General features: G+C 44.0%; 113 protein-coding genes, 1 pseudogene, 2 riboswitches and 1 other annotated feature (2 of these 117 running past the window's edge). Of the genes and pseudogenes, 32 read left to right on the forward strand and 82 right to left on the reverse strand.

The genetic code is table 11. The features are described 5' to 3' along the window. The 4 genes from QYB97_RS13930 to QYB97_RS13945 form a co-directional block, all read left to right on the forward strand. Window positions 1-163: the end of a CoA transferase subunit B gene (locus tag QYB97_RS13930; protein WP_301166611.1), read on the forward strand. 515 nt of this gene lie to the left of the window's left edge; only the last 163 of its 678 coding nucleotides appear in the window; its start codon lies off the left edge, out of view; it ends in the stop codon at window positions 161-163. Window positions 164-214: 51 nt separating this feature from the next. Next, window positions 215-1609 carry a GntP family permease gene (locus QYB97_RS13935; RefSeq protein WP_301166612.1) on the forward strand — a complete coding sequence of 465 codons (1395 nt, stop codon included), beginning with the start codon at window positions 215-217 and terminating at the stop codon, window positions 1607-1609. A 42-nt stretch (window positions 1610-1651) separates the two neighbouring features. Beyond that, complete coding sequence (locus tag QYB97_RS13940; RefSeq protein ID WP_301166613.1) at window positions 1652-2434, forward strand: 3-hydroxybutyrate dehydrogenase; 783 nt, start codon at window positions 1652-1654, stop codon at window positions 2432-2434. 85 nt (window positions 2435-2519) lie between these two features. Further along, window positions 2520-4064: an alpha/beta hydrolase gene (locus tag QYB97_RS13945; protein WP_301166614.1), complete on the forward strand. Its 1545-nt coding sequence runs from the start codon at window positions 2520-2522 to the stop codon at window positions 4062-4064. Between the two features lie 97 nt (window positions 4065-4161). Here the strand turns inward: QYB97_RS13945 and QYB97_RS13950 are convergent, their stop codons facing one another. From QYB97_RS13950 to QYB97_RS14010, 13 genes are all read right to left on the reverse strand, one after another. Next, on the reverse strand, window positions 4162-5079 hold the full coding sequence (locus QYB97_RS13950) for a proline dehydrogenase family protein (RefSeq protein ID WP_301166615.1): 918 nt from the start codon (window positions 5077-5079) through the stop codon (window positions 4162-4164). Window positions 5080-5306: 227 nt separating this feature from the next. Further along, the gene (locus tag QYB97_RS13955; RefSeq protein WP_301166616.1) at window positions 5307-5561 is read right to left on the reverse strand and encodes a DUF2573 family protein; all 255 of its coding nucleotides are present in this window, start codon (window positions 5559-5561) and stop codon (window positions 5307-5309) included. Between the two features lie 94 nt (window positions 5562-5655). After that, a complete protein-coding gene (locus QYB97_RS13960) occupies window positions 5656-6738 on the reverse strand; it encodes a copper resistance D family protein (RefSeq protein ID WP_301166617.1) in 1083 nt (360 codons plus the stop codon). A gap of 82 nt (window positions 6739-6820) precedes the next feature. Beyond that, entirely contained in the window at window positions 6821-7336 is a 516-nt protein-coding gene (locus QYB97_RS13965) for a PIG-L family deacetylase (protein ID WP_301166618.1), read from the reverse strand. A 24-nt stretch (window positions 7337-7360) separates the two neighbouring features. Beyond that, window positions 7361-8473, reverse strand: a complete 1113-nt coding sequence (locus QYB97_RS13970; RefSeq protein WP_301166619.1) for a GNAT family N-acetyltransferase — start codon at window positions 8471-8473, stop codon at window positions 7361-7363. 81 nt (window positions 8474-8554) lie between these two features. Continuing rightward, complete coding sequence (locus tag QYB97_RS13975) at window positions 8555-9328, reverse strand: hypothetical protein (protein ID WP_301166620.1); 774 nt, start codon at window positions 9326-9328, stop codon at window positions 8555-8557. A gap of 253 nt (window positions 9329-9581) precedes the next feature. Then, window positions 9582-9719 (reverse strand): hypothetical protein, encoded by a 138-nt coding sequence (locus QYB97_RS13980; RefSeq protein ID WP_301166621.1) that lies wholly within the window; start codon window positions 9717-9719, stop codon window positions 9582-9584. 114 nt (window positions 9720-9833) lie between these two features. Beyond that, window positions 9834-11153, reverse strand: coding sequence for a nucleobase:cation symporter-2 family protein (locus QYB97_RS13985; RefSeq protein WP_301166622.1), 1320 nt, complete (start codon window positions 11151-11153; stop codon window positions 9834-9836). Further along, a complete protein-coding gene (locus QYB97_RS13990) occupies window positions 11153-11746 on the reverse strand; it encodes a xanthine phosphoribosyltransferase (RefSeq protein WP_301166623.1) in 594 nt (197 codons plus the stop codon). Before QYB97_RS13990 ends, QYB97_RS13985 begins: the two co-directional genes overlap by 1 nt. Before the next feature lie 146 nt (window positions 11747-11892). Next, a riboswitch (purine riboswitch) is annotated at window positions 11893-11994 on the reverse strand. A gap of 167 nt (window positions 11995-12161) precedes the next feature. Continuing rightward, window positions 12162-12740: a superoxide dismutase family protein gene (locus QYB97_RS13995; protein ID WP_301166624.1), complete on the reverse strand. Its 579-nt coding sequence runs from the start codon at window positions 12738-12740 to the stop codon at window positions 12162-12164. Between the two features lie 150 nt (window positions 12741-12890). Continuing rightward, window positions 12891-13757, reverse strand: a complete 867-nt coding sequence (locus tag QYB97_RS14000; protein ID WP_301166625.1) for an STAS domain-containing protein — start codon at window positions 13755-13757, stop codon at window positions 12891-12893. A gap of 129 nt (window positions 13758-13886) precedes the next feature. Further along, window positions 13887-15215 carry an ABC transporter permease gene (locus QYB97_RS14005; RefSeq protein WP_301166626.1) on the reverse strand — a complete coding sequence of 443 codons (1329 nt, stop codon included), beginning with the start codon at window positions 15213-15215 and terminating at the stop codon, window positions 13887-13889. After that, complete coding sequence (locus tag QYB97_RS14010; protein WP_301166627.1) at window positions 15199-15903, reverse strand: ABC transporter ATP-binding protein; 705 nt, start codon at window positions 15901-15903, stop codon at window positions 15199-15201. Before QYB97_RS14010 ends, QYB97_RS14005 begins: the two co-directional genes overlap by 17 nt. Window positions 15904-16082: 179 nt before the next feature. On the opposite strand from QYB97_RS14010, the gene QYB97_RS14015 reads away from it, so the two are divergent. From QYB97_RS14015 to QYB97_RS14025, 3 genes are all read left to right on the forward strand, one after another. Beyond that, window positions 16083-17696 (forward strand): M20/M25/M40 family metallo-hydrolase, encoded by a 1614-nt coding sequence (locus tag QYB97_RS14015; RefSeq protein WP_301166628.1) that lies wholly within the window; start codon window positions 16083-16085, stop codon window positions 17694-17696. Between the two features lie 93 nt (window positions 17697-17789). After that, on the forward strand, window positions 17790-18626 hold the full coding sequence (locus QYB97_RS14020; RefSeq protein ID WP_301166629.1) for a dimethylarginine dimethylaminohydrolase family protein: 837 nt from the start codon (window positions 17790-17792) through the stop codon (window positions 18624-18626). A 303-nt stretch (window positions 18627-18929) separates the two neighbouring features. Then, window positions 18930-20297, forward strand: a complete 1368-nt coding sequence (locus QYB97_RS14025; protein WP_301166630.1) for a murein hydrolase activator EnvC family protein — start codon at window positions 18930-18932, stop codon at window positions 20295-20297. Between the two features lie 43 nt (window positions 20298-20340). Here QYB97_RS14025 and QYB97_RS14030 read toward each other — a convergent pair whose 3' ends face one another. Beyond that, window positions 20341-21111: a protein-glutamine gamma-glutamyltransferase gene (locus tag QYB97_RS14030; protein WP_301166631.1), complete on the reverse strand. Its 771-nt coding sequence runs from the start codon at window positions 21109-21111 to the stop codon at window positions 20341-20343. Between the two features lie 196 nt (window positions 21112-21307). Here QYB97_RS14030 and QYB97_RS14035 point away from each other — a divergent pair, with 196 nt between their 5' ends. Beyond that, window positions 21308-22156 (forward strand): hypothetical protein, encoded by an 849-nt coding sequence (locus QYB97_RS14035; protein WP_301166632.1) that lies wholly within the window; start codon window positions 21308-21310, stop codon window positions 22154-22156. Here QYB97_RS14035 and QYB97_RS14040 read toward each other — a convergent pair. From QYB97_RS14040 to QYB97_RS14050, 3 genes are all read right to left on the reverse strand, one after another. After that, window positions 22153-23124 (reverse strand): nuclease-related domain-containing protein, encoded by a 972-nt coding sequence (locus QYB97_RS14040; RefSeq protein WP_301166633.1) that lies wholly within the window; start codon window positions 23122-23124, stop codon window positions 22153-22155. The genes QYB97_RS14035 and QYB97_RS14040 overlap by 4 nt on opposite strands. A 224-nt stretch (window positions 23125-23348) precedes the next feature. Beyond that, a complete protein-coding gene (locus QYB97_RS14045; RefSeq protein WP_301166634.1) occupies window positions 23349-24716 on the reverse strand; it encodes a sigma-54 interaction domain-containing protein in 1368 nt (455 codons plus the stop codon). 63 nt (window positions 24717-24779) lie between these two features. Beyond that, window positions 24780-26411 carry a long-chain fatty acid--CoA ligase gene (locus QYB97_RS14050; protein ID WP_301166635.1) on the reverse strand — a complete coding sequence of 544 codons (1632 nt, stop codon included), beginning with the start codon at window positions 26409-26411 and terminating at the stop codon, window positions 24780-24782. 173 nt (window positions 26412-26584) lie between these two features. On the opposite strand from QYB97_RS14050, the gene QYB97_RS14055 reads away from it, so the two are divergent. Further along, window positions 26585-26743 carry a hypothetical protein gene (locus QYB97_RS14055; RefSeq protein ID WP_301166636.1) on the forward strand — a complete coding sequence of 53 codons (159 nt, stop codon included), beginning with the start codon at window positions 26585-26587 and terminating at the stop codon, window positions 26741-26743. A 51-nt stretch (window positions 26744-26794) separates the two neighbouring features. On the opposite strand, the gene QYB97_RS14060 is transcribed toward QYB97_RS14055, so the two are convergent. The 3 genes from QYB97_RS14060 to QYB97_RS14070 form a co-directional block, all read right to left on the reverse strand. Beyond that, a complete protein-coding gene (locus QYB97_RS14060; protein ID WP_301166637.1) occupies window positions 26795-27886 on the reverse strand; it encodes a low temperature requirement protein A in 1092 nt (363 codons plus the stop codon). 54 nt (window positions 27887-27940) lie between these two features. Then, the gene (locus QYB97_RS14065; protein ID WP_301166638.1) at window positions 27941-28696 is read right to left on the reverse strand and encodes a DUF4931 domain-containing protein; all 756 of its coding nucleotides are present in this window, start codon (window positions 28694-28696) and stop codon (window positions 27941-27943) included. Between the two features lie 77 nt (window positions 28697-28773). Beyond that, window positions 28774-30801, reverse strand: a complete 2028-nt coding sequence (locus QYB97_RS14070; RefSeq protein ID WP_301166639.1) for a penicillin-binding transpeptidase domain-containing protein — start codon at window positions 30799-30801, stop codon at window positions 28774-28776. Window positions 30802-31038: 237 nt separating this feature from the next. On the opposite strand from QYB97_RS14070, the gene QYB97_RS14075 reads away from it, so the two are divergent. Further along, window positions 31039-31182: a hypothetical protein gene (locus QYB97_RS14075; protein WP_301166640.1), complete on the forward strand. Its 144-nt coding sequence runs from the start codon at window positions 31039-31041 to the stop codon at window positions 31180-31182. 49 nt (window positions 31183-31231) lie between these two features. Here the strand turns inward: QYB97_RS14075 and QYB97_RS14080 are convergent, their stop codons facing one another. From QYB97_RS14080 to QYB97_RS14095, 4 genes are read right to left on the reverse strand one after another with little or no spacing between them, the layout of a single operon-like run. Then, window positions 31232-32128, reverse strand: coding sequence for an aldo/keto reductase (locus QYB97_RS14080; RefSeq protein WP_301166641.1), 897 nt, complete (start codon window positions 32126-32128; stop codon window positions 31232-31234). A 43-nt stretch (window positions 32129-32171) separates the two neighbouring features. After that, window positions 32172-32783, reverse strand: coding sequence for a flavin reductase family protein (locus tag QYB97_RS14085; protein WP_301166642.1), 612 nt, complete (start codon window positions 32781-32783; stop codon window positions 32172-32174). Between the two features lie 28 nt (window positions 32784-32811). Beyond that, window positions 32812-33420, reverse strand: coding sequence for an alpha/beta hydrolase (locus QYB97_RS14090; RefSeq protein WP_301166643.1), 609 nt, complete (start codon window positions 33418-33420; stop codon window positions 32812-32814). Then, window positions 33420-34370, reverse strand: a complete 951-nt coding sequence (locus QYB97_RS14095) for a ring-cleaving dioxygenase (protein WP_301166644.1) — start codon at window positions 34368-34370, stop codon at window positions 33420-33422. Before QYB97_RS14095 ends, QYB97_RS14090 begins: the two co-directional genes overlap by 1 nt. A gap of 289 nt (window positions 34371-34659) precedes the next feature. On the opposite strand from QYB97_RS14095, the gene QYB97_RS14100 reads away from it, so the two are divergent. From QYB97_RS14100 to QYB97_RS14110, 3 genes are all read left to right on the forward strand, one after another. Next, complete coding sequence (locus tag QYB97_RS14100) at window positions 34660-36126, forward strand: NAD(P)/FAD-dependent oxidoreductase (protein ID WP_301166645.1); 1467 nt, start codon at window positions 34660-34662, stop codon at window positions 36124-36126. A gap of 104 nt (window positions 36127-36230) precedes the next feature. Beyond that, window positions 36231-36905 carry an SOS response-associated peptidase gene (locus QYB97_RS14105; RefSeq protein ID WP_301166646.1) on the forward strand — a complete coding sequence of 225 codons (675 nt, stop codon included), beginning with the start codon at window positions 36231-36233 and terminating at the stop codon, window positions 36903-36905. Between the two features lie 36 nt (window positions 36906-36941). Further along, window positions 36942-37189: a binding site (T-box leader), on the forward strand. A gap of 44 nt (window positions 37190-37233) precedes the next feature. Further along, entirely contained in the window at window positions 37234-38235 is a 1002-nt protein-coding gene (locus tag QYB97_RS14110) for a tryptophan--tRNA ligase (RefSeq protein ID WP_301166647.1), read from the forward strand. A gap of 38 nt (window positions 38236-38273) precedes the next feature. On the opposite strand, the gene QYB97_RS14115 is transcribed toward QYB97_RS14110, so the two are convergent. Continuing rightward, on the reverse strand, window positions 38274-38894 hold the full coding sequence (locus QYB97_RS14115) for a DedA family protein (protein WP_301166648.1): 621 nt from the start codon (window positions 38892-38894) through the stop codon (window positions 38274-38276). Between the two features lie 184 nt (window positions 38895-39078). Between QYB97_RS14115 and spoVB the strand changes: the two genes are divergently transcribed. Then, window positions 39079-40611 carry a stage V sporulation protein B gene (gene spoVB, locus QYB97_RS14120; RefSeq protein WP_301166649.1) on the forward strand — a complete coding sequence of 511 codons (1533 nt, stop codon included), beginning with the start codon at window positions 39079-39081 and terminating at the stop codon, window positions 40609-40611. Window positions 40612-40795: 184 nt separating this feature from the next. On the opposite strand, the gene QYB97_RS14125 is transcribed toward spoVB, so the two are convergent. From QYB97_RS14125 to QYB97_RS14135, 3 genes are all read right to left on the reverse strand, one after another. After that, complete coding sequence (locus tag QYB97_RS14125) at window positions 40796-41398, reverse strand: DedA family protein (protein ID WP_301166650.1); 603 nt, start codon at window positions 41396-41398, stop codon at window positions 40796-40798. A 26-nt stretch (window positions 41399-41424) separates the two neighbouring features. Then, on the reverse strand, window positions 41425-42246 hold the full coding sequence (proC, locus tag QYB97_RS14130) for a pyrroline-5-carboxylate reductase (protein ID WP_301166651.1): 822 nt from the start codon (window positions 42244-42246) through the stop codon (window positions 41425-41427). Window positions 42247-42326: 80 nt separating this feature from the next. Continuing rightward, window positions 42327-43385: a M42 family metallopeptidase gene (locus QYB97_RS14135; RefSeq protein WP_301166652.1), complete on the reverse strand. Its 1059-nt coding sequence runs from the start codon at window positions 43383-43385 to the stop codon at window positions 42327-42329. 123 nt (window positions 43386-43508) lie between these two features. On the opposite strand from QYB97_RS14135, the gene QYB97_RS14140 reads away from it, so the two are divergent. Further along, window positions 43509-44009: a peroxiredoxin family protein gene (locus QYB97_RS14140; protein WP_301166653.1), complete on the forward strand. Its 501-nt coding sequence runs from the start codon at window positions 43509-43511 to the stop codon at window positions 44007-44009. A 24-nt stretch (window positions 44010-44033) separates the two neighbouring features. Here the strand turns inward: QYB97_RS14140 and trpE are convergent, their stop codons facing one another. Then, complete coding sequence (trpE, locus tag QYB97_RS14145) at window positions 44034-45539, reverse strand: anthranilate synthase component I (protein WP_301166654.1); 1506 nt, start codon at window positions 45537-45539, stop codon at window positions 44034-44036. A gap of 239 nt (window positions 45540-45778) precedes the next feature. On the opposite strand from trpE, the gene QYB97_RS14150 reads away from it, so the two are divergent. Both QYB97_RS14150 and QYB97_RS14155 read left to right on the forward strand, forming a co-directional pair. After that, entirely contained in the window at window positions 45779-46717 is a 939-nt protein-coding gene (locus tag QYB97_RS14150; RefSeq protein ID WP_301166655.1) for an NADP-dependent oxidoreductase, read from the forward strand. A gap of 327 nt (window positions 46718-47044) precedes the next feature. Next, on the forward strand, window positions 47045-47218 hold the full coding sequence (locus tag QYB97_RS14155; protein ID WP_301166656.1) for a hypothetical protein: 174 nt from the start codon (window positions 47045-47047) through the stop codon (window positions 47216-47218). Here QYB97_RS14155 and QYB97_RS14160 read toward each other — a convergent pair. From QYB97_RS14160 to QYB97_RS14170, 3 genes are all read right to left on the reverse strand, one after another. Then, window positions 47213-47731: a GNAT family N-acetyltransferase gene (locus tag QYB97_RS14160; protein WP_301166657.1), complete on the reverse strand. Its 519-nt coding sequence runs from the start codon at window positions 47729-47731 to the stop codon at window positions 47213-47215. The two genes, QYB97_RS14155 and QYB97_RS14160, sit on opposite strands and share 6 nt — an antisense overlap. Before the next feature lie 164 nt (window positions 47732-47895). After that, complete coding sequence (locus tag QYB97_RS14165) at window positions 47896-48675, reverse strand: class I SAM-dependent methyltransferase (RefSeq protein ID WP_301166658.1); 780 nt, start codon at window positions 48673-48675, stop codon at window positions 47896-47898. 12 nt (window positions 48676-48687) lie between these two features. Next, window positions 48688-49455, reverse strand: coding sequence for a class I SAM-dependent methyltransferase (locus QYB97_RS14170; RefSeq protein WP_301166659.1), 768 nt, complete (start codon window positions 49453-49455; stop codon window positions 48688-48690). Between the two features lie 203 nt (window positions 49456-49658). Between QYB97_RS14170 and QYB97_RS14175 the strand changes: the two genes are divergently transcribed. After that, on the forward strand, window positions 49659-50873 hold the full coding sequence (locus tag QYB97_RS14175) for a cytochrome P450 (protein WP_301166660.1): 1215 nt from the start codon (window positions 49659-49661) through the stop codon (window positions 50871-50873). A gap of 49 nt (window positions 50874-50922) precedes the next feature. Here QYB97_RS14175 and QYB97_RS14180 read toward each other — a convergent pair whose 3' ends face one another. Further along, on the reverse strand, window positions 50923-51519 hold the full coding sequence (locus tag QYB97_RS14180; RefSeq protein WP_301166661.1) for a hypothetical protein: 597 nt from the start codon (window positions 51517-51519) through the stop codon (window positions 50923-50925). Between the two features lie 101 nt (window positions 51520-51620). Between QYB97_RS14180 and QYB97_RS14185 the strand changes: the two genes are divergently transcribed. Beyond that, the gene (locus QYB97_RS14185) at window positions 51621-52250 is read left to right on the forward strand and encodes a LysE family translocator (RefSeq protein ID WP_301166662.1); all 630 of its coding nucleotides are present in this window, start codon (window positions 51621-51623) and stop codon (window positions 52248-52250) included. A 264-nt stretch (window positions 52251-52514) separates the two neighbouring features. On the opposite strand, the gene floT is transcribed toward QYB97_RS14185, so the two are convergent. From floT to QYB97_RS14265, 16 genes and pseudogenes are all read right to left on the reverse strand, one after another. Beyond that, on the reverse strand, window positions 52515-54071 hold the full coding sequence (gene floT, locus QYB97_RS14190; protein WP_301166663.1) for a flotillin lipid rafts scaffold protein FloT: 1557 nt from the start codon (window positions 54069-54071) through the stop codon (window positions 52515-52517). Window positions 54072-54094: 23 nt separating this feature from the next. Then, window positions 54095-54631: an NfeD family protein gene (locus QYB97_RS14195; protein ID WP_301166664.1), complete on the reverse strand. Its 537-nt coding sequence runs from the start codon at window positions 54629-54631 to the stop codon at window positions 54095-54097. Between the two features lie 290 nt (window positions 54632-54921). Then, entirely contained in the window at window positions 54922-56412 is a 1491-nt protein-coding gene (locus tag QYB97_RS14200; protein ID WP_301166665.1) for a glycoside hydrolase family 32 protein, read from the reverse strand. Window positions 56413-56448: 36 nt separating this feature from the next. After that, window positions 56449-58057, reverse strand: a pseudogene (locus tag QYB97_RS14205) (ABC transporter substrate-binding protein). A gap of 48 nt (window positions 58058-58105) precedes the next feature. Further along, window positions 58106-58987 (reverse strand): carbohydrate ABC transporter permease, encoded by an 882-nt coding sequence (locus QYB97_RS14210; RefSeq protein ID WP_301166666.1) that lies wholly within the window; start codon window positions 58985-58987, stop codon window positions 58106-58108. Window positions 58988-59005: 18 nt separating this feature from the next. Then, window positions 59006-59941 (reverse strand): ABC transporter permease, encoded by a 936-nt coding sequence (locus tag QYB97_RS14215; protein ID WP_301166800.1) that lies wholly within the window; start codon window positions 59939-59941, stop codon window positions 59006-59008. Between the two features lie 282 nt (window positions 59942-60223). Continuing rightward, window positions 60224-61549, reverse strand: a complete 1326-nt coding sequence (locus QYB97_RS14220) for an ABC transporter substrate-binding protein (RefSeq protein WP_301166667.1) — start codon at window positions 61547-61549, stop codon at window positions 60224-60226. A gap of 13 nt (window positions 61550-61562) precedes the next feature. Further along, window positions 61563-63089, reverse strand: a complete 1527-nt coding sequence (locus QYB97_RS14225; protein WP_301166668.1) for a response regulator transcription factor — start codon at window positions 63087-63089, stop codon at window positions 61563-61565. A gap of 28 nt (window positions 63090-63117) precedes the next feature. Then, window positions 63118-64914, reverse strand: coding sequence for a sensor histidine kinase (locus QYB97_RS14230; protein ID WP_301166669.1), 1797 nt, complete (start codon window positions 64912-64914; stop codon window positions 63118-63120). A gap of 151 nt (window positions 64915-65065) precedes the next feature. Continuing rightward, on the reverse strand, window positions 65066-65710 hold the full coding sequence (locus tag QYB97_RS14235) for an NAD(P)-binding protein (protein WP_301166801.1): 645 nt from the start codon (window positions 65708-65710) through the stop codon (window positions 65066-65068). After that, window positions 65679-66425: a sirohydrochlorin chelatase gene (locus tag QYB97_RS14240; RefSeq protein WP_301166670.1), complete on the reverse strand. Its 747-nt coding sequence runs from the start codon at window positions 66423-66425 to the stop codon at window positions 65679-65681. Before QYB97_RS14240 ends, QYB97_RS14235 begins: the two co-directional genes overlap by 32 nt. Then, window positions 66426-67214, reverse strand: coding sequence for a uroporphyrinogen-III C-methyltransferase (cobA, locus tag QYB97_RS14245; RefSeq protein ID WP_301166671.1), 789 nt, complete (start codon window positions 67212-67214; stop codon window positions 66426-66428). A gap of 34 nt (window positions 67215-67248) precedes the next feature. Next, a complete protein-coding gene (gene cysC / locus QYB97_RS14250) occupies window positions 67249-67848 on the reverse strand; it encodes an adenylyl-sulfate kinase (RefSeq protein ID WP_301166672.1) in 600 nt (199 codons plus the stop codon). A gap of 11 nt (window positions 67849-67859) precedes the next feature. After that, window positions 67860-69008, reverse strand: a complete 1149-nt coding sequence (gene sat / locus QYB97_RS14255; protein WP_301166673.1) for a sulfate adenylyltransferase — start codon at window positions 69006-69008, stop codon at window positions 67860-67862. A 26-nt stretch (window positions 69009-69034) separates the two neighbouring features. Then, window positions 69035-69745: a phosphoadenylyl-sulfate reductase gene (locus QYB97_RS14260; protein ID WP_301166674.1), complete on the reverse strand. Its 711-nt coding sequence runs from the start codon at window positions 69743-69745 to the stop codon at window positions 69035-69037. 137 nt (window positions 69746-69882) lie between these two features. Further along, window positions 69883-70026, reverse strand: coding sequence for a YezD family protein (locus QYB97_RS14265; RefSeq protein ID WP_301166675.1), 144 nt, complete (start codon window positions 70024-70026; stop codon window positions 69883-69885). Window positions 70027-70115: 89 nt separating this feature from the next. Next, window positions 70116-70225, reverse strand: a riboswitch (SAM riboswitch). A gap of 229 nt (window positions 70226-70454) precedes the next feature. Between QYB97_RS14265 and QYB97_RS14270 the strand changes: the two genes are divergently transcribed. Next, window positions 70455-71345: a sulfite exporter TauE/SafE family protein gene (locus QYB97_RS14270; RefSeq protein WP_301166676.1), complete on the forward strand. Its 891-nt coding sequence runs from the start codon at window positions 70455-70457 to the stop codon at window positions 71343-71345. A gap of 55 nt (window positions 71346-71400) precedes the next feature. Here QYB97_RS14270 and QYB97_RS14275 read toward each other — a convergent pair whose 3' ends face one another. The 7 genes from QYB97_RS14275 to QYB97_RS14305 all read right to left on the reverse strand — a co-directional run bounded on the left by QYB97_RS14275 (window position 71401) and on the right by QYB97_RS14305 (window position 78468). Then, complete coding sequence (locus tag QYB97_RS14275; RefSeq protein ID WP_301166677.1) at window positions 71401-72237, reverse strand: hypothetical protein; 837 nt, start codon at window positions 72235-72237, stop codon at window positions 71401-71403. A gap of 14 nt (window positions 72238-72251) precedes the next feature. Then, on the reverse strand, window positions 72252-74669 hold the full coding sequence (locus tag QYB97_RS14280) for a heavy metal translocating P-type ATPase (protein WP_301166678.1): 2418 nt from the start codon (window positions 74667-74669) through the stop codon (window positions 72252-72254). A gap of 82 nt (window positions 74670-74751) precedes the next feature. Beyond that, window positions 74752-74958, reverse strand: a complete 207-nt coding sequence (copZ, locus tag QYB97_RS14285) for a copper chaperone CopZ (RefSeq protein ID WP_301166679.1) — start codon at window positions 74956-74958, stop codon at window positions 74752-74754. 18 nt (window positions 74959-74976) lie between these two features. Next, on the reverse strand, window positions 74977-75300 hold the full coding sequence (locus QYB97_RS14290; protein ID WP_301166802.1) for a metal-sensitive transcriptional regulator: 324 nt from the start codon (window positions 75298-75300) through the stop codon (window positions 74977-74979). Between the two features lie 96 nt (window positions 75301-75396). Continuing rightward, complete coding sequence (locus tag QYB97_RS14295; protein WP_301166680.1) at window positions 75397-75618, reverse strand: hypothetical protein; 222 nt, start codon at window positions 75616-75618, stop codon at window positions 75397-75399. Between the two features lie 113 nt (window positions 75619-75731). Then, complete coding sequence (locus tag QYB97_RS14300) at window positions 75732-76886, reverse strand: acyl-CoA dehydrogenase family protein (protein WP_301166681.1); 1155 nt, start codon at window positions 76884-76886, stop codon at window positions 75732-75734. Window positions 76887-77187: 301 nt separating this feature from the next. Further along, entirely contained in the window at window positions 77188-78468 is a 1281-nt protein-coding gene (locus QYB97_RS14305; RefSeq protein WP_301166682.1) for an ArsB/NhaD family transporter, read from the reverse strand. A 241-nt stretch (window positions 78469-78709) separates the two neighbouring features. Here QYB97_RS14305 and QYB97_RS14310 point away from each other — a divergent pair, with 241 nt between their 5' ends. From QYB97_RS14310 to QYB97_RS14320, 3 genes are all read left to right on the forward strand, one after another. After that, the gene (locus QYB97_RS14310; RefSeq protein ID WP_301166683.1) at window positions 78710-79441 is read left to right on the forward strand and encodes a TrkA C-terminal domain-containing protein; all 732 of its coding nucleotides are present in this window, start codon (window positions 78710-78712) and stop codon (window positions 79439-79441) included. A gap of 111 nt (window positions 79442-79552) precedes the next feature. Next, on the forward strand, window positions 79553-79858 hold the full coding sequence (locus QYB97_RS14315; RefSeq protein ID WP_301166684.1) for a DUF3243 domain-containing protein: 306 nt from the start codon (window positions 79553-79555) through the stop codon (window positions 79856-79858). Between the two features lie 137 nt (window positions 79859-79995). Continuing rightward, window positions 79996-80193, forward strand: coding sequence for a KGG domain-containing protein (locus QYB97_RS14320; protein ID WP_301166685.1), 198 nt, complete (start codon window positions 79996-79998; stop codon window positions 80191-80193). A 39-nt stretch (window positions 80194-80232) separates the two neighbouring features. On the opposite strand, the gene QYB97_RS14325 is transcribed toward QYB97_RS14320, so the two are convergent. Together QYB97_RS14325 and yunB are read right to left on the reverse strand one after the other, a co-directional pair. Next, window positions 80233-81006, reverse strand: a complete 774-nt coding sequence (locus QYB97_RS14325; protein WP_301166686.1) for a GDSL-type esterase/lipase family protein — start codon at window positions 81004-81006, stop codon at window positions 80233-80235. Window positions 81007-81116: 110 nt separating this feature from the next. After that, window positions 81117-81848, reverse strand: a complete 732-nt coding sequence (gene yunB, locus QYB97_RS14330; RefSeq protein ID WP_301166687.1) for a sporulation protein YunB — start codon at window positions 81846-81848, stop codon at window positions 81117-81119. 161 nt (window positions 81849-82009) lie between these two features. Here yunB and QYB97_RS14335 point away from each other — a divergent pair, with 161 nt between their 5' ends. Then, window positions 82010-82213, forward strand: coding sequence for a hypothetical protein (locus QYB97_RS14335; protein ID WP_301166688.1), 204 nt, complete (start codon window positions 82010-82012; stop codon window positions 82211-82213). A 66-nt stretch (window positions 82214-82279) separates the two neighbouring features. Here the strand turns inward: QYB97_RS14335 and QYB97_RS14340 are convergent, their stop codons facing one another. The 7 genes from QYB97_RS14340 to treP form a co-directional block, all read right to left on the reverse strand. Continuing rightward, a complete protein-coding gene (locus QYB97_RS14340; RefSeq protein WP_301166689.1) occupies window positions 82280-83302 on the reverse strand; it encodes an STAS domain-containing protein in 1023 nt (340 codons plus the stop codon). Between the two features lie 163 nt (window positions 83303-83465). Next, on the reverse strand, window positions 83466-84176 hold the full coding sequence (locus QYB97_RS14345) for an FTR1 family iron permease (RefSeq protein WP_301166690.1): 711 nt from the start codon (window positions 84174-84176) through the stop codon (window positions 83466-83468). A 153-nt stretch (window positions 84177-84329) separates the two neighbouring features. Next, entirely contained in the window at window positions 84330-85505 is a 1176-nt protein-coding gene (locus QYB97_RS14350) for a NupC/NupG family nucleoside CNT transporter (protein ID WP_301166691.1), read from the reverse strand. Between the two features lie 137 nt (window positions 85506-85642). Further along, a complete protein-coding gene (locus tag QYB97_RS14355) occupies window positions 85643-86476 on the reverse strand; it encodes an STAS domain-containing protein (RefSeq protein ID WP_301166692.1) in 834 nt (277 codons plus the stop codon). A 134-nt stretch (window positions 86477-86610) separates the two neighbouring features. After that, a complete protein-coding gene (gene treR / locus QYB97_RS14360; protein WP_301166693.1) occupies window positions 86611-87327 on the reverse strand; it encodes a trehalose operon repressor in 717 nt (238 codons plus the stop codon). A gap of 25 nt (window positions 87328-87352) precedes the next feature. Then, the gene (gene treC, locus QYB97_RS14365; RefSeq protein ID WP_301166694.1) at window positions 87353-89017 is read right to left on the reverse strand and encodes an alpha,alpha-phosphotrehalase; all 1665 of its coding nucleotides are present in this window, start codon (window positions 89015-89017) and stop codon (window positions 87353-87355) included. Window positions 89018-89090: 73 nt separating this feature from the next. Beyond that, a complete protein-coding gene (treP, locus tag QYB97_RS14370) occupies window positions 89091-90497 on the reverse strand; it encodes a PTS system trehalose-specific EIIBC component (protein ID WP_301166695.1) in 1407 nt (468 codons plus the stop codon). Window positions 90498-90985: 488 nt separating this feature from the next. Here treP and QYB97_RS14375 point away from each other — a divergent pair, with 488 nt between their 5' ends. The 3 genes from QYB97_RS14375 (at window position 90986) to QYB97_RS14385 (ending at window position 92898) form a co-directional block, all read left to right on the forward strand. Further along, window positions 90986-91117, forward strand: a complete 132-nt coding sequence (locus QYB97_RS14375; RefSeq protein ID WP_301166696.1) for a hypothetical protein — start codon at window positions 90986-90988, stop codon at window positions 91115-91117. Between the two features lie 116 nt (window positions 91118-91233). Continuing rightward, a complete protein-coding gene (locus QYB97_RS14380) occupies window positions 91234-91686 on the forward strand; it encodes a MarR family winged helix-turn-helix transcriptional regulator (RefSeq protein WP_301166697.1) in 453 nt (150 codons plus the stop codon). A gap of 6 nt (window positions 91687-91692) precedes the next feature. After that, complete coding sequence (locus QYB97_RS14385; protein ID WP_301166698.1) at window positions 91693-92898, forward strand: MFS transporter; 1206 nt, start codon at window positions 91693-91695, stop codon at window positions 92896-92898. A 68-nt stretch (window positions 92899-92966) separates the two neighbouring features. Here the strand turns inward: QYB97_RS14385 and QYB97_RS14390 are convergent, their stop codons facing one another. Continuing rightward, window positions 92967-94046, reverse strand: a complete 1080-nt coding sequence (locus QYB97_RS14390) for an AbrB family transcriptional regulator (protein ID WP_301166699.1) — start codon at window positions 94044-94046, stop codon at window positions 92967-92969. A 257-nt stretch (window positions 94047-94303) separates the two neighbouring features. Between QYB97_RS14390 and QYB97_RS14395 the strand changes: the two genes are divergently transcribed. Both QYB97_RS14395 and QYB97_RS14400 read left to right on the forward strand, forming a co-directional pair. After that, window positions 94304-95743, forward strand: a complete 1440-nt coding sequence (locus QYB97_RS14395) for a magnesium transporter CorA family protein (protein WP_301166700.1) — start codon at window positions 94304-94306, stop codon at window positions 95741-95743. A 151-nt stretch (window positions 95744-95894) separates the two neighbouring features. Beyond that, window positions 95895-96272, forward strand: coding sequence for a hypothetical protein (locus QYB97_RS14400; RefSeq protein ID WP_301166701.1), 378 nt, complete (start codon window positions 95895-95897; stop codon window positions 96270-96272). 56 nt (window positions 96273-96328) lie between these two features. Here the strand turns inward: QYB97_RS14400 and QYB97_RS14405 are convergent, their stop codons facing one another. From QYB97_RS14405 to QYB97_RS14415, 3 genes are read right to left on the reverse strand one after another with little or no spacing between them, the layout of a single operon-like run. Next, on the reverse strand, window positions 96329-97471 hold the full coding sequence (locus QYB97_RS14405; RefSeq protein WP_301166702.1) for a Ger(x)C family spore germination protein: 1143 nt from the start codon (window positions 97469-97471) through the stop codon (window positions 96329-96331). After that, window positions 97468-98568, reverse strand: coding sequence for a GerAB/ArcD/ProY family transporter (locus tag QYB97_RS14410; RefSeq protein WP_301166703.1), 1101 nt, complete (start codon window positions 98566-98568; stop codon window positions 97468-97470). The genes QYB97_RS14405 and QYB97_RS14410 overlap by 4 nt, the downstream gene beginning before the upstream one ends. Continuing rightward, window positions 98565-100046: a spore germination protein gene (locus QYB97_RS14415; protein ID WP_301166704.1), complete on the reverse strand. Its 1482-nt coding sequence runs from the start codon at window positions 100044-100046 to the stop codon at window positions 98565-98567. Before QYB97_RS14415 ends, QYB97_RS14410 begins: the two co-directional genes overlap by 4 nt. A gap of 192 nt (window positions 100047-100238) precedes the next feature. Here QYB97_RS14415 and QYB97_RS14420 point away from each other — a divergent pair, with 192 nt between their 5' ends. The 3 genes from QYB97_RS14420 to QYB97_RS14430 are packed head-to-tail and all read left to right on the forward strand — an operon-like array spanning window position 100239 to window position 102649. Then, entirely contained in the window at window positions 100239-101411 is a 1173-nt protein-coding gene (locus QYB97_RS14420; protein ID WP_301166705.1) for an MFS transporter, read from the forward strand. 48 nt (window positions 101412-101459) lie between these two features. Beyond that, window positions 101460-102194 (forward strand): threonine/serine exporter family protein, encoded by a 735-nt coding sequence (locus tag QYB97_RS14425; protein ID WP_425589809.1) that lies wholly within the window; start codon window positions 101460-101462, stop codon window positions 102192-102194. Window positions 102195-102205: 11 nt separating this feature from the next. Beyond that, on the forward strand, window positions 102206-102649 hold the full coding sequence (locus QYB97_RS14430; protein ID WP_301166707.1) for a threonine/serine exporter family protein: 444 nt from the start codon (window positions 102206-102208) through the stop codon (window positions 102647-102649). A gap of 46 nt (window positions 102650-102695) precedes the next feature. On the opposite strand, the gene QYB97_RS14435 is transcribed toward QYB97_RS14430, so the two are convergent. The 13 genes from QYB97_RS14435 to QYB97_RS14495 all read right to left on the reverse strand — a co-directional run. Beyond that, on the reverse strand, window positions 102696-103226 hold the full coding sequence (locus QYB97_RS14435; protein ID WP_301166708.1) for a chromate transporter: 531 nt from the start codon (window positions 103224-103226) through the stop codon (window positions 102696-102698). Continuing rightward, on the reverse strand, window positions 103223-103807 hold the full coding sequence (locus tag QYB97_RS14440) for a chromate transporter (protein WP_301166709.1): 585 nt from the start codon (window positions 103805-103807) through the stop codon (window positions 103223-103225). Before QYB97_RS14440 ends, QYB97_RS14435 begins: the two co-directional genes overlap by 4 nt. A gap of 24 nt (window positions 103808-103831) precedes the next feature. Continuing rightward, window positions 103832-105376: a gamma-glutamyltransferase family protein gene (locus tag QYB97_RS14445; RefSeq protein WP_301166803.1), complete on the reverse strand. Its 1545-nt coding sequence runs from the start codon at window positions 105374-105376 to the stop codon at window positions 103832-103834. 107 nt (window positions 105377-105483) lie between these two features. After that, entirely contained in the window at window positions 105484-106458 is a 975-nt protein-coding gene (locus QYB97_RS14450) for an ABC transporter ATP-binding protein (protein WP_301166710.1), read from the reverse strand. Then, entirely contained in the window at window positions 106430-107440 is a 1011-nt protein-coding gene (locus QYB97_RS14455) for an ABC transporter ATP-binding protein (protein WP_301166711.1), read from the reverse strand. The genes QYB97_RS14450 and QYB97_RS14455 overlap by 29 nt, the downstream gene beginning before the upstream one ends. 8 nt (window positions 107441-107448) lie before the next feature. Beyond that, complete coding sequence (locus tag QYB97_RS14460) at window positions 107449-108981, reverse strand: ABC transporter substrate-binding protein (protein ID WP_301166712.1); 1533 nt, start codon at window positions 108979-108981, stop codon at window positions 107449-107451. 17 nt (window positions 108982-108998) lie between these two features. Beyond that, entirely contained in the window at window positions 108999-109901 is a 903-nt protein-coding gene (locus tag QYB97_RS14465; RefSeq protein WP_301166713.1) for an ABC transporter permease, read from the reverse strand. A gap of 16 nt (window positions 109902-109917) precedes the next feature. Beyond that, entirely contained in the window at window positions 109918-110859 is a 942-nt protein-coding gene (nikB, locus tag QYB97_RS14470; protein WP_301166714.1) for a nickel ABC transporter permease, read from the reverse strand. 226 nt (window positions 110860-111085) lie between these two features. Then, window positions 111086-112069 (reverse strand): aldo/keto reductase, encoded by a 984-nt coding sequence (locus tag QYB97_RS14475; RefSeq protein ID WP_301166715.1) that lies wholly within the window; start codon window positions 112067-112069, stop codon window positions 111086-111088. A 23-nt stretch (window positions 112070-112092) separates the two neighbouring features. Further along, window positions 112093-112689 (reverse strand): YesL family protein, encoded by a 597-nt coding sequence (locus QYB97_RS14480; RefSeq protein ID WP_356948184.1) that lies wholly within the window; start codon window positions 112687-112689, stop codon window positions 112093-112095. 73 nt (window positions 112690-112762) lie between these two features. After that, the gene (locus QYB97_RS14485) at window positions 112763-113668 is read right to left on the reverse strand and encodes a carbohydrate ABC transporter permease (protein ID WP_301166717.1); all 906 of its coding nucleotides are present in this window, start codon (window positions 113666-113668) and stop codon (window positions 112763-112765) included. Between the two features lie 18 nt (window positions 113669-113686). After that, complete coding sequence (locus QYB97_RS14490; RefSeq protein ID WP_301166718.1) at window positions 113687-114562, reverse strand: carbohydrate ABC transporter permease; 876 nt, start codon at window positions 114560-114562, stop codon at window positions 113687-113689. 82 nt (window positions 114563-114644) lie between these two features. Next, window positions 114645-115343 carry the 3' portion of an extracellular solute-binding protein gene (locus QYB97_RS14495; RefSeq protein ID WP_301166719.1) on the reverse strand. Its footprint extends 612 nt past the window's final position, so only the last 699 of its 1311 coding nucleotides appear in the window; its start codon lies beyond the right edge, outside the window — the gene reads right to left on this strand; its stop codon occupies window positions 114645-114647.

Consider the following 115343-nt stretch of genomic DNA (forward strand, 5'->3'; position numbering starts at 1 on the left):
GGGTGTGGTTAACCGCATCATTACGGAACGAGCCGTCATTGATGTGACGGAAAACGGGCTGCTGCTGGCAGAAGTGGCGAAAGGCTATACCATCGAGGACATCGAGGAATGCACCGATCCATCTCTTGTCATATCAGAACACGTGATGATGGATGCTTATTAAGATCGTTTTATAAAGAAATCTGGTCATGAAAAGTATAGGGGGTTTTTTGTAGTGGATATTATTATTATTTTACTGGCGCTGTTTTTTCTGATGTTCGTGGCCTATCGTGGCTTTAGCGTTATCCTGTTTGCGCCAATTGCGGCTCTGTTTGCGGTGCTGTTAACCGATCCAGGCCATGTTCTCCCGTTTTTCTCGGGTGTATTCATGGAGAAAATGGTAGGTTTTATTAAACTGTATTTCCCGGTATTCCTGCTGGGTGCGATTTTCGGAAAAGTGATCGAAATGTCCGGCTTTGCCAAATCTATTACGAGAGCTGTTATTAAGCTCATCGGACCAAGCCGGGCCATGCTCGCCATCGTTCTGGTTGGCGCTATCCTGACCTATGGCGGTGTTTCGTTATTCGTTGTAGCGTTTGCTCTTTATCCATTTGCTTCCGAACTGTTTAAAATGGCAGACATTCCAAAGCGATTAATACCGGGAACGATTGCTCTTGGAGCGTTTACGTTTACGATGGATGCCTTTCCAGGCACGCCTCAAATTCAAAACATCATTCCCACGACCTTCTTCAAAACGGATACATGGGCTGCCCCATGGCTTGGATTAATTGGCGGACTGTTTGTACTCGGCGTCGGAATGACGTATCTCGAGTGGAGAAGAAGAAAGGCTGCCAGAGCAGGAGAAGGCTATGGAACCGGCCATATCAATGAACCGGATCAGATACCTGACGAGAACCTTCCTAATGCATTTATAGCGATTTTGCCGCTTCTTTTGGTAGGTATCTTCAATAAAGTATTCACCTCCATGATTCCTAAATATTACGGAACGGTCTTCGATTTTTCGAAAATCGGAATGAAAGATGTTCCACCTGTTGAAATCCCTAAACTTGCAGCCGTTTGGGCTGTAGAGGGTGCGCTTGTTATCGGGATTGTAACCGTTCTTATTTTCGCCTTCAAACAGGTGAAAACGAATTTTAATGCCGGAATCAACATTTCCATCGGAGGGGCTTTACTTGCAACCCTGAACACCGCTTCCGAATACGGATTTGGGGGTGTTATCGCTGCACTTCCAGGCTTTGCATCTGTTAATAAAGGCATGGCAGACACCATCCAGGATCCCCTCGTCAACGAAGCGGTCACAACAACGGCCCTGGCAGGTATTACCGGATCCGCATCAGGGGGCTTGAGTATTGCTCTGGCGACCATGGGTGATAAATATGTGGAACAGGCAGACAAACTCGGGATCGATCCTGAAGTGCTTCACCGGGTCGCATCCATGGCGAGCGGCGGAATGGACACCCTTCCTCACAATGGTGCCGTCATCACCCTGCTTGCAGTTACCGGCTTAACACACAAACAATCGTACTTGGATATATTCGCCATGACGATTATTAAAACCATTGCCGTCTTTTTTGTGATTGGCATCTACTACCTGTTTGGAATTGTATAAGAAAAGAAGATTACTAGACATACTCGAGAAGGAGAATCAGAAATGGCATTACTTGAAAATAAAGTTGCTTTTATAACAGGAGCTGCAAGTGGAATCGGTCTGGAAATTGCCACTGATTTTGCAAAAGAAGGCGCAAAAGTGGCCATATGCGACCTGAACGCCGAAAGAGCTGAACAGGCCGCCGCCTCTCTTAAAGAACAGGGATTTAAAGCTTTGGGCACCGCATGTGATGTCAGTAATGAAGACGCCTTAAAGAAAGCCATGGATGACACGGTCAGTGAGTTTGGCCGTCTGGATGTGGTGATCAACAATGCCGGCCTTCAGCATGTGTCACCTTTGGAGGAATTCCCGACAGACAGGTTTGAGCTCCTCATCAAGGTGATGCTCACCGCTCCTTTCATGGCTACAAAACACGCGTTTCCCATCATGAAAAAACAGGGCTTTGGACGAATTCTCAATATGGCGTCCATTAACGGCCTCGTCGGCTTTGCCGGCAAAGCCGCCTATAACAGCGCCAAACATGGTGTTATCGGCTTAACGAAAGTTGCGGCGCTTGAAGGCGCGGAACATGGCATTACCGTCAATGCGATCTGCCCCGGATATGTAGACACTCCGCTTGTTCGGAACCAGCTGTCAGATCTGGCCCGTACCCGGAACGTGGAGCTTGAAAAAGTACTTGAAGAAGTCATCTATCCGCTGGTGCCGCAAAAAAGATTGCTTACCGTGAAAGAAATCTCTGACTATGCCATCTTTTTGGCGAGCGAAAAAGCGGCTGGCGTGACCGGGCAGGCCGTTGTGATCGACGGCGGCTATACCGCTCAATAAATACTAAACTTAAAACAAACTACCAACAAGAAGAGCCTGCAATGATTCATCAGGGCTCTTCTTTGTTTAAATGGAGGAATTATGTATGAAGGGAAAATGGATTGGAATTACCGCGGCGACTTCACTGCTTCTTTTTTCAAGCATACAAACCGCGCATGCCGACAAGAAAGCCTCTTCCTTTCCTGAATTTAAAGGCGCTCACAATGTGACAGAAACGGTATTTGACGGAAAAGACGGTAACTGGCTCACGACCAAAAACCCGAAACAGTATGAAGCGGCTACGGTTTATGGAAATCTTGGACTTGCTCCCTACAATTGGGGCGACAAAGCGAAAGGCACGGGCTGGAACAAGCTGTATCAGCCTGCTGAAATTACAGGCACACAGGTGAATGGCGCTTTTGAGGATGCACAGTTTGTAGTCCGGGTCCCTCATGACTGGAACGGCAAACTTGTTGTGGCCGGCATCCCCGCGACCCGAAATGAAACCTCTACCGACCTTTTGTTCAGTGACTATATGCTTTCAAAGGGCTACGCTTTTGCAGCCATCGATAAAGGGACACAGGGAACAGCTGATCCGAACGATCCTTATGCAAAAGTAAAAAACGCGCTTGCCAGTGAAGAGGACAGCATCTCGGAATGGCATCAGCGATACAGACAACTAACGATTGCAGCTCAGCATTATCTTGAAAGGAATTATCCACAACAATTGATTAAAAAAGAGGATAAGGACAATCCGGCGAGCAAACTCGTTACAAAAAAACACCCCGTCCCTACGTATGCTGTCGGAATATCAAATGGCGGTTATGTCGTCCGCTATGCACTCGAACATGACGGCATGAAAAAATCCGGAAGACCTTCGTTGTTCGATGGCGGAATCGATTGGGAGGGTGTGTTGTGGAGAGCGCATGACCCTAATTTACTCACGTCCCTTACCCCAGTGGTGAATTCTGCCCAAAAGGCATTGTATGGAACACCATCCGAGCAGGAAAAAGCAAGAGAAAAACTTTACAAAGCAGGCCTTCCGAAAGGCTCTGAAAACCTTTGGTCGTACCACGATCAGGTTTATTGGTTTGTCACCTTAAACATATACAGGGACGAGCTTGACCCTAATGCACCAAACAGGATTCCATGGCAAAATTACCTTAATTTTACGAATGGTGTCCGCGACCGGTCTTATGACACTATTTTTCAAAACTATGACTACAGCACCCGCCCCGCTTCTGTGAAAAGGAATGTGGAAGCCATCCAGAACACTGGCAGAATTGATGTCCCTCTGATCAGCCTGACAGGTTCCTGGGATTCACTGATCTTCCCTTCTGTTCATGCGGATCCCTATGACAAGCTGATCAAGAAAAATGGTCGCGGCAATCTCCACCGCCTGTACACCATTGAAAAAGGAAACCACGTTGACAGCCTTGTATGGAATGCAGCAACAGATCCGAAAAAAGAACTGCAGCCACTGCTTCCTTACGTGTACCAATCCTTTGACATGCTTGTGGACTGGGTGGAGAATCACAATAAAGCGCCAAAAAGCAAAACTGTTCCTGTTCCGAAAGATAACACGAAAGTGATCGATTTAAAGACAGGAAAAGAGCGGGAGCCTCTCACGACGGCTGGGGATGGACAATGATGCTTTTTGGAGGTAGTTGACTTCCGTTTCAGAATGCTCGCTTCACTCCACTCAGAAAAAGTCAAACAAAAAAGGATACCCATTGGGCATCCTTTTTTTATTTTCCAAATACACCTTTTACAACGAACATGACGTTGGCCGGGCGTTCGGCCAGGCGGCGCATAAAGTAGCCATACCAGTCGTTTCCATAAGGCACATAAATACGCATTTTATAGCCTTCCTGCATGAGCTGCTCCTGCCGTTCTACTTTTATGCCGTACAGCATTTGGAACTCAAACTGGTCATACGGTATGGAATGTTTTTTAACAAGGTCTTTTGTATAATTGATAATTTCATCATCATGAGTGGCAATGGCTGTATAATTGCCATTTAGCAAATGTGTTTCTATCAGCTTTTTATAGTTTTCATCCACATCTGATTTTTCGGGAAAAGCGACTTCCTGTGATTCTTTGTATGCGCCTTTCACGAGCCGTAGGTTGGGATGGTATTCATTCAGAGCTTTAACGTCATCCAGCGACCGGTAGAGATACGCCTGGATTACCGTGGATATATTATGAAATTCGCTTTTAAGTTTTTTAAAGATTTCCAGTGTTTTTTCGCACCGGCTGTAATCTTCCATATCAATGGTTACGAATACATTGTGCTTTTGGGCAGCTTCCATGATTTTTCGCATGTTGGCCATTACCAGGTCATCACTGATGTCCAGTCCCATGGAAGTGAGCTTTAAAGATAACTGGGAATTTACATTTTCTTTTGCAATGGCTTTGATGGCATCGATACAATGCTCTGTCATTTCTTTCGCTTCCAGTTCGTTGTCAACAAACTCGCCGAGATGGTCGATCGTGACAGGCATTCCTTTTTGGTTCAATTTTTTTATGGCCGAAATTGAGCTGTCCAGTGAAGCTCCGGCAACAAAACGGCTCGCCCCGAATTTAAGGCCGTACCTCTTTGCCAATTTTGTCATCGATTTGTTTTTTGCCAGAAACAGAAAGAAATCTCTCATCGCCTGTTCCATTGTTAATTCCCCCTATAGATTCAGTCTCTCTCTTTCCTGATGCCAGGCACCGAAGTTTACTGAACTTTCAAAGATGTATGCGCTTTTATCATATCATTAGTTTTTCTATTTTGTCTTTTTTGAAAAATTTCGACATTTTTTGCTGAAAACCTGTCTGCGTTATGGAATATTCTTATATCAGTATATGAAAGAAAAACGCGAAGCTCCTCTCTGTCTCAGGCAAAAAATCAGGATTTCCCGCTGTTTTTGCGGTGTTCCTCATTCAGCTGCTTAATCTCGGAGACTACTTCTTTTAAGCTTTCTTTTCCTTGGGGATATTCCGCATTCCAATGCTTTGCCAAAGCAGGCATCGTTTGCGATATATAAGAATACAGAGCCCACATCTTCACCTTTTCCTTTTTGTCCTCGTCACTTTCACCAAGAAGCAATTCAGTGTACTTTTCCAACAAACCATCAAACTGTTCACGAAGCTGCTGTTCCATCGCTGACCCTCCCGTTTCCGCCATTGTAACAAGCGTATTCCCAAATAGAAAGCAGGCAATAAAAAAAGGATCCCGGATGGAATCCTTTTTTCCTTTAAATAAAGACAGAGAACATAACAGCCAGATAAAACGAAACGGCAGCGCCTAAAGTCAGCAATAAAGCCACTGTCACAGAAACATTTCTTCGAATCGTAAAATAGCTCACCGCAAGCAGCAGCAGAGCCACGGCCAGCAATCCTGCGCCGGCCATTGTTGGGACAATTTCTACCATTGAGTTGATATTCACCTTGTCTTCAACAAAGGCGGTAAACAGCTTGGAAGGCTTCTGAAACGCCAAAGTCTGGGAAACGTCATGCGGCGGCTCCTGCTGGGTCATGAAGCCTGTTACCGCAAAAATAATAAGCAGAATGATTCCTTCAAGCCTCATCCATCTATAAGGAGCAAATGACGTATCCGCCAGGTTTTTCCGAACCCAGATCGTGTTAATTCCTGCATAAAAAATCACAACGATCAAAAGGATATGTTTGATCAGAAGGGCCTGTCCATAATCGATCATCCAGGAGTTGAAATATTCGGGAACAATGTAGTTCATCAGCCAAATCCCCCCGCCAATGGTTGCCAGAAGGCAAATGAGGGCATAAGGAGTAAACCACTTAAAGAAAGCAGACAGCTTTTCCCTGTCCTTTGAAAACCAGCTGACAATCAGCAGCGTTCCCGTCCAGCCTGTAACAGCAAGGAAATGAAGGGCATGTGCAAAAAGCCCGCCCCATTGATTTAATGAAGCCGCATGACTTGTATATCCGATGGCGATGATGAGGACGACGCCTATGCCTAAAGAAAGCCTGGACAAAAAACGGTCCTTCGAAACCTCGTTGAAATAAACCATCACAAATATAAGCAAGGATAAAGCCAGAATAAAAAACCAGCCTTTGCCGATGTCAAAGGAAAACAAAATATCATTCAGCGTGGGCCAGAAACCGAAATCCTTCCCAAGACTCAATGCCAGCTCAAGCACTTGAGAAAATGCCGTCACAGGGATAAGGGCGATCCACAGCAGAAGCCCTTTCTTTGAAACATGAATCGGGGGACGCCGTTTATCAGATATGGAATAGAGAATAAAAGTACCGATAAAAAGAGAAAAAACCAGATATAAAACAGCCTTAGCAACAAACAGCATATGTAAAAAAGTCCCCCTGTGCGTTTTTATGTATCGTTAGTAACTTACCATAAAATCACAGGGGAAACTACTCTGTTCACATTCATTTAACTTTTACGGTCCGTGCGATGGCAATCAGGTCAAGAAGCTCAATTACGGCCGGTTTTTGACTTTTATACAAATCAAGAATTTCAAGCTTGCGTTTAAGGATATCGACGAAAAGAAGTTTCTTAATCGTAAAATCAAACATATAAAGATTTTCATCAACCAGGTTATGCATAATTTCTGAAAGGGCTTTATGTTCTGGATGTCCATATTCCCCCATCAGGTTGTGGGTAACAATTTTCCTATATTCCCTCTCTGCCAGTACCCGGAGTAAATCTGCCTCAAGTTTTGGACGGTTCATGTGTTCGGTCCAGGCATCCCGATAGTTCCATATCTCATATTCTGTCACTTCTACTTCTTTCATGACATTTTCAAATTCTTTTTTCCGGGTAGCGTCATTTTGGTCGGAAATACAAATCACTTTCCAGCCTTTTTCCTGGATCAGTTCATCTCCCCCGAAAAATATTTCATCATCCGGGTGGGCTACGACCATTAGTTTATTGGGTTCTTTCATTAAGGTTCTTCCTCCTTGTACAATTTAAAAACGGTCCCTCGACCAGAAAATATAGGATGACTCAGGAAACAGTTCCTTTATACCGGCATGCCGGTCTGGAATGACATCTGCTCCCCTCATAAGATAGTGCAGAAACTCAGTTCTCTTTAATTCTGCATTTCCGTTCTCCCAGCTGAAAAGCCAGGAATCTTCAAGCGCCGACAGCTGCAGGTGATTCATCCCCAGATCATTCCCCCGCTGCTCAAAAATCGGTTGAAATTGCTGAAGCACTTCATCCTGATCGATAATCTTCCACATGCCTTCCGTATTTTCTTCTATTTCATAGGGTATATCTTTCAGAATAAAATGATTCATGGGAAGCAGGCACCTTACTGTTTTTACTTGGGGATCGAGAAGCGAAAGCACTAATGTGATCATGCTGTCTTTTTCTCCGTCCTGACTGCAAAGTTCATGAATGATAAGTACTTCATCCTTTTTTTCTGCACGAATGTAGGACAATACGGTGCCGTCCCTTACCGCTTTCTGAAAATAGCTGGTCTCGATGTCATTTTCTATTTGTTTCTCCCAATAATCAGCAGACCGGATGCGCGGTCCGTTCAGACTGATTGAAAAAGCTTCATATATGATACGAATGGATTGGATGTCATTTCCATTTATCGTTTCAATATCCAGTTTCCCATCAGGAAATGCACTGTCCCATGTTTGTTTCATGTGGCCAGACTGTGCAATGGGAACGGGCTGTTTTACGGTCTGCCATCCAGCTTTTTCATAAAAGCCAGGGATGCCGGTGAATAAATTGGACAAACCATATTGCCGCTCTAACAGCTTTTGTTCAATTTCCTTCAAAATCCGGTGTGTCAATCGATGCCCCCTGTAGTCCGGGTGAGTGGCCACGTTTCCGATGCCGGCTGTTTTGACTTCAACACCTGAGACCCAAATGGAGAATGGATAGATTTGAACGACCGAGGCCATATCACCTTCTGTTTCAGCAATCCATGTGGTGTTAAATGTGTAGGCAGGTTCTCTTTCGAGGCGATTCTGGAAAAACGCCTGCTCCTCAGGAAAAACCGTCCCCAATAGATCAATCGCAGATCCAAGTTCCTGGTGATCATTTACTGTCCGAATGGTAAATTCCACAGCACACCCTCCTTTAATCCATCCATTCCCGTTCTAAAAGAAAAAAAACAAGCCCCCGTCAAGGGAGCTTGCAGCATCACATTATGCTCTTTTTTTCATTTTCTTGGCGGTGCTGCGAAATTCTTTAAGACCTTTGCGTGTAATGTTGAAATGCTGATCAACAAGGCCGGCATCCAATAAATCCTCATACGTGTTTTTACTCATTTTGGGCTGGACCGCTTTAACCTTTTGGTTGAGTTCATCGAAGGTTGCACTCAGGATCACATCTTTCCCGAGCACGGCTACTACATCACCCAAACTGTTAATTTCCATGCCTTCAGCAAAGGCTCCTGCATCGGCTTCGTCCTCTGAGGAAAGCTGTGCCAGCACTTTATCAATATCCAGCTGAATAAGCGCAGCCTCTTTTTCTTTTTGCAGCAGATAACCGATATAATCGCGTTTATCTTCTTCCAGCTGATCATGATTGGCGATCAGCCGGTCAATAATCTCGTTTTGTACCTTTTTAACCCGCTTGAGCTGGTCTTTATGCTCTTCGAGATCCCTTTGCAGCTCAGCCTCATTTTTCAAAGGTTCTGATGGATTCGCACCAGCGGTTATACCATTTTTCTTATTTCGTTTGAACAGGCTGCCATTGTTTCCGCCAAGCAGCTGGATAACCTCATTTACCTTGGAGTAATACAATACAGAAATCGCAATCGCAAATATGGCCAGTATAAATGATAATAAATCCGAAAAATGAAACGTAAATTTGGCAGTGGCCACTTTAAACATGAGTACCATGCAAAATAAGCTGATTAAAAGGATTTTAAACCAGCTGTTTCTGTTTTTTATCCTGTCGTCCATTGTGTGTTTCATGTACAAAATTCCTCCCTACTTCTAAACCACGGCGCTTTCGCCGGTAACTTCACAACATTTCGATGCGTCTTAAGCGATTATGGCGATATCTGTATTGTAAACAAAAGGAAATCCATTGAGCAAATGTAATTTATGCCTCCATTACCTTTTAAAAAGTGAATGGACGACTAATTATACACTCAAACTGAAAAATCCTACAGGAAAATGGGAGAAGTTATACATTTGCAAAAAAAAATAAGACATATCATATGTCTTATGCGCCTTGCTTATTCCGTTCATTGCTTAACACGGTGATGACGATTTCCTGGGTATTGGTTCCTTCACATACAGGGCAGCCTTCCATTCCGTGATCATGATGCAGAATGGTTAAACAGTCTTTGCAGTATTTCAATTTTATTTTCCTCCTTATTTTGACTTACTCTATCCATCTATACCCGTATTTTTAAAATAAAAACCTTCTATAATGGGAAATCGGGCAACACAATCATGCTGCCCGCTCTATGTTTTATTTAACGGAAAAGGCCCCGACGGCTGCTTCTTTTCGCTGTTTTGCTTTTACCTTTTTTCTCTCTGCATTAAAAACAAGGTTCAGGACAATGGCGGTTAAGCTTCCTGCCACAATGCCGTTGTCTGTTAAAATCTGCACTCCTTGCGGGAGCTTTGCGAACAAATCCGGCTCAACGGTTACGCCAAGTCCGATCCCGACAGAGCAAGCAATAATCAACAGGTTTTCCTGTTTGCCAAAATCCACTTCGCTCAGCATTTTGATTCCTGAAGCCACCACCATTCCAAACATCGCAACGGTTGCGCCTCCCATGACAGGTGTAGGGATCAAGGTTGTCAGCGTGGCCACCTTGGGAACAAGGCCTAGAACGACAAGCATTCCTCCGGCCGTATAGATGACATTTTTGGTCCGGATACCGGAAAGCTGAACAAGCCCGACGTTCTGGGAATAGGTCGTATATGGGAAAGCATTGAAAATCCCTCCAAGGATGATCGCCAGTCCTTCCGCCCGGTATCCCTTTGTCATTTGTTCAGGCGTAACTTCCCTGCCGCATATTTTTCCGAGGGCAATAAATACTCCGGTCGATTCAATCATGCTGACAATGGCCACAAGAACCATGGTTAGGATAGCACTTGCATGGAATGTTGGAGCTCCAAAGTAGAACGGCTGCACCATATGGAACCATGAAGCATCAGCCACCGGCCCGAAATTCACTTTCCCCATGAAGAAAGAGGCAATCGTTCCTGCCGCCAATCCGAGCAGAATGGAGACCGCCCGTATAAATCCTGTGAATAAACGGTACACGATGATGATAAAGGCCAGAACGCCAAACGACAGCATCAGGTTTTCCGGTGAACCAAAGTCTTTGCTCCCCTGTCCCCCTGCCATATCCTGAATAGCGACCGGGATGAGGGTAACACCTATAATCGTAACCACCGATCCGGTGACGATCGGCGGAAAAAGTTTAAGGATTCTGCCGAACAAGCCCGCCAGGAGAACAACAACAGCACCTGCCGCCAGAATGGAACCGTAAATGGCTGAAATACCGTAATGAGATCCGATGGCAATCATCGGCCCTACGGCTGTAAATGTACATCCGAGAACCACGGGAAGACCGATTCCGAAGAAACGGTTGTTCCATACTTGCAGAAGAGTGGCAAGGCCGCACGTCAACAAATCAATGGAAACGAGATAGGCCAGCTGTTCGGTTGAAAGCTTCAGTGCCCCTCCTACGATCAGAGGTACAATCACTGCACCAGCATACATCGCTAAAACATGCTGGATGCCCAGAGAAAACAATTTACCATTCGTCATTTTCATCAGATCTGCGCCTCCTCTGTTTGCCGTGTAAAGGTGATCGAGCCATTTGAAAGTGATGCTACTCTAGCCAGTGATTCCACCCTGTAGCCTTTTTTCAGAAGCTTTTCTCTTCCTGACTGGAACGACTTTTCGATGACGATTCCAAACCCGGCGACGTGGCCCCCTGCTGCCTCCACCAGATGAGCAAGCCCCAGTGCCGCTTCTCCGTGAGCCAGAAAATCATCAATAAGCAGCACATTGTCACCAGGAGTCAGCCACTTCCTTGAAACAGATATTTCATTTTTTTCTTCCTTAGTAAATGAATAGACATTGGCTGTCAGCAAATCCTCAATTTGAGTCAACGACTTCCGTTTCCGGGCAAAAACCACCTTTACCCCAAGTTCCAGTCCTGCCATGACGGCCGGTGCAATGCCAGACGATTCAATGGTAAGGATTTTAGTGATCCCGGCATGCTTAAATCTTCGGGCAAATTCTTCCCCCACTTTTCTCATCACTTCCGGATCAACCTGATGGTTTAAGAAAGAATCCACTTTAAGCACCTTATCTGATAACGCCTGTCCTTCTTTTAAGATAACTTCTTCAAGAAAGTTCATAATCTGTCTCCTTTATGCGGGTATACGAGTTTACTGATAAAAACACGAAAAAAAGACCCGGGGAAAACGCCTCTCTACGAATGAAGCGTTCCCTCAGGTCTAATAATCCCGAAAGAGAAACGTGGAGTTCTCATACCAAAAAACAACACGTTTTATGCGACACCCGTAGTCGGATCATTTACGGCGATCCGGTAGAGACTTGCAGGCCATATCCCTGCTATTATACGAGTCTATGAAGTTAGACATATTATAAAATAATTCTTGGTAAAAATAAAGTATTGTTCGGAAAAAAGTTACATTTCCGAACAAATAATCACATTTCAGAAGAGAAAACGGTTAAAAACCAAACAATATACCTGGCAGATATAATGAATAGAAAAAAACCGGCTTCACTTCAGCAAAGCCGGTTTTCATGCTATTTCTTGATTACACCACAAAGTATACGATCACCTGAATTACCGGATGGGTCTGTTTTATAATCATCCGCCTGGGCGTGGACAACAAGAGCTGTACCGCCTTCTTTCAAGAGGGAGTTATCCTTGCCTTCCTGAAGCGTAACCAGAGATGACATTAAATCACCGCTGGCTTTTCCCGACTGGTCAGCGGTAATGTTTTTCAAATCTCCCACATGAGGTCCCTTCGGGTTTTCAAAGCCATGCTGTTTTTTCATGGTATTAAAGTGCTTGCCCGCAGATTCGAATATCGGCACTTCACATACTCCGTTTTCATGGAAATGGATGCCGTGCTTGCCCGGAGTCAGCCCTTTGGCTTCCACTTTTACTTTTACTCCTTCAGCGGCTTGCTCCAGCGTGGCAGTACCTGCCTGCTTTCCTTTTGAATCCATCAGCTGGACCGTTACCGGCGAGGATTTGGACATGCTGGATGCCCCTTCTGATTTTTGCTCACTTTCCATGTCATTATTATTATTGCTGCCGCACGCTGAAAGCAGGATACCAAGCGTAAGAATACCAACACCTTTTGCCCATTTCCGCATAAAAATACCTCCTTAAAAAGTCAACTCATTAAGAGTGTTGACGGAAAAGGAGGATAATTAAACCTATTGCAAGAGAAATAAACCATTGGAAGGATAATTTTCCAGACATACTTCCAGTTTCTGAAACTTTAGACCCTTCCACTGCACGATTTATTTCGTGGTTAAATCATCTATTGTAATACCTTTCTCATGAACCAAATAAGTTAATGCACTTTTAAAGGATGAAAATACCGGAACATTCAAAGAAATGTCAGCTTGTACAATGCCCTGGCTGAGCTCAGGACTGAACCCTGTTAAAAGCGCATCAACCCCCATAAGCCGCAATGAAGCGGTCAGCTGTTCAATCTGAAGAGCCAGCTCCTGTACGCCCAGGGCAGAAACCTGAAGCGAAGTGATTCCTGTAAAATCCACAATAACAGTAGTCATTCTTTGGCTGGCTACAGCATACAAAAGTCTGGTGCGGATTTGTTCAAGACGGTGAACGGAAAGATCGCCTGCTAAAGGAACAAGGATGGTATCTGGAATAATGGACGGAATCATGGGCACGGAAAGCTCGGAAATTACGGATTCCTGCTCCCTCAGCAGTTCTTCCTTGTGAGCCACATCATCTTTATATTTGTTTTCAAAGGCCTGACTTAAAGAGTAGATGGTATAGTCATTATTTCTGATCAACAATGAACCCATCTCGAAAACATTCATATCTAAAAAAAGCTCTTGTTGAACGGCATACTCCAGTTTGCTCCAAATTTCCTGGCGCAGCAGACTTAACTCTTGAATGGCAGTCTCCACCTCTTTTTGGCGCTGGTAATAGAATTCCGCCGCTCTCTTTGTCCAAGAATCGATGCTTTCTTTGAAATCTTCCTTATCTTGAAATAAATTTTGGCCGATAATATCAATAAAATCAGAAATCATGACGGCATCCAGAAGAAAGTCGTGGTCTCTCGTATTATCATTCACAAACCTCTTATCTTTTTGGGTGCTTATCCACCGGCCAATCTCCTCTATTGTTTCTTCCATTGGTTCGCTTCCTCTCCACTTATAAAAAAACTGCTAGTATCCTTATTTTATCAGAAATGATTAATTATGCTTACTATTCATCCTTCATTAAAAAAAGAAAAAGCCACCTTTATTAAAAGGCGGCTAGTCTTATATATCCCTTCTCAGTGCCTTTAAAACATCCACTTGGGTGGCACGGACGGCCGGACGCAATCCCGAGATTAAGGTAACACCGAAACAAATCGCTATACAGATTAAGGGTAAGGTCACTGGAATGTAGGAGAAGTAAAAGTTCTCCGGCGGTTTTTCATGAAAAAACTGCTCGATCAGTACAGGAAGAATTAGATTCACTCCAAAACTGAACAAATAGGCTATCGCCGTTCCAATCAGGGCACCCATTACCCCAATAAAACTGCTTTCCATCAGGAAGATTTTTTTGATCACACCCGGGTGGGCGCCAATAGCTTTCATAATACCGATATCCTGTGCCCTCTCTGTTACAGCCATCGTCATTGTGTTGAAAATACCAATAGAAGCAATTAATACGGCAACAGTACCGACCGTAATCAATCCAATTTTAATAATCAGGAAAATCACGTTGATTTGCTTGAGTTCATTTTGTGGAGAATAAGTGCTGTAGCCCCACTTTTCAATTTTTTTGGATACACCCTCAACTTCATCCGCTGTATGGGTGTATACTTTGACATCATTGTATACATTGTAATCCATCTTTAAATTCTTGTTTTCCGGTGAATTCATGATTCCCCGCGGTGTTTTGGTAAAACGCTCAATGTCTTTTAACTGCCCTTCAGATATAAATACCGACTCATTCATCATCCATTGCTTGGACGGTTTCTTTCCAATACCGACTATGGTGAGAGGGAAATTTTTCTTTACCATTCTTTTGCCCTCTAGCTGCTGAATTTCAAGCTGAACGGTTTTCCCGAGGAGGTTCCCTTTATATTGGCTATCTTTCATCTTGTTCTGCATTTCCTGTTCCGATAGATTTTTCGTATCCTCATCCGGAACCGGTTTTATTAAACCCTTGGCAAAATCGTACCCAACAACAATTTCATTTTTATGTATCGGCATCCTCCCCTTGCTCAATTCAAATCCCGCCTTCTTTTCTGCAGGAAGATCAGCCACCATGGTTTCTGCGTGTGATTCATATTTATTCAGATGATAGGTTAAATTGTTTTCAATAATCTGTTTGCGAGTGACCGTTTTTGTGTTTTTAAGGTCATCAAGCTTTTGGATTTCCTCCAACGTGAAAGGCTTTTCTCCATGCACTTCTATTTCAGTCATCAGCCTTCCGTTTGTAATGTCTTTTATGGCTGTTTTATGGATGCCAAAACCAATGGAAGCAAGAACGATCAAAAATGCACAGCCAATCGTTGCAGCCAGTACGGTCATGATGACACGTGTTTTATTCTTTTTCATATTAGCGCGGACAAAGCGATACCTATCCCTGAACTTCATAGATCTTTTCCCCTTCCATTACATATCCATCAGTGATTTCTATTGTTCGGTGAGCGATCTGTGCCACTTCCTGATCGTGAGTGATGATCAGAAAGGTAATCCCCCGGTCTTTGTTCAACTTTTGAATGAAGGCGAGAAGCTCCTTCTCATTATCACTGTCAAGGCTGCCCGTAGGTTCATCTGCCAGTATAATCGGAGGGTTAACAATCAGCGCCCTGGCAATACTCACTCTTTGCTGCTGGCCGCCTGATAATTCACCGGGATAATGTCCGCCATATTCCGATAACCCCACAATTTCGAGCATCTCCTGTGTCTGTTTCTGCCTTTCCTTTTCATTCATCCCTTTTAGAATGAGCGGCAACTCCACATTTTCGAATGCAGTCATGCTGGAAATCAATTGAAAGCTTTGAAAAATAAACCCCAGATGGTTTAACCGGAAATCTGCCCATTTGCCTTCATTAAAAGATGTTACATCGATATCATTGATTGTAACGGTACCCGCTAAAGGTTTAATATAGCCGCTGATCAAATTAAGCAGGGTTGATTTTCCTGATCCGCTTTTGCCGACAATTGCCGCAATCTCCCCCTGCTTCACATGCAGATTCACTTGATGCAGTACTGGTACAACTTTTTCCTTTCCTTTTTTCCCAATCCGAAATTCATGGGAAAGCCCCTTAACCTCTATCATTGTTTACCCCTCCGTAACTGTATTGCCTGGTATAAAACCGATGTTACAGAGCAAGTGAGAAGGAGTCAATAAATCCCAGTAAACCTTCAATCTTTCTTAAGATTCTTAAGAATTTACATTTGTGTTAGGATAATATCAAACAATATCAAACAAGCTACTTCTTAGAAAAGAGGGATCATATGAGCAGATGGCAAGACAAGGAATCATTAACCGCACTGATAAAAGAACTCGTCGAAATACCGAGCATATCCACTGAACCGGCTGAAATTGCGATGGCTGAACATCTCTACTATGCATTGAGCTCCCTGGATTATTACAAAGACAACCCCGGCCATTTGCAGCTCCAGCCGATGCCCGATGGACGCAAGCTGTTAACGGCATTTGTACAAAACGGCCCACACAAGGATACCGTGGTACTTTTAAGCCATTTTGACGTGGTGAATATAGAAGATTATGGGGACTTGAAGCATCTTGCATTCCGGCCAGCGGAACTGACGGAACAAATCGAACAACTGCAAAATCTGCCGGATGATTTAATGGAAGATATGGAGAATGAGCAATGGCTGTTTGGGCGCGGCACCATGGATATGAAAGCAGGTGTGGCCCTTCACCTTTCCATGATTGAAAAGGCGGCCGAGGGTCACTTCCCCGGAAATATTTTGATGGTTTCCGTTCCTGACGAAGAAGTGAATTCTGCAGGTATGCTTGCTGCCATCCCTGTTCTTGAGCAATTGAAAAAACAATTTTCAATCACCTATAAAGCTTGCCTGAACGGAGAACCTGCCTTTACCCGCTACCCGGGAGACAAGAATCATTATTTATATACGGGGACAGTGGGCAAGGTTCTTCCCGGTTTTCTTTGCTACGGCCGGGAAACCCATGTGGGTGAGCCCTTTGGCGGATTAAACGGAAACCTTATGGCAGCGGAAATCACAAGATTGCTGGAGCTGAACCTGGATTTTTGCGAAACGCTTGAGGAAGAAGCGATACCGCCCCCAGCCAATCTGCTTCAAAAAGATCTAAAGGATCATTATTCCGTTCAAATCCCTCATGCAGCCGTTACTATGTTTAATTTACTGCTGATGGAAAAATCCTTTACGGATGTGAACCAGCAGCTGCTTGAACTTGCCAAAGAGGCTGCCGAAAAAGTGGAATCCTTTTTTTATGAAAAAGCTCTTGCTTATTCGAAGCTTGTGCCGTTTGATATAAAAAAACCAGACATTACTGTTTTAACGTTTCAGGAGCTGTATGAACGGGCTCTTGAACTTCATGGCCAGGAAGAGATTACAAGGCGGGAAAATTATATTCTGTCCACCCATCCCCACCTTGATGACCGGGATGTGACCACCATGCTGGTCAATGACCTGGCGAGTCTTTGCAAGCAATACGCGCCGATGATCGTTCTTTTTTATGCTCCTCCCTTCTATCCCGCTGTTTCATCAAGGGAAGATGCAATGATCCAGAAGGTTTCCGCAGACGTTATCCAGTTCGCCCAGGAACAATTCCAAATCACCTTAAAAAAACAAAACTATTTTGCCGGGCTTTCCGACTTAAGCTATGTAGGCCTTTCCTATAAAAAGGAGGAGCTTCGTCCGCTGCTCGACAATATGCCGGTTTATGGTGAACGGTACACTCTTCCATTGAATGAAATGAACGACCTGACAATGCCTGTGATGAATTTAGGGCCGCTGGGCCGGGACGCGCATAAATGGACCGAACGCCTCCATCTTTCTTCTCTGCAGGCTACTCAGCAATTAATTGCTTATACCATTACAAAGCTACTGAAAGGCTGAGTTCTGCAGCATGCTATTCTTGTTTTTTGGAAAGAATAAAGCAGGAGTCTTAACAAACGCGACGAGAAAACGATGCAGAAAAAGAGGGATCAAATGGCTTGTTACAGCGAATATGACCGACTGAAAGATGTCATTCTGTGTGAACCGAAGTTTATGAAAATCCGCGAGGTAATCAATGAAACACAGAAGTATTATGCCGACGAAAACATCGACACAGAGCGTGCGGTAAAACAGCACAAGACATTTATTAAAGCCCTTGAAGAAAAAGGGATTACAGTTCACTGCCTCCCCTCCTTACAGGAATACCCGGAGCAGGTTTTTACGAGAGATATCGGCTTTACCATCGGACATACCCTGTATATCTCGGCTATGGGGCGGGAAATCAGGCAGGGAGAAGAAAAGATACTGAAAGAGTGGATGAATGAAGAGCACATTACCATCAAAGATTTGCAGCATGACAGCATTGAAGGCGGAGATGTCCTTCTGGACCGGAAAACGGTCTATGTTGGCGTCAGCCACCGCACAAGCCGGGAAGCGATTGCCAATCTCCAGCAGCATGAGCCCGACTATACGATTATCCCGGTTCCCTTTAACGAGAAATATTTGCACCTTGACTGCGTGTTCAACGTTTTATCACCCGAGGAAGCCATCATTTACCCTCCTGCATTCCATGAAGAGGAGCTGAAATTGCTGACATCCCGGTACAAAACGATTGAAATTGATGAAGATGAGCAATTTACACTCGGTACAAATATCCTGTCGGTCGGAGAAAAAAACCTTTTTGCACTGCCGGTGAATAAACGAATCAATGCAAAACTAAGAGAAAGAGGATATAACGTGATCGAGGTGGATATTTCCGAGATCATTAAATCAGGCGGTGCCTTCCGGTGCATCACCCTTCCGCTGGACCGCCAAAAACCAACTCAATAATCCTTATAAGCATCCGCTGTATTCCGCTGCGGATGCTTTTTTGGGCTTTTTCTCTCCCCATAAAACTATCTGCTTCATGAATCGACAATTTTTTCTCTTTTTCTTTCCCCAGCAAATCCAAGTCCACCAATAAACCTCTTAATTGGGTCATTTATCCAAGTTCATGTCAAAATCCATCGACCAATGTAATATTATGAAATAGAAATGTAATATTATTTCACGAAAACTTGTCGATTTTAAATGCTATAATAATCTCTGTGATTAATAGACTGGTAACATTTGCAGTAAGAGGGGGAATTTTTGTTGAAGAGGAAGATATTAACAGCTGCTTTATCAATTAGTATTGGACTATCCGGATTAACATACACATCAGCATCTGCAGAAACGTTAAAAGAGGTTAAACAAAAGCAAGCCGAAAACCATGCGGAACAAGCGAAGAAAAACAATCAGGTTAAAAAAGTACAAGGGGAACAAGACCAGCTCCTGAAGGAACTGGACAAGCTCGAAGCTTCGTTGAAAAAAACAGCAGGCGATATTGAGACAAAAAAAGATGAGATCGCCCAAACGAAAGCGGACATCGAAAAATTAAAAAATGAAATTGCAGAACTTGAAAAACGCATTAAAGCACGTGATGCCCTATTGAAAGAACGCGTTCGTAATATGTACGAAACAGGCGGCCCTGTAAAATACATAGAAGTGCTTCTTGGTTCACAGGGATTCGGTGACTTCCTTGACCGCATGATCAGCTTGAACATCATTGCGGAACAAGACAAAACCATTTTGGAAGAACATAAGCGTGACAAAGAGGCTGTCGAACAGAAAAAACAGCAAGTGGAGTCGAAGCTTTCTTCACTGACCGGCCAATTGGATGAGCTGAATTCATTAAAAGGCCAGCTGAAAGATCAAAAAAGCAAGAAAAACGAGATCATGAAGGAACTTCGAAGCGAAGAACAGCATCTTCATGATGATATCGGCCAGCTTGAAGAAAAGGATGCTCTTCTTGCCGACCAGGAAAAAGCAATTAAAGCAGAAATTGCGAGAGCGAAAAAAGAAGCCGCTGAGCGTGCGCGCCGTGAAGCGGCAGCGAAAGCGGCTGCTGCTAAAGCAGCAAAAGAAGCGGCAGCAAGAGAAGCCGCCCAAAAAGCAGCAGCTGAACGTGCAGCAAAGGAAAAAGCAAGCCAGCCTGCCCATGAGTCTGCTCCTGCACCAGCACCGGCTCCTCCTGCTCCAAAACCTGAGCCGGAACCAGAACCATCTTATACACCGCCTAGCTCAGCCGGGAACTTCATCTTCCCATCCGCTGGTGTTGTCACTTCACAGCTCGGTTCCAGATGGAACAAGTTTCATGCAGGTGTTGACATTGCAGCTGGAGGAATTGTACCAATCCATGCAGCGGCATCCGGTACAGTTATCCGCTCATACACCTCATCTACTTACGGAAATGTGGTCTTCCTGTCCCACTATATCGACGGGCAGCTTTACACAACTGTTTACGCGCACATGAGAGACCGCGCAGTAAGCTCCGGCCAGACAGTATCCCAGGGACAAACCCTCGGACACATGGGGAACACCGGCCATTCCTTTGGACAGCATTTGCACTTTGAGCTTCACAAAGGACCTTGGAACGCAGGTAAAACCAACGCGGTCAACCCGCTTCCTTACATTCAATAAATTACAAAAAGGCCACCCGGTTAACATTTGCCGGGTGGTCTTTTTATACAAGCAGACGCCTAAGCGGATGTCCTGTGTATTCAGCCATTCTTCTAAAGTTCGGACGGATGATCTGCCCGGTCAAAAAGGCTGACGTCGTGGCACCCGGACGTCTCCGCTGGTTGAGAACTTCAATAAATTCTCCGAGCATTCCCACCCCAATCCCATGACCGAAGAACATTCCATTTCCTAAATCAATCAAATTCTCGCCCTGCCATTGAGGTGTCGCAGGATGAAACTCCGGATTTTGGATATACCGGATGTCTCCCGGCAATGATTCCCCGCTTGTCACCGCAGTCAGCTGGAGATCCTCATCATGTTCCGTGCTCCACAGCAACAGTCCCCGGAAAAGCTGATTAAAGGTTGTCGGACCTATCGTCTCCAACAGCCCTTTATAAAGGATAATCATCATGGAAGTTGTGCATTCGAAGGCATATTTTCGCCCATTGACAAAAATATCGGTAATCGCATCCGCCGGTGTTACATCAGGACGAATAAGAAATCCGCCATAGGCCGTTAAAATCCAGAAATTACGGTTCGCTCTTGATGTCTGAAACGTCGCAAATCGCGCTCCGCTGTCCTTCAGGGCATAAGCCGAAGAAACAATGTTTGAACGGTACGTGATTTCGAATTGAAGCTGTCGGGAGCTGTCATAAAAAAAGGACTCCCTGCTGTTCAGCAGCCGGACGGCAGTGGTACGCTGGGCCTCAGAAAATTGCCCGAATCCCGGTATGTCTTCTATTGTGTTCAGTTGCTTCCCTTTTACATAAACCAACGTTAGCCCCCCTGTTCCCACAGGATAATATACAAGATATGGGATGAGGAGAAGAAAGGTGATTACTTGGCCCAATGTGATAAGCCCGAAATCATAAAATGTGGCACATTGCCTTGGCCAACGGGGAAAAAACGCGGTTAATTTCGAAGAACCTTGAGATATTAAAAAAGATACTACTATCAAGGAGTTAAAAGACATGCCCAGCCGACAAACCCGTATAGCGTTTCTTTTCGTTATTATTCTGATGTTCATTCCATTTCAAGCAGCAGAGGCAAGTGAATTTCCTTTCACCGTCTATCCTGTTCCAGAAAAAGGAACTATTTTAAAGTGGGAAAAAGTAAACGAGCTTCTGCCTACCGGAAAAAAATTCAAGGTCATTGACCTGGAAACCGGTTTTTATTTATCCGTACAGCGCCGTGCCGGAAACAAACATGCCGACGTCCAGCCCCTGACCTATAAGGACACGGCTGTTCTGAAATACCTTTACAATGGCAAATGGAGCTGGCGCCGGCGGGCCATTCTCATACCGGTTAAGGGAAAAATGCTGGCAGCTTCCATGCATGGCATGCCCCACGGAGCCGGAGCACTTCCAAACGGCTTTCCGGGCCATTTTTGCATTCATTTCGCCGGAAGCACCACCCATAAAACTCGAAACGCAGATCCGTCCCATAAACTGATGATCTTAAAAGCGGGGGGAAAACTTGAAGATTACGCCCATCATGCCAACCCGCATCAGGTTGTTCAAATGTACTTATTATCGCTCAAGGAAAATGATCCAGATCTGATGAAGCCTGTCCTTCCGGAAAAAGGCGATTTGCGAAAGAGGCTTTTGAAAACGGGGAAAGGTGTCACTGCCATCCATTATGATATCCGGGGAAAAGAATCCAAAAAACATCGTACATTCAAAACCGTTATTCCCATCAAAACGATCATTTACAGAAAAAATGAAGGTGTGGAAAAGAGGATGGTTCACATCACCGTCGCCCGGCTGACACCATGGTCTGCATGGAAAATCAGCAAAGTGAATTGGGGAGAAGAGGATTAATCAGGAAAGTGCAGGAAGTATTTTCGGTTTTTGAAGGAGCCCGTAACTGGAAGGTTCATGGAACAAAGTAATTTTTGTGCCACGGAAGCCGAGGGGACAAATAAAAAATGTCTGAATTCCCGATTGCTGATGCTCTCGCCAAGCAGCAGCTTATAATCGTGCAATGCGATAAGATGGGCATTTTTGGATGTCGCCAAACATTGTGAACAGATCCATTTTGCTGACATCCTTTTCATGGGCAGATAACCGCAATCCATACAATGAACACCTTTTAAGATTTCACCAGGCTGTATTTTAAAACGTTGTAAAACATCTACTTCTAATGGAGTATGTTCTTTTTGCAGCTGCCGAATCAGCTTACGGATGAGTTTATCGGTAATTAGATGATTTGTATAGCGACTTTTTAATTCATCTATTTTATTCATAAGTTTCCCTGTATGGAGGACCTTTTCATTAAGGCCTATTTGAGGTTTAATAGGGTTTTTAATAAGTGTATACGGACTGCTGATTATAACGAGGGCTTCTATGGGGATTTTCTCAAAGCGGTGATTTTCCAACCAAACATTCAATTGTTTTTCTTGTCGCTGGACTTGCAGAAGCGGATCGGGAAATGCCTCTTCCTTTTCTTCGCTTAAACGAATTAATTGGCTGAACTCCTGATCAAAAACAAGCGTTCCTGTGAAATTTTTCACCTCTAATACCAAGATAAAAGCAGGAGAAACAATTAGGGTATCCATTTGAAAATAGCGAACACCATCCCAAAGCCTTAAATCATGAAGAATAAAGTATTCTTTTTCGTGAAGAAAGCTCAATGGGTAGTCCAGTGACTCTTCCCCTCTGTATCCGGCCATATATTTATAAAAACTAGCTTCTATTTCTTTTCTTTTTGGATGATGTTCAGGAATTCTCCGTAGTAACGCCTCCATTTTTTGAAGAATGAGTGGCATTTTGCGTTCTTTTACGATCAAATAGCTCCATCCTTTCGATTTTGGTTAACCGGAGAAGGAATTTGCACTTGATCCTTCTCCGAATTTTATTAGTTTTCACAATACCCGCCATTATGAGAGATTTACCCGCCATTCTTGGCCAAATACACGCCATAATTTTCAAATACACGCCATTTCATGATATTTACCCGCCAAAACCCGATTATGTCAACTACCGCCCCCGTGATCTATCCCAAAAATCAACCTCACTCCACTCCATACTTCTTCAGCTTGTCGTATAAACTGGTCTTGCCAATGCCGAGGGTGTGGGCGGTTTTCAGCCGGTCGCCATGATGCTCCCTCAGTGCCGCCTGCAACACACGCTTTTCGGTTTCTTCCATGATTTCCTTCAGGCTGCGTTTGCCCAGGGACAATACGGAGACTTCTTTTAAATAATCGGGAAGGGCCTCTTTGGTAATCCGCTCCCCTTGACACAAATGAATGGCAGCTTCGATGACGTTTTCTAACTCGCGGGCATTGCCGGGCCAATTGTGGCGGTCCAGCAAACTGGCAACGTCCTCCTGGAGACCAAGGATGCGGCGGCCGGAACGCTTATTGATTTTGGCAAGAAAATGTCCTGAAAGCTCTTTAATATCCTCCGGCCGGTCACGCAATGGCGGGATGTTCACCTGAATGACATTGATGCGGTAAAAAAGATCCTCACGAAACCGCTGTTCCTCCACCATTTTCTCCAGCGGTTTATTGGTGGCCGCGATTACACGAACATCCACCTTTACAGGCTTTACGCTGCCGACCGCCTCCACTTCCCTGTCCTGAAGCACACGGAGAAGCTTCACCTGCATGTGAAGGGGCATATCGCCAATCTCATCGAGTAAAATGGTTCCTCCGTCAGCCAGCTGGAATTTGCCTGGCTTGCCTCCTTTTTTGGCACCGGTAAACGCGCCTTCCTCGTAGCCGAACAGCTCTGATTCCAAAAGATGCTCCGGGATGGCACCGCAATTGACCTTGATGAACGACTTATTCGAGCGTTCACTTAATTGATGGATGCTGTGGGCAAACAGTTCCTTGCCCGTCCCGCTTTCTCCCCGGATCAGCACCGAAACGTCACTGGCTGCTACTTTTTTGATCCGTTCCTTCAAAACCTTAATCTCGGATGATGAGCCTACAATGTCATGCAGGGAATATTTTGCCCCTGTATTCTCCTCCTGCACACTTCGGTAATATTCGAGTTCCGTTAACAGATTTTTAATATGGGAGTTCATCGTCCGCCATTCTTCCGTATCCCTGAAGGTAACGGTCCCGACTGCACCAACAACCATGCCGCCCTGGCGGATGGGAAGACGGTCCGCGATCATATAGTTTCCCTCGATAAACTGCAGATCGGCTATTTCCTCTTTTCCGGTTCTGGCCACAATATGCATTCTCGTATTTTCAATTACATCGGTTACATGCCTTCCGATCGATTCGTGCTGATCCACTTTGATAAAATCGCAATACGCCTGATTTAAATAGGTGATGAAGCCATTGATATCAACAACCACCACACAATGGAAGGCGTTATCAATAATCGTTTTCAGGAGTTCATCTTTAAACTGAAGTTCTGTGATTAACATGTTGGACACCTCTGTTCTTTTCATGAAGAAGCTGCCTGTGCTTAAAGCAGAGGCAGCCGTGGTTTATTTCGTCTCTACTGTTCCTTCACTCGCATAGTGATCCCGAACCTGATCTCTGAGGGCTCGTTTTAAAAACTTGCCGACCGATGTTTTCGGAATTTCGTCCATAAACAGAACATCGTCCGGGATCCACCATTTTGCAAACTGCGGTTTTAAATATTCTTTGATGTCTTCCTTCGTGACCTTGCCCCGGGCTTCCTCCTTCAAAACCACACAGGCAATGGGCCGCTCCTGCCATTCAGGATCAGGGACTGCAACCACGCAAGCCTCAAATATATCTTCATGTGCGATGAGAGCGTTTTCAAGATCAACAGAAGAAATCCATTCTCCCCCGCTTTTAATTAAATCTTTCGTCCGGTCCACAATTTTTATAGTACCTTCCCCATCGACTGTGACAACATCACCGGTATGAAGCCAGCCGTCTGTAAATGAGGCAGATTGTTCTTCACCGTAATATTCATCGGCGATCCAGTTGCCGCGGAGAAGAAGCTCTCCCATTTCATTGCCATCCCATTTCACCTCACCGTTTGCGCCTTGCACCTTCATTTCCACACCCGGTACAAGGTAGCCCTGCTTCGCGCGGATGTTCAGCTTTTCTTCATCGCTAAGATCCTGCTGATAGCTTTTGATCCGGGAAAAAACAACGAGAGGACTGGTTTCCGTCATGCCATAGGCGTGGGCAAACGGGATGTTATGCCTGGATTCAAACGCTTGAATAAGTCCTTTAGGCGCCGCTGAGCCACCGCATAAAACATAGCGAAGACTGCTTGTGTCATATTTCCCTTCATCAAGCTCCTTCAGTAACCCCAGCCAGATCGTCGGCACCCCTGCCGTAATGGTGACGTTCTCCTGTTCAATGAGGTCCGCCAGAAGTTTCGGTGTGAACTGCGGTCCCGGTAGCACCTGGGTGGTTCCGAACCAGACCGCCGCAAAAGGAAGGCCCCAGGCATTTACGTGGAACATCGGAACGACGGGCATGCAGATATCGGATTCCGAGACACTTCCTCCGTCCACATGGCCGAGTGCCATACTGTGTAGAACAATACCCCTGTGAGAATACACAACACCTTTTGGGTTTCCTGTAGTCGCAGAGGTATAGCACATACCAGCCGGCTCATTCTCATCAATATCCGGATTAAAAGCAAAGTTCGGATCGCCTTCATCCAGCAAGGCTTCATAATGATAAAGCGGCTTTAATGGCGAATCAGGAAGTTCCGGTTCATCGGTCATCAAAATGAACGAGTGTACCCCTGAAATTTCATCCCTGATCGCTTCGATCAACGGCAATATATCCTGATCAATCAAAAGCACTTTGTCTTCTGCATGATTGATAATATAGGCAATGTGAGCCGGTGACAAGCGAATATTGATCGTATGAAGAACTGCTTCTGCACCGGGAATCCCAAAATAAGCTTCCAGGTGGCGGTGATGATTCCAGGCCAGCGTCCCTACCTTATCACCTTTTTGGACACCCAGTTTTTTCAGCGCGCTGCTCAATCGTCTTGTCCGATTGGCTATTTCGCGATACGTAAAGGTTCGAATACCGGAAGCCGTCCGGCTGACAACCGTCTTTTTCGGGAAAAACCGTTCGGCGTGCTCCATCATCGCTGTAACACGTAAAGGCACATTCATCATTATTCATTACCTCCCTTGGATTGTGGTTACGAGTCCTCAATTGTACCTAATTTACTACTTCACCAAAGGCTTGAAAATCCCTTGTTTTCCCTGAAGAAAAGGGACGTATGGGAGTAATTCCCTAATTACATGGGGATACTTCAAAATATCCAATGGAAGAAAGGAAGAACATCATGAAAAGAGACCATAAAGACGAACCTACTGTTGCATCCGGAATGAATGATGCAGAGGAATTAAATCAAGACGCAACACAAGAAGAGGTTGAAAACGGAGAGTACACAGAAGTAACCACCATGTCATGGGATGAAGTGGATCCAAGCGGGTCAGAGTAAAACAGAGAAAAGACGCTGTGTGAAGTGAGACACAGCGTCTTTTTCATCGCATTACCTTGTGGTGAGTGCAGCATAAAGAATAAAAAACAGAGCCAGTTCACCAATGATCATGATATTTGGTGTGACGACTGAAAGATTAATAATAAAGAAAGCAGCAAGAATGCCTAAAAATAGCCCGAGATGAAGATAGCCTAACCGATCTTTTTCGTACCTGTACTGATGAAAGACAAGCGTGGTCGCCACGAAGTAAACAAACACAGAGCCAAATACGAAATACAGGATGAATGAGTAGTCGACCTCCTGCAAAAACAGCAGCTGGATGGAAGCAGCAATCATGCTCAACGACATTAAAATGAACAAATGGCCGTATATGATCGTCTGCCCCGCCGTCTGAATTTCCTTGTTCACCTTCTTCTCCACGTTATCAAAATACTGCCACCACATGGCGATGATCAGGATGAAAGAAACAACGGAGAAGGAAATGGAGTTCCAATCCCCTTTTTGCGGCTGCATGACGGCCAGCGTACTGACGACCGTTTCTCCAAAGAGAATCAAGGTTAATAAACCAAATCGCTCCAGCAAATGAGCGGTTTGCGGCGGGCCTTTTACAAGATAGCGGCGTCCCGCAATGGGCATCAGCATATCAATGGCAATGCCTGCGTACAGAACCGCGTAACGAATCCATGAATCAAAGAAAAGGGACAGAGAGGACACCGCGATGCCGATCCAAAACGTCCTTCCCAAATACCAGGCAACGCGCTTCACATCGCCTTCTTCCACGTTCTGTACAACCAGATACTGAATGGCCGTTAATCCTCTCAGCCCAAGATACCCAATAAGAAATGAAAGATAATAGTGATCAAAATCTACAGACAGGCTGGAGATCATGGTCAGTACAAAAACCATTTGAAAAATCATAAATAGCCGCTGATACGAAGAGTCCTCTCCAAACCGGTTAACGAACATGGTCTGCCCTGTCCATGCCCACCAAATGGGAATAAACATTAACACAAATTTCACGAGATATTCCGTATGAATATAACCTTCTTCGACGTGCAATATAGCATGTGTGGCTTTGGCTACTGCTGCCACGAATAATAAATCATAAAAAAGTTCCAGCCACGTTACTTTTTTCTCCCCCAACTCCCTTGATCCCCTTCCCGTTCACCTGCACATTATTGATATGTAAGGATTGTCCTATAAATAGAGTGATTTGATTTTTTCTGCAACAGCATCAATATTGCTTGCGACTTGCGGAAAGGAATAGCCAACATAAAGCGGAGAAGCCGCAAAGCGCGGCACCACTTTCGCGATGATGGTTTCATCCAACCGGTAAAAGAAAAGGTTATAGCTGCTGCAGTTTTTATTGAAATGATTCAGCAGGAAATGTGTGGACAACTGGATGTAATCCGCCAGCTCCTTCGTTTTTCCCCGGTCCTTCATAAGAATATTCAGTTCATAAAATCCCATTTTGGGTTTAGTGGAAATGTTAAATTCAATTCCTTTCTGGCTATCAATCGTTATACCCTCGAACTGGGAGGCACTGATGTTGTCGTGGTAATCCGCATCTTTGAAACCAATAATCTGCATATGTGGATGGCGAAGCGTTCCACCGGAAAACGGGCCATGATTTTTAAAAAAGATAACGGACTTGTATTCTCCGCTTTCAATTGTTTTTTCCCACGCTTGAAGTCCAAAGTCCAGCAATGTGTAGAGATGGTCTTTGCTGTACTCGGATAGCTCTGAAAAGCAATCCTTCGTTTCAATCAAAACGGTTTGAAAGGCATCGGCCAGCACGGGATACTTGTTCTTCAGCCAAATGATATCTCCCTTTTCTTCAAGGATATCCGTGAGGCTTTCGCGCTCGCAAAACGGGCACTTGGTTGCGGTATTCCTGATGCTTTCCGGTTTTTGTGTGCCGATATTCATATTAAAAAGCAGTGGAGTTTGCATGAAGATCACCCTTTGTCTAATGAATGAAAGAAAATATACATACTATGTTTCTTCCCTGAGGCTGGAAAAACCTCTTCTTAACGAAGAGGCTTTTCTTTCATATACGATTTAAATGTATTTTTCACTTTCGGCACGACGTAGTGGCTGCCGCCTTTTTCCTGAACTCCCTCGATCATCATGGAGATCAAAAGACTTGGATCTTTTTGATTAAATGCCACGAAGTAGCCATTTTCCTTACCTTTTTCACCTATCTTGGACTTCAGTTCCGCAGTGCCTGTCTTACCTGCAAGAGCAATATTTTTCAAAGGAGGCTTATATCCGGTTCCTCTTTTGTCCTCCACAACCTTCACAAGATCACTGCGGATCCGGGAAGCTGTTTCAGGCGAAATCACATTTTTCTTCCAGACTTTTTGTTCAGGCTTGTCTTCCTTCTCCAATTTTGGAGCAATCAGGTTGCCATTGTTGATAAACGGTGTATAGGAGAGTCCAAGGTGCAGGATATTCATTTCCACTCTGCCCTGCCCGTAACCTGTATCGGCAAGCATGCCTTCTGAATTGATATCATCCTTTGTCAGAGAAGAATTTTCAAAGTCCAGTTCAAATGGTATATCTTCATTGAACCCAAACTTTTCTGCTCCTTTTACCATATCGTCTTTGCCAATGGCCAGTGCGGTTTGAGCAAAATAAATGTTATCAGAGTACATCAGTGCCTTCTCCAGATTGACTGACGGCACTGTCGCCACTCGGGTTACAAATTTCTTGTCCCAGCCCTTTTTCTGCCACTTTTTGCCCGATATCTGAACTTCCTTATTTGGATCCAGTTTGTTTGTTTCCAAACCGATGGACGCTGTAATCGGCTTGAAGGTTGATCCGGGTGCGTAAGTATAAGCGAAACGGTTCAGCATCGGCTGCTTTGGATCTTTTTCCAGGCTTTGATATTTGGAAGAGGAAATGCCCAGTACAAAATCATTCGGGTCGAACCCCGGGCTGTTAACAAGCGCCAATACTTCGCCGGTTTTTGGATTGATTGCAGAAGCGGTGCCAACATCCTTCTTCATTTGCTTGTACAGATCAGACTGTAAATACATATCAATGTTCAAGGTCACTGATTTTCCGTCTACTGCTTCTTTTTCAGCCACTTTCCTTTTTTCGCTTTCGGCCGAATCCACAATACGGATAACACCGCCGTTTGTTCCGCGGAGCTGTTTCTCATAAAACTTTTCAAGCCCTCTTCTTCCGATAACGTCGGTAGATTCATAGCCTTGAGATTGGAGTTTCTTAAGTTCATCAGCTTTAATTGGCTGAACGAACCCCGTAAGATGCGACGCGGCTTCCTTATACGGATAAACCCTTGTCTCGATCGACTGGGTGGAAACCCCTTTAATCTTTTCCGCCTTTTTCAGACGGGGATCATCTTCGGCGACGGTTTTAACAGGAACAAAGAAGCCAGGCTGCACCCATGAAGCATTCAGTGCATTATCAATGGTTTTCTTGTCAATGCCAAGCACCTTTGCCAGTTCTTTTTTACTGGCATCTTTATTCTCGGGAAGGTCCTGCGGAACAATCCCGACCTGATAAGCCATCCCGTTAACCGCTAGCCCATTGCCATTGCGGTCGAGTATCTCTCCGCGCTTTGCTTTGTTAGTCTGGACTCTGACCTTATCACCCTTATCCATTCCCGGGAAGATCTGTGAGTAGTCCCAATTCATGTACCAATTCTTCTTGTCGTTCTTTTCCTGTTCCTTCATTTTTATCTTGTGCTTATAGTTTACAGGGCCAGCCACTGTATCCATTTTCACATTGTATGTATACGTAATGTTTCCATTTTTATCAGGTTCCGGCTCTTCCTTAGGAATTACGGGCTTGATGGATAGGTTTTGAGCGTTGATTCCGCCGTAAATCGCGGAGTATTTTTTTACAAAGTCATCCTTACTGATCGATTTCTTGCTGCTGTCCGACAGCATGCCGTACATCTTATCAAAGTTCATAGATTGCCAGTTTTTCATATATTCTTTAATTCGGGGCTCGGGATTTGGACTGTCGGAACACCCGGCAATCACCATGAGCAGCAACGCGATCAACAATATACCTAATTTTTGTTTCACTTCCACTTTCCCTCCTGGCTTTTCACTCTCTTTTTCTATTTTAATCCATTTAAAAAGATAATCGTAGCAATAACCCTTTTTTTCTCATTTCGTTCTTCACTATGCTACCACAATTTCGTTAAAAATCTGTTGTTTCTGTCCAATAAAGGGTTAAAAATATGTCTTTACGGGAAATTTCAAAGTAATACATTCTACGAATTTTTAAAAAAATCCCTTACAAAAAAGAGGTGCATTTTCATGAACAGCGGAAATTGGTATGTTAATAAACGTTCGATTTACAAGACATGGAAGGAAAAACTGGATAGGGAAATGACCTTTCAGCAGTCCCTGATTTATGGGATCCCCTCCATTATTATGATCGGATTTATTTTCCTGAAATAAAGCAAGCCTTCATCTCCAAATGCGGGATGAAGGCTTGTTTTTTGTTTTCTTATACTTGGCCCACCCAGTTTTTCTGAGATTGCCTTTGCCATTCATTGCGGATGGCTTCATACTCATCTTTCGGTAACGCTCCTTTAGCAAGCAGCTCGGCGTTCTGCTTCCACCGCTCCGGATTCTGCGTTCCAACAATTGCCGTATGAACACCCGGAGTACTTAATGTAAAACGGAGAGCCCGTTCTACTGATTCTGTCAGTTCTTTATCCAAAAAATCGTATTGCAGCTGCTGCAGCCGCTCCCAATATTCCTGAATGTATTCATTGTCCGGCTTTTCCCCTGTTTTCCAGGCGACATTCGCAATCGGGCGCTTCGCAATCACACCCATTCCCCGCTGCTGTGCTTGGGGAAGAGTCAGTTCAATGGCTTCCTGATCGGCAATATTCAGCGAGGTTTCAAACACATCAAAGGCATTGGTTTGAATAGCAAACAAAGCATCTTCACTATCTCCGCTGTAGCCGATATAACGGGTTTTCCCTTGTTCCTTCGCCCGTTCAAGAACCTCGATGACATCTCCCTGCTTCAACAGATCCTTTGAGCAGCTGTGTAAAAGAACAACGTCGAGCCGGTCGGTGTTCAGCCGCTTCAGGCTGCGGTCAATGCTTTCTGAAAGCATCTGCGGATCCCAATCAGGCGCATTAAATCCTGAGGCATGGCCGCACTTGGTGATCAGGTAGAAGTCGTTCCTTCTGTGAGACATCGTCTTGCCAATCAATTCCTCGCTATTGCCATAGCATTCTGCGGTATCGATAAAATTCAGCCCTGCATCAAGCGCACTGCCGAGCAGCCGGTCCACCGTTTCTGCAGTAGCACCGGAATATCCGATTTCCGCCCCGCCAAATCCCAATACTGAAACTTCCATGTCCGTTTTTCCAAAAGCTCTTCTTTCCATTAAAGATCCCTCCTGAAAAAATATGCGGCATACGATTCAGCTGCTATTTCGGCCGTTCTAATGTAAATACATCACCAAGCCTGGAATAATTGTTGCCAGCCAGACGGCTCACCGGTTTCAACCCGGCAGCGTCGATCCGTCCCTCATGATAGAGATCCTCTTTAATATGATAATGGACCACACGCCCGATCAGCAGATCGCATGACGGATTCTCATCGTTTCCGCCAAGGGGGATGGATTGGTCGAGCACACATTCAAGCCGGATACTTGCTTCCTGCAGACCTGGAACGCCGACAGACGTACTTTCCACAGGAGTGAGGGTAGCAAGCTCCACCTCGCTTTCATCGGGCGGAAGGCTTGCGGCTGTCTTATTGATGGCTTCCACATAGCTTTCATCGGAAATATGAACCACAAATTCTCCAGCCTCCATCGCATTCCTGGCGGTGTCCTTGGGTTTCCCGTTTGAGCGCTGGACAGATACAGAGATGAGCGGCGGTGATGAACTGACAATATTGAAATAGCTGAAAGGCGCCGCATTCAATATACCCTCTTTTGTTAAGGAAGTAACAAAAGCTACAGGCCTCGGGATCACACTTCCTGTCAGAAACTTATAATTTTCCCGGTCAGATAATTGTGATGGATCAATGGATTTCATGAATGTTCTCCTTCCTCTGGATCAACATTTACAAAAAATATTTTTGAAACCAGGCACTGGCCCGCTCTGCTTCTGGCTGTGTAAGCTGATGGCCGAAATTTTCCCAATGTGTTTCCACTTCGGCTCCAGCCTCTTTCAAAAGGTGTTCGAGCTCTTCGGTTTCCTGCGGCGGACAAATCGGGTCATTCTTTCCGGCGCCGATAAACACGTTTACACCCTGTAAAACCGGAAGCTGAATTCCTCTTAGCGGAACCATCGGATGATGGAGAGCTGCTCCGCGCAAACTTCCTTCATAATGAAACAATAAACTGCCCGCAATGTTGGCGCCGTTGGAGTAGCCGACTGCCACCACGTTTTGGCGGTCAAATTCATATTTGTCTGCAGCCGCATCTAAAAAGGCGTGCAGTTCTTTTGTACGGAACTTTAAATCTTCTTCGTCAAAAACGCCTTCCGCCAATCGTTTGAAAAAGCGGGGCATGCCATTTTCCAGCACACTTCCCCTTACACTTAAGATGGATGACTGTGGTGAAATGAGGGAACCAAGAGGAACGAGGTCCTCCTCGTTTCCTCCTGTTCCATGTAGCAAAAGCAAAACTGGAGCATCTGTACTGGTTCCTTTTTTAAAAATATGCTTCATTATGATTGGTCCTCCTTTAGTACACGGGCATCAGCAGGCAGCAATACCGATTCGATTTTTTCACGTTCAGGTTCAAGCCAAGGCGGGAGTAGAAGGTTTTTCCCCATAACGTCCTTTGGCTCATCGCGCGCAAACCCGGGAGGATCAGTCGCAATTTCAAAAAGAATGCCGCCTGATTCCCTGAAATACACCGCATTGAAATATTGCCTGTCAATGACAGGGGTGACTTCATAACCGTTGTTCCCCACATGGCTTCTCCATTGCTCATGGTCTTCGTAATCTGATGCACGCCAGGCAATGTGATGCACTGTACCTGTACCCATCATGCCTCTTGGCTGTGCGGTTGTTTTCACATCAATGATATTTCCCAAATCCGAAGCTGTTCTAAACCGGACATACTCTCCTTCTTCTCCTACTTTTTCCATACCCATCACGTCTGCCAGCAAGTTCATTGTTTTATGAGGAGCACCGGAAAGTAACACAGCGCCTCCAAATCCTTTAATAGCCACATCAGCTGATACACCGCCAAATGACCATTCACTGTTCTTGCCTTCGCTGCGGCTTACCAATTCAAGATGAAGTCCGTGCGGATCATCAAACGTCAGGTATTGTTCACCAAAACGCTCTGTTTTTTCAAACGATACATTTAATGTGTTTAAACGATTCTCCCAAAAATCAAGTGAACCCTCCGGCACGACAAAAGAAGTGACTCCGACTTGCCCTGCACCTGTTCTTCCGCTGTAGGCTCCTGGCCATGGAAAGAAGGTCATGATGGTTCCTGGTGATCCCTCTTCATTTCCGAAATAAAGGTGATATGTGCCCGGGTCATCAAAGTTAACAGTTTTCTTCACGAGTCGTAAACCAAGCACTCCTGCGTAAAAATCAACGTTCTCCTGTGGATTCCCCACAATAGCCGTAATATGATGAATTCCGCTTGTTTTTTTTTCCAATTTTCTCGCTCCCTTCAAGAATCGACTTACTTTATGTAAGTATTGTAACAAATGTAACTTACTAAAGTCAAGCGTTCCTCTTACCGCTTGCTGGTATTTAAACAAGAAAAATTTTAATGATAGCTTCCTCGGTACAATTGATGAACAAAAAAGGTAATAACTCCATATAAAAGAGCAAAAACCGAACATTAAATATTAATTTTTACTAAAAGTTCGAAAATATATTGTTTTTATTTTCAGATTTTGCTATAGTTACTAAGGTTGAGACAACATGTCTGGAGGTTTTTTAATGAATAACACGTATGATGTGATCGTTGTTGGCGCAGGACCGGCTGGAATATTTGCCTGCTATGAATTGACACGCAAAATGCCGCATGCCAACATTTTATTGGTTGATAAAGGACATGATATCTACTCAAGAAACTGCCCGATCTTGCAGAAGAAAATTCAAAAATGCCCACCTGCTGCCGGAAGGAAAGAATTTGCCGGATGTCTTCCTGCCTGTTCCATTACGAACGGCTTTGGAGGAGCGGGGGCATATTCCGATGGGAAATTTAACATAACAAGTGAATTCGGCGGCTGGATGACAGATTACCTGCCGGAAGAAACTGTTGTTGATCTTATTAAATATGTAGACAGCATTAACCTTGAACACGGTGCGACAGATACCATTACTGACCCATTGACAGATGAAGTGAAGGATATCGAACGGCGCGCGTATGCTGCCGGTCTGAAGCTTCTTCGTGCACAGGTCCGCCACCTGGGAACAGAACAAAACCTGGAGATTCTGACCAGCATCTATGAGTATCTGAAACAGAAGATCAGCATGCGCTATAAAGCTGAAGTATTGGATCTTGTTACGGAAAAAATTGATGGAACCCACAGGGCTGTTGGTGTGGAATTGAAGGACGGCACGATATTGAACGCAGATAAAATTGTGATAGTCCCCGGCCGTGACGGGTCATCCTGGCTGACGAAAATCCTGAAAAAACGCCGTTTAAAAATGGCTGCCAATCAGGTCGACATCGGCGTTCGCGTCGAAACTTCCAACGTGGTGATGGAAGAAATCAACACACACTTATACGAAGGTAAATTTGTATTCAATACATCTGTAGGCACACGCGTCCGTACGTTCTGCAGCAACCCTTCCGGCCATGTGGTGGTTGAAAACCACTCCGGAATTATGCTTGCCAATGGTCATGCCTACAAGGATCCGGCCCTTGGGAGCCCCAATACGAACTTTGCCCTTCTCGTCTCCCATAAGTTTGATGATCCGTTTGATGAGCCGACTGAATATGCCCACGAGGTTTCAAAGCTGGCCAACCAGTTATCTTCCGGCGGACTCGTTGTCCAAAAATATGGAGATATCAAGAAAGGCCGCCGGTCCACAGAAAAGCGCCTGAAAGAAGGATTTCTTAATCCGACATTAAAAGAAGCAGTGCCTGGTGATCTCGGACTTGTCCTTCCATACAATACAATGAAAAGCCTGATTGAGATGACAGAAGCACTGAACGAAGTTACACCTGGTATTGCCTCAGAACATACCTTATTTTATGGAGTGGAAGCCAAATTTTATTCTGCACGTCCAAAACTCAATGACCGGTTTGAATCTGAGATTTCCGGTCTGTATGTGGGCGGAGACGGAGCTGGCATTACACGGGGACTTGCCCAGGCGAGCGCCTGCGGTGTCTGGATTGCCCGTGACATTACTGAAAAGCTGGAAACAAAAGAAAAAGAGCTTGTGGTGGTTGGCTAATCATTGTTTAAAGGACCCGTGAATCTTCATGGGTCTTTTTGTTTTTGTTAAAAACGCATGGATACGCTAAACTGGAAGTACCACAAAAAAAGGAGCTGTTTCTTATGTGCGGCAGATATTCGTTATATGCCGATATGGATTTTATTCAGGAAGAGTTTGATGTTACCATTCCAGGCACATTGCCTAAACGTTTCAACATTGCACCTTCTCAGGATGTTCTTGTGGTTACCGCAGACGGCGGAGTCCGAAAAGCTCAAATGTTCCGCTGGGGATTGATCCCCTTCTGGGCAAAAGACCCCAAAATCGGTTATAAAATGATCAATGCACGGGCAGAAACAGTCGACGAAAAATCATCTTTCAGGGGTCCGTTAAAAACGAAGCGCTGCCTCGTGATTGCAGATGGGTTTTATGAGTGGAAGCGTGAAGACAAGTTAAAGCAGCCGTTTCATATCCGGCTGAAAAGCGGCAGGCCGTTTGCGTTTGCCGGTCTATGGGACCAATGGGACAACAATGGAGAAATCATCACGTCCTGTACACATATTACCACCAGGCCAAATAAGATGATGGAAAGCATTCATGACCGCATGCCGGTGATTTTGTCCCAGGAAGCTCAAAACAGCTGGCTGGATGCCTCTATTGAGGATACCGAGTATTTAAAATCGCTGCTTGTTCCTTATGAGAGCGAACAAATGGAAGCTTTTGAAGTCTCTCCTGTTGTCAATTCACCCAGAAATGATGTGGCAGACTGCATCGTCCCTTTGTCCAATATTACATCTTGATTTTTCCAGTTCCATAATATAACATAAGTACAATTATATTTTGCGTAGAAGAAGAAGAGTAAATATCACGTTGCACTTCAGAGAACTGGCGGGCGGTGCGAGCCAGTGTGGAAATGATATTGAATGGGCTTCTGAGCTTCAAACCGAAACCTCTCGGGAGTAGGCTTTGACGGAAGGGTCTCGCCGTTATAAGGAGGCAGGTATTCGGATTTGGATACTTTTTGAGCGGACTGCGTTTGGAGCGGTTCAATTAAGGTGGCACCACGGGGTAACTCGTCCTTTTACAGGGACGGGTTACCCCTTTTTTAATGAAACAGGAGGAGAAAAGATGGAAAAGAAAGTCGTTTTGACAGGCATTAAAGCAACCGGCCGGCCGCATGTCGGCAATTACATCGGCGCAATAAAGCCAGCCTTGCAGCTGGCTGGGGAAACTGGATATTCGCCTTATTATTTTATCGCTGACTACCACTCACTGACTACCGTTCAGGATGCCGGACAGTTTAAAGATTATGTATATGGGATTGCTGCCAGCTGGCTTGCTCTAGGTCTGGATCCCGAAAAAACCACGTTTTACAGGCAGGCGGATGTGCCTGAAATTATGGAACTCTCCTGGATTCTGTCCTGTCTTACACCCAAAGGACTAATGAATCGCGCCCATGCTTATAAAGGTGCCGTAGATCAGAATTTACAGAACAACCTTGATCAGGATGCCGGAATCAACATCGGAGTTTACTCTTATCCCATTTTAATGGCGTCCGATATTTTGTTGTTTCAGTCGGATATCGTTCCCGTGGGAAAAGATCAAATTCAGCATGTGGAAATAGCAAGGGACATCGCGGCCCACTTTAACCGTGTTTTTGGTGAAACCTTCCCCCTTCCCCAATACAAGGTGGATACAGCAACAGCAGTGGTACCTGGACTTGATGGCAGGAAGATGAGCAAAAGCTATAATAATACGATCCCTCTCTTTTGTGAGGAAAAAGAATTGAAGAAATTAATCAAACGGATCGTCACCGATTCCACTCCGCCGCAGGAACCAAAAGACCCGGATCGATCTTCTCTCTTCTTAATCTATCGGGAATTTGCTTCTGAAAATGAAGTGGCGCAGATGCGGAACAGCTATCAATCGGGAATCGGATGGGGAGAAGTGAAACAGGAGCTTTTCCAGGTCATGAACAAGCATTTGGAGCAGCCCAGACATCGCTATAAAGAGCTCATGGACACTCCTCGGGAAATTGATGAAATCCTTCGTTATGGAGCGGAAAAAGCACGGCACAAAGCACGGCCTTTTCTTAAAGAAATCAAAGAAAAAATCGGCTATTCAGGGTAAAAAAACAGGAAACACTGTGCACAGTGTTTCCTGTTTTTTTACCATTTGGAAATGTCATATCTCTCTGACTTTCTTCCCCTTGTTTTGAATGAATAATAGGTTATGCCAGCCACAATGATTAAAAGGGCCAATCCGCCAAAGCTTGCTTTATGTACGAATGACGTAACCAGGTACCACTTTGAGCCTACAATTCTTCCAATCACGATAAACAGCAGACTCCAGATGAATGCACCGATGTAAGCATACAACGCAAAGGCCCGGTAGGAAAGCGAAGACATTCCGGCAAAATAGGCGGTCAGATGCCTGATCCCCGGGATAAAGTAGCCGAACATAATCAACGGCTTTCCGAATCGCTGAAAATAGGTTTGAGACGTATGAATTCGCTGTTTCGTTAAATGCAGCTTCGGTCCGTATTTAAGAAGCAGAGGCAGACCGAAACTTCTGCCCAGCCAGTAATTAATCGTTATGCCTGTTGCCGAGCCCAAAAAGGCGGCGAGCAGCGTAAGTGTAAAAGAAACCTCCCCGGTATACACAATATAGCCGGCAAAGGTGAGCAGGAATTCATCGGGTATGGGCAGCCCGACAACTCCAAGGGCAAGAAGAAAAAACAATGCAAAGTATCCGTAATGATGAAACACGTTTTGCAAAATGATTTCCATACAACACCAACTAGTTTAGGATATAACTTTATTTTACCGAAAATATACAATTTTGTATCGTTTTTTTACAATTTTTTAATTTTTCTGTTGAAATGTGTCTGGAAATTCGACAATTAAGGGTCTTCTTTTTTTCATCCCCTCTCATATAAATGATAAAGAAATGAATAGGACAAAGGGTGAAGTCATGGGCACATTTTTAAAAGGAACACTTATCTTATCATTGGCAATGCTCTATACCAAGGTTGTTGAATTTGTTGTCAGCATTCTTCTTGCACGGTCACTCGGCAGTGAGGGCATGGGTTTTTACATGATGGCGCTTCCTGTCATTGGCTTGCTGATCACAATTGCTGCCCTTGAATTTCCTACCGCTCTCTCAAAAGTACTGGCCGAGGAAGAGGCTCATCAGAATGACAGAGCCAGAATGCAAATTGTAAAAGTATCGTTTTTCGTTATCATGGGTCTCAGCCTGCTTCTTGTGGCTGTAAGTGCCGTCATTACCCTGCTTTTGTTAAAGTGGAAAAACATCGATATCCGGCTGGGATATCCGCTGCTGGCTTTGATTCCGGTTGTTCCCGTGATTGGGACCAGCTCCATTCTGAAGGGATACTTCAGCGGCCTTCAGAAAATGAAACCCATCGCCATAGCTCAGCTCCTGGAAAAAACGGCTCACTTGAGTTTTATTTTTTATGTGCTTCAATACATGAAGGATTTGCCCCTGGAATACCGGGTGGTTGCAGCCGTGCTTGGCCTTGGGGCCGGAGAACTGGTCTCCCTGTTTTTCTTTTCAGCTTCCTTTTTGCTCGGGGAGCGAACGTCAGGAAAAACAGCAGCCGATAAAGCAGCTCCGGTATCCAGCAGAAGTATATTAAAAAAATTATTCCAGGTCAGCCTGCCGACCACCGGTGTTCGAATTCTGAATGCACTCACTGCCGCCGTAAACCCGATATTGATCACCCAAAGTTTACTCTTTGCCGGCATTACCGCCTCCGTCGCCACCAAGCAATACGGAATGCTTACGGCTTTTGCCATGACCATTGGGTATTTCCCCGGTTTTATCGGGTATTCACTGTATGTTTCGCTCGTGCCTTCCATTTCGGAAGCACGTTCCAAACAGGACGATCAAGCCTTGCATCAACGGATTCACCAGGCCTTTCATATTACCCTGCTTTATGGAATCCCCTGTTCCATTGTGATGTATTTTTTTGCAGACGAACTGACTGTCCTTTTTTATCATTCACCGCAGGCAGGCCAGTTTCTTATGCTATTGTCTCCCTTTATCCTGTTTCATTATCTGCTTTCGCCGCTTCAGGCTATTTTGTTTGGCCTGGGGCGCGCCAGGGATGTGTTTTCACAAACGATCTGGGTTAATATCCTTTCTATCCTGCTCATCGTTTCGTTTGCTTCCCAATCAACCTTCGGAATACATGGCGTCATTATTGCAGTCAATTTCAGCGGTGTGCTTCTTTCCATTTTGCATTATCACACCATTGTTGAAGAGGTTCGATTCAAGCCGAAGCTTATGGACTATTTCATTTTTTTGGCTTCGGGAGCATTCACCATCGGGTTATGCGAATTAATGCACAAAACCCATTATGAGGACCATATATCAATCATCATTGTACTGGCGGTTGTGTTTGCTGTTTATTACGGTACCCTTTTCTTTCTCCGTCTGTTTCAGTCCGGTCTTTCCCGGCTATGGGTGAAGCCCAAGTTATAAAATGAAAGAGCTGCACATCCAATCGTTAGATACTGTCTAACAAGAGGAGATACAGCTCTTTTTTATTGGCTTATTTATTCATTATTGCGAAGGCGTGCATCCTCAGCATGATGGGCTGCTATCACTGGCTCAGGGGTGGTCTAAAGTAAAAGGAATACCTCCTCATGCCAACTATGTTCCTTCTTTATCGTTGTCTCCGTTTATACACCACTTTATATATAATCCAGGCAAGCGATCCTGCTGCTACAACTGCCAGCAAGACATATTTCCCGAGGTGATGGAAGTATTGCTCTACGATTCTCCAGTCAGGACCAAGCATTTTCCCGACCATGATGAAGGTGAAGCTCCATATGATACCGCCTGAATAGGCATAAACAGCAAATTTTTTGAAGCTCATGGCGGAAAAGCCAGCCAGATATGCGGAAACATGCCGGATTCCCGGTATAAAATAGCCGAACAGAATCATTACACTGCCATACCTTTGGAAATAAGACTGCGTTTTTGCTATTTTCTCTCCGGGAATACCGATTTTCGGGCCGAATTTTTCAAGAAACGGCAATCCGAGCTTATAGCCGAACAAGTAACTGAGCGAAATGCCTGACATGGCGCCAAGAAACGCAGACAGCAGAGCCAGGGTAAAATGAATATCCCCCTTGAAGACAAGGTAGCCGGAAAACGTCAGCAGCACTTCGTCAGGAACAGGAAGGCCGATTAGGCCAAGGGCCAGCGCCAGGAAAATACCTGCATATTCATAATGCTCAATCCATGCTAAAACGCTGTTGCTCATCAACATCACCTATTTTACCCGCAGGTTTAATCCTCGTTGTTTTCCTGTTTCCCGCCAAGCTCCGCAGCCTTCTCATTCGTCGCCTTTATCGCGTTTTCAATCAATTTTACGAAATCTGCCTGATTTAATATATCCAGTCCTGCTGCTGTCGCTCCGCCGGGAGTGGTAACAGCGTTTCTTAAATCAATGGGAGACACTCCGCTTTGGAGCATTACCGCTGAACCATATATCATTTGGGAGACCAGCTTTCTGGCCTGGGCTTCCGAGATGCCATAGCCCGCCGCAGCATGAATCAGAGCAGAAGCAAACTCATACAAAAACGCAGGCGCACTTCCTGTAACCGCCGTCATCTTATGAATTTGTTCTTCCGTGCAATACTCGGAACTTCCTATGCTGTTTAACAGAAGCTCCAAAAGATGAATCTGATTTTCATTTAAGGTATCAGCATACGTATACAATGAAATGGATTCACCTGCTTCGGCTGCTGTATTGGGCATCACCCACGCCACTGGAGTTCCTGGCGGAAGTGGATTTTCGAGCCTTCTAAGGCCAATGCCTGCCGCAACGGATACCACAAGCTGGCCATCGACCACGGTGGACAGCTTCTCCAGCACAGCTTCATGTGCTTCAGGAGGCATAGCCAGTACAATGACAGAGCTTTCTTTCACTTGATGCAGCCAATCGGTAGTTGTTTCTACGGCATACTTGGAAAACAAATACTGCAGCCTTTCCTTATTGCCCTGATTGGCCGCTATAATCGAAAGGTTTTGCCCTTTCGCTGATTGCAATCCTTTAATCATTGACTCTGCCATGCGGCCAGCGCCAATAAATAAAAATGTAGTATTCATTAAATTCTCCCTTTTAACGGTTTAAAAAATAAAAGGCGTCCTGTAAGAACACCTTTTCTCTCTATTGTAGCTTATTTTTTCTAAAAATCTATTAAGGACTTCATTTTGGATTCGTCCATCTCTTTCAAAAAGGCAACCAGAAGCTTCACGGTGTTTTCAAGATCGCTTTTTGAAACCATGGAAACATGGCTGTGGATATAACGTGAAGCGACACCAATGACAATCGAGGGAACACCCTTTTTAAACAGATGGAATCTACCGGCATCGGTTCCACCTCCAAGCATAACATCCACCTGATAAGGTATATTATTCTTCTCCGCAACATCCATCACCATGTTTCGAAGCGGTACATGCGGAACCATGGAAGAATCAAGGAACGTTATAAGCGGGCCAGCTCCTAGCTTTGCCTTATTGGAATTATCACCTGGTCCATCCTGGGCAATTCCTACGTCCATTGCGATGGCTAGATCAGGCTCAACGGCATAAGGAGCCGTTGCCGCACCTCTGAGGCCAACTTCCTCCTGGACGGTAGCTCCGCAATAAATGCTGTTTGGATGCTCGCTGTCCTTCAGCTGTTTTAACACTTCCAGCGCCAAATAACAGCCTGCCCTATTATCCAGTGCTTTTGCAAGAATGGTGTCATTATCGGGCAACAGTTCAAACGGACAGATTGGCATAATCGGGTCACCTACACGGATTCCCCATTCTTTTACTTGGTCTGCGCTGTTCGCTCCAATATCAATGAACATTTCGCGCATGGGAACGACTTTTTTTCGTTCTTCAGCCGTAAGAATATGCGGCGGTTTGGAGCCTACAACTCCAGTAAAGGTTTTCTTATCCGTAACAATGTGCACGCGCTGGGAAAGAATGACCTGATCCCACCAGCCGCCAAGCGGCACAAATCTCAGGTATCCGTCTTTTGTGACTTCACTGATCATAAATGCGACTTCATCCATATGGCCGGCCAGCATAATTTTCGGACCAGCGGCTGAGCCCTTCTTTTGGCCAAAAATGCTTCCCATATGGTCATATACAAGCGCCGCACCTGTTTTATCAATTTCCCTTTTCATAATGCTGCGGATCGGGTGTTCAAATCCTGGTGCCCCGTTTGTTTCGGTTAATTCTCTTAAAAGATCCATTACCATCACACTCCTATAGTGTATATGATGGTGAAAGTTCCCTTTTTTTATTACAGCAAATTCTGACGTTTAGCATTTTGAGGAGAAGGAATACATAAATCGTAATCAAAAGGAGGAATATACATGACGAAATTCCAGCTTGGAGACCAGGCTCCCGATTTTTCAGCGGTCACCGCTGAAGGAGATACCTTTCAATTTTATGACCACTTAAACCAGGATGACCGCTTTCACCTGCTGATTTTCTTCCGGGGCGAATGGTGCCCGGTGTGCAAGGAACAGCTTCAGGATCTGGAGGAGCATAAGGATATCTTTAGCGAATTAAATACTCATATCGTCTCAATATCCACAGATGAAAAAGAAAATCTGGCAAAGCTGAAAGAAGACAGTTCCCTTTCTTTCCCTGTTTTAAGCGACAAGGACAGAGAGGTAATCAATTCCTATGGCGTGTACTACCATGACGGCGTATACTATGATGATCATGAATCACATGGAGAACCGGCAGCCTTTCTAATTGATCCGCAAAAAAGAATTGTCTATTTAAGCGTACAGACGGGCCCATTTGGCCGGCCGTCTGCCGAGGACCTTCGCAAAACCATTAAATACATTCAAAAAACACTCAAATAAAAAAAGAGCCGGACGGCTCTTTTTTTATGCGTAAAGCTCCATCGCTTCAGCCACTTGTATGGCTTTCAGCAGCGCTTTCGCTTTATTGAACGTTTCGTCATACTCATTCTCCGGAACGGAATCGGCAACGATGCCTGCTCCTGCCTGAATATAAGCTTTATCATTTTTAAAAAGGATGGTACGGATCGTAATGCAGGAGTCCATGTTGCCTGAAAAAGAAAGGTAGCCGATCGCTCCGGCATAGGTTCCCCTGGCCTGCGTTTCCAGTTCCGCGATAATCTGCATCGCCCTTATTTTCGGTGCGCCGGACAATGTGCCGGCCGGCAGGCATGAAATCAGGGCATCAAAGAAGTCTTTATCTTCCTTGAGCAGACCTGTGACATCAGACACAATGTGCATCACATGCGAATAACGTTCAATCTCCATAAAAGAGGTAACTTCCACACTTCCGTATTCCGATACCCTGCCAATATCGTTCCTTCCCAAATCAACAAGCATGAGGTGCTCGGCCACTTCCTTTTCATCAGCGAGCAGTTCCTCTGCTAAAGCCTGGTCTTCGTCCATGTCCTTGCCGCGGGGCCGTGTTCCGGCAATCGGGCGGGTTCTCACCCGCTGCCCTTCAACTTTTACAAGCAATTCCGGGGACGAACCGACTATAATTTCATCCGGAAGCTTAAGCAGATACATGTAGGCGGATGGATTTACAATCCTTAGTACGCGGTAAACCGTCAGAGGATCAGCTTTCGTCTCACTCTCAAAACATTGGGAAAGAACAACCTGAAATATATCTCCGGCTGTAATATATTCTTTGGCCCGGTCTACCATCGAACAAAATTCTGATTTGGTAAGGTTGGATTTTACACCGCTGATATCAACCTCCTGCTGAGGAAGATAGCGAAAAGACGGCACTGGCTGCTTTACATTTTGCTCAAGCTGCTTCATAGTTGCTTCGATCGATAACCGTGCTCCTTCATACAGTTCTTCTATTTGTTCTTCGGTATAATTTTCAGGTACATGAAGGTTGCAGACAATGTTGATGGATTGCTTCAAATGATCAAAGACAATCAGTTCATCGACAAACAGAAATTTCATATCATCGGTGTTGAGAATATCTTTCTTGTGAGGCGGAATTTTTTCGAAATACTGGAGAATATCATAGCCAAAATAGCCGACAGCTCCACCTGTGAACTGAGGCAAATTTTTGTGCGCGGGACTTTTATATTGGTTGAGGAGAGATTTAAGGATTTCGATCGGATGTCCGGAAAACGTTTCATCCTGATCTTTTTTCTTTACGTGGGTCTGCCCTTTTTTGCAGGAGACAACCATGAATGGATTCTTTCCGATATAGGAATACCGGGCCCATTGCTGTCCGCCTTCCACACTTTCAAGCAAAAATGAGTAATCTTCCTGATAATAGGTTTGATACAGCTCAATCACTGTATGTACATCAGCAAATAATTCGATGCTTACAGGAATCAAATTGTACGTTCCTGCCAATTGTTTCACTTCTTTCAATGATGGTTGAATCAATATAATCATCCCTTCTTGATGAGAGACGAAGACTAGCAACCATAACCGCTAATCTCAGCTCGGCTCTGCTCTTAATCTGTAAATGTTTTCTAAAGCTTCTCTACTCTTCTCAACTAATCTCGTGCGATTGTAAATCACTATATAATGCATTGGTAAAACTGTCAACCACTTTTCTGATTTAACACGGCACAATAAGGGAAACCTCTTTGAGATACAGTTATTATAGAAGAGGTGAGAAAATGAAAGCGATTATTATTAATGAATACGGCGGACGTGAGCAGCTGGTTGAGAAGAAGGTATATGATCCGAAGCCAGGTCCAAGGGATGTTCTCATTGAGGTGCATGCCACATCGGTTAATCCGGTGGACTGGAAAATCCGTGAAGGCTATTTAAAGGATAATCTGCGTTTCTCGTTTCCTGTCATTCTTGGATGGGATGCCGCTGGCGTAGTAAAAGAAACGGGTTCAGCCGTTACAAAGTTCAAGCCGGGGGACGAGGTCTTTACGAGACCCGCAACGGAACGGGATGGCACGTATGCAGAACTGCTGGCAGCAGATGAAGAACTTGTAGCATTTAAACCGAAGAATCTCACATTTGAAGAAGCGGCATCAATACCGCTTGTAGGTTTAACCGCGTGGCAGTGCCTGGTGGACTTCGCTAAAATTAAAGAAGGGCAAAGGGTCCTGGTTCATGCAGGAGGCGGAGGCGTTGGAAGCTTTGCGATTCAGCTTGCCAAGACCAAAGGAGCTTATGTGATTTCTACGGGAAGTGAGGACTCCGAGAGCATTATCAAAGAATCTGGTGCAGATGAATTTATCAATTATAAAACGCAGGATTTTACCGAAGCCATTGAATCGGTAGACATCGTTTTTGATACGATTGGCGGCGATGTACAGAAAAGCAGCTATAAAGTAATCAAACCCGGCGGTGTACTTGTTTCGATTGTCAGTCCACCAGTTCAAAAAGAAGCAACGAATCATTCGGTAACTGCAGGCTTTGTCTTCCTCGATCCTGACGGTGAAGAGCTTGCTGAAATCGGCAAACTGATCGAAGCAGGAAAGATCAAGCCATTTGTGGGGGAAACCTTCCCACTGACACAAGATGGCGTCAGGGCTGCGCATGAATTAAGCGAATCCCATCATGCCAAAGGAAAGATCATTATCAGCGTAAAAGAATAGTTGTATTTTAAGATTGGTTGTTAGTACATTTTTAGCTTCTTTGACAAGTTGGTTGCAGTGAAAGGTGCGAGACTCCAGCAGGAGATGCGGGACAGGTGAGACCAAGAAGGCGCTTGCGCCTGATGGGCTCAGCGCCCGCCCTGCGGAAAGCGAGCGACCTGAAACGGAAATCAACTGCTTTCAAGAACAACCAAGAATAAAAAGCCCGGATGGAGGTTCAAGATCTTCACCGGGTTTTTCATGTTATATAATCTCACACCTTTGTAGATTAACTGCCAATTTCCATGGTAAAGTATTTCTACACCACCCTGTCAGGAGGAGGATAGTATGATCCTTTCCCATCAATTAACACCAGAGGAAAAAGAAAAAGTAAAACTGCTTAAGAAGAAAATAAACAGTGCCGTGAATGCAGAAGAAAGGAAAGAATATGAAACCCAATTAATCATACTGATGGAGCGTATCTTCATTCGTTATAAACTGCAAAGAAGAAATGAATTATAAATTCAGCACCCTTGCAAGGTCAAAACCGATGGCCTCCTCCACCAGCTCTTGATCTCCAATCTGTATCTTTTCTTCTCCCAATAAAATGCCGCCCAATCTTTCACAGGCCACCTTACAAGGATTATCCTGAAGAACCCATACAAGCATTGTATGGTAGCCCGAATCCAGAAAACCTTGCGCCAGCTTCCGAATCAGCCTGCTTCCAATCGAGCGCCGCTGATATTCCTGTAAAATATAAATGGCATAAATCTCACCATCATATAGGAAACGTCCCGTACGATTAGCTCCTCCTGAACAAAATCCAATAATTTCCTGGTTGATACAGGCAACGTACAATTGATTTTCAGGCAATGGTTTTTCTATAATTCCTTTCCACATTGCCTTTCTGTCCTCCACGGACATTTTCTGCAAATATTCCTCATCGACCACTCCTTTATATGTCGTTCGCCAGCTGTCTACGTGAACAAATGCGATAGCCTCTTCATCTCCGGGGAGGGCTTTGCGAATTTCCAAGGTCTATACCTCCTTTTTGTGCAGTTCCGCTCAAACTCATTAACGTAGTTAACAATACCCGTTCCTGCAGCAAAAACCAGCAAATTCCTTAAAAATCCTTCGTTTACAATTTGATTACAAGTTCTTTGCCATTTTATTTCCCCGGAAATTGGCGTTTTTTGAAGTCAGGAATGAGTGGCAAACCAAAGAGTCCAGCGGTCGCGTTCAATTATATGCTTTTCATTTTTTAGTTTACCTTCAATGAAACGTATAAGCTCTTTAAGCCTTTCATTATTCAACTCAAACAAAATTGAACGGCCTGTACGGCTTTTAAGGTCCAGGGCCAATTCCTGAAAAGAAGTAAATTTCTTTCTTGTTTCCCACAGCTTTATTTCTTTTATATCGGAAAAGCCTGCTTCTATTAATGCTGACTGAACATGATCGCTTGAGAACCGCCTCTTTATTTCCTGACGAATAAGGCCGGGTTCTTTTTCAAAAAAGTATCCCCGTATATGTTCAGGAGACCCGGGCAGCAGGCAATCTTCAGGAGTCCTGTCCTGAACGATGAAGGTTCCTCCGGATTTTAATAACCGAAAGGCTTCTGCAAATGGCGTATCTAAATGGTCCAAGTGATGAATTACTGCCCGTTCAAGAACAATATCAACTGTCGAAGAAGGCAGACCAGTACAGGAGGCTTCGCCTTTTTTAAAACGGATGCGGTTCTTATAAGCTGAACTGTTTTCTTTTGCAGCAGCCAGCATGGTTTCAGAAAAATCCAGTGCAGTCACATGGTTGGCGCCAAGCTCAAGCAAAGCTTTTGTATATATCCCCCCGCCGCAGCCGATATCTACCACATTGCACCCAGAATGTGCGATGTAGGGGCTAATGATTGTTTTCCATTCATCGGATGCGGTTCTCGAAGCATAAGAAGATGTAAGTGATGGATCGTGAAAATTAATTCCCATTTTTCTTTCTCCTTACTTTGTTGCTTTAATGAACACAGCATCCCCGGTAAACGCCTGAACCTGTCCTTCTTTTTCCTTGATCCTAAAATACTCTTTTACATGTTCAGGAGCCGATAGCATGTCCTTCTCTAACTCTTCTTTATCTTTCAGATTCAGCTGCATCCGGCTGCACCAGCTGTCGAACGCAAAATCCTTTTTAAAGGCATGCATTTGTTCAAAGTTGAAACCTATTTCTTCAAGAAGCTGCAGCCACTCTGACTTTCTCCAGGCACGGTAATGGCTGGGATCTCTCTTTTTTTCAACATGATTATAAAATCGATCGTATTCAAGGGTTTCCGGAGCTGTATTATCGATGAGCAGAAATCTTCCACCCGGCACCAACACGCGGAATGCTTCTGACACAAAAGCTTTCACTTCAGGAAAATGATGAGGAGCGATCCGGCAGGTCACCAAATCGAACGATTCTTTTTCGAATGGCAGGTTTTCAGCATCGCCCTGTACAAACGACACATTGGTCCGGCCTTGTTCATTGATAAATCGCTTGGCCGCTGCAAGAATTTCACTTGTAAGATCAAGAGCGGTTACTTCTTTCACATGCGGGTAAAACGCGTTTGCCGTATGGCCTCCCCCTGTAGCAATATCAAGCAGGCGGTCTTGTGGCGCGGCATTCGAAAGCATCACCATGAGTTCAAGATCCTTTCCCTTTGCGTGGATCGGGCTGGTAATGTAGCTGTCCGCATTCCTGCCGAATTGTTCTTGAACCTTCGCTTTAATATCCATGAAATCCTCTCCCTTCTTCTTTATCATATGCAACTCGCTACTTTGTGAAAATTACTAAAAAGCTACTTACTTCCATAAGTAAAACTAATTATAATTCCTGAATATTTGAAATAGTAAAAGATTTAGAGGGATATTCTTTGTACTTTTTGGCAATTGCACGTATTCTTTAAAGTGTAACCACCAAAAATTGGAGGGAAGCCACCATGGATAATTCCATTCAAACAGCATTTCGGCAGGTATCAGAAATTTCGACCAAAGAAGAACGTTATGAACCGTTTTCCTGGTATGAAAAAATGCGGAAGGAAAGTCCTGTGCGTTGGGATGAAAAGCGGGGAGCATGGGATGCTTTTGACTATCAAAGTGTAAAGAATGTCCTTGAAAACAAGGATTTATTTTCTTCCAACCGTTCAAGAAGGCAGGAAGGCGAGCAGGCTTCCCCTATTGAGCTTAGCTTGATCAGCATTGATCCGCCAAAGCACACCCAGATGCGTTCCCTTGTTAACAAGGCATTTACCCCGAGAGTCATGAAAGACTGGCGGCCCAGGATCGAGCGGATCGCAAACCAGCTGCTGGACGAAATACAGGATCCTTCAGAAATCGATTTGGTCAAGCAGTATTCCTATCCGCTTCCTGTCATGGTGATTGCAGAGATACTGGGTGTACCGATCAAAGATCAGGATAAATTTAAAGACTGGTCCGATTGGGTGGTTGCCGGACCAACGGACAACAGTCCCGAAGCCCTTAAAAAGCTGGAAGAAAATCAACAAAGAACATATTATGAGCTTTATGTATATTTTAAAGAAATTATTGCCATGAAAAGACAACAGCCAGGTGAGGATATTATCTCTGTTCTCATCCAGGCAGAAATGCAGGGAACCACGCTTACAGAAGATGAGATCATCGGTTTTTGCATCCTCCTTTTGGTTGCCGGAAATGAAACGACAACAAACCTGATCAGCAATGCCTATTATTGCTTTACAGAATTCCCTGAGATTTATGAAGAAATTTTGAAAGATCCTGCCGGAACTCTTCCGCTTACCGTTGAAGAAGTGCTTCGGTACCGTTCACCTGTACAATCCATGAGCCGTGTTGCCAAAGAAGATACGGTTTTGAATGGCGCCGAGATTAAAGCAGGTAATATTGTCGTTGCCTGGATGGGCGCAGCAAACCGGGATGAACAGCAGTTTGAGAATGCCCATGAATTTAATATTCGCAGAAAGCCAAATCCGCACCTCGCGTTCGGCAAGGGCATTCACTTTTGCCTCGGTGCACCTCTTGCAAGGCTGGAAGCCGAAATTGCCATGGCCGAATGGATCAAACGTTATCCGCGATTTGAAAGAAGCTCCGGTTTTTCCCTGGAGCCGATTGAAAGTACGTTTGTATACGGCCTTAAGGAATTAAAACTTTCCGTATTATAATAGAAGAAAAAAGCAGGAGGCCCTAAAATAAAGGTCTCCTGCTCTTGTTTTAGCAGCCGGTAACAATTACCTTGTTCGGGTCTTTGCTGCTGTCCTCCACGCCATTTATCAACACTTCCTGCAGTTGAAGCTGTTCTCCTTCTTCAATAAGGAGCTCGTCCACGTTACGGTGAAAAAGTCTTTCGAGATCTCTTTTTATCGAAGTATGAGGACTTTTAATCATCATATGGGAAATAGAAATGTTCTCGTCACTCACCGTATCTTTTCTTGTTTGAAGCTCAATCTTGAAACGGTATGGCGTAAAAATAAACGTTCTGCGCGCCCCGGTCTCTGCTTTCCATCCCATAACGTCCGCCCGGTTGCATATCTGGGCAAGCTCTTCCTCATTTACAAGATACCCGATATGGTCAAAGATTGGTTTCTTGCCTGCCCCAAATGTGATATTCACCTTTCCTCTTCTGACTTCAATGATCCGAAAGATGAGGGCGTTCTCCCGAAAGTCTTTCCATTCCAGCGGTGGATGGTACGGGGTAACCGTGCCCTTTTCCATTGCATACCGTGCTGCAACAGTGAATCCCAGTTTTCGATAGTAATTTTCTGTTTCCTCAACCCGATTAGTCCAAAAATGATAATGGAATAATTTCATTGTTTCACTTCCCGTCTGCCTGATTGTTCCTTCTGTGTCTGAAATGCTATGGACGAACATATAGTGAGAGTATACAAGCTTACGATACTTGGAGGCCAATTATGCTGATTCTGTTTTTGCTCGGACTGGCACTTGCCGCTTCTCCCGGCCCTGACTTTCTGCTGATGACAAAACATACGCTCAGCCACGGAACACGCATGGGATACGCCACATTCCTTGGAAATCGTACCAGCTTCATTCTCCATCTTACCTTGGCAGTTCTCGGATTGTCAGTCATCTTAAAGGAATCAGCTCTATTATACTTGTTAATCCGAATGGCGGGGGCTTCCTATTTAATTTATTTGGGCGCTCACAACCTGTTCAGGAGAATCTCGCCTGCAAATGATCCTTCAAGCATTACGAGCATTGCCCTTTCCGCTCTGCTGGCGTATCAGCGCGGATTTTGGAGCAACCTCCTTAATCCAAAGGTCAGCCTCTTCTTTTTAAGTATTTTCCCTCAGTTTGTTACTGCCCAGCAGCTTGCCTCCCATCCGTTTAGCAGTGCCCTTATTTTTCTTTCCGGAAATTCATGCTGGTACCTGTCCATTCTTCCTGTAATCGGCATGCAGCGCATCCGGCAGCAGGTCGCCCGTTTCCAATCGATCTTGGATCTGCTGTTTGGCTTGCTGTTTATTGGATACGGCGGAAAAATGATTCTCGAAGACCTTCAGCTTTTGGTGGGATACCTTTAGGATTTTTTTAAAGAAGATTCTTCGGTGGTCTTGTGAGTAGTTGATTTCCGTTCCAGGATGCTCGCTTTCCGCGGGGCGTGCGCTGAGCCCCACAGGGGCAAGCGCCTATGTGTCTCACCTGTCACGCCTGTCCCGCCGGAGTCTCACACCTTGCACTCCAATCAACTTGTCAATGAAGATACCCTGCAAGTTTCCAAAGCAACCATCCATTATCTATAAAAAAAGGATAACCTGAATTACCAGGTTATCCTCTTTTATTACCTACTACTCCACCGGCACTGGATCTTCGCTGCGGTCTACGGATCCAGGCTCTTTGCTTTTCTTCGCCATGTCGTACCTTAGCCCGTCAATGCTTTGCCGTATATTTCCTTTGCCTGAAAAGTTCTCAATCAGTTCCTTCATATCAATTCCGGATGAGGCCTTCAGCGTTTCCTGAAGTGAAGCCATAAGGTTGGTTGCATATCCAGTCACCTTATTCGCTCCTCCATTCTCTCCGCTTCCGCCGGTATCCACTACGGTAATTTTATCAATGTTCGAAAGCGGGCTTGCGATTTCCTTCGCATAAGCCGGAAGCATGGTGACAATCATATCAAGAATAGCCGCCTGACCAAACATTTCAAAGGCTTCGGCAATCTTCTCTTTAGCCTCCGCTTCAGCCAATCCTTTCAGACGGATAACCTCGGCTTCGGTTTCCCCTTTTGCACGTTCTGCTTCTGCTTTGGAAAGCCCTTCAAGCCTCACTTTTTCGGCTTCTGCTGAAGCCATGGCCTCTACCCTGTATTTGTGGGCATCTGCTTCAGCCACTTGCTTGCGTTTTTCCGCCTCTGCCGCTTGCTCGACGGAGTAACGGTCGGCATCCGCCTTTTTCTTTACTTCAGAATCATATTGCTTTTCACGTCTCGCAATCTCTTTTTCTTCCAATTCAATTTGCTTCTGCCGCTCAATAATCTTGATCTGCATCTGCTGTTCTGTAACTTCCTGCTTGGCGCGTGCTTCTTCCAGATGGTAAGCCTGGTCCGCCTTGGCTTTGGCAATATCCTGCTCTCTGCGGTATTCAGCGATTTTCAGCTGGTTGATTTTTTCAGCTTCCGCCACTTCTGTTGCCCGCTCAAGCTCTGACTTTTGTGCTTCTTTATTGGCTTCTGCCCGCTTAATGCGGGTTTCTTTCTCCGCTTCTGCTGTTGCAATATCAGCATCACGCTTCACCTGGGCAATTCTCGGTTTACCGAGTGCTTCCAGGTATCCGTTTTTATCTCTTACATCCTTAATGGTGAAGGAAACGATGATAAGACCCATTTTCGCCAGATCCTGTGAAGCAATCCGCTGTACTTCCTGAGAAAACTTATCACGGTTTTTATAGATTTCCTCTACGGTCATGGAGCCAAGAATGGAACGGAGATGTCCTTCCAGTACTTCTCTTGCTTCAAGCTCGCGGTCTTGTTTCGTTTTTCCGAGGAACTGTTCTGCAGCTGTAGCGATTTCTCCAATTGAACTGCCAATCTTAATAATGGCCGTTCCGTCGGCCGTCACAGGAACTCCCTGTTCGGTGTATACTTCTGGAGTTTGCACTTCAAGTTTGCTCGAAAGCAGGCTCAGCGGTTCGGACTGCTGAAAGACCGGAAATACAAAGGTTCCTCCGCCTCTGACAATCTTTATTTTATTTCCTGATTCATCAATGTTTACGTTTCTGCTTCCGAGAAAGCTCCCTGTAACGATCAGTGCTTCATCCGGGCCGGCTGTCTTATACTTGGTGATAAAAACGGCTAATAAGGCAATGATGATAAATACCGCAATACCTGCGACAATGAAAATAGGTGTCATTTTGTTTCCCCCTGTTTAGTTGATTACAGCATGGCGGCCTGTTCATATGGCAATACATGAACAACACCGGTTTTAACATCCACAATCAGAATTTTCTCTCCCTGACCGATCGGCTCATTATTCAGGCTGACCGCTGTTTTGGCAATATTGCCGCTGATTCCCTCAATAAATACCTCTCCAAACCCATTGGTCGGGATAGAAGTGATAACCTTCCCAATCCTGCCACGAAGGTCCGCTTCTGAGTAATTTAAAGACGCTTCTGCAGAGGCAAGGGGAATCAGGACAAAGATATTCAGCAGCGTTACAAGAACAAAGGAGGCGCCTGCAGCCACACCCATTATGAGCCAGCTGCCGAGCGGGGTCAGCATTTCCAAAATGTATCCTCCAGCGCTCCACAAGGTGAAAAAGGAAAGCAGGAGCGTCGGATTCAGGATATGGGAAAAGACATCAAATGCCCCGTGAATCAAATCACTGACTAATACATACAAAAAGGTAATACATCCGAAAATAATAAGTCCTGTCAGGTAAACGGTCTCCATTGGATACCCCATGAGCTCCATTACACACCCTCCTTTTTCTAAATAACCTCTTTAGATCCTCCCTCTTTTAACCATTTTATGGAACAATTATAGCATATTTACACTCCTTATTTGGAAAAACATGTTTCTTTTTCATAATACTTCAAGCGCGCTTCATACATATAAACGGACAAAAAACGAAAAGGTTTCGCATTTCCAAAAAAATTCACTATATTTATAGTTCGTTCTATGTAATAAACCTACTATTTAAAAAAGCTGCCTAGAATGCGGCAGCTTCATCATTTCACTTTTTAGCTCTAGTGGTTTCCTTTTTACTTCTTACTTTTATGCCAAATGGAATCCAGTTCAGTTAGCTTTACAGAGTTAACTTGCGTACTGCCGTTATTTGAGAAGAGAACAATTCTCTCATGAGGACTGTTTGGGAAAAGCAAGCTTGTAAAAGCAATTGTTCCTCTATTTGCAAATACTTCAATCGAAGAGGTATCCCTTAAGATGTGCAGGCTGATTTTTCCTTTACCTAGTTTTAAAGGACACTCTTGAACAGCAGCAAATGATTCAGAAAAACTTTTGTCTCCCGCTGCCGTCCTGTCCACTGACAACTTCTCTTTCTCTACATCATACTGAATTACAATACTCTCATTATCATCATTATTAAACATAAGGCCAAAAGATGTTGCATCACAATTCTCAAACTCAATTCCCATTTCTATAAGGGGACTCAGCATATCAAAAGCCGTATTTTCATCAGCCGTTATTAAAAACTCTTTAGAGGTAAAAGAACGTTTTCGAATAGAATCGAATTCTGCTACAACATTTTGAGCCAAGCGAGTACCTGAATCAGTTGAAACGAGGGAAAGTTCTCGTGGTATTGTCATCGCGCTGCGCCATTCTTCTGTTGGCACCAAATTGGCATAGCGCCAGTTACTCATCCAGCCGATATAGATCCTTCTGCCCCCCTCTTTAGGGAGATCCGACCAGCTCACACCTGCATAATTATCTCTGCCATGATCAAGCCATAGGATGGTTTCCTCGGGGTTTTCATTGTAAAATGTGGTTCCATCAAAGTGTCCTATAAAATATTGTGTTCTTGAGCCTTGTTCATAATCTGGATTGTCACCAATGCTTACGAGCATTACCCATTTCTTATTCAATTCATTATCATCTAGCCGTAATTCAAAAAGATCGGGACATTCCCATACACCATGGTGAGATCCGTCATTGTGTCCAAATTCGCTGGCAAAGTTCCAATCTTTCAAATTCGAGGATGTGTAAAGAGTGACGGTTTGCCCTGTAGCAAGAACCATTACCCATTTTTTAGTTTCAGTGTGCCAAAATACCTTTGGATCCCGATAATCCGTGATGGTTTCTTCGGTTAATACCGGATTGCTTTTGTATTTCGTCCAAGTTCTTCCGTTATCTTTGCTGTAGGCCAGGCATTGCCGCTGGCGGGACCTTTCGGATTCTGGGTAAATGTCCACACTGGTATACATAGCCACAATGCCTGGTTTACCTTCAAAGAAACCTGATGTATCATTCCAATCAACTACTGCAGAGCCTGAAAATATAACCCCATGTTCATCTGGATGCAATGCAATGGGCATTTGCTCCCAATGAATCAGGTCTTTACTTACCGCATGTCCCCAGTGCATTGGTCCCCAGGTAGAATTGAATGGATGATGTTGATAAAATAGATGATACTCGTCATTAAAGTAGACCATTCCATTCGGATCATTCATCCACTTTTCCTTTGGGGAATAATGAAACTGCGGACGATACTTTTCACCATATACTAATTTATTCATGGACCTTCTTCTCCTTATTTTACCTTTAGCGTTGGATTATTTATGATTCCTGTCATAACCTGATTGTTTAATTTTCAGCCATTCCTGTAATCCAAGCCGATCCAGTTCTTTCATATAATTATTCCAGTCCTTATCCACTTTTCCATTCTGTATCCACTCAGCCCGTTTTCTAATAACATAAGCGAAGAGATCCGTTTCTATAGTGGAAAGTGCATCAAGGTCATCCAGTGAGAAGAATACCTTTGGATAAATATTTTCTGCAGTCATATGCGGTACCATGACGTCCTTCATCAGATTCAGCCTCCATGCTGCATCATCCGGCTTAGTCGTAACCTTTCCATAGTACTCATCAAGAATGGCTAAAGGTCCGCCAATGCTTGTTTTTTGTCGTAATTCCACAGGAGCTGAACCATTTAAAGGCAAATGTTTTAACATCTTAGTGCTTTTATCGTATTCAAAAATATTTTGTAACTTTTTATCGCCGTAGGTCCCCCAATTATCCTGTACCGATTGAGTAGGATCATATAGTTTATCAATCCATTTAGCTGTTAGTTCAAGGTTCTTATTAGCACTCGTTATTACCATTCTTCCACGGTCGAAGCCCATTCCATTTGTTCTTGTAACATTTACATGTCCATCAGGACCGGCAAGTGGCGGCATTAGGTCATATTTATTATTCATTCCTGTAATATTCGCCTTATCCCAGGTGAAATACAGTCCGTATCGGTTATCTTTTCCTTTTGCAAGATAAGTGTTCCAATCTTGTTCAAAAGCTTCAACATCAATCAATTCTTCTTTATACAGTTCATGTAAAAATTTGATACCTTCTTTATAACCGGCATCTGATGAGGTAAAAGCAACTTTTCCATTATTTTGAACTACCGTATGGTCCCAGTTCTCTCCAAGACCAAATGATCCAAAGAGGAAAGCCAAATCTTCTCCACCTGGTTTCCCTATAAACGCCAATGGAATTTCGTCTGCTTTACCGTTTCCATTGGGATCCTTAGTTTTAAAGGCAATAAGAACCTTTTTTAATTCTTCTGTTGTTTTAGGCATCTTCAGACCCAATTTTTTTAACCATTCAACGTTAATCCACGGAAAATCATCCACTGAATGGATGCTTTCTTTCCCAGAACCGAGTTCTTCAATCCATGGGAAGGAATAGATATGCCCATCAGGCGCAGTCATCATCGCTTTATATTCCGGTGCCTCTTTGAGAACTTTTCTAAGATTAGGCATATGTTTTTCAATTAGGTCCTCAACAGGAACTATTGCACCGTCTTTAGCAAGTTTCAATAAGTCATAGTCTCCATAAGCGGCATCAAGAATTGCATCCGGAAGATCCCCGCTCGACATAGCAAGATTTCGTTTTTCCACAAAAACATCTGATGTGTAGTTTTTCCATTTGATGTTTACATTTGTTTCTTTTTCTAGGCGTTTGTAGATTAACTTTTCATTTGGGTCTTTTGGAGCCAATGGAGAGCTTTGTGTCATAAAGTTTAATGTTACTTTTTCTTTAACTGGGAAACTCATTTTTAAGCTTATAATCTTTTGAAGCAGCCTCACCACTGCTGCTCTTGCTGCATCCAGAAACCAGTAATAATGCTGTCAAAGAGACAACTGCTATTTTTTTTGCCTTTTTCATAAAATGATCCTCCCAATATTAAAATGATGAAAATATGAAAGAAAACTATTATTTTAGTGAACCCACCATGATTCCTTTCTCAAAATATTTCTGAAAGAAGGGGTACATCAGAATCAATGGAAGACTTGAAATGACAATGGAAGAGTATTTAATCATCTCTGACAGCTTTTTAAGTTCAGCCATCGCCAATTGGTCACTAATCATTCCAGGATCCGTTGAGTTTTGAATTAAAATCGATCTTAAAATCAGCTGCAGTGGATGAAGATTAGGGTCATCCAGATAAATCATGGCATCAAAATAGGAATTCCACTGTCCTACGAAGGCATACATGGCCAAAACGAAAATAATGGGCTTGGATAATGGCAGAACAATTTTAAAGAAAATTAGCAAATCTGAGGCTCCATCAACTTTCGCTGCTTCATGCAGTTCATAGGGTATTCCTTTGAAATAAGTTTTTGCCAGAATGATATTCCATACATTCAAGGCCCCAGGAAGAATAATGGCCCAAATGGTGTTTAACATTCCTAAATCTTTTACAACCAGGTAAGTGGGAATCAGCCCACCGCTGAAAAACATCGTAATAATAAACAGGGTCATAAAGAAATTTTTCCCCACAAATCCGTTAATGGATAATGGGAATGCGGCAAATAACGATACAACAACTGTAACGACCGAGAAGCCTACTGAATAAAGAATAGAGTTTAAAAAACCTCTTATCATTGCTTCATTTCCGAGGATCAGCTTATAGCCTTCAAGACTCCAATCCGAGAAGTTAAAAGAAATTCCTTTGTTTAATAGAATGGTTGGATCAATGAACGATGCCAGTACGATATAAACGAGTGGAACTATTACAACTAAAACGGCTAAACAAAGTAAAATACTATTAAATCCCAATATCATTCGATCCATGCGTGTATACTTTATTTTCATATCGAAACTCCTAACTCGCTAATATAATCCTTCACCTTCATTTAATTTCTTGACAATAGAGTTAACCAGAACAAGCAAAATAACATTAATAACGGAATTAAAAAGGCCGATTGCTGTAGAGTAAGCATAATTCCCAGATTGTAGTCCTACTTTGTAAACATATGTAGGAATAATTTCAGACGTTGGCAAATTCATGGACGTCTGCATAAGGTACGCTTTTTCAAAACCGATTGCCATAATACCACCTGCACTCAATATAAAGGTAACGGCCATCAAAGGTTTTATAGTCGGTAAATCGATATGAATAATTCTTTGTAAAATATTTGCGCCATCAAGTGTGGCTGCATTGTGCAATTCAGGGTCAACATTTGCCAAAGCCGCTACATAAATGATGGATGACCAACCTGCCGCTTGCCAAATTCCGGACAGAATATAGGTTGTACGAAAAAAATCAGGGTTAGAAAGAAACCTAATTGGCTCTCCTGTCAGCATCATTACTAGTTGGTTGATAGGTCCCGTTGGGGATAAAAAGATAAACAGCATACCTACTATCACAACGACTGAAATGAAGTTTGGTGCATACAGGACAAGCTGGATATTTTTTTTAACAGCGGCCCTTCGAACTTGATTGATCATGAGGGCAAGAATTATGGGTATTGGAAAACCGAGTAACAAACCATATACACTGAGCTTTAGTGTATTGACAAAAATCACACCAAAGTTTGGTGATGACAGAAACTTTGTGAAGTGGGCAAAACCAACCCACTCACTGCCCAGAATTCCCTTGATTGTGTTAAAATCCTTAAACGCAATGATTGCTCCATAAATTGGAACATATTTAAACACAATGGTTAAAAGAAGTGCTGGAGCAATTAATAAATATAGAAAGTAGTTTTTTCTTACATACTTCAATCTTCTCACCAGACTAGAATCCATTTTCTTTCCCGGCTTCATCTGAAAAGCAGCATCTTTGTTCGTTTTTACTAGACCTTGCAATCTTGTAAACCCCCTATCAAGTATTGGCATTGAATGTGACAGTACATCCAGACTTATATAGCGTGAGCACAGGCAGCGTTTTTTTCTTTAGCCCTACTCTATGTAAAACTATAACAAGTATTTGTAAGCGCTTATTTTAAAATCTTCGGATATAGATGTTTGAAAATTTCGGTATTTTATAGCCAATAAAAAAACCCTCAACTGAGCATTTTATATGCTCAGTTGAGGGTTTCCTATGTATTATGGTGTCTGCATTTCTCGAATGCCTGCATTGATTTTTTCGACCGCTTTTTCGGCAGAAGCATCTATATCTTTCCCTTCAAGGCCGACATCTTCAAACAGTGTACGAATCGTATGGCTGACTATAGAATATGCTGGTGTTACAGGGCGATTTCTGGAGTGATAAAGTGTCTGTTCCATCAAAATATTCAATGGATATTTATTGAGTTCAGGAATATTTTTAGCTACTGAAAATCTTGCAGGAAGATCACCTGTAATGGTGACATATTTTTTCATACCTTCATACCCAGATACATACTTAATGAACATCCATGCTTCTTTGGGATAGGTTGAGGTTGAAGAAATCCCAAGGGCCCAGCCTCCATTTGGAGTAGCCTGATGGGTGCCCTTTGGCAATGGAGCCACCCCAAAATCTTTGTCTGCAGTAAAATTGGCATTTTGCGCGAATTCTTTTAATGTCCAGGAACCCAGTACAGTCATACCCAGCTTCCCTTCTTCAAAAGCCCTGGGCGGAACTTCTATACTAGCTACTTTGTATTTAAAATAGATATCCTGATAGATCTTAAGCGCGCGCTTTGCTTCTTTGGAATCTAAATAACCATTCGCCGTACTGCTATCAGGACTTAGCACACTAGCACCAAATTGCCATAAAAAAGGTGTCTTAAAATATGCAGGTGCTTCTCCAATTCCAAAGCCTTGATCAGGATCGAGTCCTATAATTCCTTTATCTGGATTGTTTATTTGTTTAGCAATAGTAATAACTTCATCCCATGTCATAGGTTTATTGGGATTGCCAGAAGGAAAGGGAATACCTGCTTTTTTAAAAATCTGTTTGTTATAAAAGAGGGCTATGCTGGATTCTGCGACAGGTGCAAGATAGAGCTTCCCTTCATAACTCAATCCTTTTAATGTAGATTTAGGGATATCCTGAATATTTCCTTCCTTTTTCATAAGTGAATCGATTGGCATTAGCGAACCATTATTTGCGTAAAGAGCCAAAGTGGGGCTGTCTATGGCCATAATATCAGGAGACTTGCCATTTGCAAGTTCCGTCCTCAGCCTTATTTCATAATTACTATAAGGAATGGTTTTCATATTAATTTTGATCTTGGGGTTTTTATCCTCAAAGGATGCAATGAGTTTTTCATAGGCATTATTTTCTGCTATATTCCCGTTATTTCTCCAAAATGTAAGTTGGACTTGTTCTGAAGGATCTGGCTTTTCTTTATTATTATGAAGACTGACAGGAGCTTTCTGCACCCAATATGCCCATACAGCAATACTAATAATAAGCATTAACGACAAACTGATCGCCGTTTTTTTCATATGCCATTCCTTCCTAACTTTGTTTATTTTGACATTGACGGTAATCAACAGGTGTTTTTCCATAATACTTTTTAAATACTGTACTAAAATATCCAGAGTTGGTAAACCCAACAAGATTCGCAACATCAATGATTTTAAGATGCCGATCTTCCAGGAAATCAACAGCTTTTTCCATTCGGACTCTAACAAGATAGTCACTAAAGTTTTGCCCTATCTGGCTTTTAAAAGTTTCGGAAAGATGGGCTTTATTAATATGAAAGATTTCTGATAAAAGAGAAAGAGATATTTCATTTGCATAATGCTGGTCCAGATATTGGCGAACGCCATCTATAATTAATTTCCCATTTGAAAATCGGGCAGTACGAACTTTTTTAATAATCTGTCCTGCCAAATCAACGAGATACTGAATTACCTTCTCATACGAATTAAGCTCCCAAATGCTTTGCTGGCAAGTCCACATTGCTTTTTGGATATCTTTTGTTTCGGTATCATACTTTCGTGCAATGGAACCCAAAAGAAATAAAATGCGGTTTGCAACGAAAGAAAAAGAAAGAATGGATTGGCTTTTATTCCTATTTAACAACTGTTCAATGTTTACTTTAAGCAAGGCAAAATCTGCATTCTCAATTGCATTTAACAATTTACGTTCCTCGTAGGAGGAAAATTCGAACACATCTTCCTTTATGTTTGAAACATCAATAATCTGTGATTGTTGGCCTAAATAACTCTGGCTCCATGCAAGCATGCTAGAAATATATCCGGATTTAAACTCCGATATTCCTTTTATGGGATTACCGATTCCTATGACAGTCTCCAGGCAGATCAGCTTCTTTATATTCTGCTGAATATCTCTGACCAGATCTTCAGAACCGTTTTTGGATTTGATAAAGTGGACCATATTCGTGTAGCTTGGATCATAAAATGAAAGGCCTGCATGTTCTCTGGCGAGTTCCTTGCAGATCATCTGAAAAGGCATCCATAATTCTTTTAAGCGATGTGTATTACCCATACTTTCTCTTATTTCTACAGAAATAAATTGCACTTCCGTCTTTTCTTCCACAAGACCTTCAAGCTGAAGCTGAATCAGCCTCTCTTTTACCATCGGTAAGAGCAGCCTATCTTCTTTCACAAGATACAAAAGATACTGTTCCTGTACTTCTTGAAGCCGGGAAAGAGCAAGCTGGCGTACTTTAGCTGTTTCCGCTAATTTCTTCTTTTCCTCCTTCCCTTCTTTACGAATTTTCCGCAATGCCTCTTCCAGTTCCTCCGGAGCAACTGGTTTTAAAAGGTAATCTCTTACCCCTTCCTTTAATGAACCTCTTACATATTCGAAATCGGAGTATCCTGATAAGACAATCACTTTCACATGTGAGAAATGATCGTGGCAATGTTTAGCTAATTGCAGCCCATCCATTATAGGCATTCTCATATCAGTTAGGATTAAATCAATCTCTTTTTCTCGCAGCCATTCAATAGCTTCTTGTCCATTGGAAGCATCTCCTATAATTTGAAAGCCCTCTTCTTCCCAGTTCACTTTCATTTTCAATCCATTGCGAACTTGTTTCTCATCATCCGTAATCAGTACCTTCAACATGAAGATCATCCTCCTCAATGTTTATTGAGAATGTAATTCGTGTGCCTTTGCCTATTTCTGATTCAATCTTATATGAAAAATTCTCTCCATAAAAAAGCCTTAAGCGACCCAGCACATTCCTAAGCCCAATACTGGTACCCTCACTCATTAATACATTATTAGTATCCTGCTCCAGGTCTTCTTTATATATCTTCGCAATGAATTCTTCAGACATCCCTGCCCCTTCATCTTCAATAACAATACATATCTGGTTTTCCAGCTTTTTTGTTTTAATCAGAAGGGTAGCAAATTTTTCCTCGCTAAAACTGTACTTTACTGCATTCTCGACTAGCGGCTGCAGAACAAATTTAATAATTGGAAAATCAAATGTCTCTGGATCTTCTTCAATTTTGATTGTAATACTATCTTCATATCTTATTTTTAAAATATTGGTGTAATTACGTATATAGCCGATTGCATCACTCATCTTAACTACATCAGTATTAGTATTTAATGAATATCTCATCATTCTTCCTAAATAAACGCTGACATTCATCACTTCTCTATTTTTACCCTGAGCAGCCAGTCCACTGAGAATCTCAAGTGTGTTATTTAGGAAATGCGGATTGATTTGCAGCAATAATGCTTTATATTCTGCGTCTTTCCTGCGGATATTTGCTTCATATTCTGTTTCAATTCTATTTTTCAACTGATCTACAGTATGAGTAAATACGTTTACAAGATATCCGACTTCATTTTTTGGTGTTTTTACAGTTGGCATGAAACGTTTAGCACCAGAAAAATCACCACGTTCAATAAAGCCCATTCCCTTTGCTAATTTACCTATCGGCTTTACAATATTGGACGACAGCATATAAGATGCAACAATAGTTAAAAGGAAAACAAAGGCACTGATGAGAAGCATATTACGCCTCAAATCGTAAGCATTAGAAAATAAGTCAGACTTTTTCACTTCACTAAGAAGAATCCAGTCCATAACGGGCAGCTTTTGATAAAAAACAAAATATGTATCAGTTTTATAGTTTGTCTGAAGCAGACCTTTAGCAAATTTACTTTTATTTATGGTTAAAAGGCTGTTGTGTAATACCTGCTTGGGTGTGTCCATCTTTCCTTTTAGTACATTTTCTCCTCTCTGATTTACCAAATTAGCATTTCCAACTCCCCCGACCGTGTTTTTTTTCAGAGCGGAGGCAAGCAAATCAGTAGGAAAATTTACTTTAATGAACCCATAAGAAATAAATGTATTCATGTCAATCAGAGGCAGCACGTAGCTGTTAATATTACTTGAGGCTGGCTGCAATGGATCGGTATGGGATGTAATGAATGGCTTTCCTTCTTCGGTAAACTCTCTATACCAGGAAGCTTTATACCAATTAGGGTTATTTCCCGAAGTACCTGTGCCATCATTTAAGGTAACCGATATGGACATATCATTCGAATTATTGGCTGTTAATGAAGAGAGCAAAGATTTTTGCTGATTTCGTATTACTGCCCTTCTATCATTTGATATCCCTGAAGATTTATTGTCCACTTTCATCCATTGCTGAGTGGAATCGTTTACAAGCACCTGTTTTCCCAAATCTTCAGCCTGCAAAGCAATGGAGTTAATATACAGCGAATATTGATCCATCATTCCCACCACTAAATCCTGCGTTTGATCTTCAATGGTAGAAGAAAACCACCTCGGAACCAATAATGAAAAAACGATGAACGGAATGGTAAGTACACAAGTAAAAATGAGAAATAAACGATTTCGCAGTGAGAAAAACATGTCGCCTCCTTTAGGAAGAAAGAGAACTTTAACAAAACAGCCCTGAAAATTTGTAAGTTTAATTTATCATAATTTTAAAAACATTAATATGTAAACTTCTAATACAGCAAAAAAGCCACCTGGGACTCTGCACGGTGTGTGCAAATTCCATTCAGGTGACCTTTTGTTCAAGTATGTGAATGAATGATTGTTGTTTTTCAACAGAGTGAACGTACTGCTCGTCCAGCATTTCAAGAAGAAGCTTTTGTTTTTCATCAGGAGAAGCCTTCCACTTTTTCAGCTTTTCCCGGCAGTAGAACAAAAATTCTGTATAGGCTGCATAGTCTTCCGGATAAGCGTCCAATAAATCATTCCTTATTCGTTTGGCTAGAATGGGACTCGCACCCCCGGTAGAAACAGCGATCAGCAGCCGGCCTCTTCTTGCTACCGCAGGAACGGTAAAGTTGCCAAGTGAAGGCTGGTCAACGACATTGATGAGGCGATTTGGCCCGGCTTGCCGTGTGACCTGCTGGTTCGCTTCAGGATCATTCGTAGCCGCAAAAATGATAAAGGCGTGTTCGTAGTCCATCGGCTCGGCTTTTTTTTGCTTCCACATTAACCGATTGGCTGCATGAAGAGACCTGATCTCTTCAATGGCTTCCGGGCTGATGACCTGGACGAACGCACCGGCTTCAAGCAACCCTTGGATCTTCCGAAAAGCTACCGTTCCTCCGCCGACAACAACCGCCTGTTTTCCCTTCAGTTCCAGAACAATGGGATACACTTTACACAACCGTCTGCTGTCTCTGGGTTTCATCAATTCTCGTCAGAAGCACCTCTTGAAGAACCGGGTGATAGCCAAGCGCCTCACAAAGGATTAACTCCTGACCCGTTTCTCTCGCCTGCTCGGTGATCACCTTTTTCATACCGCTTAAAAGAATGCCGGGAAACAGAAGATAAGGCACAACGATTACTTGTTCATATCCCCATCCGGCCAGTCTCAGCACTTCCTCAAAGCTTGGCTGTGCCGCTGTCAGAAAACAGGTTTCAATTTGAGGGATGCTATAGTTGTTTTCAAGCTGGTCAGCAATGGACTTAAGATCCCTTTTCACATCAGGATCACTGCTCCCTCTGCCGACAAGCAGAATAAGTGACTTTTCCTTAAAAGAATCAGCAGCCTCTGTAATTCGTTCCCATAATAAAGAAGAAATCGATTCATGAACACCAAACGGTTTGCCATAGGAGAACTCGATATGAGGAAAACGTGACTGCTGGATCTCCAGCTCTCCCGGAATGTCTTCCTTCGCATGAGCCGCAGTCAACAATAGGACAGGAATGGCACATATGGACGTGGCACCTTGTTGTACGCAAGATTCGACACCTTTGGCAATGTCCGGCTCGGACAGCTCTAAAAAACAAACTTCTTTAATAGGATAATCGATATGTCTCATACACTGCTCGGCAAATTCCCTTGCCTTTTCCGTACCAGCTTGTGTCCTGCTGCCATGGCAGATGAGGAGCAATGCTTTCATTTACAACGCCTCACTTATCATAATAGAAGAAGTTTCGTTTTCGGCCAGTGTCTTTTCAAACCAGTTGATTTTGTCGCGCAGCCCCACGACTTCGCCAATAATAATCATGCTGGGATTCTCTATACCTTCCTGCCTGGCCACCTTTTCAATAGTAGCAAGCGTCCCGGTGACCGTCCGCTGGTCCGCTGTGGAGCCCCATTGAATCAAAGCTGCAGGAGTATATTTGCTCTTCCCATACTTTATCAGACTTTCGCATATATAGGGAAGATTTTTGACTCCCATATAAATGGCGATCGTATCAATGCCTTTGGCCAGGCTTTTCCACTTTTGCACTTCTTCCTGTCCATCTTTTCGGTGGCCGGTGACGATGGCAAAGCTCGCACTGAAATCCCGGTGAGTAACCGGAATTCCTGCATAAGCAGGCGCCGCGATGCCGGATGTAATACCCGGTACTACTTCAAACTCGACCTGGTGTTTAACAAGCGCCTCCGCTTCTTCCCCGCCCCTGCCAAACACAAAAGGATCTCCACCTTTTAATCGGGTGACAATTTTCCCGTTTTTGGCATGCATGACAAGAAAATGATTGATGGTTTCCTGCTGCATGGCATGAAAGCCGGGCAGCTTGCCGCAATAAATCAAATCAGCATCCGGACGGGCGTAATTCAGCAGCTCCTTGTTCACCAGCCTGTCATAAAGGATGATATCCGCTTCCCTGATACATCTGACGCCTTTTACCGTAATAAGTTCCGCATCACCGGGTCCTGCTCCTACCAAATACACTTTGCTCATATTCATCACCTGCCTTTCTTTACTGTTTTGGATGTTAAATCAATTGTTTACTTTCCAGATACGCAATGACCTGTGCCTTACATTCTTCAATGCTGGACACGTGGGTATCCACGACAAATTCCGGTGAAGCTGGTTCTTCATATGGGGAATCAATTCCGGTAAATTCCCGGATCTCGCCTTTTCTTGCCTTTTTGTACAATCCCTTCGGATCTCTGTTCTCACATTCCTCAAGCGGGCATTTCACATAAATCTCATGAAATTCACCTTCGCCAAGGATTTGTCTGGCGCTCTCCCTGTCTTCAATAAAAGGAGAGATGAACGCCGTGAGAACGACCGTACCGCTGTCAACAAATAATTTGGATACTTCTCCGATCCGCCGGATGTTTTCTTTCCTGTCCTCATCTGAAAATCCAAGATCCTTATTTAACCCGTGGCGAATATTATCGCCATCCAAAACATAGTTTCTGACCTGGCGCTGATACAGCTCTTTAGCCAATTCATTCGCCAGTGTGGATTTGCCTGAACCGGACAATCCTGTCAGCCAGATGACAAAGCTCTGGTGGGCATTTTGTTTTCTTCTGTCTTCTTTCGTTACCGCCGACTGGTGCCATGTGATATTTTGTGCCTGACTCATTATGCTCCTCCTTATGCCTTTGCCGTTTCTTTTTCTTTCAGTCCTTTAATCAGGACTTCCACAACTTCTTTACGGCTGAACTCGGCTGGCGGAAGCTCTCCGTTTCGCAGCAATTCCCTTACCTTTGTTCCGGAAAGGATTACATGATATTCCTTGTCGTGAGGGCATGTTTTCGATGATGCCATTCCCTCACACTTTGTACAGTAGAAGCTGTGTTCGAAAAACATTGGAGTAATGCCAAGCTCTTCGGATGTAAATTGGGTGAAGATTTTCTGAGCATCATATGTGCCGTAATAGCTGCCGACTCCCGCATGGTCTCTTCCGACGATAAAGTGCGTACAGCCGAAGTTTTTGCGGACCATAGCATGAAAAATGGCTTCACGCGGGCCGGCATATCTCATGGCTGCCGGGAATACGGCGAGGAACACACGATCGTCCGGATAGTAGTTTTCTAGCAGGATCTCATAGCTTTCCATACGAACATCAGCCGGGATATCGTCTGATTTGGTTTCGCCAACAAGCGGATTAAGGAAGAGGCCGTCTACGGTTTCCAGCGCTGTTTTTTGAATATATTCATGCGCACGGTGAACCGGGTTCCTTGTTTGGAAGCCAACAATGGTTTTCCATCCGCGCGCTTCAAATTCCTTGCGGGTTTCTGCCGGATCCAGGCGATATTCATTAAACCGGTCCTTTTCCGGACGTTTTACCAGTTTCACCGGACCGCCAATATAATAGGAAGGGCGTTCAAGAAGCTTTTTCACTCCAGGGTGTTCAACATCGGTTGTTTGGTAGACTTGCTGTGCTTCATGTTTAACATCCGGGCGGTAGATATCCTCTACCTCGATGACACCGTATGTTACCCCGTTAAACGTAAGCTTTACTTCGTCTCCCGTTGAAAGGGTGCGTGCTGTTTTTTCGTGAACCGGAAGAACGATCGGAATACTCCATACCGCACCATCAGCCAGGCGGAGATCGTTTACCACTGATAAATAATCTTTTTCTGTCAGGAATCCGGTAATCGGGCTGTATGCCCCTATCCCGATCAGCTCAAGGTCGCTCAACGAGGTGGCATCCAGTTCCACTTCTTTTTGGATATGGTTTGTTGGATAGTCTGGTTCGTACCGGTTAATGAGTTTTCCTCCGTGCGGTAAAATAGCCATTTAAATTGTTCCTCCTGTAGTTGAAATTATAGGTGAAGACCACATTCTGTTTTTCCCTGGCCGGACCAGCGGCCGGATCTTGCGTCTCCTGATGCCCAATCGGCAGGAAGCGTGCAAGGCTGGCACCCGATGCTCGGGTAGCCCTGGTCATGCAATGTATTGTACGGCAGGCTGTTTTTATGCGCGTATCTCCAAATGTCTTTATATGTCCAATGGATCAGCGGACAGATTTTAATGGATTTGAAGCGGTTGTCTTTATTTATATATTGCGTATTCTTCCTCGATTCCGACTGTTCACGTCTTAGCCCTGAAAGCCAGGCTGACGCACCGCTCAGTGTTTCCTCAAGGGGAATGACCTTTCTGATCTGGCAGCAGAGGTTGGGATTTCTTTTCCATAATTCATCCCCATGCTCGCCCGCCTGCTCAGCGACACTGAGTGCCGGTTTTTTCATTTCAATATTAAGTGCAGGATATTTTTCTTTCGCCTTTTCAATAACTTCATACGTTTCTTTAAAATGAAGGCCTGTATCCAGAAAAACGACACGCGCATCGGGCTTGACCCTGGAAATTAAATCGACAAGCACGCTTCCTTCTATGCCAAAGCTGCAGGCATACACCAATTCATTTCCGTAATAGTCATAGGCCCATTGCAGGACTTCCATTGCTCCTTTTGTTTCGCTGTCGGAAGGGAACGGAAAATCATGTTCCTGCTCCTCCCATGTATTATACTTAAGCATAGTAAACCACCCCTTTTAGTAAGCATATGGCTCTCGATGCAAGATGTTTATCCTTTTACACAGTTTTATAAAAAAAGGCTGATATATCAACAAAAAAACGGAAACACCCGCCTCTAGTTTTCTAGTCAGCGAATGGTTTACTTAAATCGAACCTTTTCATTTTTTTCAATCTGGATCAGTTTCCCATCTTGAACGATCAATGTAATGGAACCAAATCTTATGCTGTTAAGCATCTCTTTCAACTGCTCAAAAATTTCATCCTGTTTTTGACCGTTTACCACATCAGAACCTCCCTGTTCACTGATTTGCTGGCTTTTTTGACAATAAAAAAAACTTTCCATTTCGGAAAGACTGACGAGGTAAACATATTACCTTATCTTCCAAAATGTAATAAACATTCTGCTGGAGTTAGCACCTTGCAAGAAATTGCAGGTTGCCGGGTTTCATCGGGCCAGTTCCCTTCACCGCTCTGGATAAGTTTTTTTATTTTTTTAAATAATACCACATATTTATCCAAAAGCAAAGCCTATTATTCTTATCGGATTAAAAATATTTTTTGATAAATTTGATTAAATTATATTGACAGAATTCACTGTTATTGAATATAGTAGGTATTAATTTAATCACACTAAGCTGATCGGAAAAACCGAAGGCTCTTAACAAACAGTAGTTAGGAGTCTTTTTTTTTACGTGACAGGAGGAGTAAACCATGAAAAAATTGATTGTCTTGGCACTAATCGGCCTTGTGGCCCAACTCATTGACGGGTCGCTCGGAATGGCCTACGGACTGACTTCAACTTCCCTGCTGCTGGCCTTCGGAATCGCACCCGCCGTTGCCTCGGCTTCCGTGCATTTTGCAGAAGTCGTCACTACAGCAGCTTCGGGAGTTTCTCATATACGTTTTGGAAACGTGGATAAAAAGATTATTTACCGGCTCATTATCCCGGGATCCATCGGCGCTTTTGCAGGAGCTTGCTTCTTGTCAAGCCTGCCCGGTGACATCGTAAAGCCTTATGTTTCCTTTTTCCTGCTATTTTTAGGATTTTATATTCTTTACCGCTTTTTGTTTAAAAAGAACAATAAGGTAACGGAACACGAAAAAGCGTTCAGCCGCAAGCAGCTGATTCCTCTTGGATTGGTCGCCGGTTTCCTTGATGCGACAGGCGGCGGAGGATGGGGGCCGGTAGCCACCCCGGTCCTTCTGGCTAAAAATGGAACGTCAACAAGAAAAGTCATTGGCTCTGTTGATACAAGCGAATTTGCGGTTGCCTTATCTGCCACTGTCGGCTTCCTGATCTCCCTTGGCTGGGAGCAGGTAAACTGGATGTGGGTCATTGCCCTTATGGCAGGCGGATTGATTGCTGCACCGATTGCAGCCTATCTCGTTAAAATCATTCCTTCACATATACTCGGTGTTGTGGTGGGTGGATTGATCATCATTACAAACGCTCGCACCATCCTTCAAACGGTAGGGGTTTCAGGCACATCGTTACAGTCTGTCTATACAATTCTTGCGGTACTCTGGCTGGCCGGCATCGTGTACAGCATCCGTAAAAACAAAAAAACGAGCAATCTTTCTCTTTCAAAAAGAACAGGCTGATTCACAAAAAAAAGCTTCGGCATGCTTAGCATGACCGAAGCTTTTTTTTTGCGGATTATTTTTTGACATGAACGATAAAAGGATAGGTAATTACTTTTCCATTAAGTTTAAATTCTGCCCACATTTTATATAAACCAGGGTCATCAAACGTGGTTTCAAAAGCCGTTTCTTTTTCTGTTAACGGGTGGACGTGTACATATTTTCTACCTGTATGATCAAGAATCACCACATGGCCCCTTGCTCCAAGATAAGGCTCAGGCTGGCCGTTTTTCACTTTAAAAGAAAGTGTCACCGGCTCTTTTGCCTTAAACGAAGAAGGAGACATGGATAACTGATACCCGCTTACTGTTTTTGTGAAATCTGAATCTCCTGTTAAATCCGGACTCTTGGTTTTATTATTGCCAACCTGAACGTCAACCGGAGTTACAGTATAGGCCTTTGTTTTTGGCTTTATATCTACGAAGGCCCGGTACGACCCTGGTTCCAGTTTGTGGCGAACCTTGAACAAACCAGCTTCCGCCTTTTGGGGATGTAGGTGGTAATACTGTTTTAGATCCCGGCTGACTACAATGAAATGCATTAATTTTTCATGATTAACGTCCAACTGGTCAACAGGGTTCCCATTCTTATCCTTCAGCTTAATTCTCAGCTCTCCACTATCGTATTCCACATCCGTCTGTATTTCGTTCTGTTTATTGTCCGGCTTGCTGCCATGATCGCTGCTGTGTTCTTTTTGTTCTGTCGTATTATTCATCGCCTGCATATCCTTATGCGGTTTCTCCCCGCCATTTCCAGGGTTACCGGCAGTCCTGTCATATACTGCGTAAGAGGCCATAATCAAAATCAGAATTCCTGCAGCTGACAGCACCCAATTTCTGATGATCGTAGACATAATGGATTCCTCCTTTACAATTTGATCTTCTGCAGCCTCAGGGCATTCAGTACAACAGATACGGAACTGAAGGCCATAGCCGCACCTGCCAGCCAGGGAGCCAAAAATCCGGAGGCGGCAAAAGGAATTCCGATGGCATTGTAAGCAAAGGCCCAGAAAAGGTTTTGTTTGATGTTGCGAATGGTCTTTCTGCTCATAAAGATGGCGTCTGCAATGCTGTTAAGGTCTCCACGGATCAATGTAATATCCGCAGCTTCCATGGCTACATCCGCACCAGTGCCAATGGCCATTCCAATATCCGCCAGAGCGAGAGCCGGTGCATCATTAATTCCGTCACCAACCATCGCTATTTTCTTCCCCTTGCCCTGCAGCTTTTTCACTTCATCCGCTTTTCCTTCGGGAAGTACACCTGCAATCACATGCTCGACCCCAACCTGGCGCGCGATGGCATTTGCTGTGCGCTCGTTGTCACCTGTGATCATCCATACTTCAATATTCATTTCCTTCAAACGTTCAATCGCTTTCTCTGATGTTTCTTTCACCGTATCGGCAACCCCCAACATGCCTGCAAAGCTGCCATTCACCCCAACAAGCATGACTGTTTTTCCCTGCTCCTCTAGTTCTTCCATCTTGCCAAAGACGTTGTCAGCGGCAATCCCATACTCTTTCATCAGTTTTCGGTTACCTATAAGAACATGCTGGTTTTGAATGACAGTCTTGATTCCATGGCCGGGCAGCGCTTCAAATTCACTGGAAGGAAGGGGCGCTATCTTTTTCTCTTTCATCACTTCAACGATGGCCTGTGCCAGCGGATGCTCTGAATTTTTTTCAGCACTTCCGGCCAGCAACAGCAGCTCATCCTTTTCCATTCCGTTTTCAGGCAGGATATCTGTAACCACTGGTCTTCCATATGTCACCGTACCGGTTTTATCCAGGATAACCGTATCAATGCGGTGGGTATTTTCCAGGTGCTCTCCGCCTTTAAAAAGGATTCCGTACTCGGCCGCTCTTCCCGATCCAGCCATAATCGACGTGGGCGTTGCCAAACCTAGCGCACACGGACAGGCTATAACCAGAACCGCGATCAGTTTTTCAAGTGATTCTGAAAAATCACCAGGGGTGATCCCAATAAACCAGACAAAGAATGTCAGAATGGCCAGGCCAACGACAATCGGTACAAATATTCCCGATATCCGGTCTGCCAGCCTCTGGATCGGGGCTTTTGAGCCTTGTGCTTCTTCTACCACTTTAATGATTTGGGATAAGGCCGTATCTTTTCCGACCTTTGTTGCCTTCATCTTTAAAAATCCGTTGCGGTTGATGGTAGCCCCAATGAGGAGGTCACCGGGTTCCTTATCCACAGGAACACTTTCTCCGGTCAGCATGGATTCATCCACAGCAGAACGTCCTTCCACGACCTCTCCGTCAACCGGCACCTTTTCTCCCGGTTTAATATAAACCACATCTCCGGGGATGACTTCCTCCAATGGCACTTCGATTTCACTTCCATCCCGCGCCACCAGTGCAGTTCTTGCTTGGAGACCCATCAGTTTTTTAATCGCATCTGATGATTTTCCCTTCGCTCTTGCTTCAAACCATTTTCCAAGAATGATCAGTGTAAGCAGCACAGCCGAGGTTTCAAAATACAGTTCAGGCATATGGAGACCTTGGGAGGCGGAACGGATACTGAGATACAGGCTGTAAAAATAAGCAGCTGAAGTTCCAAGAGCAACAAGAACATCCATATTGGCGCTCTTATTTTTCAATGCTTTGTAGGCTCCAATGTAAAACTGCCGGCCAATGACAAACTGAACCGGAGTGGCCAAAGCAAGCTGTACCCAGGGATTCATGAACATTTCAGGTACATAGAGAAAAGAGGTGAATGAAAAATGACTCGCCATCGCCCATAACAGCGGCAGGGAAAGAATCATTGAAAAAAGAAATTTGCCCAGTTGGTTTTGAATTTCTTTTTCCCTGAGTTCAGCCGTTTTTTCGCCTTCGCCTTCTTTGAGACGGGCGCCATACCCCAGGTCTTCTATTTTCTTGATCATCTCAGCAGCAGAAACCTGTGAAGGCAGGTAGCTCACCGTTGCCGTTTCAAGAGGCAGATTGACCGTGGCTTCAATGACCCCCTCCATTTTGTTCAGCCCTTTTTCGATTCGTGCAGAACAGGCGGCACAGGTCATTCCGGTAATCTCTAGTTTTTCTTTTTCTCCGGAGATGCCGTAGCCGAGGTCCTCAATCTTTTGCTGAAATTGTTTGGATGATGTTTTTTGGGGATCGTATACGACCTTCGATTTTTCCAGGGCAAGGTTAACGTTGGCATCTTCAACACCATCAAGCTTTTTCAACCCTTTTTCTATACGCATCGCACAGGCAGCACACGTCATTCCTGATATCGGAAGAGTTGTTTCTTTGAGATTTGATTCCATGAAAATTCACCTCTTTATACCCTTACAGGGTATATTTTTATCCAAAAAGAGAACGCGCTTCCGCACGTTTCTCTTTTAATCGTCAGGCTACGTCATACCCCTGATCATCGATGGTATCCTTTATTTTATCCAGGCCAACTTTATTCGCATCATATTCTACTTCGACTGTTCCTTCTTCAAGCTGTACATGGACCTGTTCTACGCCCGGCAGTTTGCCTACACTTCCCTCTACAGCATTCACACAATGGGCACAAGACATTCCTTTCACGTTCAGTGTTACTTTTTCCATGGTGGTTTCCTCCTATAGCTATTTCATTAATTTCTTTACAGTAATCAAGAGCTCATCAATGACTTCAAGCTCACCTTCTTGAATGCGTTCTACTACACAGCTTCTCATATGGCCTTCAAGAAGAAGTTTTCCAACGCTGTTCAGGGCAGATTGAATGGCAGAAAGCTGAGTAAGAACGTCATCGCAATACGTATCACGTTCAATCATACCTTTTACCCCCCGTATTTGTCCTTCAATACGGTTCAGCCTTGTCAGCAGATTGCCTTTCATTTTATCCGAATGATGACTTTTTCTTTCGGCAGAACAGTGCGCATCTTGCTCTTCAATCTCCATACCCATCATCTCCTTACTCAAAACTTACCATACCCCCCTACCCTATGTAAAGAACAAAGTTTTATTTTTATTTTACCCTTTTTTATAAAAATTAACGTAAGACTGTCAGCTGCATGATTTCCCAAAGGATCTCCAGGTTGCCAGTTTCTTGGACGCATGAAACAATTCCTTTTTCAGCCGTCTGATTTCCAGTTCAGAATCCCTTTTTATTGTTTGCAGTTGATTCCATTCGTCTTCACTGATGACGATAAGACCATTCTTGTGAAGCAGATTAAGCGAAGATTCACCCAAAATCTGTACCGCTCTTTCTTCAGAATTGTTTCTCATCCTGTACACCTCGTTTCATTAAGATTGATTATCCAACATATTCTGCGCTATACAGCCATTTTCCTTTTAAAGGAGAAAAAAGAGAGGGTGGATTTATCCACCTCTCTCTATGTTCAATCAGATAGGGCTTGTCGGGCAAACATGGCTATAACGGCATCATCCATTGGAGGGTTATGCAGTCCTGCCCGGACATCCCGATAATACCGCTGAAGCGGATTATCCATAAACAAGCTGTGTGCACCGACAATCCTCATGGCCAGGTCCACAACTTCATTCGCACTGTTGGTGGCCACATATTTCACTGCCGCAAGAGAGCTGCCGAGATTTTTTCTGTTTTGCGGTTCAGCCTCCCAGCGTTCAATGACACCATACATTAACTGTCTCGCTTTAAAAAGCTCCACATCCATTAAGCCGATTTTCCGCTGTACTTCCGGGACTTCTTTAATGGGCGCCTTCAGGCTGTTTGGCTCATACGTTTTGGCAAATTCAACAGCAAAATCCCTCGCTGCTCTGGCGATGCCCAGATAGCATGCCGGGATGTGGAGAAGCCAGCCTTTTGGCAGCTGCTGATTGCCCTCCTGATCCGCTGTTTCCACAAGATTCTCAGATTCAACCGCCACATTATTGAGCACCAGATCATCACTTCTTGTACCGCGCATACCCATGGTGTCCCATCTTTCTTCAATGGAAACTCCCGGCTGCTTATGTGAGACAAGGAAAGAAGAAACCTGATCTGAATCCTTCACCGAAGCAGAAATGATGGAGTAATCAAGAGCTGGGGCCATGGAAGTAAATGACTTTCGGCCATTCAATATCCACTGGTCTCCCTTTTTTTCTGCTGACGTTTGGGGTTTGCCCCCTCGTGTCGGACTTCCAGTAGCAGGCTCTGTCGACGCTCGGTTGACGAGACTTTGTGACTCAACAATGCTTTTACAAAGCTTCGCAAAGGTCTGCTCATCCCATGACTGGCGGTTATCCAAATCCATTACCACGCCCAGATGCCAGCCGACAGAAAGGGCTGTAGATCCGTCTCCCCGGGCAATTTCTTCCTGAAATAAAATGTAATCATACAGGCTGATTTCCAGTCCTCCATACTTTTTCGGCACGGTTAAAGACAAGTAGCCGGCATTCCCCAAATCCTTAAAATTCTCAAATGGAAATGTGCCCTCCTGGTCATGCATTGGTGCCCTTTCTGCAAATTGCATACGGAGTTCTCTGAGTTTTTCCATCCAGCGGGCCTGAAAATCAGTTTTAACAAAATCGATCATTGTCTCACCATCTATTCTTATAGTAGTTTCCGCTTTTATCCGTCAGTTGTCAGTATATTTACCCTACTTTCTTTAAGTATACTTATCAACTTTTTTGCTTTTGTTTTTCATTAAAAAATAGCTAAACTTTGAAGCTCTTGAAAGCGTTACTTTCCGTTCCGGGTCGCTCGCTTTCCGCGGTAGTCTCGCACCCTCCACTTCAAGTATTTATCCAAGATAATGATGTAAAGCTCATTGCTGCCAAATGAAAAAAGGGCTGTCAGAAGTCAATTTTACTGACTTTCTGGATAGCCTCTTCTTATTACATCAGGTAGCGCAAATATACATAAATACTGGAGATTATGATAGATAAAATCATGAGAGGGAATCCGATAATCATGTATTTAACAAAGGAAATATGATAGCCCTCTTTGCTCGCCAGCCCGGCCACTACCAGATTGGCACTTGCTCCGATCAATGTGCCGTTTCCGCCGAGGCATGCGCCAAGAGCCAGGCTCCACCACAATGGATCAAGATTGGTGATTCCAATGCTCCCCATCTCTTTAATCATGGGAATCATTGTGGCCACAAACGGAATGTTGTCCACAAATGCTGAAGCGATTGCACTCATCCACAGAATCAGGAAGGTAGTTGCTTTTAGATCCCCGCCAGTCCAATCCACCGCCTGTTTGGCCACACTGGCAATAATGCCGGTTTCAACAAGGCCGGCGACAATAACAAACAAACCGATAAAAAAGAAAAGGGTGGTCCATTCCACTTTTTCCAACGCGTATTCCAGATGCTTTTCCCCTGCCATAAGCAGCAGCAGGAAGGCCCCGAAAAGGGCGATGGTTGCCGTTTCCACATGAATAAACTGGTGAAGAAAAAAACCGGCTATCGTCAGCCCCAGTGCAAAAAGGCACTTTCGGAGCAATTGATGATCGACAATCTCCCTCTTCTCATCCAGTTTCATTAAATTTGCCACCAGGTCCGGCCTTGATTTTAAGCCTTTACGGTAGAATAATGCCATAATCGCGATGGTTATCACCAGAATAATCGCGCAAACCAGAGAAAGGTTTTTAATGAAGTCTAAAAAGGTAAGTTCCTTCACCGCGCTTCCAATCATGATGTTGGGAGGGTCACCGATCATCGTTGCTGTTCCACCGATGTTCGAGGCGAAGATTTCCGTCATTAAAAAAGGTATTGGATTCAGGTTCAGTCTTCTTGTTACGCTGAAGGTAACCGGTACAACGAGCAGAACCGTCGTTACATTATCCAGAAATGCGGACCCGACTGCGGTAATCAGTCCAAGGATAATTAATGTTTTAACCGGATCTCCTTTTACCTTTTTCGCCGACCAGATCGCAATGAATTTAAAAAGGCCGGTTTCGGCGGTTATGGTCACCATAACCATCATCCCGACAAGAAGACCGATCGTATTAAAATCAATATGATGGATCGCTACTTCCTGGTCAATCACCCCAAGGGCAACCATGAGGGCACCGCCAAGGATGGAAACAATGGTACGGTGTACTTTTTCAGAAATGATTAAACCGTATGTAATCAAAAAGATACTTAATGCAATTATTGCCTGCTGTCCCATAATATCTGCTTCTCCTTTTCTATTCTGAAGAAGACCGGCGCAAAAACCGGCACCGGTCATAAACCCTATTTAAAATAATACTCTACATTTTCCGTCAGGGGAAATGATTTTTGCATGTTCTGTAAGAGCCTTCGTTACAATCAGGTACATGTTTCCAGATCATGCAAATTTCTGGTTTGGTTGTTTTAAAAACATCAAACAATGGAATAAATGAAGAGACACGACTAATGGAGGCTGTTAAATGGGCTATTTTTTTATTCTTCTATATTTAATTATCGTTGGACTGGTTATTGAGATCGCATCAACAATGCTGGTGTTCACGGGATTGAAAAAAAGCATTTCCCGCTTCCAGGTCATTTCTATGCTGACCGGTACAGGGTTTACCACGGATGAGTCGAAGCTGATCATCGACCATCCGCTCAGAAGGAAGATCGGTGCTTTTCTTATTCTTTTTGGCGCCTTCTCTCTTGCGGTGATTATATCCTCAATCAGCAGCATCTTGTCCAATGATTTTAAAACCACCGAACTTATGATAATTTCTTCAACTTTACTAGTTTTGATGCTTATCTTGAAAATCCCCCAAATCCAGCGTTTCTTTTCGAAAACAGCGGAAGAGGAAACAAAAGACAGCTATCCACTATCTGAATTGCCGATCAAAGATGTGCTGTATTTTGACAAAGATGATTTTATAACAACTCTTGAGGTAAGGGATGACTTTTTTTATGTGGGAAAAAAGGTGAACGAAATTATCAAACGTGGCGAAGATGTTCATATTATCCTATTAATCCGCGGGGATATGCCGGTCCGTGAAAATCTGTATGAGCAGGAAATCCAGGAAGGTGACCGGTTGATTGTTTACGGAAATGAAGGCTTGATCCGCAACAAATTTTTCCATGAAGATGAAGAACCGAAAGACAAAGATGAAAGCCGGCATGATCAGCGCCCACAGGAACCAAGAGATCCCCAAGCATAGCTGTAGAGTATTTGTTTAACATTTGTAATATTTTTTTATGAAAATAGAGGGTTGACTTTTAACCGGAGCGGGTACTACTCTACTATCTTACATTTTAGGAGGAATGCAAAAATGGCTGACACGAATGTTAACAATGTGGATCAAAAAGTAGCACAAATGGACTCCGAAAAGAAAGATCAGATTTTACAGGACTTTGAACAATTTAAAGGGTATCTTTCCGACAAGGTAAGCAAAGGACAAAAATTAGGATTAGGCGAAGAGCAATTGGCAAAAGCTGCAGAAAAAGTAGCTGATTATCTCGCTGCACATGAAGATCCAAGGAACTCTGAAGAAAAGCTTCTTCAAGAACTTTGGAAAGTGGGCGACAAGGACCAGCAGCACGCTCTCGCTCATATGCTCATCCGTCTTGTAGGATAACAATAAAAAATGAGACGCACCCGGCTTTGGTTCTGGTGCGTTTTTCATTGTTTTTTTCTCAATGTTTTGGATAAATCACACCGGGTAGACTTAACTACGGCCAAAGTAAAATGAATTCTATAAAGGAGTGATTTCAAATGGCCAAGAATAATGAACATAACATGTCCAGAGAAGAAGCCGGCAAGAAAGGCGGAGAAGCTACTTCCCGCTCACACAACAAAGAGTTTTATCAGGAGATCGGCGAAAAGGGCGGACAGGCAGCGTCGAAAGCCCCTAACCGAGATTTCTATGAGGAAACCGGCAAAAAAGACGGGGCAACCCGAAATACTCAATAGAAAAAAGCAGCTTCACTTCGAAGCTGCTTTTTTGTGCATTTAATTTAAGTTCAGGTGTTTATAGACCTCTGAGCCAATAAGGGTATATCCCTTTTTGTTCGGATGCAGCTCATCAGAGAAATAGTCCTTTTTGTTTTTACCAATAAACACATCCTCTACAGAGACAAACGTAGTGTTTTTCTGATGGGAGGCTACTTCCACTGCCGTACGGTTCCACTGGTGAATCAGTTTGCTCTCCTGTAATTTGTCTGTTCGATTGGGAAAGGGATTGTAAATGCCAACCATGTAGATGCGGGCCTTCGGGTTTTCTCTGCGTATTTTTTGAAAAGCCGCCTTCAGATTATGCTGATAGGTCAGCAGCGCTTTGCGTATGATCTGGTTTCCTTCTTTTGGTCTGGACTTTGATGTCAGCAAGCTGTTTAAATAGTCATTCATTCCAATATTTAAGAAAATCATTTCAGCTCCGCTTACCGATGATTTGAGTTGTTCAGATTGCAGCCTTTTGAGAAGCTGTGCACTGGTATCATCCGGAACACCATAGTCTTCCACTGTAATTTCCTTATTCAGCTGTCCTTCCAACCGCTTTTCCACGTTTCCAACATACCCGCTATTGCCCGAATTCCCTACCCCGTAGGATAAAGAATCGCCCAGGGCGAGCATCGTAAAATCCTTACCTTCGTCCTTGGCTTCCGAATCTTTGTAATGGGAAAAAGAAGCGAAAACAGAAAGTATATTAAGCTGTGTGATTGAAAATAAAATACCTCCTGCAAGTAAAAGAATACAGGCTGCAATGATTAAAATATGCTTTTTCATGTTGAACTCCTCCGTCTGTCTTGCAGGTGATTAAATTCCTTGGTGTATAAAAGAAAATATTTCCCGGATTTGTTCAAAAATAAACAAAGCACACAGCTTCTTACGCCCTGTTACTCTTTTTTTGGAACAACCGCTGGAGGAGGCAAACTTTTGTTTTGGCCTCCATAATAATCAGGAACAGCGCCAGGAATAAAGATCTCTCCGAGTTTAATTTTTGTTTCCAGCGGTTCTTTATGCGTGGCAAATGGTATGACGACCTGTATATTCATTTTAATATGAACAAAGATTTCAAGATACACGTTATTGATCCCGGCTTCAGTTATCTTAGTTTTTACTTCCGGTTCTACTTCACCCAATAAAGACATGGAAACAGGAACTTTCGGACCAATGTCTGAAAAAAATGCATTTCCTGTTAAAGCTCCCAATGGGATATAATAATCCACCGACTGGAAGTTTTCCTGCCCCGGCATGTGTTTTGTTTTTTTATTCCCAAGCTTTTTTTGGATATCCTTCGTGATGCTGGTAATAAAGGAATTGTACGTGTCAGGGTTAAAGCTGTACGTCGAAGTGCCTCCCTGACCTGCCTGACGAACGATTACAAGACTATTAAGATCGATGCCCTTCATACTCTCTGCTAGCGAATCATTTACCGTCTCTGTAGCAATACCTTTCATTTCGCTTTCGGCAATATTCATTAACAGAGGATCGACAGCTTTATTTGCAAACCACAGACTGAAAAGGACAATGACACCAAAGATCAAAAAGGAATATTTTAATACCGTTTTAAAGGGCAGTGGACCATGTAAGGGCCGTCGTCTCACTTTAAACCGTCTTTTGAACATAACACCCCTCCCTACACTAATACTTATGCTTGTGTCTGAAGGTTTACCTCGAAAAAAGAAAACTCCCGTCCATAATGTTTTTTACCTTTTACCTCATTGTAATCAGGCTGCAATATTAGTATGTTAGGATAAAACCAAGCCATACTATTGGGGGTTATTTCATGTCCCGCTTTCTTGTGGACCATAATATGCTGGTCATTCACCAAACGGCTTATATCTGTCAATCCTGCCAGCATCATTTAATATTAATCGACCATCGGGATTTTACGAACAGTGAAGAAAAAGTAGAGGCTCTTGTGAACGATCAGGAATATACCTATTGTCCCAATTGCACTCAAAAGCTAACCCCGCCGCCATTCCATTAATCAAATAGACAAGAAACATAAAATGCTTTTCCCATATAAAAAATCGCAGCCATCGACTGCGATTTTTTATATGATTCTTTTTCCTTTTTCACCTAGAGCATAATGAATTCCGTGTTTTAAGTTGGCAAAATACTTAATTTCACTGGTTTGGTAGTTTGAATGTGTCATTTTCATGCTCAGCCCTGGCGAAATCCCTACCATAATCGTTTTTATTCCCAGCAGGCTAGTCGCAGCGATCAGCTGCTGAAAAAGGGCAACAGTAAGCTCGCTGATGTCTTCATCCAGTCCTGTTACGTCCAAAATCAAAAAGTCAGGGTCGTAATTCGGAAGCTCTTGAATCGTTTTTTCAAGCAGTTCTTGCGATCGCTCTTCATTGTACTTACCGAGCAAAGGTATAACGACAATATGATCCAGCACAGGGATAATGGGGGAAGATATCTCTTTGATGAGATCCGACAGCTCCCGGGTGCGTTCTTCCACTAAGGTCTCAAGCTTATGAATTTCCAGCTGTTCCCTGCGGCGGGCCAGCTCATGGATATTTTCATTAACGGTAATGGAGGAAGGAAAATATTCAAACTCACAATAACCTTCACCCTCCAGTTGACTTGACTCTACACGATACCAAATGTTTTCACCGAATAAACCGCTCAGTACTCCAGCCCAGTGACCGGGAATAAATGTCCCATGTTCTTTCTTGCCCTGCAGTTTATTTATACGGTATTCCCAGCTGTTAGTCATCCGCAAAACTGCCTTCTTTTCATTCGCACAGAAACGAACAATCTCAAGCGTTCCCCATCCTGCTGAAGAATAGATATCCGGAAGCATATGAATGACCTCATCCGGACTTGCTTCTTCATTATAAAAAAATTCTCCAACAATTAATCCCATACGGTAACCTGTCGTTTCAAGAACGACACTTGCTGACTCATCGCCGGAAACTTCTTCTATCGTATCAAGAAATGTTTTAAAAGCAGAGTTAATCCAAAAGAGAATAGCTTCCTCCCCTTCAAACAAAAAACGCCCTTTATCGGGCTCCCATCCAAAATGGGCTCTGCCTACATTCATCTGTTTGCTTTCTACGTTATTCATTGCAGCCATCCTCTCGGAACCTCCAGTAACCATCCTTTATGGCCATTAAAATGTTAATGTTGCAACTTGCCACAATTTATTTTACTAAAGTTGTTTCAAAAAAGCACTCAATTAAGTGCGCTTTCCAAAAAAAGACACTATGTCAAAGGACATAGTGCTCAAGTCACGCTGCTTTTCCATCCTGTTTCCTCTGGAAAATCCGTTGAATATCTGATTTTAACAAGATAAAGAGAGAAGGAACGATGAAAACAATCAAACCTGTCATTTCGACGGCTTCTCCGCCAACCAGCTTTTCAAGCCCTTCAGCAAACATCTCTCCACCCAATATGATTAATATAATGCCTAAAGCTTTAAATACAAATTGAAGATTCAGTTTGAGTGTTGTTTTAAACAACAGGTATGCGACAAGTACAGCGGCTGCGATTCCCAGTACACTCCCGCCTGCAACAGCTGAGGCATGATGGCTGATTTGTGTCATGTTAAAAACAGCCAGTTCCATCCCTTCCCGAAAGACAGATAAGAATGAAAGAATTAAAATACCGGCAGCTGTTGACCGTTTGGTGACTTGAGACTGTACAGACAGCGAAATGTTACTGCTTTTATGAAGCCAAAGGATAAAGAAAGCAATCAATCCGGCCGCAATCAGCATCATAACTCCTTCAAAGACTTCCTCCGCTGCTCCTTCCAGCTCTTTTGCTTCATTAAAAGTAATGTAGCCGCCAATCAGGCTGAAAAGCATACCAGCAAACGCCCCTATGTATACCATCTTCTTCAGGTCCGGTTTTCCCATTTTTACAATCTGCGCCAGGATGATGCCTATAACCAATGCTGCTTCAAGTCCTTCTCGAAAAGAAAGCCAAAAGTTTGCCAACATTTAAATTCCTCCTTTATATATATGATAACGAGAATCAATATCAATGATAATTATTTTCAATTACAACTATAAAAGAGACGAAAACTTTTGTCAACAAGGTTTTTTGCAAAAAAAAAGATGAACTCTGCAGTTCACCTCTTTTTCTTCACTTTCTTAAAGCATGACCCCGACTACTGCGGCCGATAAAAGGCTGACAAGCGTCGCACCGTACAACAATTTGAGTCCAAACTTTGCTACTTCATTCCCCTTCTGCTCATGCAGTCCTTTTACTGCCCCTGTGATAATACCAATGGAAGAAAAGTTTGCGAATGAAACAAGGAACACGGAAACGATGCCTAACGTTCTCTCTGACAGCCCTTTGATTTTTGCAAGGTCCAGCATGGCTACAAACTCATTCGATACAAGCTTGGTCGCCATGATTGTGCCTGCAGGAACAATTTCTGATGAAGGAACACCCACAATAAAAGCAAATGGCGCAAATACATAACCGAGCAGCTTTTGAAAGGTAATGCCGAACGCCATGTTGAATACATCGTTGATGGCACTGATAAGGGCGACAAACCCAATCAGCATCGCGCCGACAATAATGGCAACTTTAAACCCGTCCATGATGTATTCTCCAAGCATTTCAAAAAACGTCTGTTTTTCTTCCTGGATTTCAATGATATCTTCTTCCGGTTTTATTTCATAGGGATTGATAATATTTACGATAATAAAGCCGCCAAGCAGGTTAAGCATAAGGGCGGTTACCACATATTTCGGGTCAATCAGTGTCATATACGCGCCCAGAATGGAGGCGGACACCGTTGACATGGCCGAGGTACACAGCGTATACAGCCGGTGCTGCGGCATATGTCCCAGCAGCTTTTTCACGGAGATAAAGACTTCTGATTGTCCAAAAACGGCGGATGCTACGGCGTTATACGATTCGAGCCGTCCCAAACCATTTATCTTGCTCAACAGCCAGCCAACCCATTTGATAATAACGGGAAGTATTCGTAAATGCTGGGCAATCCCGATTAATACCGATATAAACACAATCGGAAGCAGCACATTAAAGAAGAACGGCATGGCTCCTTTATTTGCAATCCCGCCAAAAACAAAATCAACCCCATCAGCTGCATAACCCAACAGTTTTTCAAACAAACTGGCGATGCCTCTTATAAGAACCAGGCCGATCCCTGTATTTAATAAAAGATACGTTAGTCCGATCTGCAGGACCAGCATGATCAGAATGGGCTTGTACTTAATCTGGCGGCGGTTATTGCTGACGAGAAAGGCAAGCACGAAAACCACTGCCAGGCCTAAAAGAAAGATAGCATACTTCAAAATGTAACCTCCTCAAGCGTCCTTTTTGAGCACATAAGCTTATACTACCCCCAATCCGCCCTGCTTTATCCTTGAATACGGTTTTGGCTCAAAACAAAAACCACCTCTATAAAAAAGGTGGTTAATAAGGGAAACTGTTATGACAGTTGTTGTTCTTTTACTATAACCGGAAGCGCCTGGCTTAAATGGGCGTAGGTTGAAATGTTGGAAAAATCAATTCCGAGCTGGACTGCCGTCTGGGCAATCTCCGGACGAATACCAGTAACCGTCGTTTGAATACCAAGCAGAGCCAGTGCCCGTACAACCTGAAAAAGCTCATTGGCGACCATTGTGTCCATGATCGGCACACCGGAAAGGTCGATAATCAAATGCTCCAGTTTTAATTCTGTGGACTTGTCCAGGCTGCTCTCTTTGATCATTTGAGCGCGATAGGTGTCAATTTCACCGACTAAAGGCAACACACCGATCTTCGAGTAAACCGGAATGATCGGAGCACTCAGCTCCACAATCATCTGCTGCTGGGATTGAAGCCGGGCATCACTGACCTGTTGAAAATAAATCGTGAAAAGCTCGATTACATGATCGAAGCTGCTGTTCACTTTTCTGCTCCATTCTCCCAACACTTCCAAGGAAATGGCATCCTCATTTTCGCGGACGAACTTCATAATCCATTCCCAGAAGACGACTCTGTAATTTTTAAAGTTCTCGAGCGTTTCATGAAGCGGTATATCCCGATTCGCCCGTTTTACAGCCACTTGTTCGGACCATGCTGAAAAATTCACATTGTCACTTACAAAAATGCCGGCGATGATTTGGTTAAACATTCGATTTTGATTTAATCTTTCACTGCTTGTATCTTCTGTTGAAGACGTATATGCTGTAAACTTTTTCTCCTGCAGCTTCATCCATTCATTGCTTAATGGATCGTTGTTACGCAGGATAAATTCCTGTAAATCATGTTCAATAGTCAATGTTTACCCTCCTCTGTTTCCGAGTATCCTTTCCTATTCTAACACTTTTTCAGGTTTTACAGAAAACAAACCTCCGGACATGGTCTGGCACCAGTAAAAAAATCCAGACAATGGCTACACATTGTCTGGAAGAATTAATGGTTTCTCCTGGCAAAGTCAACAAAGCGGAATTTGTCGGGGCGGTGCCTGGATTCCGTATATTGAAGCAAACTTGCATCATCCAAATAGACATGATTTTTCACCACGACAATGTTATGAAAACCATCGAGAGACAACAGTGAACGGTCTTCTTCCGTTGGCTGTTCCACCACAATTTCTTTTTTAGCAAAGCTGATGGTCAACCCTAACTCGTTTTCTATATATTCATAAACCGAGTTTTCGCAAACCTCATAGGTTAGCTCTGTTACATAGTGCTTGTTAAAGAAGTCCTTGTCGAGAATAATCTTCTCACCATTCATTTCCCTTACTCTTGTTACTTTCCAGATCAGGTCTTCTTTCTTTACTTTCAGCTGCTGCTGCAGGAAGCGGTCAGGTGCAATCACATCCAGCTCATGGACTTCTGTTCTCCAGGATTTTCCGGATTTTAATGCGATTTCCTTAAAGCTGACAAGTCCGGATACCGGAAAATCAAATTTAGCTAATTCGAGTACAACAGAGCCCTTCCCTCGGATTTTTTGAATAAAACCTCTTTGCGCCAAAAGCGTTAATGCCTTTCTGATGGTTTCACGGGAGGTTTCATATCGCTCAGAAAGCTCGTTCTCTGAAGGCAATTGCACCCCTGGAGCCCATTCTCCTCTTTCAATCTGTTCTGAGATTTCCTGATAGATCATCAGGTATTTATTTGTTTTCATGTTTACCACCAAGATTATTCTATCACTAGTTTTTTATATGATAAACAATGGATTCGTAGGGTCTTAGTACTGTTTTTTCAAGTGTTGGCGAATCCTCATAGTTGGATAACAGAACGGTTGCTTTATCCCGGGCAGATTCCATTGCCTCTGGAAGAACCCATTCCGCATCCTTTCCGTAAAAGTTACTGACCACCAGCAAGCTTTCATTTTCGGTGTTCCTTGTAAACGCAAAAATGGAGGGATGTTCTTCGTCAATCCATTGATAATCTCCATCGGTGAAAATATCCATTGTTTTTCTCAAAGAAATTAATTGCTGATAATGGCTGAACACTGAATTCTTATCCTGCACTGCCTTTTCCGCATTAATTTCCTTATAATTTCCTGCCACATTAATCCACGGAGTTCCTGTTGTGAACCCCGCATTTTCTGTGGAATTCCACTGAACCGGAGTACGTGAATTGTCCCTGGATTTTTGTTTCAGGATGGCCAGGACTTTTTCCTCACTCATTCCTGCGGCTGTTAATTCGTTATAAATATTTAAGCTTTCAACATCCCGGTAGTCATCAATATGCTCAAAACCGGGATTCGTCATCCCAAACTCTTCTCCTTGGTAAATATAAGGAGTTCCCTGCATGCAATGAATGACAGTAGCCAGCATTTTAGCTGATTCTTCTCTGAACTCTCCATCATTTCCATAGCGGGAAACAATTCTCGGCTGATCATGGTTGCACCAGAAAAGGGCGTTCCAGCCTCCTCCCTCATGCATTCTGATTTGCCACAGAGATAAAATGCGTTTCAATGCCGTAAAATCAAAATCTGCGAGTGCCCATTTTTCGCCTTCAGGATAATCCACTTTCAGGTGATGAAAATTAAACGTCATGCTCAGCTCTTTGCTTTCAGGATTGGAATACTGAATGCAATGATCGATCGATGTAGAAGACATTTCTCCGACAGTCAAACTTTCATGCTTGGAAAAGACTTCTCTGTTCATTTCCTGCAAATACTCATGAACCCTGGGTCCGTCCGTATAAAATCTGCGGCCGTCCCCAGGCTTTATGGAGCCGTCATCATCAGGGAATTCCTGGTTTTTGGAAATCAGATTGATGACATCCAGCCTGAAGCCATCCACGCCTTTATCAAACCAGAAGTTCATCATCTCATAAACCTTTTCACGGACCTTTTCATTTTCCCAGTTCAAATCTGCTTGTGTTACATCAAAAAGATGGAGGTAATATTGACCGGTCTCTTCATCATATTTCCATGCTGACCCGCCAAATTTGGATTTCCAGTTGTTCGGCTTGTCCTTCCAGATGTAAAAATCCCTGAATTCGTTGTCCTTGGATGAGCTTGCTTTCTTAAACCAGGCATGCTCGGTTGAGGTATGGTTGACCACAATATCCATGATGATTTTAATATCCCGCTGATGGGCTTCTGACAGCAGTCTCTCAAAATCCTCCATGGAACCATATTGTTCATAAATCTGGTAATAGTCACTGATGTCATAGCCATTATCTTTTTGTGGTGATTCATAGATCGGGGTGAGCCAGATCACATCGACTCCAAGAAGCTTCAAATAATCGAGCTTTTCAATAATCCCATTGATATCGCCTGTTCCGTTGCCGGTCGTATCCTTAAAGCTTTTAGGATATATCTGATACACGACCGACTTTTTCCACCATGGTTGTTCCATATTGCCACCGCCTTACATGATTTAAAAATATGTCAAGCCGGCTCAAAATCATCAGAGCCAGCTCGCATGTCAATTAATTTACTTTTTTCACTCTTCCAAACAAATACGTGAGTACGAATGGTACCACAATGGCGATTGCCATGCCGATAAAGAACGGACCCCATTTGTCAGGGAAGATGGATAGAAAGCCAGGTATACCGCCTACACCGATGGAGGAAGCCATTACTTTATTTACTGTAATGAAAACCCCGGCGATCGCTGAACCAATAATCGCACAGATAAATGGAAACCTGAATCGCAAGTTTACACCAAATAGTGCGGGTTCGGTTATTCCAAGATAAGCGGATATCGCTGAAGTAAAGGATAAACCTTTAACTTTTTCATCCTTTGAAAGAAACATCATTGCCAGCGCTGCAGAACCTTGAGCAATGTTGGAAAGAGCAAGCATCGGCCATAAGAAGGTTCCGCCTTTGCTGCCGATCAGCTGAAGGTCAACTGCCAGGAAGGTATGATGCATACCTGTTACAACCAGCAAGGCGTAAACTCCGCCATAAATTAAGCCGCCGACTGCCGCAAAATGATCAAAAATCCCAACCAGTCCATCTGTAAGCCAGTTTGCAATTCCAAACGTGATTGGACCAATCACAATAAAGGAAAGGAAACCTGTAACTAGCAGTGCGACAGGAGCCACGATGAGCAATTGAAAAGCATCAGGAATCTTTTTCTTTAAAAACACTTCCATTTTAGCCAATACATAGGATGCCAGCAATACAGGCAGAACCTGTCCCTGGTAGCCAACCTTTTGAATTTCAAGTCCGAATAAATTCCAGTGCGGCACTTTTCCCGCCTCAAGCGCTTTACCATAATCCCATGCATTCAGAAGGCTTGGATGCACAAGCATCAATCCCAGTACAATACCAAGCAATGGGTTGCCGCCAAACTTTTTGACGGCGGACCAGCCAATCAGTGCAGGCAGGAACGCAAAAGCCGTATTGGCGATTACATTGATCATATCAGCAAAATCTTTCCATGCTGTATTTACATCAACAAACGATTTGCCATCATAGAAAATCCCGGGGCCTGTAAGGATGTTATTAATCCCCATTAATAGACCGGCCGTTACAATGGCAGGCAGAATCGGGATAAAAATATCAGCTAACGTTTTAACTGCCTTTTGAAGAGGATTTAGTTTCTTTTCGGCCGCATTTTTGATGTCTTCTTTTGTAGAAGTACCAATACCGGTAACATCAACCAGTTCGTTATACACCTTGTCCACAGTTCCCTGGCCAATTACAACCTGAAACTGACCGTTAGTGGAGAATGATCCTTTAACAGCATCAATGTTCTCCAGTTTTTCTTTATCTACCTTAGATTCATCATTCAGCGCAAAGCGAAGCCGCGTTACACAATGTGTCGCTGCTGCAATATTTTCACTGCCTACAGCTTCTGCGATTTGTTCCGCTGTCTGCCTGATATCCATACTGACTTCCCCCTTGTTACCGTTTACATCATCTTTTTTTAAAAAAGCTCTGTACAGCGTTACTTTGTCCAAAGCTTCTCTTTTTTAAAGAGTGTTTCCAACGGTTTTCCATTATTTAATCGCTTTCATTCAATGCGAAACTTGTATATACATGTCTTACGTTTTTCATTGTAACTTGTATATACAGGCAGGTCAACATTTTTTATCTGGTTCTTTTTTAGAACCGAATAAGATAGTTGTGTGATTTTTTTCAAAAGTCAACTAAAACGACTTGCACCCGTTATACTAAGAGTGTGATAAGAAATGACGGGCAGCACGATAAAACAATTGAGCAAACCATTGACTTTAATTCTAATAAAAAGGAATGAGACGATGACAAAAAAACTAAAGGAGCTTATTGAAAAACTCCAGAAGCAAGGAGTAAATATTGACCTTTGTTCCCGGACCTCCCTGCTTGCGATTCAAAATGATTTTGGAAGTACAAAAAAATGAAAGTATGGATTGGGGAATCCTTCGAAAAAAACATTGATGGCGAGAAGATGATGATTATCGATATTTACCCTGATACTGAAAAACCGGCAGATAAAACCTATCAAAAACTTATATATAAATGGGTCTGACCCTATCGCCTCCGCAGGAGTTCCTGCGGAGGTTTTTTCTGTCTTGTATTTTCCAATTCGCATGTTATACTTATAGTTGTTGTGACAAGTATTTTGTTAAGAAAGGAAATTTCAAGATGATGGATTCTCCAAATCAGCATGTTTCCATTGGCTTTTTGATGAACCAGACAAGCCGAAAAATCATTCATTTGCTTATGCATCGCTTTCGCGAATATGACGTGACACCTGAGCAATGGTCCGTTCTGTATCAATTGCATAAAAGCGGGGGCATCAATCAGAAAGAACTGGCGCGCCGAACGGCAAAGGACCAGCCGACAACAGCCAGAATACTGGACCTGCTTATAAAAAAAGGCTTGATTCAAAAACAAATGAGCGAGAACGACCGCCGTGCCTTTATTGTTTCCCTTTCCGAAAAAGGAAAGGAGATCACTGAACAGATTGCCCCAATTGAAGAAAGCACCATGAATGAAGTAATTGGCGGATTGGCGCCAAATCAGATTGAACAATTAAAACAATGGCTGCACCAAATGAATGAAAACATTGATGCAGCGATGAATAGTAAGGAGTAATGTTTATTGAATACCCATCAAGAAAAATTGTGGAGCAAGGAATTTATTCTGATTACCCTGTGTAACCTGCTTTTATTTCTTAACCTCCAAATGCTTCTTCCCTCGTTCCCTGTTTATACAAAGGATGCGTTTCAAGCCAGTGATTTTACAGTCAGTCTTGTAACGAGCCTTTTTGCTTTATCAGCCATCGCTACACGTTTTTTTGCAGCAGGTATCCTGCGAAAAGGAAAGGTATCCATCATTCTGTACACTGGCGCCGCCATTGCTTTATTGGCAACTGCCGGTTACTATTGGTGCGGTTCGATCGCCCTTCTTCTTGTAATGCGTGTACTTTTTGGCGTTGGTTTCGGGTTGGCAAGCACGACACTGCCTACCATGGCCGCACATGTTATTCCACCTCGCCGAATGGGTGAAGGGATTGGATATTTCGGTCTCTCCACCAGTCTGGCCATGTCCATTGGCCCAATCATCGGCCTTTCTTTGCTTGGAAGCTTCGGTTTCGGAACGTTGACTGCTGCAGGTTCGCTCGTACTCATTCTTATTTTCCCGCTCGCATTTGCCAATCGTTCAGTGGACTTGTCTCCAGCCGGATCACCTGCTGCTTCTTCCTCATCGAAAAAGAATACCGGTGCCGTGTTAAAGAAGATTGCTTTACCGGGATTGTTGAATTTGCTGCTTTCCGTGACCTACGGAGGTTTATTGAGCTTTCTTGCACTATATGGAAAACAGGCTCACCTTTCCCACATCGGCAGCTTCTTTTTATTTAATGCGCTGGCAATTTTTCTTATCCGTCCGTTTTCCGGAAGAATCTTTGACAGTAAAGGCCACTTTGGCATCATGGTTGCAGGAGCTGTCTTTACGATGGGCGGACTCGTGACCCTGTCACTCGCTGATTCCACACTTTATATTATTTTAGCTGCAATGCTTTATGGTCTTGGCTACGGAATGATCCAGCCATCCATTCAGGCATGGATGATTAAAGAAGTTCCTGTTGAACAGCGCGGCCTTGCCAACAGCATGTTCTTTAATTCTCTGGACCTTGGTGTTGCTGCCGGCTCCATGCTGCTTGGCGCGATTGCCATGCATGCCAATTATTCAGGTATGTACCGCATTTCCGCCTTATTTATGGGATTATTCCTTGTTCTTTACCTGGTTGTCTCCCTTTGGCAAAGAAAGAGACGTTCATCCGATGCGGAACAAAAAACGGCTTGATCCTGCCAATCGAACGAACAGAAAAAAAAGCTTGAAGAAATCATCGTCTGATGACTCTTCAAGCTTTTTTATGCCGTTTTCGCCAGCTTCTTCCACTTCCTTACGCCCCATTGAGCGAAAGGCAATACCGCAAACATGATGAAAAAGATACGAAACAGCTGATAACTGGTTACCATGGAAAGATCTGCATGAACGGTTGACGCAGTTACCCCCATTTCAGCAATTCCTCCGGGTGCTGCACTTAAAAATGCGGTTGTAAAATTCATCGGTGTCCATTTGGCAAGAAGATAGGCAATGAGGAGTGAAAATAAAACAAGGAGCAGGCTGTTTCCAATTGTATAAAAACCAAGCTTCTTTACCTTTCCCTCCATTTGAGGGTTGAACTGACACCCAATATGAATACCCAAACAAACCTGGGCAATGACTAAAAAATATGATGGGATATACGGGGCATGAATCCCGGTTAACATGGTTAGCGCGACTGCAATGAGCGGTCCGGTCAAAAACCCGGCAGGAAGTTTCACTTTTCTTCCCGCCCACGCGCCAATGAGTGCTATGCTCACGAATAAAGCGTATTGGAGCCAGCTTTCTGATCCGGCATTATTAACATGCGGAGACACAGACGGACGTGCGTCGCCGCCTATCCCATGAATCGTCAAAAATGGAACAAAGAATATGACAGAAACCGAACGGATCGTCTGCATAAGGACTACAATGGTGGTATCAACCTCATTTGTCTCCTCACTCATGACAACGACTTGAGACATTCCGCCAGGCACACTTCCAAATATGCTGCTGGCCAGATCAATTTTGATATGTTTGACCGTAAAATAAGCCAGCACCAGGCAAAACAGCACCGTAATTACTGTGGTTGCCGCCATAAATGGAAACTGCAGCCCCATCTCTTTAATGGTGTCCGTTGTAAATGATGTACCGAGCATTGCTCCCAAAAATATAATGGCAGTATGCCTGAAGCCAACCGGCCACCTCAATGGGATGTTCAGGAACCTCCTCGCCAGTACAACTGCGGTGAGCGATCCCAATAACCAGGGCAGCGGGCTATGTATGAATAAAAATAAGAGTGCACCAGCACTCCCAATCAATGCGGTACGTAAAATGTGAGCTATATCATTACTGTTTTGTTTCATAGGGATAACATCCTTCTTTCAACAACCGTAGCATTAGTTTGTATTGTTTATATTTTAGCAGATTATTCTTTACTTGGCTCTTTGTGTCCAGCTTAAAACAGCGCTTACACTTCTTAATCATAACAAGAGTTTTGTTTGGATAGGTGTTTTATACATAATGAGTGTTTTGTTCATTACGTTCATGGCAGGTATTGAGAAAGAATGGAAGTTATCGCAGCTTGCTTTTAGGGAAGAATGAAGATTGAGGTGAATTTTGAATGGCAAAGGTATTAAATAAAGAAGATCCTCCCTTGGAATCCTCCTATTTCCATTTTATTTTTCCTTTTTCCATGAAAGAGGATTGTGCCGAGGAAGCGATCAAATACTTAAAACAAAAAGACTATGAATTCTTTTCCTTAAAAAGCGAAACACAGGAAAAGGCCTATTACGGCGGAAACAATAAAATTTCTCATAAAGAGCTGGAGCATTACTTCCTGCCTTTTACTTCGGATGTCCTTTTTCCGCAAAAAGAACACCGGTTAGCCTTTCGAAGGTATTCAAAAGCCACAGGGATTACGGCTGAACTGAATTCTGATGTCATCAAAGTGCCTTTTACCATTAATTCTATCGATGTGTTTCTCCTGCCGTTTGAGCTGGGGTTCATTACGTTGCGGGTCAGTTTGAAGGATGGTATCTCCTATTCGGAGGCTATTGAATTTGCTGCACGCTTCAGGGTCCTTGAAAATCGTACAAGAGATGACCGGGAGGCTGTTGTTGACTATGAAAATGAAGCATACCAGCATGTAGAAACCTTTATTTTTAACGCTCTTCTCCCCGACTTTACCTCTTATCTTGATGTTGATAAGGTAAATGGGTCCCATTTCGAATCATTGCCATTTTTTATTGATGAACGAATGTATGTCCAGGCATTGTTTCAATTTGAAGAAGGGGCTCAATTGGAAGAGACCGACTTATTCAGAGGATCACAGCTTGATGGTTTAAATGATGACGGTCAGCCTGTAATCAGTTCGAGCAATAAAGAATTTATACATGATTATTGCATGAGCAACGGGTATCAACGCTGGGCGCCAAACACCTATTATCTGGTCGATGAGCATGTATTCAGCTGTATGACCAATGCCACAGGAGTGGAGAGGGATAACAGGCTTGATCAGATGTACGGGGAATTTTATTACGGCTTGCTACTGAATCTCTTTCATAAAATCGTACTCCTCCGTTTGTCCAACCAGTATTCAAGGGTGCACCTTGAGAAGGATAACGATGAAACGGAAAAGCTCATTGGGGAGATTACTCTTTTTTCAGCACGCTTCTTTTTTCTGGAGCTTGCTGCACAAAGCCAGGGAAGAAACATTTTTATTAAACTGAAAGAGGTATTCCAAAATCAAGAGCTTTATGACGATGTTAAACAAACCCTGTCCACCCTCTATCAATATCAGGACCAGAAAGCTGCTAAAAGAAATAACTACCTTATTTCAATCTTAACCATTTATACAGTGATTACAGGCATCTACGGTATGAACATGGTGATTGACCAGTTAAAAAGCCCGATCAAATTGAGCAAGATCTCTTCTTATGGTTTTTTTGAGTATCTTGCCTTATTTGTAACGATAACCGGTATTGCTGCCAGTATCTTGCTCGGTATTTCCTTTGCGAAAAAATGGATTCAGGAACTGCGTAACCGGAATCGCATGGAATAGAAGCTCTTCAGCTAGTCGAATAACGATTTATTGCTATAGTTGAAAAATATTTTTAAAAATAGAACAGGGGTCTAGTCCACCTTTTGCAGCCCTTCATATGATATCTTAACCGGAATGAAATTCTGGAAATTAAATCAAGGGGGACGCTCTGATGGGCTACGAACCAAAGCACGAAAAACACGAAAAGCATGAAAGCTCTAGCAGCTCTAGCTCTAGCAAATTCTATCGTGTAGAAAAGGCGCACATTCCGCCAACTTACTCCAAAAACGTTAACTACTCTGTTAACTACCAAAAACAATCTGCTGATTACAGCCAGTTGTTAGATGGTGGTGGACAAGGCGGCGGCAAGCACGACGGCGGTAAGCCACCATATGATGGCGGCAAGCACGACGGCGGCAAGAAGAAAAAGTATAAAAAATGCGAGTCTTCCTCTTCTTCCAGCTCTTATTGTTACTACAAAAAGAAGAAGAAGAAAAAGAAACATTGCAAATGCAGAAAGCAATGCGGCTGCTGGGGCTGGGTTTTCTAATCCGTTAGCAGTGAGAAAAAAGAAGGGCACTATTGGTGCTCTTCTTTTTTTGTGTGTCAGTTAATAATTCCGTGCTGTATAATCGTTATTTTAATATCAGGTTCTATGGAAATATTCCGGTAATCCTTTTCCCAATTCATCTGTTTCCAATCCGCATAGTGAAAGGAACGGATCCGCTTGCCGATTCTCAGTTCATCGCAATTGGCTTTTTGTATTTTTGCCAGGGTTTTTTTAGCCAGGGCATTCATTTCTTTGGTCAGTGTTTTATTAAATTCATTCGCTTTCGCGGCGCTGTCCAGATGATCAATGGGCAGTTCATTTACGTTAACATCCATCTCCAATGCCAGTTTAACCCTGACTTTCTGTTCCGGAGATATATCTATTTTCATTTTCCGCTCAATATCATTGACAAGAATTGTGATGTAATTTCGTTCTTTTACCCTTTTTTCATCAGCAATTTTAAAGGTGAACCGGGGATAATCCTGCTTCACTCCATTCATGAGCAGCAGCAGGGTCGATTCTTTTCCGGTTAAAGTTCCAGTCATTTTGTTGTGATGAAACATGGCTGTGCCGATTACTTCCGCACGCTGCTGCTTTTCATTAACCCTCAAGTATGGAAGCAGAAAATCGTTCCCTTCTTCGAACATCAATGTACAAATGGACTGTACGGTTTCAATTTCAAATAAACCGATTGCACTTGTGCTTCGGAGAAGTTCAGGATAATAGATGTCCAGAAGAGTAGAATCCTGAGGCTGGATTTCCAGGCTTTTTTTCGCGCTTCCCTTTACAACCGCTACCATTGCGTTTACCGAACCTCTGGGATCTCTGTAGATCACATCCAGACTTGAATAAATATCTTTTTTTGCCAGCTTTTCGCCGAACAAAAAAACCCGGTTTCTGGACGCATCAAACATTTGTGAAACTTTTTTATCCAAATTAAAACGGGCGTCTCGTGTCGTCACTCCGGTGGAAGAAACGACTACACTTCTTATCATTGAAACAGCATTGGAGCCTTTGTTTACAACCGGATAAACAACCGTGTCTAAAATTTTTCCATTTGCTTCAAGATCCAGCCCTGCCGCCAGAATCAGCCTGGACTCCTTGATCAGGCGCTGGTCCCAGCATCCGGTGAGCAGCACGATGAACATTATCAGTGTACCGAGGAGAAACCATTTCTTTTTCATTTCCGACGTCTTCATGATTGCTGTTTCTCCTTTCGATGAGTAAGCAAAGAGAGAAGTAAAAGCATAACAGGCAGCCCAAATACAAAGATATAACTCAAATACGTAACAAACGTTGTGAACTCGCCAATCTTATAAACACCCTCCGGAATCAGGGAAATGAGAACAGAGGGAATGGCAGCATAAAGGACAAAAGGGGTGTGTTCTTTATTCTTTTTGGAATACGACATCAGCCCTCTTGATGCCGCGAACAAATAGGCCATGTAGGATGTGGCAACTGACACGATCCAAAGAGATAAAAACAATAAATCAATCCTCTCCAGCACTTTAAACGAAAACGATTTAATCATGTATAGCAGCGGCTCAGGAACAAGTTTAAATTCATTGAGTCCAAAAAACAAAATGCAAATCAGTGTTAAAAAGGAATAAAAAATGGTCACCACCGCATTTGAGATACTGGCTGATTTCAGCTTTTTAATGGACGTGGAATTTACATAAGGAGCCACAATGAAATACATCTCAAAACCAAGCATTGAAAAAAGAGCCTTTTCTGTTCCATTGATAATAGGCATAATGCCTTTTTGTCCAATCGGAAGGATATTTAAGTAATCGACTTCAAAGAAGGAATAGATGACAAGCAGCACAAAAATGATCAGCATAAAGGACACAAAAACATAAAATCGCGCTAAAAACTTTACCGGTCCCCTTACTGCATAAATTCCAATCCCCGCCATAAGAACAATCAATAGCCAGCGCGGGGTTAACGGAAGGATCCATATATTGATCATCTCGGCAAACAGAGAGAGAATGCTCGATCCTACCAGTACAAAATAAATAAAATATAAGCCTTTGATAATGCTGCCTATGAAGATTCCAGTCGTGGTATCCAGGATCTCATACAGCGTCATAGACGGAAACCGTTTCATCAGGATCCAAAACAAAATGAGCAGGACCTGCACCACGCAGCCGCCTATTAAAACGGAAATCCAGCCATCATGCCCCGCCTCCGTGTAAATGCTGAACGGCATGGATAAGATCCCTACACCCACTTGTGCCTGAATGATAAGAAAAATGAATTGAAAGGACGTAATCGTATCTTCTTTTTTCAGCTTCATTTTCTCTTCCATCCTTTTGAATTATGCTGCCTCCGGTTCTGCGGCAGCGCATCCATGGCCCGGCTGTTCATCTTCCAAAGCGGAAAACGGATGACGGCATCTTTCAGGCCACTTACGTTCAGTGGCGCAAACGGTGAAAAATATGGTGTGCCGAGAGATTCCAGTTTGCACAGATGAAGCAGAATCACAATCAATCCCATAACAATTCCGAGGAAGCCGAGAAGAGATGCGGCAATCATTAACGGAAAGGTCAAAATCCGTATTGAAGATCCCATTTCATAAGTGGGTACGGTGTATGAAGCAACCGCCGTCACAGCGATCACAATAACCATGACATTGGAAATAAAGCCCGCACTCACTACCGCATCCCCGATGACCAAACCGCCCACAATACCGATGGTCTGGCCAATTGGGGTAGGAAGCCTGACCCCCGCCTCCCGTATGAGTTCAATGGTAAACACCATCACAAATGCCTCAATAATCGGTGGAAACGGTATTCCCTCCAATGACGCTTTTACCGGAAGGATTAATTCGTTCGGAAGGATTTCAAAGTGAAAACCGATAATAGCGATATACACGGCTGGGAGCGTCATGGCCACAAGAAAGCTCACCATTCTGAGCATCCGGAAAAACGATCCGGACAGCACCCTGCTGTTAAAATCATCAGGGGACTGAAAAAAAGAAAGAAACGTAACCGGCAAAATTAAAGCTGTGGCACTTCCCTCCGATAAGACGGCAACTCTTCCGTCCAGTAAATGAGCCATCGTCCGGTCCGGCCGCTCTGTGGGCAGCATTTGCGGAAATGGGGAAAGTGTTTTGTTCTCCAAAAACTCTTCCAAATAGCCCGGGCTAAACGCCATATCGACCGATATCCCTTCAATTCTTCTGAATATCTCTGCCAGCACTTCTTTATTCACAAGATCATCCATATAGACAACGGCCAATTTTGTATTGGAGGTTTGTCCCATTACATACTGTTTAATCACCAAATTTTCATTCTCAAGGCGCTTTCGGATCAATCCGAGATTTTGAGTCAGACTATCCACGAATCCTTCATGGGATCCGCGGACTACCTTTTCGTTGGATGGTTCCTCGGGGGTCCTCGTCAATTGGTTTGTAACATTCACCGCATACATACTGCTCATCCCATCGAGGGTTAACAGACAGGAACCGTTCAGAAGTTTTCCAACTCCCTTATGCAATTCTTCAATGAGTGAAAGCTCCGTATTCGTAATTACCTGCTCAACCGGCTGTGCTTTGTCCATGGCCCTGTTTAAGGGTTCAATCACGCTTTGCTGTATTTTCTCAGTATCCGCGATCGATTCCAGATAGATGATCATTCCTGCAGACTCCTGATAGGTAATCCTTCTGCTCTTTAAATCACTTGTTTCATGGAGGATAGACTGAATAACCCTCAGATTATCATCTGCTACCCTATTTACCGGCTTTGAGTTGTTCTTGCATTGATGGTCCTTCATTGGTTCACCTGCCCTCTAAAGCCTGTTACTTCTATGGTTTAGATTGAACGAAAGAGAGGTTATTTATTCTTTGCCGGAAGTACGTAAAGGTGTAAAATGAGAAAAAGAAAAGTACATATAATGAATAGTTAAAGGCTGTTTCTATGTATAGCATACGTGGAACGTTTTTTTCTTGAAAGGCGGACTTGTTCATTGAATAAAAAAATCATCCTTTATTGTGTAGGGTTTGCTGCATTTTTTGGACCGTTCACTCAAACGATCTACACGCCGATCCTGCCTGAAATTCAGCGTGATTTTCAGACCTCCGGATTTGTTGTGAACCTTACGATCTCTATTTTCACGTTCGTTCTGGCCATGATGCAGATGGTATACGGCCCGCTGACAGATAAGCTCGGACGCCGCAAAATATTGCTGCCGGCCATCTTACTCTATATTGTCGCTTCAGCAGGTGCTGCCCTGTCGACTTCCATTTGGGTTCTGCTCTTTTTCCGTGCGGTTCAGGCAGCGGGCATCGCAGCTGGTTCGGTGGTGGCCACAACGGTCATCGGAGACTTGTTTGAGGGGAAAGCTCTTGGTCGCTCCATGGGAACCTTTCAAACTCTCGTTACGCTCGGACCTGTAATAGGCCCCGTTGTAGGCGGCTTTGTTGGAGGGTATACTGGATATCAGGGAGTTTTCTGGGTGCTTACAGGCACGGGACTGATCATGTTTCTGGCCAATGTCAAGCTACTTCCGGAAACCAAGCCAGAAGGCCCGCAAAAAAAGGGCTTTAGCTTTTCTGATTTTACGATTGTTTTAAAGGATCGGACAGGGCTTGCAGTCATCCTTCTTGGATTTATTCAATACTATTCGTTTTATAATTTCCTGGTTTTTCTTCCTAATCTTTTAGCCTCGTTTTACGGGCTGTCTGCAGGACAAAAAGGCCTTGTTTTTCTTCCCATGTCCCTCTTTCTTGTGATTGGCAGCTTTACCGGAGGACGACTGCAGGAGAAAAGCAACCCGAGAACATTTTTGTTGGTTACTTCGTCATTAAATGTCCTGGCCACCGTTTTATTCGTGATTCTATCGCCGTTGTCACTCACGATGCTGATTATCAGCATCTCACTGTTCGGGTTATGCCTCGGCCTCTCGCTTCCTGTACAGACTACGCTCCTTGCGCGGGCTTTTACGCAAAACCGTGCAACAGCGATTGGTGTCTATAATTTTTTCAGATACCTGGGCATGGCTTCAGGCCCGATTTTCGGTTCTCTTTTTTACCAGCTTGGCAACCGTGTAGAATTTTTGTTTGCAGCCTTTTTGTTTGCTCTGGCTGTTCTCTTTGCCCGCCGCCAGTTTACAAAGACCGACCGCTACCAATTGAACTAATTTGCTGAAAGGGGACTTACATTGACCCAGAATAAGATTGAAGACGTAATGGAAGTCTGCCTTTTGGCGGGCAAGCTCATGCTTGAAAACGGAGCAGAAACCTACCGTGTGGAAGATACCATTACCCGTCTTGCAAAAAATTACGGCATGAGCGCCGCACAGGTTTTTGTTACACCAACAGCAATCATTTTGTCTCTCTTTGAAAAAGGACGCACCATGGATTATACAAAGATTGTAAGAATTGTTGACCGCTCAACCGATTTGCATGTAGTGGTCCTCGTCAATGATCTTTCCAGAAAAGTGGCGAGTGAGTCTCTTTCCTTGGAGACAGCGAGAAAAGAACTTAAAAAAATCGAAAAAACACCCGAGGCCTATTCAGCCTGGGTGCAAATTTTGGCAGCTATTCTCGTCAGCGGCTGTTTTGCGCTCATGTTTCAGGGCAGCTGGAGTGATTTTATGCCGGCGATGGTAGCCGGAGGTGCAGGCTATACTGTTTTTTTGGCAGTCAAACGCTATATATCGGTGCGTTTTTTCTCTGAGCTGCTTGCTGCCTTTGTTATCGGTTTAGTCGCAAAAGTGGCCATAACAACCGGAGTCGGAAGCCAGCTTGATAAAATTATTATCGGGGCTGTCATGCCGCTTGTCCCTGGTGTTTTGATCACCAATGCCGTACGGGATCTGATGGCTGGCCATCTGGTTTCCGGCATCTCCCTTGGTGCAGAAGCCATGCTAACGGCTTTCGCCATCGGAACAGGCATCGCCTTTGTTATTGTAACGCTGTAAGGAGGAACACTATGCATATTTTTGAAGCCATTTGGACCAGCTTTATTGCTTCAGCGGGCTTCGGTATTCTATTTAATGTACCGAAAAAAGCGGTGATACCAGGAGGCATTTGCGGCATGATCGGATGGCTTATCTATGAAGGGATGTCAGGCAACAATCAGTTTGATTTGGTTCTGGCCACCGCACTCGCTTCTTTTGTCGTTGCCACCATCAGCCATCTTTACGCGAGAATGTACCGCATGCCTGTCATTATCTTCAGTGTTTCGGGCATCATTCCCCTTGTTCCTGGAGGCGGGGCATATGATACGATGAGGCAGCTTGTTGAAAATGATTATAATGAAGCGATCCAGCTTGGCTCCCAGACCTTTTTAATTTCCGGAGCAATCGCTTTTGGGCTGGTGCTTGCCGGGACGATCCTGCCCATTATCCTGAGAAGCACAAGAACGGTTAAATAATAACAAAAAGGACATTCTGGTATGAGCAGAATGTCCTTTTTTCGATTTACGCCATAAAAAAGGCTCCATAGCCAATAGCGGCGACGATAATGATAACAGGTGATACCTTAAGTCTTTCCATGAGCAAAAAACTGAGAAGGGCAATGGCCGCTGTCTGTATCCAACCGGACGAAACCACCGATTCCTTGAAAAAGTTGTACGTCATAATGCCAAGGAGTACAGCGATCGTCGGTTTGACAAACAGGGTCATTTTTTTCACCCGCGGTGAGTCCTTGTATTTATAAATCACACCGAGAAACACAATCATCAAAAATAATGAAGGACCAACCGTTGCGAACGTGGCAACGATCGAACCGAGAACGCCTCCCTGCATGTAGCCAATGTAGCCTGCCATCTTGGTGGCAATTGGGCCGGGAAGCGCGTTTCCAAGTGCCAGGACTTCGGTAAACTGATTCACCGTCATCCAGTGGTAACGTCCGACCACCTCATTTTCAACCAATGGAATGGATGAAGGCCCGCCGCCGTATCCCAAAATACCCGGGATAAAGAACGCGAGAAAGATATGCCAAAAAATCATCCCATACCCTCTCCCCTCTTAGCTTCCTCAGCAGATTCTTCCTGTTTCTTTTTATCCGGCTTCAATAGTGCAAACGCCAGCAGAGCGATAATGAGGAAAGCAGGATGAACTCCTAGCACCTGCAATAAAATCACTCCGGCCACAATATGGATCACGCTGAGCTTCATGCCTAGGCCCTTTTTGGAGCTTGAAAAGAACTGCCATGTCAACACAGCCATCATCACGGCCACAACAGGAAGTACACCTTTCGTCATTCCCTGTACCCATGGCTGGTCCTTGTACTGTGCCAATGAAGTAAGAAGCACAATCATGAGGATAATGGTGGGCAGTATAGATGACAAGATAGCAACGAGCATACCCAGGATGCCGGCAACACGGTAGCCGATATAGCCTGCCATCTTCGTATTGATCGGCCCGGGAAGCGCATTTCCAAGCGCCAGGACGTCACCAAATTCTTCATCATTCATCCATTTAAACTTTCCTACCACTTCTTTGTGGACAAGCGGTATGGAGGAAGGTCCTCCTCCATATCCGAGTATGCCAGAACGAAAGAAGGCAATAAATAAATTAAGATATGTCATTTCATCAAATCCTTACACATATTCCTACCAGGCAGCTACCGCTCCATCTGTTCGTCCTTCGGTTCCTCCTGTGAGGACCCCGGTTTCTGAATCTCTCCAGATCATCTGTCCTCGACCGAAAGCTCCGCCGTCCGTCGCAACTTTTACGTCATGGCCTTTTCGAACGAGCTCCTCCGCGATGTGCTGCGGCACTGAGCGTTCGAGAAGAACCTCTTTTCCTTCGATCCATTGCCACCTTGGTGCATCCAGCGAAGACTGTGGATTAAGACCGAAATCAATGGTATTCATTATGACCTGGACATGCCCCTGAGGCTGCATGTATCCTCCCATCACGCCGAACGGGCCGACGGGTTTTTCACCCTTGGTCAGAAAACCCGGGATGATTGTATGGTATGTTCTTTTTCCCGGTCGAAGGCAGTTGTGGTGATCTTCATCCAGGGAAAAATCATGCCCTCTGTTCTGTAGGCCGATTCCAGTACCCGGAACCACAATCCCTGAACCAAAGCCCATATAGTTGCTTTGGATAAAAGAAACCATATTTCCTTCTTCATCGGCCGCTGCCAGATAGACCGTTCCACCCTTTGGCGGTGTACCCGGTTCAGGCAGAAGGGCTTCATCCCCGATCAGCTGACGCCGTTCCTCAGCATATTCCCCGGACAAAAGAGCATCCGCGGTCACCTTCATATGGGTAGTATCTGTTACATATTTTTTGGCATCCATAAAGCTGAGCTTAATGGCTTCGATTTGTTTGTGATAACGCTCTGCGGATTCCGCCTCAGGGAAATCATACTCCTTTAAGAGATTTAATGCCATTAATGCGACAATTCCCTGTCCGTTTGGAGGGATTTCCCAAATCTCATACCCTTTATAGTTTGCTTTGATTGGCTCTACCCATTCCGGATAAAAAGCGGTGAGATCTTCTTTTCTCAAAAATCCGCCCTCCGCTTCGGAAGCAGCACTGATTTGATCGGCAATATTTCCCCGGTAAAACGATTCAGCCTCTGTTTCAGCAATCTCCTTCAGCGTAGCAGCATGTCCCGGAGAACGCCATACTTCCCCGATTTCAGGAGCTCTTCCATTTGGCGCAAAGGTATCAAACCAGCTCTGAAATTCATTCTGCTTTTGCGCCTTCTTGTAGGCCTCGTACCCCTTCTTCCAGTACTTCCCTAAAACTGGTGAAACCGGATATCCTTCTTCTGCATATGTAATGGCGGGCTTCAAGACTTCGGTAAGGGGAAGCTTGCCAAATCGGCGGGATAATTCGGCCCAAGCTGCAGGCGCTCCCGGTACAGTGACGGGCTCCCAGCCAAACTTCGGAATCTTATCATATCCCTTTTGTCTGAGAGCGTCTGCAGAAATTCCCTGCGGTGCCGGCCCGCTGGAATTTAATCCATGAAGTTTTCCTTTTGTCCACACAAGGGCAAAGGCGTCTCCGCCGATTCCATTTGATGTAGGCTCAACAACAGTCAGGCACGCAGCTGTTGCGATCGCAGCATCAATGGCATTACCCCCTTTTTTCAGTATGTCCAGTCCTGCCTGTGCCGCAAGCGGCTGGGAAGTAGCGACCATCCCTTTTTTCCCGTACGTTGCGGAACGCTGGGTGGCATATGGATACCGTTCATGATTAAACAATGTCTTTTCTTCTGTTTTTACAATGGTCTGCTGATTCAAATTGATCACCTCTCGTGGCATGCGATATAATGGCCTTCTTCAATTTCCCGCCACTCCGGACGTTCTGCTGCACAATGGTCTTTTGCAATGGGACAGCGGGTATGGAACGGACATCCTGTTGGCGGGTTTGCAGGACTTGGCAAGTCTCCCTGCAGACGAATCCGGTCCCGCTTCGCCCCCACTACCGGACGGGGAATGGAGGACAGCAGGGCTTCGGTATACGGATGAACCGGATTTTCATAAAGTCTGTCAACCGGGGCAAGCTCCACCATCTGCCCAAGGTACATGACAAGCACCCTGTTGCACAGATGACGTACAACGCCCAGGTCATGCGAAACAAATAAATACGTCAGTTCATGCTTTTTCTGCAGATCCTGAAGCAGCTTAATGACCTGTGCCTGAACGGAAACGTCCAGTGCAGATACAGGTTCATCACAGACAATGAAGGAAGGGTTGATGGCAATGGCGCGTGCGATGCCAATCCTTTGTCTCTGCCCTCCGGAAAACTCATGAGGATACCGGTCAAAATGCTCCTCGGTAAGCCCCACCTCTTTCAACAGGCGAATGGCATTTTCTCTCCGTTCTTTTCCTGAAAGATTTGTATGAATAATAAAAACCTCTTCCAATGCCTCTCCCACCGTTTGTTTCGGATTAAGTGAAGCATACGGATCCTGGAAAATCATCTGCATTTCCTTTTTAAAAGGCTTCAGTTCCTTTTTTGAATAGCCGCTGATGTTGGTTCCATTATAGACCAGGTTTCCTTCAGTAAGCTGCTCAAGACCAAGGATGGTTCTCCCCAGTGTGGATTTTCCGCAGCCGGATTCACCGACCACACCAAGTGTTTCTCCTTTTAAAATATCCACGGAGATGCCATCCACCGCTTTTACATGGTTCTTGATACGGCGGAGGATTCCTCCCTTTACAGGATAATACTTCTTTACACCTTTCACGCTATACAGTACTTGCGCGCTGCCCGCCATGTTGCCTTACCTCCTCGTCTTCCATCAGCCAGCATCTGGCACTGTGTGTTGGTGCAGCCTGAAATGCGTCGGGTGAAACCGACCGGCACTTTTCCATGGCATGCGGACACCTTGGATGAAACCTGCAGCCGGAAATTTTCTCGCTTAGCAGCGGCAGCGTGCCCGCGATCGGATTCAAGTGAAAATCGGGATCATCCACATTCGGGACGGATGACAGTAATCCCCTAGTATACGGATGCTGCGGGTTATTGAAAATCTCGCTGACGGTGCCATTTTCTATAATTTCCCCGGCATACATGACAATGACACGGTCGGCAATCTCAGCCACTACGCCCATATCGTGAGTAATCATGATCAGACTCATATTAAAATCCCGCTTCAAATCATTAAGCAAATCGATAATTTGCGCCTGGATGGTAACGTCAAGAGCCGTTGTTGGCTCATCTGCAACCAACAGCTTTGGATTGCATGAAAGAGCGATGGCAATCATCACCCGCTGGCGCATTCCTCCGCTCAGCTCATGGGGATACTGGTTCATCCGGGATGCAGGAGCCGGGATTCCCACTCGTTTTAACAGTTCGATTCCTTTTTGGTGAGCCTCTTTTTTTGACAGCTTCTGATGGATCATTAATGGTTCCCGAATCTGATAGCCTACTGTAAAAACGGGATTCAAGGCGGTCATCGGCTCCTGGAAAATCATTGAGATGTCATTGCCTCTAAGCTTTCTCAGTTCCTCCTGCTTCAGCGAAAGCAGGTTTTTATTTTCAAACGTAATCGAGCCCTCGGTCACCTTTCCATTGGAAGGGAGCAGGCCCATGATGGAAAGGGCCGTAATGCTTTTGCCGCAGCCCGACTCTCCCACAATGCACAGGGTCTCCCCCTTTTTTACCGAAAAGGAGGCACCTCGGACGGCGGGCAAAAGACCGTCCTTGGTTTTGAATGCAGTAACCATGCTGTTGACGCTTAATATAGATTCACTCATGTAAGTTCCTACTCTCTGTGAACATTGTATAAGGACCACTGTCCAGTAGGTTCGATTTCAAACCCTTTCACTGATTTATCATAGGCGGCTGAAGCCACCCCGTGATAGATTGGGAATACAGGCAGCTGAGTCATGACCAGCTGATCCGCCTTTTTCAGAAGGTCTTTTCTTTGCTGCTCATCAATGGTTGTTCGGGATTCTTCAATCAGTTTATCAAGCTTGGCGTTCTTATAGCGGCTCAGATTGGTTACATCCACATTATCAGAGTGAAGACGCGGATAGAGAAGCTCACTGCCGTCAGCGGTTACATTGGACCAGCCGGCAATGGTAATATCAAAGTCTCCTTTTTTGGAAACATCAAGGTAAGTGCCCCATTCAAGCGTTTCGATTTTCGCATTGATGCCAACCTCTTTTAATTGGGACTGAATGACTTCAGCCATGCTCATATAGCTGGCCGTATTTGCCACAAGCAGCTTAACCGTTTTATTTCCAAACCCTTTTTCTTTTACCAGCTTTTTGGCTTTTTGCTGGTCAAACGTCGGACCTGAATCCCCACTGTGTCCAAACACTTCCGGACCGATATATGAGTTGGAATATACTCCGAGTCCATTCAGCTTTTTCAAATAACTCTTTGTATCGATCGCCTCAGCCACTGCCTGGCGGAAGGCAAGATTCTTCATCGGGCTTTTATCCATGTTAAAGGCAAGGTAATAAACAGGCGTTCCTTCCTTCTTCTGGACTTCAACATTTTTCATTTTTTCAATACGGGGCATCAACTCGGTTGTCAAGCCGTCAAGCAGCTGTACCTTTCCCGTTTGTAGCATGGAAACGGCGGTAGTGATTTCCGGCACCACTTTAAATGTTACCTGATCAAGCTTGGCCGGCTTCTTCCAATACTTCTTATTTTTCACAAGAACGATGTCTTCTCCATTTTCTTTTTTAGAAAACTTGAACGGGCCTGTACCAACAGGCTGGGTCATCAGATCCTGCTTTTTGTCAGCCGTTGGAGAAACGATCGCTGCATTGCTGTGTGTTAAAGCGGCAAGCATCGGGCCATATGGCTTGTCTGTTTTTAAAATAACCGTGTTATCATCTGGTGCTTCAATCGATTTTACCGGCTCGAGAAGCGAAGCGCGCGGTGCCGCCGTCTTTGGATCTTTCAGCTTATCGAACGTGTACTTTACCGCTTCAGCATTAAACGGCGTTCCATCCTGGAATTTAATGTTCTTTTTCAGCTTGATTTTCCATGTGTTTTTATCCGGATTTTCATAGGATTCAGCAAGCTGCGGAACGATCTTTCCTGTTTTGATATCCCTCACAAAAAGTGTTTCGTAGATTTGCTCAATCACGCTGGATGATACGGAATCATTCGTAAGAATCGGAGACAGCCCTACCACTTTTGATGTGGTTGCATACGTGATTTCCTGCTTTCCATCGCTTGTTCCCCCGGAAGATGATTTGCTCGAGCAGCCTGATAATGCAAGGCTTGCCGCAAGCACCCCTACTCCGATCCATGATGCCAGCTTGTTTCCTTTACCCATTTGTTTACTCCCCCTTTTTACTTGTCCAGGTTCATGCCTGGATCGAGTGCATCTCTCAATGCATCGCCTACCACATTAAAAGCGAAAACAACCAGCATAATGGCAATGCCGGGTATGATGATCATGTGTGGTGAAGACCACATAAAATCCTGTCCGGCAGCAATCATCGCTCCCCATTCAGGTGTCGGAGGCTGCGCTCCAAGTCCCAGAAAGCTTAATGAAGCGGTGGATAGAATAGCGGTGGCCATTCTCATGGTGGCAAAAACGATGATGGGTGCCGTGCAGTTTGGCAGCACATGCTTAAAGAGAATTCTCCCATCGCTCGCCCCCAATGATTTCATGGCCATAATGTACTCTTGTTTTTTTACGGAAAGAACACTTCCCCGTACAATTCGCGCACAGGTTGGAATCGACCAGATGCTGATGGCAATGACCACGTTCACGAGGCTCGTGCCCAGAATCGCGATAATAAGCATGGCAAGGAGGATTCCCGGAAAGGCAAACAGCAGATCAACAAACCGCATGATAATCCCATCAAGTCTACGGTAATAACCCGCCAAGAGACCAAGCACAACTCCTCCTATGAGTCCGAGGCTGACCGCCCCCAGCCCGACAAATAAGGAAATTCTGGCTCCGTACACGAGACGGCTCCATATATCTCGTCCATAGTTGTCGGTACCCATCCAGTGGCCGTCCGTGCCAGGAGGCAGCTCGCTCAATGCAAGGTTTTGCTTATTCGGGTCATAATCTACGAGAATAGGTGCAGCCACTGTCATGATGAGCTGAAGCGCTATGATAACAAGGCCGACAATGGCCATTTTATTTTTAAGCAGCCTCTTCCACGTTTTCACGAAGTTCTTTTCTCTTTTTTTGTCTCTGGAAGCGGAGGCAATTGAAGCAGTTACTGTTTCAGTCGACATCCCTTTCACCCTCTTTCTATTCGTAGCTGATTCTTGGATCAATGAAGGCATATACAATATCCACAATCAGGTTCACAAGCACAAACAGCGTAGCTACCAGCAGAACCGCTCCCTGCACCATGGGGAAATCTCTGGCTGCGATGGATTCAATCATCAGCCTTCCGACTCCATTGATAGCGAAGACCTGCTCTGTAATGATCGTTCCACCGAGCAGAAACCCGAAGTTCAGCCCGATGACAGTGATTACCGGAATCATCGCGTTTCGCAGGCAATGCAGCATAATGACCGATTTTTCACGGACACCCTTTGCTCTTGCTGTTCTGACATAGTCAGCCCGTATGACCTCAAGCATGGCGGAACGGCTCATGCGGGCAATCATGGCTGCCGAACCGGTACCAAGCGTGAGAGCCGGCAAAATGAGCTGTTTCATTCCTTCAATGGTCCAGAACGGCTCGGTCAGCCCTCCTACCGGAAGCCACTGCAAGTTCACCGCAAAGATTAAGATAAGAACGGCGCCAAGCCAGAAGTTCGGAATCGAAATCCCGCCCAGAGCGATGATGGTGCTTAATGCATCAAACAGTGAATTATGTTTAAGAGCCGAGATGATTCCGGCCGTTACCCCGATAACCACGGCAACAATGATGCTCGCAATCGCCAGATTCAGCGTATTTGGAAACCGCTGGGTCAACGCTTCAGTGACCGATTGCTTGGTCTGATAGGAGAATCCCAGGTCCCCGGTAAACACCCCTTTCAGGTAGTCCCAATACTGCACAAGGATCGGTTTGTTCAACCCAAGGTTTTCCTGAATGGCTTTAATATCTGCCTTTGATGCCGTCGGACCGCCAATGATGCTGGCAGGATCGCCGGGAGCGATATGCATGCTCAGAAAAACAATGAAAGAAATACCGATCAACAGCAATAACAGCTGTATAAACCGTTGAACAATTAAACCAGCCAACTGTAAGCCCCCTTCTAACATTCGTTTATAAAAAATAGAACTAAATTACGTTTGTTAGCCAAAAATAGATTTTATATTTACAAACGTCATTGTATTGTTTTAGATTATAAAATAAATTCTGAATATTTTCTACATAATTTTGCAAATTTCTTGAATATTTTTTCAGGCGGGCAAATAAAAAAACACCCCCTGAAAAAGGAAGTGTTTAAGCAAATAATTTTCAGGCTTAATAAGGCCCTCTGATAAACTGCTTAACGTCCGTTTCATAAAAACTTCTGATGCGCTCAAGCTCTTCTTGGGAAAACGGGTGTGTATCGATTGCCTGAAGATTCTGCCCGATCTGCCTCTCATTTCTGAAGCCGGGAATCACACAAGTCACCTCTGGCTGATCCATTATCCACCGAAGAGCCGCACTTGCCATGGACGGCCTTCCATCCGCAATCCACTTCAGCTGATCAGAGAGTTCCACTCCTTTATCAAAACCAAGTCCTGCAAAGGTTTCGCCCACATTAAACGCTTCCCCGTTTTCATTAAAGTTTCGGTGATCGTCCTCTTCAAACACATGGCCTTTTTCATATTTGCCCGTAAGCAGCCCGCTGGCAAGCGGAAGCCTCACCAATATGCCGACTTGCTTGCTTGCAGCCTGTGGAAACAAAGCTTCGAGCGGCTTTTGGCGGAACATATTAAAAATCACCTGAAGACTGGAAACATTGGGATGCTCAAGGCATATAAGCCCTTCTTCTACCGTTTCCACACTGACTCCATAATTCCGGACTTTTCCTTCCTGCTTTAGCCTGTCGAGCACATCAAATACCTGACCGTCCCTTAGAATTTCGGTAGCCGGGCAATGAATCTGGTATAGGTCGATCGCTTCACGGCCCAGCCTTCTCAGGCTGTCCTCACAATACGCCTTGACTCTTTCATAGGAATAGTTTTCAGGAGAATGGATGTTTCCCTGCCTGCAAAATTTCGTGGCGATATAAATCTGATCCTCTTTTCCTTTTGTCGCCTTTGCCAGCAGTTCTTCACTGTGGCCGTCGCCATATACATCCGCCGTATCAAAAAAATTCACACCCTGAGATATGGCATAATCCAATGCTTTTAACGCATCCTCGTCATTCGTATGTCCCCAGGATCCGCCAATGGCCCATGTACCAAAGCTTACTTCACTTACCTTCATTCCGGTGTTTCCCAATTCTCGGTAATTCATTGCACACGCTCCTTTTCAATTAATTATCTGTGTCCTGGTGCTGTTCTGCTCAACTGCAGCCGTTTCATACGGTTAAATCCATGCTGGCCGCCTATCATGATCAAAATGGCAGGCGATACGGCACCGAAGAAAGGGGAAAATCCGGGATAGCTGATTTGAAGATAAATCAGGGCCCCCAGACCCACTGCCATGAAAAAAGCTGCGTGCAGGTTCATCATCCCGATCAGGAACGCTGTTTTTATGTAGCCGCACAAACCCAGCTCGTAATGAACAAAAACAGGAAAAAAGAACAGGACGGTCAGGATATAACAGAACAGGAAGAGCAGCAGGAGTGCCGCTGCAGTAATTCGCACAGCACCGCTCGCCGATAACAGAAAGTGATAATCTGTATACAGAAGAATTCCACAAACCACCAAAAGCAAACCTGCGAGATTGGAAGTTTTGAATTCTTTTTTAAAGTGGTGAAGAAAAGTGGCCCAAAGAGGAAACTCCTCTTTCATCAGCCACTTCCTTGCGATGGCAAACAATGCCGCAGTTGCCGGCATCACTCCGAAAACACCAAGCCCGGCTGGGTGAAAAGTATCCATAACAAGTTGGCATACGCAATTCTCGCAATCCATTCACAGTAGTTGAATAACCTTCCGGCAGCCCATTGCAGCATATCTTACACCCTTCCTGTTTCTTTTTATCCGCTTACCCTTTAACCGATCCTGCTGCAATTCCTTCTACGATTCTGTTGCTCAAAAGAAGAAAGGCAATCAGAATTGGCAGAATGCAGATCACAAGCGTGGCACCTATTGCTCCCCAGTCCGTTGTGTACTGGCCAATAAAGTTTTGAATGCCAACGGTCATTGTTTTTAAAGAGTCTGAACTGATAAAGGTGTTCACGAACACAAACTCATTCCAGTTGTAGATCATGTTGATAATCGCAGCCGTTGCTATCACCGGCGACGTCATTGGCAGCGTAATTTTAAAGAAGATGTGGTGAATGTTCGCTCCATCCATAACGGCGGCTTCTTCCACTTCGCGTGGCAGCGCCTCATAAAAGCCAAGTAAAATCATGATGGTTATTGGCAGGTTAAAGGCAGTATAGGAAAGAATGACAGACAGCGCATTATCAATCAGGCCGATCTTCGTAAATGTGCTGAACAGCGGGATAATGGTGGAATGGGCAGGAATCATTAAACCGACCATGAAAATGCCTAAAACCAGCCTGCTTCCTTTCCATTTCATGCGTGTAATCGCAAATGTCACCATACTGGCGAGCACAATCGTAAGAATAACAGCCGAAACCGTATAGGTTAAACTATTAAAAAAGTACTGGCTGATGTTTCCTTCCGTCCACACCTTTACATAGTTTTCCCAATGCGGGGTTTTAGGAAGGGCAAATGGAGATAGATTAAATACTTCCTGATTGTTTTTTAACGAAAACAGGACGAGCCAGACAATCGGGAATAGTTGAAAAACGGCGACAAGGCCAAGAAACAAGTATAGTAATCCATAACCGGAGATGTTCCACAGCGAAAATTTGGCCGTTTGTTTCTTTTTCTCAGTCAGTCTTACCGCTGTTCCGGAATTTTTCACACTTTCCAGTTCCATCTCGATTCTCCTTTCATGTTAATAGATTTCTTTATCCGCTTCGGTCAATTTCCTGATTCCATACGTTACGACGAGACAAATTACAAGAAGGAAAAAGCCGATGGCACTGGCATAACCAAAATCAAATTCTTTGAATGCTTTGGAATACATATAGGAGGCCATCACTTCACTGGCGCCATTCGGCCCCCCGTTTGTCATGACATAGATCAAATCGAAATATTTCAATGAACCAACTACCGCCAGGACAATGGTGACTTTGATGACATTCATGATCAAAGGCATCTTGATCTGCAGCGCAATTTGCCACGGCTTCGCTCCGTCAATCCTCGCTGCCTCAATGAGTTCTTCAGGGATATTTTTAAGGGCCGCATAATAAATCAGGATATAAAAGCCGGCGTACTGCCAGATAATCGGAATAATGATCGCATAGAGTGCAAGTTTCGGATCTGCAAGCCAGGACGGAGGATCACTTACCCCAAGCGCCATGAGAACCTTGTTCAGAATCCCGTTATTCGGGTTGTAAATTTTCAGCCATAGCTGGGCAATGGCAACCGACGCAAGCAGCATCGGAATCAAGTAAATTTTTCTTAGTAAATCCACACCTTTTACTTTTCCTGCAAGAATGATAGAAATAAAAAGGTAGCCTGCTAAACTGATGGTAGAAAATAAAGCCAGCAAAAATGAGTGATAGGCGCTTTTCCAAAAAAGCGTATCCTTAATGAGCTGTGCATAGTTGTCAAAACCGATAAATTCCTTTACTCCGATTCCTGTCCATTTCATCATTCCAAAATAACCAGTCTGAATGATAGGGATATAAATTAAGGCCAGCAGCAGAAAGAATGCCGGAGCCACGTAAATGATAATCGCTTTTTTATTTGACATCACTTTATTCAAAACAGATCTCTCCTTTCCTGATGCAGATAAGAAAAAAGGGGCATATCCTTTTTCTCTGATATGCCCTTTTTCGTCATCATCCTTATTTGCCTGTATCCTTCTTCAGTGCCTCTTCATGCCCTTTTGCAAAGGCTTTCGGCTTAACTTCCTGTCCGAACAGCGACTGGATAAGATTCAAATGAGTTTCTGCCACAGAGGCACTCATCTGAACATCCGCAAACAGTGTCAGATTGCTCGCATGGTTAAGTTCGTTCAGTACGTCCACATACAGCTTTGGAAGCTCGACTTTAGAGGTATCGACTTTCGTTGCAGGAATAACACCCGCTTTTTCCACTGACTGTTCTCCCCACTTCTCCACGAAAAACTTCACAAACTCTTTGGATTCTTTCTTCACCTTGGAATTTTGAGAAACGAAGAGTCCTACACCAGGCCCTCCTACCCAGCTGTTGATATTGCCTTTGCCGCCTTCAACGGTTGGGAATTTAAAGAAGCCAGTATTGTCACGGAATGATTTTGGAACATCTTCATTCGTTGTTAAATTCGGAAGCTCCCATGTTCCCATAAGGTACATAGCCGCTTTGCCGTTGTAGAATTCTGATTTGCCTTCATCGTTGGACAATCCGTTGAAGCCCTTAATGAACGCGTCTTCCTTTACAAGCTTTTGCACATCATCTGCAGCAGCAACAAGCGACTTATCTTCAAAGGTTCCTTTTCGGTTAATCGCATTTGTCAGTGTATCCGGTCCTCCGATTCGATCGGCCAGATACATGTACCACAGGGA

The sequence above is a fragment of the Fictibacillus fluitans genome (assembly GCF_030418125.1).
Classification (GTDB): domain Bacteria; phylum Bacillota; class Bacilli; order Bacillales; family Fictibacillaceae; genus Fictibacillus_C; species Fictibacillus_C fluitans.

Excerpts from the sequence above, each read along its gene's own strand:
- QYB97_RS14055 (WP_301166636.1), top strand. The coding sequence starts at position 26,585 with ATGAAAAGAGACCATAAAGACGAACCTACTGTTGCATCCGGAATGAAT.
- QYB97_RS14450 (WP_301166710.1), bottom strand. The coding sequence starts at position 106,458 with ATGGCGGGCAGCGCGCAAGTACTGTATAGCGTGAAAGGTGTAAAGAAG.
- QYB97_RS13955 (WP_301166616.1), bottom strand. The coding sequence starts at position 5,561 with ATGGAACAGCAGCTTCGTGAACAGTTTGATGGTTTGTTGGAAAAGTAC.
- QYB97_RS14295 (WP_301166680.1), bottom strand. The coding sequence starts at position 75,618 with ATGAGAAACAATTCTGAAGAAAGAGCGGTACAGATTTTGGGTGAATCT.
- QYB97_RS14035 (WP_301166632.1), top strand. The coding sequence starts at position 21,308 with ATGCCCAGCCGACAAACCCGTATAGCGTTTCTTTTCGTTATTATTCTG.
- yunB (WP_301166687.1), bottom strand. The coding sequence starts at position 81,848 with ATGTTCAAAAGACGGTTTAAAGTGAGACGACGGCCCTTACATGGTCCA.
- QYB97_RS14475 (WP_301166715.1), bottom strand. The coding sequence starts at position 112,069 with ATGAATTACCGAGAATTGGGAAACACCGGAATGAAGGTAAGTGAAGTA.
- QYB97_RS14050 (WP_301166635.1), bottom strand. The coding sequence starts at position 26,411 with ATGATGAATGTGCCTTTACGTGTTACAGCGATGATGGAGCACGCCGAA.
- QYB97_RS14180 (WP_301166661.1), bottom strand. The coding sequence starts at position 51,519 with ATGAAATTATTCCATTATCATTTTTGGACTAATCGGGTTGAGGAAACA.
- QYB97_RS13940 (WP_301166613.1), top strand. The coding sequence starts at position 1,652 with ATGGCATTACTTGAAAATAAAGTTGCTTTTATAACAGGAGCTGCAAGT.
- QYB97_RS14460 (WP_301166712.1), bottom strand. The coding sequence starts at position 108,981 with ATGGGTAAAGGAAACAAGCTGGCATCATGGATCGGAGTAGGGGTGCTT.
- QYB97_RS14485 (WP_301166717.1), bottom strand. The coding sequence starts at position 113,668 with ATGGAACTGGAAAGTGTGAAAAATTCCGGAACAGCGGTAAGACTGACT.
- QYB97_RS14115 (WP_301166648.1), bottom strand. The coding sequence starts at position 38,894 with ATGGAAATCATTTTGCAAAACGTGTTTCATCATTACGGATACTTTGCA.
- QYB97_RS14210 (WP_301166666.1), bottom strand. The coding sequence starts at position 58,987 with ATGAAAATAAAGTATACACGCATGGATCGAATGATATTGGGATTTAAT.
- QYB97_RS14065 (WP_301166638.1), bottom strand. The coding sequence starts at position 28,696 with ATGCAAACTCCACTGCTTTTTAATATGAATATCGGCACACAAAAACCG.
- QYB97_RS14430 (WP_301166707.1), top strand. The coding sequence starts at position 102,206 with ATGCATATTTTTGAAGCCATTTGGACCAGCTTTATTGCTTCAGCGGGC.
- QYB97_RS14045 (WP_301166634.1), bottom strand. The coding sequence starts at position 24,716 with ATGTTAATCACAGAACTTCAGTTTAAAGATGAACTCCTGAAAACGATT.
- QYB97_RS14215 (WP_301166800.1), bottom strand. The coding sequence starts at position 59,941 with ATGAAGCCGGGAAAGAAAATGGATTCTAGTCTGGTGAGAAGATTGAAG.
- treR (WP_301166693.1), bottom strand. The coding sequence starts at position 87,327 with ATGAAAACAAATAAATACCTGATGATCTATCAGGAAATCTCAGAACAG.
- QYB97_RS14325 (WP_301166686.1), bottom strand. The coding sequence starts at position 81,006 with ATGAAAAAGCATATTTTAATCATTGCAGCCTGTATTCTTTTACTTGCA.
- sat (WP_301166673.1), bottom strand. The coding sequence starts at position 69,008 with ATGGCTATTTTACCGCACGGAGGAAAACTCATTAACCGGTACGAACCA.
- QYB97_RS14340 (WP_301166689.1), bottom strand. The coding sequence starts at position 83,302 with ATGAATAACGTAGAAAGCAAACAGATGAATGTAGGCAGAGCCCATTTT.
- QYB97_RS13950 (WP_301166615.1), bottom strand. The coding sequence starts at position 5,079 with ATGGAACAGGCGATGAGAGATTTCTTTCTGTTTCTGGCAAAAAACAAA.
- QYB97_RS14455 (WP_301166711.1), bottom strand. The coding sequence starts at position 107,440 with ATGAGTGAATCTATATTAAGCGTCAACAGCATGGTTACTGCATTCAAA.
- QYB97_RS14100 (WP_301166645.1), top strand. The coding sequence starts at position 34,660 with ATGAATAACACGTATGATGTGATCGTTGTTGGCGCAGGACCGGCTGGA.
- QYB97_RS14415 (WP_301166704.1), bottom strand. The coding sequence starts at position 100,046 with ATGAAGGACCATCAATGCAAGAACAACTCAAAGCCGGTAAATAGGGTA.
- QYB97_RS14235 (WP_301166801.1), bottom strand. The coding sequence starts at position 65,710 with ATGAAACCCAGAGACAGCAGACGGTTGTGTAAAGTGTATCCCATTGTT.
- QYB97_RS14345 (WP_301166690.1), bottom strand. The coding sequence starts at position 84,176 with ATGTTGGCAAACTTTTGGCTTTCTTTTCGAGAAGGACTTGAAGCAGCA.
- QYB97_RS14090 (WP_301166643.1), bottom strand. The coding sequence starts at position 33,420 with ATGAAGCATATTTTTAAAAAAGGAACCAGTACAGATGCTCCAGTTTTG.
- QYB97_RS14425 (WP_425589809.1), top strand. The coding sequence starts at position 101,460 with ATGGAAGTCTGCCTTTTGGCGGGCAAGCTCATGCTTGAAAACGGAGCA.
- QYB97_RS14435 (WP_301166708.1), bottom strand. The coding sequence starts at position 103,226 with ATGATTTTTTGGCATATCTTTCTCGCGTTCTTTATCCCGGGTATTTTG.
- QYB97_RS14170 (WP_301166659.1), bottom strand. The coding sequence starts at position 49,455 with ATGGATATTAAAGCGAAGGTTCAAGAACAATTCGGCAGGAATGCGGAC.
- treP (WP_301166695.1), bottom strand. The coding sequence starts at position 90,497 with ATGGATATCAGGCAGACAGCGGAACAAATCGCAGAAGCTGTAGGCAGT.
- QYB97_RS14015 (WP_301166628.1), top strand. The coding sequence starts at position 16,083 with ATGAGCAGATGGCAAGACAAGGAATCATTAACCGCACTGATAAAAGAA.
- QYB97_RS14005 (WP_301166626.1), bottom strand. The coding sequence starts at position 15,215 with ATGAAGTTCAGGGATAGGTATCGCTTTGTCCGCGCTAATATGAAAAAG.
- QYB97_RS14225 (WP_301166668.1), bottom strand. The coding sequence starts at position 63,089 with ATGAAAGTGAACTGGGAAGAAGAGGGCTTTCAAATTATAGGAGATGCT.
- QYB97_RS14480 (WP_356948184.1), bottom strand. The coding sequence starts at position 112,689 with ATGGATTGCGAGAATTGCGTATGCCAACTTGTTATGGATACTTTTCAC.
- QYB97_RS14020 (WP_301166629.1), top strand. The coding sequence starts at position 17,790 with ATGGCTTGTTACAGCGAATATGACCGACTGAAAGATGTCATTCTGTGT.
- QYB97_RS14155 (WP_301166656.1), top strand. The coding sequence starts at position 47,045 with ATGATCCTTTCCCATCAATTAACACCAGAGGAAAAAGAAAAAGTAAAA.
- QYB97_RS14445 (WP_301166803.1), bottom strand. The coding sequence starts at position 105,376 with ATGGTCGCTACTTCCCAGCCGCTTGCGGCACAGGCAGGACTGGACATA.
- QYB97_RS14000 (WP_301166625.1), bottom strand. The coding sequence starts at position 13,757 with ATGGAAGAAACAATAGAGGAGATTGGCCGGTGGATAAGCACCCAAAAA.
- QYB97_RS14300 (WP_301166681.1), bottom strand. The coding sequence starts at position 76,886 with ATGATCGATTTTGTTAAAACTGATTTTCAGGCCCGCTGGATGGAAAAA.
- QYB97_RS14315 (WP_301166684.1), top strand. The coding sequence starts at position 79,553 with ATGGCTGACACGAATGTTAACAATGTGGATCAAAAAGTAGCACAAATG.
- QYB97_RS13995 (WP_301166624.1), bottom strand. The coding sequence starts at position 12,740 with ATGCGGAAATGGGCAAAAGGTGTTGGTATTCTTACGCTTGGTATCCTG.
- QYB97_RS14200 (WP_301166665.1), bottom strand. The coding sequence starts at position 56,412 with ATGAATAAATTAGTATATGGTGAAAAGTATCGTCCGCAGTTTCATTAT.
- QYB97_RS14150 (WP_301166655.1), top strand. The coding sequence starts at position 45,779 with ATGAAAGCGATTATTATTAATGAATACGGCGGACGTGAGCAGCTGGTT.
- QYB97_RS13945 (WP_301166614.1), top strand. The coding sequence starts at position 2,520 with ATGAAGGGAAAATGGATTGGAATTACCGCGGCGACTTCACTGCTTCTT.
- QYB97_RS14185 (WP_301166662.1), top strand. The coding sequence starts at position 51,621 with ATGCTGATTCTGTTTTTGCTCGGACTGGCACTTGCCGCTTCTCCCGGC.
- QYB97_RS14240 (WP_301166670.1), bottom strand. The coding sequence starts at position 66,425 with ATGAAAGCATTGCTCCTCATCTGCCATGGCAGCAGGACACAAGCTGGT.
- QYB97_RS14230 (WP_301166669.1), bottom strand. The coding sequence starts at position 64,914 with ATGTTTTTCTCACTGCGAAATCGTTTATTTCTCATTTTTACTTGTGTA.
- QYB97_RS14085 (WP_301166642.1), bottom strand. The coding sequence starts at position 32,783 with ATGAAATCCATTGATCCATCACAATTATCTGACCGGGAAAATTATAAG.
- QYB97_RS14380 (WP_301166697.1), top strand. The coding sequence starts at position 91,234 with ATGATGGATTCTCCAAATCAGCATGTTTCCATTGGCTTTTTGATGAAC.
- treC (WP_301166694.1), bottom strand. The coding sequence starts at position 89,017 with ATGGAACAACCATGGTGGAAAAAGTCGGTCGTGTATCAGATATATCCT.
- QYB97_RS13975 (WP_301166620.1), bottom strand. The coding sequence starts at position 9,328 with ATGAAACACACAATGGACGACAGGATAAAAAACAGAAACAGCTGGTTT.
- QYB97_RS14390 (WP_301166699.1), bottom strand. The coding sequence starts at position 94,046 with ATGAAACAAAACAGTAATGATATAGCTCACATTTTACGTACCGCATTG.
- QYB97_RS14280 (WP_301166678.1), bottom strand. The coding sequence starts at position 74,669 with ATGGAATCAAATCTCAAAGAAACAACTCTTCCGATATCAGGAATGACG.
- floT (WP_301166663.1), bottom strand. The coding sequence starts at position 54,071 with ATGACACCTATTTTCATTGTCGCAGGTATTGCGGTATTTATCATCATT.
- QYB97_RS14290 (WP_301166802.1), bottom strand. The coding sequence starts at position 75,300 with ATGATGGGTATGGAGATTGAAGAGCAAGATGCGCACTGTTCTGCCGAA.
- QYB97_RS14010 (WP_301166627.1), bottom strand. The coding sequence starts at position 15,903 with ATGATAGAGGTTAAGGGGCTTTCCCATGAATTTCGGATTGGGAAAAAA.
- QYB97_RS14175 (WP_301166660.1), top strand. The coding sequence starts at position 49,659 with ATGGATAATTCCATTCAAACAGCATTTCGGCAGGTATCAGAAATTTCG.
- QYB97_RS14395 (WP_301166700.1), top strand. The coding sequence starts at position 94,304 with ATGGCAAAGGTATTAAATAAAGAAGATCCTCCCTTGGAATCCTCCTAT.
- cobA (WP_301166671.1), bottom strand. The coding sequence starts at position 67,214 with ATGAGCAAAGTGTATTTGGTAGGAGCAGGACCCGGTGATGCGGAACTT.
- QYB97_RS13965 (WP_301166618.1), bottom strand. The coding sequence starts at position 7,336 with ATGAAAGAACCCAATAAACTAATGGTCGTAGCCCACCCGGATGATGAA.
- spoVB (WP_301166649.1), top strand. The coding sequence starts at position 39,079 with ATGGGCACATTTTTAAAAGGAACACTTATCTTATCATTGGCAATGCTC.
- QYB97_RS14075 (WP_301166640.1), top strand. The coding sequence starts at position 31,039 with ATGAACAGCGGAAATTGGTATGTTAATAAACGTTCGATTTACAAGACA.
- QYB97_RS14080 (WP_301166641.1), bottom strand. The coding sequence starts at position 32,128 with ATGGAAAGAAGAGCTTTTGGAAAAACGGACATGGAAGTTTCAGTATTG.
- QYB97_RS14335 (WP_301166688.1), top strand. The coding sequence starts at position 82,010 with ATGTCCCGCTTTCTTGTGGACCATAATATGCTGGTCATTCACCAAACG.
- QYB97_RS14310 (WP_301166683.1), top strand. The coding sequence starts at position 78,710 with ATGGGCTATTTTTTTATTCTTCTATATTTAATTATCGTTGGACTGGTT.
- QYB97_RS13985 (WP_301166622.1), bottom strand. The coding sequence starts at position 11,153 with ATGAAAATGACGAATGGTAAATTGTTTTCTCTGGGCATCCAGCATGTT.
- QYB97_RS14105 (WP_301166646.1), top strand. The coding sequence starts at position 36,231 with ATGTGCGGCAGATATTCGTTATATGCCGATATGGATTTTATTCAGGAA.
- QYB97_RS14270 (WP_301166676.1), top strand. The coding sequence starts at position 70,455 with ATGAAAAAATTGATTGTCTTGGCACTAATCGGCCTTGTGGCCCAACTC.
- cysC (WP_301166672.1), bottom strand. The coding sequence starts at position 67,848 with ATGAGTCAGGCACAAAATATCACATGGCACCAGTCGGCGGTAACGAAA.
- QYB97_RS14195 (WP_301166664.1), bottom strand. The coding sequence starts at position 54,631 with ATGGAGCTCATGGGGTATCCAATGGAGACCGTTTACCTGACAGGACTT.
- QYB97_RS14465 (WP_301166713.1), bottom strand. The coding sequence starts at position 109,901 with ATGTCGACTGAAACAGTAACTGCTTCAATTGCCTCCGCTTCCAGAGAC.
- QYB97_RS14320 (WP_301166685.1), top strand. The coding sequence starts at position 79,996 with ATGGCCAAGAATAATGAACATAACATGTCCAGAGAAGAAGCCGGCAAG.
- QYB97_RS14165 (WP_301166658.1), bottom strand. The coding sequence starts at position 48,675 with ATGGGAATTAATTTTCACGATCCATCACTTACATCTTCTTATGCTTCG.
- QYB97_RS14260 (WP_301166674.1), bottom strand. The coding sequence starts at position 69,745 with ATGCTTAAGTATAATACATGGGAGGAGCAGGAACATGATTTTCCGTTC.
- QYB97_RS14275 (WP_301166677.1), bottom strand. The coding sequence starts at position 72,237 with ATGTCTACGATCATCAGAAATTGGGTGCTGTCAGCTGCAGGAATTCTG.
- proC (WP_301166651.1), bottom strand. The coding sequence starts at position 42,246 with ATGAATACTACATTTTTATTTATTGGCGCTGGCCGCATGGCAGAGTCA.
- QYB97_RS14305 (WP_301166682.1), bottom strand. The coding sequence starts at position 78,468 with ATGGGACAGCAGGCAATAATTGCATTAAGTATCTTTTTGATTACATAC.
- QYB97_RS14405 (WP_301166702.1), bottom strand. The coding sequence starts at position 97,471 with ATGAAGACGTCGGAAATGAAAAAGAAATGGTTTCTCCTCGGTACACTG.
- QYB97_RS14110 (WP_301166647.1), top strand. The coding sequence starts at position 37,234 with ATGGAAAAGAAAGTCGTTTTGACAGGCATTAAAGCAACCGGCCGGCCG.
- QYB97_RS14440 (WP_301166709.1), bottom strand. The coding sequence starts at position 103,807 with ATGACATATCTTAATTTATTTATTGCCTTCTTTCGTTCTGGCATACTC.
- QYB97_RS13960 (WP_301166617.1), bottom strand. The coding sequence starts at position 6,738 with ATGCTGTTTGTTGCTAAGGCTGTTTTATATCTGGTTTTTTCTCTTTTT.
- QYB97_RS13990 (WP_301166623.1), bottom strand. The coding sequence starts at position 11,746 with ATGAACTTTCTTGAAGAAGTTATCTTAAAAGAAGGACAGGCGTTATCA.
- copZ (WP_301166679.1), bottom strand. The coding sequence starts at position 74,958 with ATGGAAAAAGTAACACTGAACGTGAAAGGAATGTCTTGTGCCCATTGT.
- QYB97_RS14220 (WP_301166667.1), bottom strand. The coding sequence starts at position 61,549 with ATGAAAAAAACGGCGATCAGTTTGTCGTTAATGCTTATTATTAGTATT.
- QYB97_RS14400 (WP_301166701.1), top strand. The coding sequence starts at position 95,895 with ATGGGCTACGAACCAAAGCACGAAAAACACGAAAAGCATGAAAGCTCT.
- QYB97_RS14410 (WP_301166703.1), bottom strand. The coding sequence starts at position 98,568 with ATGAAGCTGAAAAAAGAAGATACGATTACGTCCTTTCAATTCATTTTT.
- QYB97_RS14135 (WP_301166652.1), bottom strand. The coding sequence starts at position 43,385 with ATGGATCTTTTAAGAGAATTAACCGAAACAAACGGGGCACCAGGATTT.
- QYB97_RS14125 (WP_301166650.1), bottom strand. The coding sequence starts at position 41,398 with ATGAGCAACAGCGTTTTAGCATGGATTGAGCATTATGAATATGCAGGT.
- QYB97_RS14375 (WP_301166696.1), top strand. The coding sequence starts at position 90,986 with ATGAAAGTATGGATTGGGGAATCCTTCGAAAAAAACATTGATGGCGAG.
- QYB97_RS14140 (WP_301166653.1), top strand. The coding sequence starts at position 43,509 with ATGACGAAATTCCAGCTTGGAGACCAGGCTCCCGATTTTTCAGCGGTC.